This window comes from Yersinia sp. 2466 StPb PI (genome assembly GCF_041538325.1).
Classification (GTDB): domain Bacteria; phylum Pseudomonadota; class Gammaproteobacteria; order Enterobacterales; family Enterobacteriaceae; genus Yersinia; species Yersinia enterocolitica_E.
In genome coordinates, this window is sequence record NZ_JAULSL010000001.1 from 2190969 (window position 1) to 2306311 (window position 115343).

A 115343-nucleotide genomic window follows, 5' to 3' on the forward strand; every position below is an offset into this window, starting at 1 on the left:
TGGGCATATCATTGGCAATATTGGCGAAAGTTATGGCTGGTTGCCAATAAAGGCACATCACTGGCCGGGTGAGGGCCGAGTCTCATTTAAACGAACTGAAAATCCGCATCCAATTGATATTAATACTGTTCAGATAGCTTTAGAGCAGTTTATTCATCAGGATTTAGCCCGACAGACGTTGATCCAGGGTGATTTTCGCGAAATCGGATTTGGTGAATTGCCCGCGTATGCCTGTGGCGGAACACATGTTAGTTCGCTGCGCGATGTGGGAAAGGTTGTTGTTCAGTCCATTTCGGAGAAAAAAGGAGTGATGTCGGTGAATTACACGATTGATTAGTCGGTAATAAATTGTCCTGGCTCTGCACCTGCAACTTCAATGACTTTAGGTATATTATTCAGATCACAGATAAAATAAGCCTTGAAGGAAAGTTTGGTGAATAAAGAAAAGATTGCGCATTTAGACGCGGTAAGCCGCAAAGCCCGTACGGTAATGGAGCGAGAAGGGCTTGATGCTCTGGTGGTCACCGCCTGTGATAATTTCTACTATCTCACTGGGTTCGCCAGCTTCTTTATGTATACCTTCCGCCACACTGGTGCGGCGGTGGCGATTATGTTCCGTGATGCAGCAATTCCTTCGCAAATCATCATGAATGAGTTTGAGGCAGCCAGTGCCCACTTTGATATGCCGAATATGGTGCTAAAAACCTTTCCGGTGTGGGTCGATGTCGACTCTCCACGCAATCCCCTTAATCATCAGACCAAGCGTGAGCGGCCGATTGGCCCGCCAGTTGAAGCTGTTTTTAGTTTAGTCAAAGCAGCGCTTGAGGATGCCGGGGTGCTGGGTAAGACCATTGCCATTGAATTACATGCCATGTCTAACGGGGGAAAAGGTGTTCTGGACAAAGTAGCGCCAGGGCTGAAATTGGTTGATTCAACGCCGTTATTTAATGAAATCAGGATGATCAAAAGCCCGTGGGAGATTGAACATCTGCGCAAAAGTGCTGAGATAACCGAGTTTGGTATTGCCCGTGCAGCGAAAGAAATTCGCGTCGGTTGTACTGCGGCACAATTGACGGCAGCATACAAAGCCGCAGTAATGACGTTCCCGGAAACGAACTTCTCCCGTTTCAATCTTATTTCGGTTGGCGATAACTTCTCGCCTAAAATGCTGGCGGATGACACCCCAGCTAAGCCGGGAGACTTAATTAAGTTTGACTGCGGTGTGGATGTTGCAGGTTATGGTGCCGATCTGGCGCGAACTTTTGTTCTGGGGGAGCCGGACCCACTAGCAAAGCAGATATATGACACCATTAGAATCGGTCATGAACATATGCTCTCAAGGGTGGCACCGGGGGTTAAATTAAAAGATGTTTTTGATTCCACCATGGACGTCATTAAAAAATCGGGCTTGCCACATTATAATCGTGGTCATCTAGGGCACGGTGATGGTGTATTTTTGGGATTAGAAGAAGCACCTTTCATCAGTACATTAGCGACTGAAACGTTCCAGCCTGGGATGGTGTTAAGCCTTGAAACACCCTATTACGGTATTGGGATCGGTTCGATTATGTTAGAGGATATGATTCTCATTACTGATAATGGTTATGAGTTTTTAACTAAACTCGATCGCGGCTTACAACGTTGTGACTAATCTGCGCTGAACATCTCACTTTATGTGAATTAAATTCATCTTGGAAAATAGACTCTAGCTATTTTAGCTGAGCCTATTTTTCTTAGGTCAAAATCGTATATGACAAACATTCAAATAGTTATAAAAATTATTCATATAAAATAATGAGTTAAATTGTAGAAGTGTTTTAATAGTTTGGTTACGGGCATTTTGGCAGTAAGACCTGGTTTTCAATCAGTTCATTCTTAATGATAACGGTAGTGATAATCTACTATTGCTAATAATAGCGGACTTATTTTCTAGTTATAAGATAAATAATATTTTAGATATTAAAATTAAAAGTAGTAAAAAAAAACAGGCTAAAACAGCCCGAAAATCAAATCGTGCTACCCTTTTGCAGACGACTGTATCGCAGGATTCCCTTAGTGAAAATATTTCGTCGCTAAATTTTGCCTTTTTAAAGAGTTTTATTCTAAGATTAATCTTAATTTCATTAAAACTAACCGCTATAACACATTTTCACCTCTATTAATCGCTGGAATAACAATATTCTATAATAATTCGACAACAGTATTTTCTTTCAACTATCCTATGTAACATGCTGTAATACATTCTAAGGACTTCATTTCATCATAATTCCATAATGAAAAATGGATGTTCGTGAAGTAGCTTTCCTTGATCATCAAACAAGTTGCTGGCTTAAGGGTTATATAATGTATAACGCATTTACAACACTACTGCGCCCGTTGCACCGGCACAGAATAACTTTATTAGCGCTATTAATTTCCGGCCTTTCAGTTAATCCAGTTTTGGCAGATACACAGTATGATTCGTTAATCATCCAAGCCAGATCAGGAGATACCGCGCCGGTCCTTGACTACTTACAAAAAGAATCCAAATCTGGCCCTCTCAATAGTGGGCAGGTAGACGACTGGCTACAAATAGCCGGTTGGGCAGGGCGTGATCAAGAGGTCATTGACGTTTACGAAAGATACCACTCTTCAATGAATCTCTCTTCGCGGGGCTTAGCGTCAGCAGCGCGTGCATATCGCAATGAAAAACGTTGGGATCAGGCGTTGGCATTGTGGCAAAGCAGTTTAAAGAAAGACCCAACCAACCCAGATCTTATCACTGGCATGATAATGACTCAGGCGGATTCCGGGCGCGGTGGTGAAGCTTTACAGCAAGCGAAAGACCTGGCTGCGCGTGACCCTTCTGCAAAAAACTATATGACCCTCTCTTATCTTAATCGGGCAACCAACCGCAATTACGATGCTTTACAGGCCTCGAGTGAGGCGGTACGACTGGCACCGGAATCTGAGGAAGTATTAAAAAATCACCTCGAGATTCTGCAAAGAAACCGTATTGCCGATCCTGCGTTGCAGCTTGCCAAAGAGAATCCAAAATTAGTGACCGCAGAGCAATATCGGCAACTTGAGCGAGATGCTGCAGCGGAACAAGTCCGTATGGCGGTACTACCAACACGCAGCGAGACGGAGCGATTTTATATTGCTGATCAAGCGTTGGCTGATTATCAGGATTTGTTAGCCCGCTGGAGCAAAGATCCCGAAGCGCAGGCCGATTATCAACGTGCTCGTATCGATAGATTAGGCGCGTTATTGGTTCGCCGTAATACCGAACAACTCATTAAAGAATATGAAGGCATGGAAGCCGAAGGCTACAAGATGCCGGATTATGCACGTCGCTGGGCGGCATCTGCTTATATCGATCGCCGGATGCCAGAAAAAGCAGCGCCCATCTTGACCAGTTTGTATTACGCCGATGGCAAAACATTCCGTAATAGCGATGATTTACTTGATGCAGATGATCTCTATTATTCGTTGAATGAAAGTGAACAATTGGATAAAGCACATCAATTCGCTAAAAACTATAGCGAGCAAACGCCGTATCAGGTTGGCGTTTATGGTCTGCCAGGTAAAGAGCCGAATGATGACTGGATGGAAGGGCAGACTCTGCTGGTTCAATCCCTGGTAGCACTCAATGATCTGCCTGCGGCGCAGAAAAAACTGGAAACGCTATCCAGTACTGCTCCTGCTAACCAGAATTTACGTATTGCTCTGGCCGGTATCTATTTGGCAAAAGATTTACCACGTAAATCTGAACAAGAATTGAAAGCAGTAGAGTCATTGGCGCCACGCAGTCTTATTCTGGAACGTGCACAAGCTGAAACTGCGATGGATTTGCAGGAATGGCATCAGATGGAGTTACTCACTGATGATGTGATTACCCGTTCTCCTGAAGATGTTCCCTCTCAGGAGCTCGATCGTCAGCGCAAAGTGCATAACATGTATGAATTGCGTGTAACCGGGAATCGAACTATTTCTTCCAACAGCCCAATCAGTGGTAACAAGGATTTTGGCGTTGAAACCTTGCTGTATAGCCCCCCGATAGCTGAAAACTGGCGGGTATTCGGTGGTGGCAGCTACGACAATGCGCAATTTGAAGAAGGAAAAGGCATTAATCGTGCGACACGGTTAGGGGGCGAGTGGACATCCCGTGACCATTGGGTTGAGGCTGAAGTGAATAATCAGAATTACGGTTTTGGTAACAAAACCGGTGCTCGGTTATCGACTTGGTACGATTTTAATGATCACTGGCGCGTTGGCGGGCAGGTTGAGAGACTGGCCAAAGATACCCCATTGCGGGCATTAAAAAATAATATATCCGCTAACAGTGCGTCAGCATATGTGTTCTGGAAAGCAGATGATCGGCGTGATGCTGAAATTAGCGTGACACCGTCACGTTTCTCTGACGGTAACAACCGTTGGGAATACGAGTTCAACGGACGCCAGCGTGTCTGGACGGGCCCTTACCTGACGGCAGATCTTAGCTTAGGGTTAGCGTCGAGCCATAACACCAAAGAGGATGTGATTTACTATAACCCGAAAAGTGATTTCACTTACGTCCCTGCCATTACCCTAAACCACATTATGTATCGCCACTATAAAACCGTCTGGAGCCAACAAATTCAGCTCGGTGTTGGCGGTTATTGGGAGAAAAACTTCGGTAATGGTCTGGTAACCACGGCAGGTTATGGGCAACGCATTCAATGGAATGATGTCGTGGATACTGGGATAGCAGTGACCTACGATAAGCGCCCCTATGATGGTGTCCGTGAGCACGATCTCTCGCTCGCTTTCGATTTGAATTACCGTTTCTAAGGGATCAGCGCCATGGCGAAGATACTATTTTTTATACGAATACTTGTAGTAGGAATGATAACGGTGCTGGCCTCGGTGTGTTATGCAGAGAAACCGGTATTCGTTCCACCCGCTGAGCGGGCATTGCCGCTAAGTGAAAGGCCGTGGCAAAAAAATACCTTTGTGGTTATTGCTTATCACGACGTTGAAGATGAATCCGCAGACCAACGCTATCTGTCAGTAAGAAGCAGCGCATTAAGTGAACAATTGGCCTGGCTAAAGGATAATCGTTACAACGTGGTGTCTGTTGATCAGATTTTAGCGGCCCGTAATGGTGGCGCACCGCTGCCTAATAAAGCCATTTTACTGACCTTTGACGATGGGTACAGTAGTTTTTATAACCGTGTTTACCCATTGTTAGAAGCCAATAATTTGAGTGCAGTACTGGCTCCAGTGGGGACTTGGATCGATACGCCACCGAATAAGAAGGTGGATTTCGGTGGTTTAAGTACTGATCGCGATCGTTTTCTTACCTGGAAACAGATCAGCGAAATGGCTAAATCAAAACTGATTGAAATCGGTGCACATACTTACGCTTCCCATTACGGCGTGATAGCAAACCCGCAGGGGAATACCGAACCGGCAGCAGCCAACTTGATTTATGACCCTAAAACGAAAAAATATGAAACTGAAGCGGCTTTCAAGCAGCGGATGGAAAAAGACGTTACCTTGATAACTCAGCGTCTTATTCAGGCAACGGGCAAGCAACCGAGAGTCTGGGTTTGGCCATACGGTGCAGCCAATGGAACCGTGTTAAATATCTTACGCCAACACGGTTACCAGATGGCTATGACACTGGAGCCCGGTATTGGTAACGTCAATGATCTGATGAATATACCGCGTATCTTGATCAGTAATAATCCGTCGTTGAAAGACTTTGCCCAGTTGGTTACCTCTGTGCAGGAAAAAGACATCATGCGGGTGGCGCATGTTGACTTGGATTATCTCTACGATCCAGACCCGGTACAGGAAAAGGAAAATCTCGACAAACTGGTACAACGGATTTCTGATTTACGCGTCACCACGGTGTTCCTGCAAGCATTTTCTGATCCGAAAGGGGATGGCAATATTCGTCAGGTATACTTCCCTAACCGTTGGATACCAATGCGCCAGGACTTGTTTAACCGCGTTGCCTGGCAACTAGCATCACGCCCTGATGTGGATGTTTATGCCTGGATGCCGGTGTTGGCATTTGAGATGGACCCGTCGTTACCACGGATTAAGCGTATTGACCCAAAAACAGGGAAAACCAGTATCGATCCGGATCAATATCGTCGCCTATCGCCATTTAACCCGGAAGTCAGACAGCGCATCATCGATATTTATCGCGATATGGCCTATAGCGCACCGATTGACGGGATTCTCTATCATGACGACGCGGTAATGTCTGATTTTGAAGATGCATCGCCGGATGCTATCCGTGCATATGAGAAAGCCGGTTTCCCAGGTTCGATTGCTACCATACGCCAAGACCCGGAAACCATGGCCCGCTGGACGCGATATAAGAGTAAATATCTGGTTGATTTTACTAATGAGTTAACACGTCAGGTGCGTGATATCCGTGGTCCACAAGTAAAATCTGCCCGTAATATATTTGCTATGCCGATCTTAGAACCGGAAAGTGAAGCATGGTTTGCGCAGAATCTTGATGATTTCCTGGCTAACTATGATTGGGTTGCCCCGATGGCAATGCCGCTAATGGAGAAGGTGCCGTTATCAGAGTCTAATGAGTGGCTATCGCAATTAGTTAATAAAGTTGCAGAGCGCCCTGGGGCCCTGAATAAAACCGTATTTGAACTGCAATCGAAGGACTGGACCAAGCCTGAGGGCAGCAATGCCATCAGCGGCCCGATACTGGCGGGATGGATGCGCCAGTTGCAGTTAAATGGCGCGCAAAATTTTGGTTACTATCCGGATAACTTTATCACTGGCGAACCACCGCTAAAAGATGTCCGCCCTGTGCTATCTTCTGCCTGGTACCCTTTATATGATCGATAGAATTATTGCGTTACTCATCCTATGCCTAGTACTGAGTATACCTGCGGGTATGATCCTGCTCTTTACTGGTGATGTGTTGCTGAATTTTGTTTTCTTCTATCCGCTCTTTATGTCCGGTATTTGGATAACCGGTGGTGTCTATTTTTGGCTACGCCGAGAAAGACACTGGCCGTGGGGCGATGATGTGCCCGCACCGGAGCTAAAAGGTAATCCGTTAGTGTCTATTTTAATCCCTTGTTTTAATGAGGGAGAGAATGCGCGGGAAACCATTCACGCGGCATTGGCACAGACTTACACCAATATTGAAGTGATCGCCATTAACGATGGCTCCAGTGATGATACTGCACAAGTGCTGGATGGCCTGTTGGCTGAGGACTCGCGGTTGCGTGTTATTCATCTGGCTCATAATCAGGGTAAAGCTATTGCTCTGCGTATGGGAGCAGCAGCGGCACGTAGTGAATATCTGGTATGTATTGATGGTGATGCCCTACTGGACAGCAAAGCGGTGCCTTATTTGGTCGCGCCGCTGATTGCGAATCCACGCACGGGTGCGGTTACCGGTAACCCGCGAATCCGTACGCGCTCAACGTTGGTTGGCCGTGTGCAGGTTGGTGAGTTCTCTTCTATCATCGGGCTGATTAAACGGACACAACGTGTCTATGGTCAAGTTTTCACCGTCTCTGGTGTGGTTGCTGCGTTCCGTCGCCGAGCACTGGCGGATGTGGGCTACTGGAGCCCGGACATGATCACGGAAGACATCGATATCAGTTGGAAATTACAAATCAGGCACTGGTCAGTATTCTTTGAGCCTCGCGGTTTGTGCTGGATTTTGATGCCGGAAACCTTACGTGGTTTATGGAAGCAACGTTTGCGTTGGGCGCAGGGCGGGGCTGAAGTTTTCCTGAAAAATATGTTTAAGCTGTGGCGCTGGCGTAATCGCCGCATGTGGTTACTGTTTCTTGAATATTCACTGTCGATAACCTGGGCGTTCACTTACCTGTTCAGTATTATCCTGTTCCTACTGGGATTGGTTATTACTTTACCGCCAGGTATCCATGTACAAACAGTCTTCCCACCGGCCTTTACCGGGATGGTACTGGCGTTGACTTGCTTGATGCAGTTTGCGATAAGCTTGGTCATTGAACGGCGCTATGAGCCTAAACTGGGTAGTTCACTGTTTTGGATTATCTGGTATCCCATGGTCTACTGGATGCTGAGCTTGTTCACCACAGTGGTTTCGTTCCCCAAAGTCATGCTCAATACCAAGCGTAAACGTGCGCGTTGGGTTAGCCCTGACCGTGGGATCGGGAGGGTTAAACCATGAGTGCACCTCTTATTCACACTGAACAGCGGCTGATACCGCGCTGGATCGACATTATTATCACGGCATTGGCCTGGATAGGTTTTATCTTTCTGTTCGTGAAAGGTTTTCTCGACATGATTGGTAGAGCGCCGAATATGGGGCCGATTCCGTTCAGAATGTATATTATTAGCGGCCTGACAACCTTGGCATTGTATGCGGCGATTGCGGCATTCAATGCCGTGGTAATCATCGTCTGGGCTAAATACAATCAGGTGCGTTTTCAGGTAGAACGTCGTGGGCATCGACCACATCTGAATGATGATGAGTTGGCTAGCAGTATGGAACTTTCAGCGGAGGTGGTGGCTCAGCTTCAAGCGGGTTCCTGTCTCACGTTATATAATGATGAACATGGGCAATTACTGGACGTCAAAGAAGGACTACAGCTTCCCACCGTTGCACCGGTAGTTAATCTACGCCGGGGGTGATGGGCCATCATCTCTGAATACCTGATAGTAAGTTATTCTGTACTTATATCGGGTATTCAGACCCTGCTTGCTATTATTTCAGCTATTTCCCGCCAAAAAACGTCACTTTGTTTTGCCATTCTTGCCTTATATATTGCTATGATTTGGCAGGAATTACCGCGCGTGAAATCATTGAGTATCGTAATAATTGATATTCCTCTGCCAGTTGTGTTTAAAAGGAGCATACAGTGAAGCAAAACCATTTTGGGCAAACTATCGGCACTGAATTACCGCATTGGCAATCAGCGCAGCAACCTCAGCGTGAGATTTTACCCGGCCATTTTTGCTATCTCGCGCCAGTGAATGCAGACAAGCATGAAGCGTCGTTATATCAGGCGTATCACATGGCGAAAGAGGCCGATGACTGGACTTATTTTTATTGTGAACGACCTGAAAATGAAGCTGATTTTCATCTCTATCTGCAAACCCTGATCAATGCACCGGGGGCTGTCCACTATACGGTTATTGATGCACAGACGGGCCTTGCATTGGGGACGGTAGGCTTACAGCGAATTGATGAGAATAATGGTGTTATCGAGATAGGTTCAGTGAATTGGTCGCCACGTTTAAAACGTAACTCGGCAGGGACAGAGGCAATATATTTACTATTACATTATGTCTTCGATAAATTAGGCTATCGGCGCTGTGAGTGGAAATGCGATTCATTGAATGAACCCTCAAACTCTGCTGCGTCTCGTTTTGGTTTTCAGTATGAGGGCCAATTTCGTCAGGCGATTGTGACTAAAGGGCGCAATAGAGACACCAATTGGTATTCCATAACTGATCGTGAATGGCCATTAATTAAGCAGGCATTTAATGATTGGCTGGCTCTGGAGAACTTTGATAGTGAAGGCCGACAAATAGCACGTTTGCAGGATTTAAGAATCAGCCGTTAGAGAGGATCTGGTTAATTACATTTGAGTTTATTCTATTGTATTAATGATGTTTTTTTATTTTCGTCTTTACTTATAACCCAAATAAAAAAGGTAAAGGCGAAATTACGAAGCTCGTTTGATGCAGGGAGTAAAACAGGGCTTAATAGTATAGCGCGATGCAAAAAATAATCAGAGCAAAAAATGAGCAAATAAAAAAATTATATTTTTTTACATTTTGAGATCGCGAAACTTAAGAGTGTCATTATACTGTAATCATCTGGCGGTATTTTTCACACGGTGCATAGCTTAGGCTGTTGTTTATCACTGCGGGGATCGCTAATGCTAGAGTCCATGATTGGGCTGTTAAGACAAGACCACTGTTTTACCCAAGCAACTCGTTGTTACGAGGGCTCCCCCTCCGACTCTCATTTTCCAGCAGTACTGTCATTATCTATCCCTGATATATTTTTGTCTCCAGCGTTATTGTTTCAAGTATTCATGTCACGTAATAACTCCCTTGCGATATCGTTCTCACCCCAGACCTGTTTTTACCCAAGTCATTTTGGGGCCTGGGTGTTGACGCTACTCGCATTTTTCATTGGCTATTATTGGCTGCGAAGGAAGCCAAAAACCTCATCCGTATGTGAAACATATACCCAAAGTAATTCGAGTTGCAGGAAGTCAACACACATGCAGCTTGAAGTATGACGGATATAATCGCGCAGGCAACCGCTGCTGCGGTAGGTGAAACAAACTGTAAGGTGCCACTATGGGAAGACAGAAAGCAGTGATCAAAGCTCGTCGTGAAGCGAAACGCGTAATTAGACGTGATTCACGTAGCCATCGTCAACGTGAGGAAGAAAACGTGACATCGTTAGTGCAAATGGGCGGTGTTGAATCAATAGGTATGGCACGGGATAGCCGTGATACCTCCGTTATTCAGGCGCGTACGGAAGCTCAAGGTCATTACTTATCAGCCATAGACAATAAACTGCTCATCTTTGCGACCGGCGAAGCTGGGTGTGGTAAAACCTTTATCAGCGCGGCTAAGGCCGCAGAAGCACTGATTCACAAAGAAGTTGATCGGATAATTGTGACGCGACCTGTACTACAGGCTGATGAGGATCTGGGGTTCTTACCTGGTGATATCTCTGAGAAGTTCGCGCCTTACTTCCGCCCGGTGTATGACATTCTGCTGCGCCGGCTCGGCTCGTCTTTCATGCAATACTGCCTGCGCCCAGAAATCGGCAAAGTGGAAATTGCGCCTTTCGCCTATATGCGCGGGCGTACCTTTGAGAATGCGGTAGTGATCCTCGATGAGGCACAAAATGTAACCGCCAGCCAAATGAAGATGTTCCTAACCCGTCTCGGTGAAAATGTTACGGTCATCGTTAATGGCGATATCACCCAATGCGACCTTCCGCGTGGTGTGAAATCAGGTCTCAGTGACGCGCTGGAGCGTTTTGCTGAGGATGAAATGATTGGTATCATCCGCTTTGATAAACAGGACTGTGTCCGCTCTGCACTCTGCCAACACACTCTAAATGCCTATTCATAACTCAGTGTTATGAATGGATGACCCGATAAAAAAGGGCAAGCGTGATAAACGCTTGCCCTTTGCTTATCCCTTGGCGGGCATGAAGTTACAGCATGATAGTCATCATATAAGCGGCAAATAGCGCCAGATGGGCGGTACCATTAAGTACGTTGGTTCTGCCGGTGGAAAATGATATTTGCGACAAAATCAACACGCTGACCATCACCACGATATGTGGCGCTTCCAGACCAAAGTTCAACTCTTGCCCGGTGATTACCGCAATCAAGGTAACCGCAGGAACGGTCAGTGAAATGGTTGCCAGCACTGAGCCGAAGAACAGGTTCATCGCACGCTGTACCTGATTAGCCAGCACCGCTTTTAACGCCCCTAATCCTTCAGGGGAGAGGATTAGCAGAGCAATCAGGAAACCGGTAAATTTAGCCGGTGCATTTAACTCAGTAAGCAGTGCTTCTAATGGGTTGGCATCAAATTTGGTAACGGCTATTACTGCTATTAAATGAATTAACAACCAAAATGTGTGCCACAAGCTACTGTGTGAGGATGGCTTACCATGGTGAGGGTCACTCGGGTCGTCACCTTCATCCTCATGTTCATACACAAATAGACTTTGGTGCGTTTTGGTTTGAATCAGCAGAAAAACACCGTACATCGCGGCTGAAATTGCTGCGACAACCAGTGATTGAGCCACGCTAAAGTTGCCGCCGGGCAGGGTACTCGGTAGCACCAACACAATGATAGCCAGCGGGAATATAGCCATCAGATACTGTTTAATACCCACCAGATTGACATGCTGGGTAGCAAATTTGCGGCCGCCGAGCAGCAAGGAAACACCGACCAATCCACCAATCACAATCATGATGATTGAATAGAGCGTATCGCGCATCAGGGCGGGTGCGGCATCACCTGTTGCCATCATGGCTGAGATCAAACTGACCTCAAGCACAACAACCGACAGACTGAGGATTAAAGAGCCATAGGGTTCTCCCAGGCGGTGTGCTAATACGTCGGCATGGCGCACTACGCTAAAAGCACTGCTCAGGATACCCACAAGTGCGATCAGGTTGATAACAATAACAGCAGCAAAATTGCTGGTATCACCCCAGATATTAAGAATGACCAATGCAATGATCGGCAGGATGAGGGAGTATTCGTGATGGCGAGATTTAGATCGGCCAGGATCATTTTGCGACTTCATTTCGAGAGCGCTCCTAATAACTTTACTGCATTAAACGGGCATTAGAGCCATTTAATGATAATTAAGTGCCATATTGTAGGCTAAGTAGCTTTAAGACTAACAAATAACAGGGAATTGTCGCAGAAAATTTACAAGGTTTTAACTGGAAAGGGTAAAAAAATAGCTATGAAAACGGACACTACAGGGTAATGTCCATTGATTTTATAGATATTAATTAATCTTACTCGTCAATATTGTCCATAACTTCATGGCGCTTGTGGTGATAATCTTCTTCATTCAGGCCTTCGCGCCAGTAGGGTACAGCATAAAGTTGCTGCCGCTCACACCCTTTTTCTCGGCGCAGATAACGGCGCAATTGCACCACCATGCTATCTTCTCCCGCCAGCCAGAATGTTGACTCTTCCATCAGCAGATTCAGCGCACAGAATTGGGTTATCACATCACCTGTTTTTTCCGTACCCCCAATGACCCAACTCAGTTCCAACCCGGCAGGTTTAATCAGATTCAATACATCTTGCGGGCTATCTACACGGATGATGGCATGGCCTTCGGCATTTGCAGGCAGGGTTTCCAGTAAGGCGGCAATAGCGGGCAGTGAGGCGGGGTCACCCACCAGATAGCTGTATGCCGCTGCTGGCAACATAGTTTCCGGTCCACCAGGATTGGTAATCCCTAACCAATCACCGACTTTGGCATTGCGGGCAAAATCGACCGCCGGACCACGGTGATCATGGATAGCAAACTCAATATCCAGCTCACTCAGTTCTGGGCGAGAAGCACGAACAGAATAGGTTCGAACAATCGGACGGACCTCGGCGGCAGGCCAGATTGGACCTTTTTCACCAAGTACTGGCAGTTCCGGCTGAGTTTGGCTCGCCAAAGGTAGGAAGATTTTCAAATGAGCGCCCGCGCAATCAGACGGGTAATTCTGCAATGTCGGGCTATGGAAGGTGATTCGACGTAAATGCGGTGAGGTATCCACTATCTTTTTCACCTGAATCAGACGCGGTGGAACTGGGCGATATGTGGGTTTTGCTGCGGTTGATCCTGTGGTCACAGTTTATCCTTCTTATCCTATGATGTTTTATTCTTGGTCATCAGCCAGCAGAGGTTGTGGCTTATAAAGGGATAAACTATAACATCAACCAATGTTAATGATAATTATTTGCATAAAAAGAGTGCGATAGGCTGCAACGGCGCATTTGCCCCACAGATATGTAGGGCAAGATGAATTGATTGCTTAATTGATGGGTTTTACAATTGCCGTTCGACGGAAATGCAATCTTAAACGCAACATAGTGACCAGTGCGATAACCATCACGACCATTGCAGCCAGCGGAAGTTGCTGTAATTGCAGACCAAAAGCCAGCAAGGTGCCACCGAACCAGGCGCCCAATGCATTACCTAAATTGAACGCGCTTTGGTTAAAGGTTGATGCCAGATTAGGGGCGTCACGGGCCTGATCCACTACTAATAGTTGTAACATTGGGCACAAGGCAAAAGCCACAATACTCCAGATAAACAATGTCAGTAGTGCCGGTAAATAGAAACCAATGGTGTAATGCAGCGCCAGCAGGATAGCTATCAGTATGGCGATTAGTCGGGTCATGGATCCCACCAGGTTTTTGTCGCCTAAACGACCTCCCATCACGCTGCCGATGGACAACCCAACCCCAAGAATCAATAACACCACAGTAACGCCATGTTCAGAAACTCGCGTCACCTCACGCAATAATGGTGCAATATAAGTGAAAACAGTAAACAGGCTGGCATTGGTTAATACTGATAGCAGTAAGGCGGTTTGCACTTTTTTCTGCATCAGGGTTTTGAATTCCAGCTTAGGACTGATTCTCTTCATCGGAATATTATTCGGTAACCAGGCGATTACCGCGATGATAGCTACAATACCAATAGCACTGACACCCCAGAAAGCGGCTCGCCAACCAAAAGCTTGTCCAACTGCTGTACCTAATGGCACACCAAGTACATTTGCCAGTGTGACACCCATAAAGACTAATGCTATTGCCCGCGCCCGGCGGTTAGGTTGGACCAAATCAGTGGCGACCACCGATGCCAAACCAAAGAAAGTGCCATGGCAGAGCGCTGCAATAATACGGGCAGCCATCAATAAGTTATAGGTTTGTGCCAATGCACACAGGACATTGCCAATAATAAACAGGACAATTAAACCCAAAAGTGTGGATTTACGCGGGATTCGCGCCGTTGCAATAGCCAATAAAGGTGCGCCGATTACCACACCCATGGCATAAACAGAAACCAACATCCCGGTTTTAGGGATACTGACCCCCAAGTCATGGGCAACTTCCGGCAATAACCCCATAATTACAAACTCGCTGGTACCAATGCCAAAGGTAGCAATGGTGAGTGCGATAATAGCCAATGGCATGAGTAACTCCTGAACAGCCTTACATACATAAAAGGCTGAATAACATCAATGTCAACTCACTCCCTGGCATGAATATGAAGGAGATAAAGTCTTGGCAGATGAATTTTATTAAGCGATTTTAGCACCGAGCCAAAAGGGCGTCTAACGGCAAAGTACGATCCTCTGGGTAACTGACGCATCAGTAGGGGAGTCGGCGCTCTACCGGCAATACCAATAGCTCTGGGTATATTAAAAAGTAATTAAATATAGCTGATTTTAATTTCTTCCCCAAAATTAGAAGCCCCTCTATTTCCCCTATCTTTTTGATAATTTGGGTTATTTCAATTTTTACCACCATAGTATAGTGATTTACGTATGCCATAAGCTTTACTTAGCACAAAAAAACATAAGCAACGGTTTTTTTGTATTTGTTGGTGGCCATTTTCCCCCGTAAATCTATCTACCAAATAGAGTGAAATCAAAAGGGGCTAAATGTGAATTTCCAGCAGCTTAAAATTATTCGGGAATCAGCCCGTTGCAACTATAACCTGACCGAAGTGGCTAATACTTTATTTACCTCACAATCGGGTGTTAGCCGGCATATTCGCGAACTAGAAGAAGAATTGGGTATTGAGATCTTCGTTCGACGAGGAAAACGGTTGCTCGGGATGACTGAACCGGGCAAGGAGTTGCTGACAGTAGCCGAACGCATGCTGAATGATGCTAATCAAATCCGCCGTCTGGCTGATGTATTCAGCAATAATGATAGTGGACAGTTGCATATTGCTACCACACACACTCAAGCTCGCTACAGTTTGCCTCGGGTGATTAAAGAATTCCGCCTGTTATACCCGCAAGTTAAGTTAGTTATTAGCCAGGGGAACCCGCAAGAGATTGCAGCCATGCTGCATTCCGGTGAAGCGGATATTGGTATTGCTACTGAACTATTAATGAGTGACGAGTCTGTCGCCACGTTTCCTTATTATCGCTGGCACCACGCTATTGTCGTGCCGGATAATCACCCGCTAACACAAGACCCTAATATCACCCTTGAAACGCTGAGTACGTTGCCATTGATTACCTATCGTCAGGGGATTACTGGCCGCTCACGTTTGGACAATGCGTTCAAAAATGCTGGACTGACACCCGATATTGCACTCAGTGCACAAGATTCTGATGTAATTAAGACCTATGTTGAACTCGGCATGGGGGTCGGCATTCTGGCGGATATGTCCTACGAGGCACATCGTGATAAAGGGTTAGTACGACTAAATGCCGAACACTTGTTTGATGCTAATACTGTTTGGCTAGGGCTAAAACGAGGTCAGTTACAACGTAACTTCATTTGGTTCTTTATACAGCTCTGTAATCCAACACTTTCTTTGCATGATATTAAAGAGAAAGTGTTGGCAGAGGCAGCAGATGAGGTGGTGATTGATTACCAGATCTAGCCACGAAGCGGTAGAGATAGGCCATCTGGACAGAAAGCATCAGTCAAGAGAGTCATTATCTGGAGCAAATCGCACCTGAACTTCTGTTCCGCCATCGTCCCGTTGGCGGATGTTACAGTCACCATTCAGGCTATTTGCCCGATCCTGCATAATGATCAAACCGTAATGATTAGGCCGCTCGCTGGCCTGTCCAATCCCACAGCCGTTATCGCGGATGGACATGATGACATCACCTTGCTCAACAGTAACCCTGACTGTGGCCATACTGGCGTGAGCATGCTTATAAATGTTGTTCAGTGCTTCACGGGCAATGTTAACCATATGAATGGCTTGATGGTCGGGGACACAGTCTGACGGCAAGTTAAACTCGAGGGTAATGGGTAAACTGGCTCGCTCGCTGAATTCATTTACCAAAGTCTGAAGTGCCGCTTGTAATGTTGCCTCATTTAGCTTCAGGCGGAAGGTCGTCAGTAATTCACGTAGCTGGCGGTAGGCGATGTTAAGTTCATCGCGCATTTGCTGTACTAAAAGTTTACTGGGTTCCGGCATGTCGGGCGCTTGCATCTGCAAACAACTGATTTGAATTTTGAGGCAGGAAAGCGACTGGGCGATGGAGTCATGCAGTTCCCGGGCAATGGCTGAACGCTCTTCCATCAATAATAATTGCTGCTGATGCCGGGCTTGGCTTTCCAGAGCCAATGTACTGCTCAGTTGCTCCACCAGCATATTGACCAGTTGCTGCTGATCTGAATTGAGTGATTTATCAGTGGGTAGTTTTGCCAGTAGCAACCCATATTGACCAAGCTTATCACTCAGACTCCAACTCAAAGATTCCCGCAAAACAGCACTACTCACTCCGCCAGATGAGCTGCTAATAGTGAGTTGTGCCGGGCTGTTTTGGGGCGGCAGATATTCGCCATCGGCGTTATCAGCGAGATGATCGCGATAAAGATGATTTTCATATAAACAGATCTGCACATTTTCCAATGGTGTCAGTGTTTGTAGCTGCTCGATAATTGGAACTAAGCGCTCGCTTAATGGTTGGTGGGTATGTAATTGACGGCTACTATGATATAGAAAGGCTAATACTTGATTTTTTTGTTGTAAATCAGCGGTTTTTTGAGTAACTCGTTGCTCCAAGTCACTGTATATCAAAGAAAGTTCCTGCGACATTCGATTCAATGCGGTACCCAGCATTCCCATTTCATCTCGTTGATAAGACAGCGTATAGCGTTTGCTGAAATCACCGCGACCAATCGCATTCGCCATGGAGATTAATTGCAGCCATGGACGCAGTATGCGGCGGCGCAAATAATAGATAGTGGCCAATAGTAAACTCATTGTCAGAACAATGAACACCAGTTGAATCATGGTAACCAATAACAAGCGTTGTTCAGTTTTATGGTCAATGGCTAATACCAGAGCATCTAGCTGGTGGACAAAGTCTGCCACGTTGACGGCAACGTCATCGGGATGTTTAGCTTGTAGCAACTGTGGTTTTAGCGTGGTTTGCCAGTAACGCTCTATTTGTTGATATTGGCTGGTTAACCCTTCTCGCTGTAACGCATGTTGTAAGTCGCTACTGGTTTTATCCTGCTCGAGTGCAACCAGGTAGGGCAAATCACCATTATTTAACGGTACCATTGAAAGCAGCCGGTAGCTTTGCATGCGTAGCGAGCCTGCTTTGTTGATGGCATGCGCGTTACCCTGAATACTTTGCGCCATCCATGACGAGATAGTCATACCGGCAAGGCCCAGTAAACCCAGTAGCATCATCAGTAAAGCTATCTGATTAACCAAGGGGATGAGGTAACGTTTCATAACATAATATTCCTTTGACCAATAAACGTGGCAACCTTACCGTATGTTCATCGTGTCATGTAAGCGTTAATGGGACTTCATGCCGGCCGCAGTCATCATCATACGAAACAACATAGAAACTGCGAATAAAGTCAGTACGCTACCGCACCAAATAAGTAACATCCAGCCGATCTTCTTCCACCAAGGCGATTTTAGCTGTTCAGTTGGCTGAAGGGCTGTTTGTGATTTTATCGTTTTATTTTCAGACATATAAGTCTCATGCATACAAATTCTAATATTCACTATAAGAACATATCAGGGCCAGCGAACTAGCCCATGATTGTCATTATCCACTTGGTACTTAGTGGTAACCTTGATCGTGATGGATTTTCCCTCGGAATACGTAGTAGCTCCAGAAGGTGTAAACCAAAATAATAGGAATAATAAAGAGTGCGCCGACCAGCATAAAACCCAGACTTTGCGGCGGAGCTGCCGCTTGCCACAAAGTAATGGATGGCGGAATAAGATAAGGCCAAATGCTAATACCCAAACCGCTATAGCCAAGGAACACCAGCAATAACGTCAATAGGAAGGGGGCATAATGCCCACCCCGTTTAACTGAGCGCAGTAATACCCAACTAGCCAGGACTACCAATAATGGCACCGGTAAGAACAAAAACAGATTGGGTAGCGTAAACCAGCGTGCCGCAATTTGTGGATGTGCAAGCGGTGTCCACAGGCTAATGATGGTAATAACGAGCAGCATTACACATGTCAGTGGTGTAGCTAGCTTATGCATGACCTGTTGCACATGTCCTTCGGTTTTCATAATGAGCCAGGTACAGCCGAGTAGTGCATAGGCTATAACCAGACCGAAGCCGCAAAACAGAGCAAAAGGTGTCAACCAGTCAAATGGGCCGCCACTATAACTCCGCCCCGTTACCGGGAAGCCGTGAATAAAAGCACCGACCACTATGCCCTGAGTAAAGGTGGCAATCAATGACCCACCGATAAAGGCTTTATCCCAGATATGCTGTTTTTCAGCGCTGGCTTTAAAGCGAAATTCGAAGGCTACGCCACGGAAGATCAAACCCAATAACATTAGGGTAAGAGGAATTGCCAGTGCATCCAGAATAACTGCATATGCCAACGGGAAAGCACCTAATAAGGCCGCCCCTCCAAGAACCAGCCAGGTTTCGTTACCATCCCACACGGGGGCGACGCTGTTCATCATCAAGTCCCGATCACGGCTGTGTTTTACCAGTGGAAACAGGATCCCGATACCCAAATCAAAACCATCCATCACCACATACATCATGGTACTGAAAACGATAATGACAAACCAAATCAGTGGAAGATCGATACCCATAATTAGCTCCTGCTTTGGTGGTTGTCAGAACTAAATGACTCACTTACTGCCGACAGTGGCCGTGATGGCGTATTCGGCTGACCGGGTCCGCCGGGTTGTTGCTGGGTACCTTCATGCGCTTTTGGCCCTTTACGGATAAGCCGCATCATGTAAGCGTAACCAACCCCAAATACCGAACCATAAACCACAATAAAGACCAGCAGGCTGATACTCATATGCATTTCGCCATGAGATGAAACCGCATCACTGGTGCGTTGCAAACCATAGACTATCCACGGTTGGCGGCCGACTTCGGTGGTGAACCAACCGGCCAGAATAGCAATTAAACCCGACGGTCCCATCCACAGCACAAAATAGAGGAAAGGGCGCGATTGGTATAAGCTGCCACGCCAGCGTAGCCATAAACTCCAGATACCGGCCAAGATCATCAACATGCCTAATCCGACCATAATACGGAAGGACCAGAAGACAATGGTTGAGTTCGGACGATCTTCCACTGGGAAAGATTTCAATGCTGGGATCTGTTTTTCTAAGCTGTGAGTGAGGATCAAGCTGCCTAAATAAGGAATTTCCAGCGCAAAATGGGTTTTCTCCTGCTTCATGTCTGGCCAACCAAACAGAATGAGTGGCGTGGGTTCTCCGGGCTTGTTTTCCCAGTGCCCTTCAATCGCCGCAATCTTAGCCGGTTGATATTCCAGTGTATTCAAGCCATGGGCATCGCCAATAACCGCCTGTAATGGGGCAACGATCAACGCCATCCACATTGCCATTGACAGCATTTTCCGCATCGCGGGTGTATCCCGTTTACGCAGTAAATGCCAGGCGGCAGAGGCGCCGACAAAGAATGCCGATGCAAGGAAAGCAGCCGTGGACATATGCAGTAACCGATAGGGGAAGGATGGATTGAATATCACTTTCAACCAATCGACAGGCACCACTTGCCCATTAATAACTTCAAAGCCTTGGGGGGTTTGCATCCAGCTATTGGAGGCGAGTATCCAGAAGGTAGACATCAACGTGCCTAATGCCACCATGCAGGTTGCAAAGAAATGCAAACCCGGCCCAACGCGGTTCCAACCAAAAAGCATCACCCCGAGGAAACCGGCTTCAAGGAAGAACGCAGTCAGTACTTCATATGTCAGCAACGGGCCGGTGATACTGCCGGCAAATTCTGAAAAAAAGCTCCAGTTAGTGCCGAATTGATAGGCCATGACCAAACCAGATACCACACCCATACCAAAGTTAACGGCAAATATTTTTGACCAGAAATGATAGAGGTCGCGGTAATCCTCATTTTTGGTTTTTAACCATAAACCTTCTAACACCGCAAGAAAACTGGCCAACCCAATAGTGATGGCTGGAAAGATGATATGGAATGAGATGGTAAAAGCGAATTGGATTCTGGCCAACTCTAGAGCGGTTAAGCCAAACATAGTGACCTCGCTGCAAACATGGTGCTGCCTCATTAATCTATAAAATGAATCACGCCGGTATTAGTTATCCCGATAACAGGTAGTGACAACAGGCGATTATTTGGCGGAGTAAACTTGGCAGTTAGTTAACCATAAGTTAAAGTGGCTATAATAGTGACAATTAATTCAATCTTACCTATAACAGTTGGCTTATGACTCGATATGAACAGTTAGCTCAGCAAATCCGGGCACAAATACAATCCAAGGTCTGGCAGGCGGGTGACAAGCTGCCTTCGTTGCGGGAAAGTTGTAAACAATCAGGATTAAGTCTGATGACTGTAGTGCAGTCCTATCAGCTATTAGAAAGCCAAGGTTGGATCGTGGCCCGGCCGCAGTCGGGATATTATGTTGCTTCACGGCCGACACAATTACCCCAGCCACAGCGAGGGAAAAAACTGCATCTGGATGAACAGGTAGACATTAATGCCTTTATTTTTGATGTACTACAGGCAGGGAAAGACCCAGCAATAATGCCATTTGGCTCGGCATTTCCCGATCCGAGTTTATTGTTACAACCCCGATTATCACGGGCGCTGGCCAGCGTCGCACGTAAGATATCACCACAAAGCTCTGTGACTAACTTACCACCGGGTAACGAAAGTTTGCGGCGCAATATAGCTCAGCGTTATGCCGCCAGTGGAATGAATGTTTCCCCCGAAGAAATTGTTATCACTGCGGGTGCGATGGAATCACTAAGTCTGAGCTTGCAAGCGGTTACGCAGCCCGGAGATTGGGTAGTGATTGAGTCACCCGCATTTTATGGTGCATTACAGGCGATCGAGCGTTTGCGGCTAAAAGCGATTGCCATTACAACCCACCCACAACAGGGTATGGACCTCGATGCGCTCGAACAGGTGATCAACCAATACCCGATCAAAGCTTGTTGGCTGATGACACATTTTCAAAATCCATTGGGTTGCACGATGTCCTGGCCGCAGAAAGAACGGCTCGTAGCCCTGCTACAGCAGAATAATATCTCGTTGATTGAAGATGATGTTTATGGTGAGTTGTACTTTGGTGCGGAGCGGCCGTTGCCAGCCAAAGCACTCGATCAGCATCGGCAAATTCTGCATTGCTCATCGTTTTCTAAATGCCTGGCGCCGGGATTCCGTGTCGGTTGGGTCGCAGCAGGGGAACATGCGCAGCGAATTCAGCACTTACAACTGATGAGTACGGTTTCGGCCAGTGTGCCGACTCAGTTAGCGATTGCAGATTATCTCAGTCAGGGGGGATATGACATTCATCTGCGCCGCCTGCGCCGCTTAATGGAACAGCGGCTCAATACGCTGCATCAGGCGGTTATTGAGCATTTTCCTAAAAATGTCAAAATCAGCCATCCTGCGGGGGGATATTTCCTTTGGCTGGAGTTGGAACCGCCGTTTAATGCCAGTGAGTTATATCGGCGGGCGTTGGCGCAGGGGGTTAGCATCGCGCCGGGGAGAATGTTTACCACGGGCGGTCAGTTTGATCACTGTTTTCGCCTGAATGCTTCGTTTGCCTGGTCGGAACAGAGCGAACAAGCCATCCGCATACTGGCGCAACTGATTAATCAACTCACCAGCGTCATAGATAATAGCCGCTCGCGTCGATAACCATCTAATTTCCGCTATGAGTATATTTACCTGGCTCCAGAAAATGGAGCCATAACAGCATTATCTTCTGCCGCTATTTCTGCAATATCCCTCATTCCCTTATGCATAAACGGAGTAAATCCTTTCGTATCACCGGCCTTGTTAGCAGGAGAAATGCACTTAATTGATGCATTCACTGCCCATTTATAGGGCGTTGGAAAGCTTAATTGTTATTTTTGTGTTGCTGTAATGTGATCTGACAGAGCAAAAATCAAAATTGATGTCAAATGCATATAATTTCTACTCAAACCCACGCAAATGGCTTTCCTCTTCGCTAAAGTTCAGTATGAATGCGAGTGTTTTGCATAACTATGCAATTTAAATTATTGTTTTAATAGAATTTGTACATTTTATTCACATTGTGACTGGTGTGGCATGAAAGCTGCTGTACACTTTATATCAGGTGAATATATTTCATTCTTTATTGTTAACAGAATAAGAGATTTTTGTTGGGGTATGGTGACCTCAACCGATGAGTCTCTCAACCCCATATTTACGCTGATCAAAGAGGCCACTATGGAACACCCAATCCCCGTTACCCGACAGTCTTTTGATGAATGGATCGTGCCAACCTATGCACCAGCAGATTTTATTATCGTGCGAGGGGAAGGCGCGACACTGTGGGATCAGCAGGGCAAATCTTATATCGATTTTGCTGGTGGTATTGCCGTAAATGCCTTGGGACATGGGCATCCGGCAGTAAAAGCAGCACTGATTGAGCAGGCAGAAAAAGTATGGCACTTGGGTAACGGCTATACCAATGAACCGGTACTGCGCCTGGCAAAACAATTGATTGATGCCACTTTCGCCGAGAAAGTTTTCTTTTGTAACTCTGGGGCTGAAGCCAATGAAGCGGCACTGAAACTGGCCCGTAAATATGCGTTGAATAATTTCGGTAATAAGCCAGGGCTTGCCGGCGAAAAGAACCAGATTGTGGCATTCAGGAATGCATTTCATGGCCGGACGCTGTTTACCGTTTCTGCGGGCGGGCAGCCGAAATATTCGCAAGACTTTGCTCCGCTACCGGGGGGGATCAGCCACGGTATTTTCAATGATATCGCCTCAGCGGAGGAACTGATTAATGACCGAACCTGTGCTGTCATTGTGGAACCGATTCAGGGGGAAGGTGGTGTGCTACCCGCTGATAGCGAGTTCTTACATGGCTTGCGAGCTTTGTGTGATCGTCATAACGCATTACTTATTTTTGATGAAGTACAAACCGGGGTTGGCCGTACCGGAGAACTTTATGCCTACATGCATTACGGTGTAACGCCTGATGTGCTGACCAGTGCCAAAGCACTTGGGGGCGGCTTCCCGATTGCGGCAATGTTAACGACGACCAAATATGCCAGCGCACTTAATGTCGGCAGTCATGGTACTACCTACGGCGGTAATCCACTGGCTTGTGCCGTGGCGGGTACTGTTTTGTCTCTTATCAACACACCAGAACTCCTCGCAGGCGTAAAAGAGAGGCATCAGTGGTTCTTGGCTGGATTGGCTGAAATAAACGCCCGCCACAAAGTCTTTTCTGAAATCCGTGGGCGCGGGTTGCTGATTGGCTGTGTGCTTCACAAGGATTATGACGAGAAGGCCAAAGAGATTGTTCAGGCTGCCGCACAGTACGGGCTTATTGCTTTGATTGCGGGTCCGAATGTGGTGCGTTTTGCTCCGTCCCTGATTATTTCTCAACAGGATATTAAAGAGGGCTTAGCCCGGCTTGCCATGGGTATTGAACAGGTTTGTCGACAGGTTAAGTCATAACATTGATGCAGTAAGCAAGGGACCTTGACTATGATGATAGTTCGCCCGGTAGAACGCCGTGATCTGGCCGATATCCTTGAATTGGCAGGTAAAACTGGCGTCGGCATGACTTCACTGCCACAAAATGAAGAACACCTCGCCGCTCGAATTGAGCGCGCGTTAAATACCTGGCAAGGTTCTTTGGCTGCGGGTGAACAGGGCTATCTGTTTGTTCTGGAAGACAGTGAGCGAGAAAAAGTGGTGGGCGTTAGTGCTATTGAGGTGGCTGTTGGTTTGCATGACCCTTGGTATAACTTCCGTGTCGGCACGTTGGTTCATGCATCCAAAACACTCAATGTGTACAAATCGGTACCGACCCTGTTTTTAAGCAATGATCACACTGGGTATAGCGAACTCTGTACCTTGTTTCTCGATCCTGAATACCGTAAAGATAAAAATGGCCCCTTCTTATCAAAAGTACGTTTTCTCTTCATTGCCGCATTCCGCCAGTATTTCTCCCGCAAAGTGATTGCGGAAATGCGTGGCTATACCGATGAACAGGGGCGTTCGCCATTTTGGGAAAATGTGGGGCGGCACTTCTTTGCCATTGAATTTGCTAAAGCTGATTATCTCAGTGGTACTGGGCAGAAAGCGTTTATTGCTGAATTAATGCCAAAACACCCGTTATATGTGGATTTTCTGGCAGAAGAGGCGCGGGCCGTCATTGGGCAGGTCCATCCACATACGGCTCCCGCACGTGCAGTGCTGGAAACCGAAGGCCTGCAATATCAGGGATATGTGGATATCTTTGATGGCGGTCCAACACTGGAGGCCAACACAGATGAAGTGCGGGCGGTGCGCGACAGCAGTAAGCGAATCGTGGTTATTGATGACATCGATATTGACCCGAGTGGCACTGCCTATTTAGTGGCTAATGACAGCTATCAATATTTTCGCTCAATATTGATTACTACTCATCTTTCAGACGAGCTACTGCATTTAACGACTAAAAATGCGGCAGCGCTGGGTGTCGTAGCCGGTGATACGGTTCGGATAGTCAGCCTTTTTGCCCCGGAGATTAAAAAATGACTCACCCAGCACTGTTTATTCAAGGGGAATGGCGCACCGGTAACGGCGCGCATTTCGACAAACTTGACCCCATAGATAGGCAATTATTGTGGCAGGCGCGCGCCGCAGACAGCCATGATGTCGCAATGGCTTGTCGTGCGGCACGGCAGGCTTTCCCTGCTTGGGCGCGTACATCGCTGGAACAGCGGGTCGTGGTGATACAGCGTTTTGCTGCATTACTTGAGCAGTATAAACAGCAACTGGCCTGCACTATCAGTTTGGAAACCAGTAAGCCACTCTGGGAAACACTGACAGAGGTGCAAGCAATGATTGGCAAAGTGGCTATCTCGTTGCAAGCCTATCAAAGCCGAACCGGGAGTAGCCAAACACCGATGGCTGATGGTATGTCCGTGTTACGACACCGTCCCCATGGTGTATTAGCAGTATTTGGCCCTTACAACTTCCCAGGGCATCTCCCTAATGGGCATATCGTTCCTGCATTGCTGGCCGGTAACACGGTGGTATTTAAACCCAGTGAGCTAACACCAAAGACGGCAGAAGAAACCGTCAAATTGTGGCAGCAGGCAGGTATGCCTGACGGGGTATTAAACTTAGTACAAGGTGGGCGTGAAACAGGCGAAGCCCTTGCTGCGCAACATGATATTGATGGTTTGTTGTTTACCGGCAGCGCCCATACCGGTTATCACTTGCATCGCCAACTGGCCGGCCAACCGGAAAAAATCCTGGCACTGGAAATGGGTGGCAATAATGCATTGATTGTTGAGCAGATAGCAGACTGTGATGCGGCAGTAAATCTTGCTATTCAGTCGGCTTTTATCTCAGCCGGTCAACGCTGCACTTGTTCGCGCCGTCTACTGGTTAAATCTGGCGCTGAAGGCGATGCATTTTTACAGCGTTTTGTCGCTATTGCCAAAGCCCTGCGTATCGGGCGCTGGGATATGCAGCCAGCACCCTTTATGGGAGCGGTGATTTCATCACAAGCAGCAGAAAAAATGCTGGCAGCGCAACAACATTTGCTGGATTTAGGTGGCAAGCCATTATTAGCCATGACCCGCCCAGATAGCCAAAGTGCAGTGCTGACGCCGGGGATCATTGATATTACTGGTATCAATGTCCCTGACGAAGAGTATTTCGGCCCACTGGTCAGCGTTATTCGCTATGGCGATTTTACGCAAGCATTACACATTGCTAATCAAACCAGGTTCGGTTTGGCGATAGGTCTGGTTTCTGAGGACCGGCAACAATTTGAACAACTGTTATTGGAAGCCCGAGCCGGTATTGTTAACTGGAACAAACCGTTGACCGGCGCATCAAGTGCTGCACCCTTTGGCGGGGTTGGGGCATCAGGTAATCATCGACCAAGTGCCTTCTATGCTGCCGACTATTGTGCCTGGCCAATGGCATCACTCGAAAGCGAAAGTTTGACGCTACCAGCAACATTGTCACCGGGTATCTCTTTCGATTTGCCCGATAGCCATTGAGCCATGAATGGAGAATACGATGGCAGGATATGAGGTTAATTTTGATGGATTGGTTGGGCTGACACATCACTATGCTGGATTGTCATTTGGTAATGAAGCCTCTACTGCGCATCAAAACAGTATTTCCAACCCTCGCCTGGCTGCGCGGCAGGGGTTGCTGAAAATGAAAGCATTAGCCGATTTAGGTTATAAACAAGGTATTTTGCCACCACAGGAGCGACCAGCCATAGGCGTTTTGCGTCAGTTGGGCTTTAGTGGTTCAGATGAACAAGTATTGAGTGAAGTGGCACGTAAATCTCCACGTCTATTATCTGCGGTAAGTTCCGCATCATCAATGTGGACGGCGAATTCGGCGACGGTCTCACCTTCTGCGGATAGCGCGGATGGGCGAGTGCATTTTACTGTGGCCAATTTAAATAACAAATTTCACCGTGCAATTGAGGCCGAAACCACGTCGGCTTTACTCAAAGGCGTTTTTAATAACCATCGTCACTTTGTTCATCACGATGCACTACCTGCTGTGGAATTGTTTGGTGATGAAGGTGCGGCTAATCATAATCGTCTGGGGGGAGAATATGGCTTGCCAGCGGTTCAGGTCTTTGTTTATGGCCGCAACGCACTGGAAAACGGAGTAAATCCTAGCCGATACCCTGCTCGCCAAACGCGAGAGGCCAGCGAAGCAGTGGCTCGACTGCATCAACTGGCACCAGACCGAACTGTTTTTGTGCAACAGAACCCCGCAGTGATCGACCAAGGGGTTTTTCACAATGATGTCATCGCTGTCAGCAATCAGAATGTGTTATTCCATCATCAGCATGCATTCATTCCTGGCATTCAAGCTATGGATGAGATTCGCCGTAAAATGGGTAGCATTGAACAACAGTTGATCAGTATAGAGGTCCCTGACGCGCAGGTGTCGGTTGCTGATGCAGTATCAAGCTATCTGTTTAACAGCCAGTTATTGAGTAAACCGGATGGTAAAATGTTGTTGGTTATTCCGCAGGAGGCACAAGAAAACCCGTTCGTGTGGCGATATCTGTCGGAATTAATCAATAGCGGTGGTCCGATTGACAGTGTCAAAGTATTCGATTTACGCGAGAGCATGCGTAATGGGGGGGGGCCTGCTTGCTTACGCTTGCGTGTTGCCTTGACCGATACAGAGTTACAAGCTGTTAATAGTCGAGTAATGATGACACCGGCGCTGTTTGTGACGCTGAATAATTGGGTCGACCAACATTATCGTGATCATTTGCAATTTAAAGACTTGGCTGATCCGCAGTTATTACAAGAAGGGCGGCAGGCATTGGATGAATTGACACGGATACTTAATATTGGCTCGGTATATCCGTTCCAGCAGAATTAGAAGGAACGATGATGCTAGATTTCCTGGCGATAACACTCTCGGGCCATCCGCCAGAACAGACCCGTGGCGCGACGCTGAGTATCGAGTGGCAATGGCTCGATGACGGGATACTGATGTTGACACCTTCTGGCAATTACACCCAGTCAGTGGTGTTATCTGCCGGTATCCACGGAAATGAAACGGCCCCGATTGAGATTTTGAATCAATTGGTGTCAGATTTGTTAGCAGGTGAATTAACGCTGGCCGTCCGTTTGTTAGTCATATTTGGCAATCCAGCGGCGATAAGCGCCGGCAAACGTTTCCTCTCAGCAGATATCAACCGTATGTTTGGCGGGCGGCACCGGCGTTATCCTCCCAGTAATGAAACCCGACGGGTTGAAATTATTGAGCAAGCTGTGTCGGCGTTTTTCCGAGCAGAGAGTCAACTGACGCGCCAGCATTACGATTTACACACGGCAATTCGTGAATCTCATCATACTCGATTTGGATTGTTGCCTTATCAAACAACACCCTATAGCGCAGTAATGCTACGGTGGTTACAAGATATTCAACTGGATGCATTAGTGATGCATACCTCGGCAGGGGGGACCTTTGCTCATTTTAGTAGTGAGCACTGCCAGGCCGCAAGTTGTACGCTTGAGTTGGGAAAAGCGCTACCATTTGGCGAAAATCAGTTGGCTGAATTTACGCATATAGTCGGGGGATTACGTTCATTAGTTAGTGGGGAACCATTGCCTGTACAACCCTCAGGAGGAATGGTGTTTTATCGCGTGGTGAAATCACTGCTAAAACAACATCCTGATTTTAAACTGTGGGTTGACAATGATACGGTTAATTTTACTCGTTTTAAGCAAGGTACACTGCTGGCGGAGCAATCCGGTGAGTATTACCGTGTTAAACATGAAGATGAGTGGATCTTGTTTCCAAACCCTCAGGTAGCCCTTGGATTACGTGCAGGGATTATGTTGGTACGAATGGATAAGAGTGAGATACCAACGGTATAAATAAGGCCGTGTTACCAATACCGCCATAGATAGTTACTTGAGGTAATATCACCACCAGAACTACAACTTAAGCCAAATTTTAAGTGGTATATTGTTTCTAACCTATAGGAAATGAGCTTTTAGCTATGGAAGTTCATTTTTTATGCATTAAATTAAAGTTTTTCTTATTGCGATTTTTATAAAAAATACACTTCCAATGAAAATACCGATAATTAATAACCAAACAAAGTCATACTTTCTATAACCCTATTAACGTCCCTAATGTTTAATTTTTATGTTATTGCACCAAAGGTGACATGACATTACTCTCTATTTGTACTTTAAATAGTCATCTAATTACTTTAGATATATAAAAAATCGCATTGGAACTGTGATATTCGATCCATTTCACAAATATGATATCCGAATAGAACAAAAAAGAAACAAACTGAAATGTTTTCGCACCATTTTGGTGCTTATGCACTATTTTGGTTATATCTAATTACCTAAAAATAAATATAATCAATCAGTTACGGAAGGTTCCATTAAACACATTTTGTTACAATTGATTACCTGTTTATACCTATGTTTCTACAAGTTTACCGTTTTAACTTTTTGTGCTTAATGCTAATGTCTCTTCGCTTTACAAGACAGGTAACTATAAAAAATTAAAAACTAACTTTTATGAGGCTGAAAATTTAATTCAGCCCGATGGGTTTGTTTTATTAAAATTTAAAGGAAAATTAATGATGAAGCGCAGTTTACTGGCCTTGGCGGTCACCTTGAGTATCGTTCCTACTCTTTCAAATGCAGCAGAGATTTATAATAAAGACGGCAATAAGCTGGATCTTTATGGCCGCGTAGCCGCTAAATATCTTTTCTCAAACCATAATAATGCTGACGATACCTATGTGCGTTTCGGTTTTAAGGGTGAGACACAGATTAATAGCCAATTGACCGGTTTCGGCCAGTGGGAATATAACGTAGCCGCTAAAAATGCAGAATCACAGGGCGACAAAGGCAATAAAACCCGCTTGGGTTTTGCTGGTCTAAAATTTGCTGAGTTTGGCTCTTTCGATTACGGCCGTAACTATGGTGTAGTTTATGATGCGCTGGCCTATACCGATATGCTGCCAGAGTTCGGTGGCGACTCAATCGCTTATACCGACAACTACATGACAGGTCGTTCTACTGGTTTGGCAACTTACCGTAACTCTGACTTCTTCGGCCTGGTTAAAGGTTTGAATGTTGCAGCTCAGTATCAAGGTCGTAATGACGATGGAGATACCACTAAGAATGAGCGCGCAATCCAGAAGGCTAATGGCGACGGTTTTGGTTTGTCTGTTGATTACCAAGACATCGAAGGCAGCGGTATCGGCTTTGCGGGTGCATACTCTTCTTCCAATCGGACCTTAGGCCAAAAAACATTGGCTGACAGTGCGACAGGGGATAAAGCTCAGGCTTGGGCTACTGCACTGAAATATGATGCAAACCAAGTTTACATCGCAGCAATGTACGGCGAAACGCTGAACATGACGCCATATAAAGCACTGATTGCGAATAAAACCCAGAACGTTGAATTGGTCGCTCAATACCAGTTCGAAAATGGCATTCGCCCGTCCATCGCTTATGTCCAGTCTAAAGGTAAAGAACTGGCAGTTGTTGGCGATGCAGATTTGCTGAAATATGCTGAAATCGGTGTGACTTACTATATTAACAAAAACATGTTTGCCTATGTTGACTACCAGATTAACTTACTGGATGAAGACAACAATCCACTGGGCCTGGGCACTGATGATACTGTTGCAGTTAACTTGACTTACCGTTTCTAAGTTAACTTAGCAGTAATTATTACCCTTTTCTGTGTCGGAAATAGGTGAATTAAAAAGGCGGGATTAACCCCGCCTTTTTTGCATTTATTACCGACTGAAAACTCAGTGAGTGGAATGTTACGTTTCAGCGTTGATAGTGCTGTTCACCCCATGACAACATGATATGAATTAACTGTTCGAGTAACTGCTGCAAATGCGTGGCTCGCTCAGGTCGGTAGTGATAAGGCTCAGTTTCAGACATATAGTTTAACTGGGATAATTCCAGTTGCACGGCGTGTTGCTGATTCTGGGGCAGACCATATGCCCGAGTTATATGACCACCTTTAAAGCGCCCATTCAATATATGGCTGAAGGTGGATTGATGTTGACAACATTCAATTAATTGCTTGCTTAATGATGGGTCACAACTGACACCACTATTGGTACCAAAATTCAAATCGGGTAATTGTCCTTCAAATAATCTCGGAATAACTGATGCAATTGAATGTGCATCTAACAGCAATGCATAGCCAAACTGTGCTTTAAGCCGGTCCAATTCGGATTGAAGTTGCTGATGATAAGGACGCCAGATATGTAACAGGTAAGATTGACGCTCCTGCGGCGACGGTGTTTTGCCTGAGATAAAACAAGGTCGCCCATCGAACAACGTTTCGGGGAATAAGCCAGTTGTTGCTGTGGTATACAGTGGTTGATCGCCCTCTGGGCGATTAAGGTCAACGACTAAGCGAGAGTAATTACCTATTAGTAAGCTGGCCCCCATATTTCGGGCAAAATCATAGAGACGAGGAATATGCCAATCAGTATCTGATAAAGGGCGTGCGGCAGCTGTTAGGCCAGCCTCCACCACGGGGGTTAGTCGGGTGCCGGCATGAGGAATGCTGATTAATAAAGGCAGTTTACCGGAGTGAAAACTTAACGGGTCAGTTAGATTCATGGGCGAACCTCTCCTTGGAAAACGACAGTCGCAGATAATTGGCCACCTAGCCAGTAAGCTAATTCGGCCGGGCGGGATAGTGGCCAATGGACCCAATTTGCCAGTTTGCCAATTTCCAATGTGCCTTGAGTCTCTTGCAGACCAAGTGCCTGAGCGGCATAGCATGTGACACCCGCCAACGCTTCTTCCGGTGTCATACGGAATAAGGTGCAAGCCATATTGAGCATCAAACGCAAAGAGAGTGCAGGGGAGGTTCCTGGGTTGGCATCGCTGGCCAAGGCCATTGGCACACCATACTGGCGAAACAGTTCAATGGGGGGGCATTGTGTTTCACGTAGCAAGTAATAAGCACCTGGTAGCAATACCGCCACAGTACCCGCATGGCACATGGCTTGAACATCTGACTTCGTGGCATATTCAAGATGATCGGCCGACAATGCATTAAATTTTGCTGCAAGAGTACTGCCACCAAGTGCCGACAGTTGCTCGGCATGCAGTTTGACCGGCAAACCGACTTTCTGGGCGGCCAAGAATATGCGCTCGACCTGTGCCGGTGAAAATGCCAGGTGTTCACAAAATGCGTCAACGGCATCGGCCAACCCCTCTTCAGCTACCCGAGGAATGACGGTATTACAAACGAAATCAATGTAGTCGTCTGCTCTGCCGGCAAACTCAGGTGGTAAAGCATGTGCTGCCAAACAGGTTGTTTTAACTGTAATGGGGAGTAATTCACCCAAACGGCGGGCAACCCGCAGCATTTTTATTTCACTTTCAAGACTAAGGCCATAACCGGATTTTATCTCTATGCAAGTCACGCCCTCGGCAAGAAGAGGTTTCAGCCGAAATAAAGCTTGTTCGAGCAATTGTTCTTCACTGGTATTCCGTGTTGCCCTAACCGTCGAGATAATCCCACCACCATTAGCGGCAATCTCTGCATAGCTGACCCCATTAAGGCGTTGCTCAAATTCAGCACTGCGATCACCGCCAAAGACGAGATGTGTATGGCAATCAATTAAACCAGGGGTAATCAGGCCACCTTGAAAGACGATCTCACGTGAGGCATGGAGTGCTGGTAACTCTTTATGTGGCCCAATCCAGACTATTTTACCGCCTGTGACCGCTATTGCTCCTTGCGGTATCAGATGATATTCCCCTCCACACATGGTCACGATATCGGCACCGTACCACAAACTGTCACAGTGAATTACTGACACCATCTCACTCCTTCAAGCTATACCCTTTATACCCGACGCCACAGCGCTATTCACTGATTGAATCACTGGCGTAAGTCAGTGCTCCGAAATTGATTTGTTGCTATAGCGTTAATGATGGCGAGTACACAGCGAAATTAAGTTGTATATACAATCATGGACAACCTAGCGCATAAAGTCACTATCAGCAAGATAGAGATTTAAACAATTGCGTAACACTTCGCAGTTCTCACAGAGAAATAAAATTGATCAGGACGTCACGGTGCCTTGTGGGGTAAAACGACCATAGAGTTGATAGCGTGAGCCTGGATACAGTAATTGCGCCGCAGTGACGACGACTTTTCCATACCAGGTTCTTCGGCGAATCAACAGACAAGGCTCATGCTCATCCAATTGCAGCAGTTGTCGCTCAGTCTGGCTCGGGATCACGGCTTCAACAATATGTTCACCTTCAGTCAGAGGCGCGGCTTGTGTGAGATAGCTGTAAGGAGTTATGTGATTGAAATCCTGCTTCATATAGTCGGGGGCCGTGCTTGGGTTAACACAGCGATTTTCGACTTGAACAGGGAAGTCATTCTCATAATGCACAATTTGCGAGTAGAACAACTGTTGACCGGGCAGGATCCCCAACGCTACCGCTTCTTCAGGGGTTGCCGGGCGAGCTTCTAGTTGCAGAATTTTACTGCTGTGGCGATGACCTCGAGCGGTTATCTCGTCAGCAATGTTATGAACTTCAAGTAAGGCACTGTGCGCTTTTGCTTCAGCAACAAAAGTTCCCACGCCTTGCATACGAATAAGGAAACCTTCATTGGTTAATTCACGTAACGCACGATTGATGGTCATACGGCTGACCCCCAGCTCAGCAACGAGCTCGCTTTCTGAGGGAACGCGTTGATGGGGCTGCCAGACCTCGCTTCTGATCTGGTGGATAATGGCCAACTTAACCCGTTGATAAATTGGCGCAGGAGTATCGTCCATTGCGGCACTTAATTGTAAGACTTTTTGTTGTTCCGCCACGGCGTTAACCTCGTCAAATAAAAAGTTTATATGCTAAGTCTACGGTTGAATTTAGCGTATGTATATGTATATACAAGTGAGTGGTTTAATTAATTGACGCCGCTGCTGCTTAGCGCGTTTGACTCTGAACAAAATATTGGGATATCGCTATGCCAGTTTATTTTACCGAGCGTGCTTTCTTACCGAGTGGATGGGCAGATAACGTACAAATTACTGTTGACGAACAGGGGTATATTCAGCGCATTGTGACCGGCAGCAGTGGTACTGGTTGTCAGGTTTTATCCGGCCCAATAGTACCAGGCATGCCGAATCTTCACTCCCATGCCTTTCAGCGCATGATGTCTGGATTAGCCGAAATCGCCGGTAACCCACAGGATAGCTTCTGGACTTGGCGAGATCTGATGTATCGACTGGTACAGCAATTAACACCGGAAGATGTTGGTGTGATTGCCCGTCAACTGTATATCGAGATGCTGAAAGGTGGCTATACGCAAGTCGCAGAGTTTCATTATTTACACCACGATCCCGACGGTAATCCATACAATTGCCCAGGTGAAATGACCGCTCAACTGAGTCAGGCCGCGCAAGAGGCGGGTATCGGGATGACATTGTTACCCGTATTGTACAGCTACGCGGGGTTTGGTGCTCAGCCTGCTCAGCAGGGGCAGCGCCGTTTTATTCAGAGCACCGATAGCTATCTCAAACAGCAGCAGGTTATTAGTAAACAATTGGTTAATCAGCCATTACAAAACCAAGGTTTATGTTTTCATTCTTTGCGCGCCGTAGAACTCAGCCAAATGCAGGAGATCCTACAAGCTTCGGATAATCAATTACCGGTACATATTCATATTGCTGAGCAGCAAAAGGAGGTCAACGACTGTCTGGATTGGAGTGGGCAGCGCCCCGTTGCATGGTTGTATAACCATTTGTCAGTCGACAGCCGCTGGTGTCTGATTCATGCGACACATCTGGATAAATCCGAGCTTGTTCGTTTGGCAGAAAGTCAGGCTGTGGCAGGATTATGCCCGACTACCGAGGCTAACCTTGGTGATGGTATTTTCCCTGGGGTCGATTATCTGCATTATCAGGGGCGCTGGGGTATCGGCTCAGATAGCCATGTTTCATTGGATGTGGTGGAAGAATTACGTTGGTTAGAATATGGTCAGCGCCTGCGTGATCAACGCCGCAATCGTCTGACGAGTGAGCAATATCCTGCCGTGGCTGATTTGCTTTATAGCCAAGCTTTAGCGGGAGGACGACAGGCTTGTGCCAGCAAAATTAGTCAGTTAACCGAAGGCTACCGCGCTGACTGGTTAGTATTGGATGGCGATGATCCTTATATTGCTGGTACAAAATCGGCATCTTTGTTGAATCGGTGGTTATTTGCGGGGGGCAAATCGCAAATTCGCGATGTTTATGTGGCAGGCAAAGCGGTAATAGTGGATAGATATCATCCAATGCAACAGCAATCTGCACAGGATTTTCTGACGGTATTGAAAGCCTGTCAACAGGAGGTCTGATGAGCTTTACCCTTTTTGATTTTGCCAGCTTACCCGTTAGCCGTTGGCGAAATGGCGGCGGCGAAACCCGTGAAATAGCATGTTGGCCCGTTGGTGGAGATGATTTTGCCTGGCGTGCCAGCATTGCTACAATCGAACAGGATGGCCCGTTTTCAATGTTTTCGGATATCGATCGGTCAATTACGCTGCTATCAGGTGAAGGGGTTGAACTATCCAGCCCAGGCTGGGAGGCACATACTCTTTCCAAGCCGTTGCAGCCGTTTGCTTTCCCCGGTGATATCCCTATTCATGCGCGTTTATTAGGGGGGGGTAGTCAAGACTTTAATATTATGACGCGGCGCGGTTGCTGGCAGGCATCGGTATCGTCGGTGAGTTCGGCACAAAAACTCCCTGTTTCCCATAGTGGATTGATCTACGTTGTGAAGGGAAACTGGCTTGTTTGCCATACCGAAACACACCAACTTACTGCTTCGCAAGGCTGTTGGTGGTTGCCTGCAATTAAGGGAGGGCAATTACAGCCTCTTACTGCGGATAGCCATTTGCTATGGGTTGATTTATTTCCTTGGCGGTAAAAGGGAATGTTTTTTGTAATTTTCATTACAAACCAAAGTGATGCAATTCTTTGGGGTTACTTTTTCACATGCAAGACTGCTATAACTGATGCTCACATAGATACTGTGGGCATCACCGCTATACCTGTTACAATTTCCCTCTGCCACACAAACTGCAACTAAGAAGATTTCCTCATTGCCAAGGCATGCGCTTGGTTACTCGATAGTGTTCAAATTACCAGCATTTGTTAGATCCATGTCATAGTTTTGTTATTTGCTCTGCGCAAAACACACATTTCGGTTGTTTGGTGTTAAAAATTTCAATAATCTTAATTATGAAATAAATATTTAAAAAAAGAGGTGATAGATGGAAGAATAGATAATAAGAAATTAACTAATTGTTTTGTATTGATTATTTGTGAATCTCAAGCCGGGAATGGGGCGGTTGCATTCACGGAAGTGCATTGAAGTGCCTAAAATAACTATTTTTATCTTCTGCCGAGTCATGCAGTTGTAAAAAAATATTTTCAATAAGCAGGCGCTGAGATGTTAATGCATTCCACTTTTGAAGGGTATAGTTCATGAAGCTGAAAAAAATCATTATCGCCTCACTCGCTATTTGTCTGTTGCCATTGGGTGCTTATGCTAAAGATCTTAAAATTGGCGTTTCCATGGCTTACTTCGATGATAACTTCCTGACAATATTACGTCAGGCTATGCAAAACAAAATGAAAGAAGAAGGGAATGTCACTGGGCAATTCGAGGATGCAAAAGGGGATATTGCCCAACAAATTCAGCAGGTAGAGAATTTTGTCAGTCAAGGGGTCGATGCCATTATTCTGAATCCGGTAGATACTCAAGGTGTAAAGCCAATGATCAAATTAGCTGAACAGGCGAAGATACCATTGGTTTTTGTGAATCGCCGTCCTGAAATAACGTTACCAGCTGGTATGGCCTATGTGGGATCAGATTCTGAGCTTGCAGGTCGTCTACAGATGGAGGAATTAGCGAAACTGATGGGGGGGAAAGGTAACGTAATGATCCTGATGGGGGAACTCTCGAGTGAGGCTACTCGTGATAGAACTCGGGGAGTAGAGAAAGTTGCAGCTCAGTATCCAGATATTCATATCATTGATAAGCAAACTGCAAAATTTTTCCGCAAAGAAGCGGTAGACGTTACCACTGATTGGGTTTTGTCTGGGCAACAAATAGATGCCATTGCATCAAATAATGATGAAATGGCCATTGGGGCTATTTTAGCCTTAAAACAAGCGAAGAAAAATGGCGTAGTAATTGGTGGCATTGATGGCACACCCGATGCGCTTGAGTTTATTAAGAAAGGCGATTTGAATGTCAGTATTTTCCAAGATGCTAAAGGTCAAGGAGAAGGCGCTGTAGAAACTGCGATTAAATTAGCCTCCGGCCAGAAAGTTGAAAGCAGTGTTATGATTCCTTATCAACTCATCACTAAAGATAATTACCAAGACTTTGCTAATAAAAATAAAAAGTGAAAACAACCTTTTCCCCTGGCTAATAGTTAATTATAAAAACACAGAAATAAGTTAACTTTTCAAGTCAAATTTTCATACATGAAAAATCAAATATTCATTAAATATATTTTAATGGATAGGTGGTGCCGTATTTATTGTTATCACTTTTTTGATAAGTACGGCGCTTACCCACTGAGCGTATTATGATGACCAAGGAGATGATGATATGTATCCTTACATTCTCGAGGCTGAAGGCATCAGTAAGCAATTCCCTGGTGTCAAGGCATTGAATAAAGTGGGCATTAAAATAAAAGCAGGAAGTGTCCATGCATTAATGGGAGAGAATGGCGCAGGAAAATCGACCCTGATGAAATGTTTGATAGGAATATATCATCCTGATGAAGGCTCAATAAAAGTAAAGGGCGAAACGGTTAGCTTCAGTGATACATTAGATGCACTCCATGCTGGTATTGCAATGATTCATCAAGAGCTAAATTTAGTCCCGCATATGACGGTGGCAGAAAATATTTGGTTGGGGCGAGAGCCAGTTCATTATGGTTTTGTTAACCACGATTTGCTCAACAGCAAAACCAAGGATTTATTAAAGCATTTAAATATAAAATTGAAACCAGATATGCTGGTTGGTGAATTGAATATTGCTAGCCAACAAATGGTAGAGATTGCTAAGGCTGTTTCTTATGATGCAGATGTTTTAATAATGGATGAACCGACATCAGCGCTGACCGAAGGTGAGGTTTTTCATCTGTTTGCGATTATTACTGAGTTAAAAGAGCAAGGGAAAGGCATTATCTATATCAGCCATAAAATGGATGAAATATTCGAAATTACTGATGAGGTAAGTGTTTTCCGCGATGGCATGTTTGTTGCCACAGATAAAACGGAAAACCTGACAAAACAATCATTAATCACCATGATGGTCGGTCGTGAACTTACTCATATGTTCCCAAAATTTAATAATAATATTGGTGAAGAAGTTTTGCGAGTTAATGAGTTACGGCGAGATGGGTTATTTCGCAATATCTCATTTTCCGTAAAACGAGGCGAGATATTGGGTGTTGCTGGTTTGGTTGGCGCAGGTCGTAGTGAGGTTATGGAAAGCTTATTTGGTATGCATCCTGCGGACAGTGGTGAAATTTTTATCGATGGTCTGCCAGTCAATATCGACTCCCCATCAAAGGCTATTGAACAAGGATTGGCTTTTCTTACCGAAGACCGAAAGAAGTCAGGGTTATTCTTAGTCTTGTCTGTGGTTGAGAATATGAGCATCGTAAATCTTTCTGAGTACATTAATACAAAAGGTTTTGTCAGTCATGGACAAATGGCTCAAGACTGCATGGAGCAGATTAAAAAATTAAACATCAAAACACCTACGATGGATCAAATAATTAATAATTTAAGTGGCGGTAATCAACAAAAGGTGCTCATAGCACGCTGGTTATTAGCTCAACCCAAAATACTTATTCTGGATGAACCCACTCGAGGTATTGATGTTGGGGCAAAATCAGAAATTTATCGTTTAATTAGTGAACTGGCGAACCGTGGTGTAGCCATTATTTTGGTTTCCTCTGAGCTACCTGAAATTCTTGGTATGAGTGATAGAGTTATGGTCATGCACAGCGGACACATCACTGGAATATTAGACAAACAAGATGCTAGTCAAGAAAAGATAATGGCACTGGCCTCAGAATAATTACTGGAAGGTAACGATAATGAGTAATGTTAAATTTGCTAAATCATTAACGGTTGAGTCAACAAAAACACATTCATTCATGTCTGGATTTAAAGGGAAATTACCTAAAGATACCGGTATTTTTATTGTCATGATCGGTATTGCATTGATTTTTGAGTTCCTTGGCTGGTTTATTCGCGATCAATCATTTTTATTGAATCCTAATCGGCTATTATTGATCGTTCTGCAAGTGGCTATTATAGGTATCATTGCCGTCGGAGTGACACAAGTTATTATCACTACCGGCATTGATCTCTCATCCGGCTCTTTAATTGCATTAACGGCTGTTGTCGCGGCGAGTCTGGCACAGACATCAGAAAGTATTTCACCTATGTATCCGCACTTATTGGATTTACCCGCGGCTATCCCTATTATTGCAGGCATAGGGGTCGGGATACTGTGTGGATTTATTAATGGTTTCTTGATAACCCGTACAGGTATTCCTCCCTTTATCGCTACATTAGGAATGATGGTTTCTGCCAGAGGACTTGCCCAATATTACACTAAAGGCAATCCGGTAAGTTTTCTCTCCGATGATTTTACCGCGGTTGGGCAAGGTGCTATGCCCGTTATCATTTTTTTGGTTATTGCGGTGATATTCCATATTGCACTGAAACACACCCGTTATGGTAAATACGTCTATGCCATCGGCGGGAATATGATTTCAGCAAAAGTATCAGGCATTAACGTTAATAAATATCTGGTAACGGTTTATACCATTGCCGGGGGATTAGCTGGCTTGGCGGGCGTGGTTTTGGCCGCCCGGGTGAGTAGCGGGCAATCAAGCATGGGCCAATCTTATGAATTGGATGCGATTGCGGCTGCCGTTATTGGTGGTAGCAGCTTGATGGGTGGGGTCGGTCGTATCACCGGTACAGTAATTGGCGCCGTAATCTTAGGACTGATTAAGAGTGGTTTTACTTTTATTGGTGTGGACTCCTACATTCAGGACATTATCAAAGGCATCATTATTGTCAGTGCCGTCGCCATAGATATGCATCGTAACCGCAAGAAGCGCTAACCGCAGTCGGCGCGATTAAACCAGTAGCACTAACAGCCTATCATTCTGCTGTTGAGTGCTACTGGGGTTTGGGGCCAAATCACGCAGAAAACACACTAACATCGGAGCTAGTTTTTATTTCAGATAATTTTTTATAGGATGATGTATCAGTTTTTACTAATGCATTGGCTTACAGATAGTCACCGTTTAGCGAAAATAATCCAATAAATCAATTAACTCTGTTCTAGAGTATTACAATTCCATTTGTCACTCACGGTGTTGCTTTACTGTCATAAATACGCCTCCACACCCAGCTTAGCATCTTGGCGGTATCACCCGACTCAGGCAATTGGGTAATTTCTGGTGCTGCTGCCCAGTGGCCACTTTCATCTATGCCAGCAATGTCATAGCGGAAAAAATAATCGGGCTCTAACCCCATTCGCAGATCTGCAAGGGTCAGCCGAAGCTCGCCATCCTCACGTCGCTGAGCGTGAGCGGCGATAAACCCATGAGTGAACCACAATAGACGTTTCAACTGCGGTACGGATGTGAACTGCGCCAACGCCTGGTTGTCGCTTTCGTGAAAAGTAAATTGCATCGCTCCCCGATCCGCGACAAGGGATCGGTCACCGAGCCAGTAGCCATCCGGTACCATCACAATCACCCGCCAAGCCAGCGTGTTGAACGGAAGCGGTGTAGAAAAACGCGGGGCATTCTGCAAGTTCAGAACAGCCAGGCTTTGCGAGGCTACCCGGTCAACCAGAGATTTGGCGGCAACACTCCAAGCCAGGTAGGCCGAGCTGACGAGCAAGCCTGCTACCAACCAATTGCGTGCCGCCCTGTCTCGGCCTGAGCCACTCGTTTGCTGCGCAGTTTTATATGGTGAAAGCTGCCAGGCAGCCATAACCCCTATCAACAACGGCACTGTATACAACGGATCAATGACGAAGATTGTCGCCCACATGACGGGTGGGGTCTTCATGGGCCATAGCACCTGCGTACCGTAGACGGTAAAGGCATCCAGCAACGGATGTGTTATCAGGGCCAGCCAGATCGCCAACAGCCACCGCAATGGGGCACCTCGAACCAGCGAACTGCGAGACTTGAGCAAGAACCAAAGCAGCAATCCCAACAACGTTAGCATCAAGAGTGAATGCGATGGACCACGGTGCCAGGTCACTTCTGTAACCACATCACTGCTGAATACTTTGAACCAGAGCACGTCCAGATCGGGCAAAGTACCGAGTACTCCACCCGCCAGTATTGCCTGGCGTCGATGATGTTGGGGGACAACAAGTGCGGCGACACTGCTGCCAAGAACAATCTGAGTTAATGAGTCCATGGCAGATTCCAACGGCTTGGTTTACTGATCTGTTGGGCATCTTGTGCTTTTATCCATCGGTCATGCAGCCATTGTTCCGTTTTGCGGCGAGCGAGCAGGGTTGCCCATTCCAGATCGCGCTCGAACAGCATCGGTTTCTCATCGCTACCGATGATGACCCAGAACCAACGCCCATCAGCCAGATTGCGTGCCTTGAATTTTAAACCGGTGAGTTGGACAGTCTCGTTACGGCCTGGGTGTGATAAGCGAATAGGTTCATCATGGAGAGTAACAGACGCTCTCCCTAGGCTGGTCAGCAAGTCGGGCGCAGCCTTACGCAAGAACTCTGCCGCAATCTGCTCAGCGCGCTCACGAGACGGTAACGGTTTCCCCACTAGGTCGAGCGAGATGTTGGCAAAACCCTTGAGTGTGCCATCGGCGGCGATCACCGTACTAAAGTGTTCTCCCTCCAGGAAGGCATTGCGCTCATCGCGCCTCTCGTAACGGCTGAGTGTGGCGGGTTGACCATCCAGAGTGACCGAACGCTGACTGGTTTGATGATGAGTATCTGGGATGCTGATCGGGTTATCTCCAACCGCACCGGAGGCTGTTTGCAACGCGAAAGCAGACAGAGCAGCGGTAAGCCCTAGACTGATGCGGAACACCAGGATCCAACGGCAGGAAGTCAGAATTGAAGAGAGCGAAGAACGGATAGAATTCATGATTTCCTCGTGGATGAAGCAAGCGATGCACTGCCCGCAACGCAGACAGTGGCCAGTAAAAGTGCCACCGCAAGCCCCACCAATAGCGGGACGAAACCGGGCACCCAGGACACGATAAATGGACCGATGCTGGCACCGATAAACAGGACAAAACCATTGAGGGCCATGCCCGCTGCGCGGTTAGGTACCGCCAGATCACCAAACTGGGTGATCATTGCCGGAATAGCGAGAGCGACGCCGACCACGAAGACCAGACTCCCAATGGCAATACCGGTCAGCGATTGCGCTAACACAGCCTCTAGGGCCAAGCCCACGGCCGCAACCAGATAACCTGCACCCGCAACGCCCGGCATCCCGATCCGAGCAGCAAGCGGCCCGACCAGCAAGGCGATGAACATCCCTGGCAATCCAACCAAGCGCAGTGCAATGACTGTGGCAGGAGAAAGGTTCAAGCCCGCCAGATGCGGCCCCAACGCCGTATACATCGCAACGAAAGACAGGAGAAGTGTGATGTGTGCAAATGACAGCAGCAGAATGGCAGGCCGCACGGCAATTTTGCCCAATGCTACGAAACGATGGCCCAGATGACCCTCAACGATAGTGCGTGCCGGTTCCTTTATCATCAACGCAATTAATGGAAGCATGACCACAAGACCGCCTCCCGTGGTCAGAAATACCCAGAACCAATCCCATCGTAACGCCACCCAGGCCGCGAATACTTGCCCAAGGATGCCGGCCACGAGGAAAGACGTAGACATGGCCCCGATGGCGGTTGCTCGGTGACGTATCCGCACCGCTTCAGCAAGATAGGCCAGTGCTACCGGGGCAAAACTGGACGCTGCCAGCCCCTGTAACATCCGAAGTCCCGCCAACCATGGCAACGAAGGCACGAAGGCGCAGGCAAGTGTGGCAATCGACAGGGCGCTCAGCCCCATCAGCATCACTGGCCGACGACCATACTGATCCGATAACGGCCCCCAGAGCAGGAACCCGCCAGCATAGGCCAGGCTGAAACAAGTGGCCAGCGCGAACGAGACGGCCCCCGGTGTTGCCGGGCTGAAAGAGTGACCGACATACGTCAGCAAAGGGATTGCCAGGTAAAGCTGGGTCAGCACCAACAGGGCGACCGCGACCAGTAGCGTGACACCTGGCCCACTCGCGTAATGAGCTGGTCTGAGGTGAGGGGGCTTGCTGAAGGTCTCATCAGCCAAGCCTGAGAATTGCGTATTTTCAGCCATGGAACTCTGCTTCCGATATCGGTACAGCACCCCCAACGATGACGGAATGTACCTGACGTGCAGTATGCAGTTCCCAGAATTGGTCAGCGATGTCCATTGGTGCGACGGTATCACTTTTACCCACACCGCCCGGTGTTCCCTCAACGAAGCCGTTGACGATCACCTCACCGACATGAATGTCATGTGACGCGAGGGTATGCGCCAGAATATGGGTAGTTTTACGTTGAGCTGCAACGCTGATGGCAATCGCAGCATAATCGATGGCGAACGCATTGATTTGTGGGTCATCGAGCGCCATGACGCCGCTGGTAACCAATACGGTACCTTTTGATGCCGCAAGGTCGTTCCTGCTCTCTTGTACGGCGGTGATGTAGCCAACAACGCGAAGATCGAAACTCTTGCTCAGATCTGCGGGCTGAGTGGACAGCAGGTCACCTTCGATATCGAGAAAAACGTTCCAGTGCAGGATACCTATAGGCCCCATTATCTCATGTACGTCCGTGACGGCATGTCGAATCGCTTTAACATCGCTAAGGTCGGCTGGGAAAGCGCGAGCCTGGATGCCTTCGGCGGTCAATTCCGTTACCGCATCAGCGAGACGCTGAGCATTGCGCGCAATCAAGGCTACGGGATGACCCGCCTTACCAAAACGGCGAGCGACTGCATGGGAAATACCCGGGCCATATCCACAGATGAGGATGGTGTTTTTCATAGTTCAGACTCCGATTATAAAGTAAAATTAAAACTTCAACGTTTTAGTTGGAAATAACTATAGTATGATTACGTGACAGCAACAACCCATAAATGAGAGAGAAGAAAAATGGCTTGGGATACTGAAGGGACGAAACGCAAAATTCTGGATGCGGCGATGACCGAATTCGCCCGACTCGGACCCGATGGCACTACCCTTGAGCGGGTTGCCAAGTTGGCCGGGGTAAACAAGGAGCGTGTTTATAATTACTTTGGCGATAAGCGAGCGCTGTTCTCAGCCGTATTACGTAGTGAGTTGGCCAAGGTGGCATCGGCGTTGCCCATTACATCCTTTGCGGTTGAAGATATTGGCGATTACGCTGGCCGTGCCTACGATTATCACCTCGACAATCCTGAACTGAGTCGGCTCATGCGCTGGGAAGGGTTGATATTCAGTGATGAGGTGCCGGACGAAGAACAGCGACGCGAATACTATGGATACAAGATTCAGGCCGTGAGCGATGGGCAGCGCGAGGGAATTGTTACCCAAGCCATTGGAGCAGATCATCTGGCTTTTTTGGTGTTAGCTTTGGCCGGATGGTGGTCTGCCGTTCCACAGGTCGCGCGCATGTTAACGGGACCAGATAGCGCAGAAGAATATGCCAGACGGAGATCCTCTGTCATAGAAGCTGCCCGACGTCTGGCGTCTGCCCCATAAAGTTATTCGAATGCTAGCTTTTGCGTACTGTGGACGAACTCAGAAAGAACTAGAGGCAATGTAAGCCTAAATAGCGGCCTTAACTTTCCTCTCTAAACGGAAATCAGGGGTTCTCGACATTCCGGTTTTGCCATAACCCGCTTTTTTGTTAATAAGAATACTAGCCATGTCTGATTTCATTCGTGGTTTTTGCCCTGACTTAATTTTGGTAGCCATTGCGGCGGCACAACGGCCATTTTCCCTCTCCAGGATACGTCGATGCTCGGCCTCAGCGACGGCAGCTAATATCTGGTGGCCTACTGTACAAGCGCCTATTGATTAGCGTGTGTGTAATAGTATAACATTACATTCGTGCTATCCAATAAGGAGCTATAGATGTCTAAAAAATATAACTGCCTATCCATAATTGCATTGAGTGTTTGTGTTTCATTGATCAGTTTTAAATCATTTGCGCATGGTAAACATAGCCACTCACATGAGCACCATCAATCGGATGCTGCACGCACAGCAAGTGAAGGCATCTTTGTAGACAAGGATGTTAAGGATAGGGGGCTGAGTGATTGGGATGGGGTCTGGCAATCGGTTAATCCCTATCTGTTAAAAGGGGATCTGGATTCGGTACTCGTTAATAAAGCGAAAAAAAATAAAGATAAAACGGTTACAGAATACCGAGAGTATTACCGCCGGGGCTATCATACTGATATCATTATGATTGGCATAGAGAATAACACTATTGATTTTCACACCTCAGATGCCGTTAATTCATGTAAGTATAGCTACTCTGGCTTTAAAATAATGCACTATGACTCAGGGAAGAAGGGAGTACGCTATTTATTCGAATGTAAAGATGCTAACTCAAAAGCACCAAAATTTGTCCAATTCAGTGACCATATAATAGAACCACAAAAATCCCATCATTTTCATATTTACACGAGCAATGAGTCGCATGAAGCATTGTTTAAAGAAATGGATAACTGGCCAACGTTTTATCCAATCACATTAGGCAAAGATGAAATAGTTCACGAGATGTTGCATCACTAAAGTTAGTGTTGTCGATTATTTCCAGTAAGAGAAGACCATGTATCCACATGGTCTTTTTGTATGTTATTCAAGCGAGCATTTGGGTCGATAGGCCAAACATTGACCGATTTGATTTTATATTCGTCGCAGATGAGTGACGCACACAGCCACATACACCCGCTATTCTCATGGTTATCCGGTAGGATGCATGGCGACTAAATCTCAAAATGTGATATTTATAAAACATCTTTTCATTAAAATTGAAATTTTGTTTTTAGAGTGCTATGTTCTGCACAGTCAAGTCTAACTATCACACCCAATGGGCCACAGCTCATTGGCGCAAAGGAGAGAACATAATGAAAATTGCACTGATGATGGAAAACAGTCAGGCAACTAAAAACGCCATCATTCTGAAAGAGCTGAATGCTGTAGCCTCGGAAAAAGCGTACCCGGTATACAACGTGGGCATGAGTGATGAAAACGACCATCACCTGACTTATATTCATCTGGGGATCATGGCCAGCATTCTGCTCAATTCTAAAGCAGTGGATTTTGTGGTTACTGGCTGTGGTACAGGCCAAGGCGCAATGATGTCATTAAACATCCATCCAGGTGTTGTATGTGGATATTGCATCGATCCTGCTGACGCTTTCCTGTTTGCTCAGATCAATAACGGTAATGCATTGTCACTGCCATTCGCCAAAGGGTTTGGCTGGGGTGCTGAATTAAATGTGCGTTATATCTTTGAAAAAGCGTTTACTGGCGTGAAGGGGGAAGGTTACCCGCTGGATCGTAAAGAGCCGCAGGTACGTAATGCGGGTATTTTGAACCAAGTGAAAGCTGCGGTAGTGAAAGAAAACTATCTCGATACACTGCGCTCTATTGACCGTGAATTAGTGAAAACCGCAGTAAGCGGTGCACGTTTCCAGCAGTGCTTCTTTGATAACTGCCAAGTTGAAGAGATTAAAGCTTTCGTGAAAGAAGTACTGGCGTAACGATAGCCTCGAGTGTTGAAGAATAAAACAAGGCTCCTGAACAGGAGCCTTTTGCTTATTTGATTCCGCTAAAACACTTAACGACTACTTACACCGCGGTCTGCTAACACTTAGGCGCTGCCCCTTGTGGTGGCAGATAGCGTAGTGGATCAAGTGCGGTTGCTCGGTAACGGATTTGGAAATGCAACATTATCGTGTCTGTTCCGGTGCTGCCCATCGTGGCTATTTTTTGTCCCGCTTTCACATCTTGAGCATTGTTCACTAGCATGGTGTCGTTATGGGCATAAGCGGTGATGAAATCCTCACCGTGTTTAATCATTATCAGGTTGCCATAACCACGTAACTGATTCCCGACATACACGACTCGCCCTTTGGCCGACGCGTAGATTGGCTGCCCACGTTTAGCCGTAATATCAATGCCTTTATTACCACCGTCGGCGTTGGAGTAGCGCGATATTATTTGGCCACTGGTCGGCCAGCGCCAGCATCGATTAGCACCCGGTGGTGGTGTCGATGCAGCGAGTACAGTATTTGAGGATTTACGCTTCGTTGATGCCAGTCGCCCGGACGCCGCAGAACTGCTGAGCTGAAGTTTTTGCCCAACCTCAAGTCTATAGGGGGGGCGGAGCCTGTTGATGCGGGCAAGGTCACTCACTTCGCTATCACTGATCCATGCAATAAAATAAAGTGTGTCACCTGACTTAACGGTATACGATTTATCGTTATAACTGCCTTTTGGCAGTTTGGTGTAGTCACGATTGGATTTGTTTGAGCACCCAGCCAATAGCAAGACAACCATTGCGTATACCGCCAACCATGGCCACAACTGCATTCTACTTTTAGTGTTCAAAACTTTTCCTTTATCGCCGTGATATCAAACTCCCTCAGCCAACTATATTAACATTTGAACTATAAGGTTCAAAAGCCTGTGTAAGATTATCGTTTAGGATTGGTGGTAATTGGCAGGCTAAAATGGCTCACAATTTCTTGTGAGACGGGGGAAACCCATAGAATTGTGTAGATTAGTGGCTTCTTACGTATTACCGCTTTCCAATGGAGTGCAGCACTCTGGCAGAGAGTCGCCTTTGCTGCTTACGGTTTACTAGCCATGATAATGATGGGCTGAAAGGCATGTAATATTTATAACTATTAATATACCTAAGCCTACTTATGTCTTTGCTATGAATTATCTGTTTGTTATTAAATTAACTTCATTCAATAAGTATTAATATATCTATAAATCAAAGTGTTTTTTAATTGGCTTTTATTAAACTACATTTTTTAAATGTTGACGATCAATGCGAGAAATATACTGACTTTCTGTGTTGCTTGTCTGGCATGTTTATTCTGGATTTAAACTGAAAACAATATAAGACATGGTGGTTGATTTATATTTAATTATTAGCTGACTTGTTTTTATTCTTTGTGAAAACTATGGTGCTAAATTTAAACTAAATAAATAGGGTGTTTATTATGTCAGATAATATGGATTGTTTGTTTTTAGATTCTCGTTTTGGAACATTATAAGTGAGTTACTCAATTGATAAAAAACAAATTCCGCTTCAATCACATCTAATAGATTGTTTTTAATTATCTTTTAATAATCTAATTATGAGGTGAGTTTATGCAGAACAATAACGTATCAACCAAACGCAGCCCGTCAATAAAAAAACTGGGCATTATGACACTAGTGGTAATGAATATTGTGGCAGTGGTCAGTCTAAGAGGGTTACCTACCGAAGCGGAGTATGGATTAAGTTCTATTTTTTACTATCTGTTTGCTGCTGTATTCTTCTTGATCCCGGTCTGTTTGGTGGCGGCTGAATTGGCAACCGGTTGGCCGGAAAAAGGCGGAGTATTTCGCTGGGTAGGCGAGGCTTTTGGCCCGCGCTGGGCATTTTTAGCCATGTTTATGCTGTGGACTGAGGTGACGGTATGGTTCCCTACTGTCCTGACGTTCGGTGCGGTTTCATTAGCTTTTATTGGCCCCGACCAGACATGGGATCAAGCACTCGCGGCCAATAAATTCTTTGTGCTCGGGATTGTGTTGTGTATTTATTGGTTTGCGACCTTTATTGCCTTTAAAGGGGTGGAAACCTTTGCCAAGGTCTCTAAATGGGGGGGATTGATAGGCACCATCATTCCGGTAATTATCCTGATCATATTAGGTTTTTCATATTTGATTGGTGGAGGTACCTCGCAAATAGAGTTGTCATGGGATAACGTTGTTCCTGACTTTTCTAATTTCGATAATGTGGTTTTAGCCGCCAGTATCTTCCTGTTTTATGCTGGGATGGAGATGAATGCCATCCATGTCAAAGATGTAGAGAACCCGCAGAGAAACTATCCCATCGCTATTATGTTGGCTGCTTTAGGGACTGTACTTATTTTTGTCTTGGGCACGTTAGCCATAGCTTTTGTGATCCCCGAGTCTGATATCAATCTGACGCAAAGTTTGTTAGTGACTTATTACGACCTGTTTAAGTGGGCCGGTATCGAATGGCTAGGGCCGATAGTGGCATGCTGTCTGGCTGTGGGGGTATTAGCAGGTGTAGTGACATGGGTTGCCGGGCCTTCATCCGGGTTATTGGAAGTGGCTAAGGCCGGATACTTACCGCGCTGGTGGCAGAGTATCAATAAAAATGGCATGGCGACGCATATCCTATGTGTTCAAGCACTTATTGTTACCTTGCTATCTATCTTGTTCGTGGTACTTCCCTCAGTTCAATCGGCCTACCAGATATTGAGCCAATTGACCGTCATCCTGTATCTCATTATGTACATGTTGATGTTCAGTGCGGCTATCTACCTGCGCTTTAGTCAACCAAACCGACCACGGCCTTATTGTATACCTGGCGGTAATGCAGGGATGTGGATTATTGGTGGTACAGGGCTACTGAGTTCGTGTATTGCTTTCATCTTTAGCTTCATTCCACCTAGCCAAATTGTGGTGGGTAGCCCCAAGGAGTATGTCGCTATTTTGATCGCATTAGCCTTGTTCTTCTGCATGGTACCTTTGGTTATTTATGCACTGCGCAAACCTCATTGGCGTGATGAAAACTGTGATTTTGCCCCTTTTACCTGGGAGCGAGACCGTGGGCATCCCGGAATCCCGACCACCAGTGCAATTCATACCAGCGATGCAGTAGCAAACAGGTAATACCCATAAATTGGCTATCGGCATTATCAATCAAAATCATAGATCCGTCATATGTCAGTGAGCTTTTCAAAAAAAACATTATGACTGCAATGCCTAACAGGCTAACGTCTTCTATTTATATCAACACCCGCTTTTGGCTGTGAATTCACTCGATGGATGCAACACATTGGTTAAATCGCTTTGCGTTTTCCATGAATTGGCTGAGCATAAAATCTTAATGAAAAGCCCTGAGGGGCTTTTCATACATAAGCATCTGCAAACTGTTAATTACCACATCAAATCATCGGGCACTTTGAAATCGGCATACGGATCTTCTCCATCTTGCTCTTCCTGACTAAGCGCACTATTTAATACAATACTGTTCGCATCTCGCTGCGCAATTTTATCGGCTACGCTCGCGGGGATAATAGCGTATTCACTCTCGCCACTGTTCTCAACAACCAGACGAGCAATGGCGAGACGACCACTAATCAGCTGAGCTTGAGTGAGCTTATCCACAACTATTTTTTTAATTAAATTATTATCTGTGAAGTTAAAACCAATATTGCCTTTTGAAATATCGATTCTGTTCATTTCAATGAGCTGTTTCACCTGAGCTTTATACTCTTTAGATAAAGCCGCTTGTTTTTGTTGTTCGCTTAGTTGTTTATCACGCTCAAGTTGTTCTTTTTTATTTTCATCCACAGCCTCTCTTGCCTCACGAGCCTGAGCTCGTGATTTCTTAGCTGTTCTTTGGACTTTGGCCATTTTTTTGCTGGTCACTAATCCAGCTTTTAGCATCTGCTCTTGTAAGGTGAGTTTTGTCATCTTCGTTCCTAAACCAGTTGAATAATTTGTGGGATTATACCTGTAATTTTTGAGTCTGTTCCAGATTGCAGGACCTGATCACGGTATTACTTGAGTTTGGAGGGGGTTATCAGATGCTGGTGGGACCTGCTCTCAGGATTCGCCAGTCGGTTTAAAATTCGGTATCATCCGCTCCCACTCTTCATCCGGGTAGCCTGATGTCTAAGATAATCGATACCTTTATTGCCCCGCCGTGTCATGACAAGATAGAGACTCTCTATCAGGACGATCACCTGGTTCTTATCAATAAACCTGCGGGGCTGCTTAGCCTCTCGGGGAAAAATCCGCAAAATCTGGATTCGGTGCATCATCGGTTAGTACAGATATTCCCCGGCTGTACCCTGGTTCATCGCCTGGATTTTGGCACTTCCGGGCTGATGGTGATTGCCCGCAATAAGGCTATAAATGCCACCCTCTGTCGACAGTTCAGCCAGCGCACCGTGACCAAAGTGTACAGCGCACTGCTCTGCGGACATCTGGATGACAACGAAGGGATGATAGACGCAGCGATTGCCAAAGACCCGGCACTGTTCCCGCTGATGTCGATTTGCCCAATCCACGGCAAGCCGGCTCGCTCCTACTATCGGGTCGTGGAGCGCTTTTATCATGAGTTGGAAGATGGGACGTTACTGCCATTAACGCGGGTACAACTAACCCCGGAAACCGGGCGTACTCATCAACTCCGCATCCACTGTCAGCAGTTGGGCCATCCCATTTTGGGCTGTGACCTGTATGGCGGTCGCCTGCTGCCAGGTACCGAACGGACTCCACGGCTGATGCTGCACGCCAGTGAGTTGCATTTTGTTCATCCCATCAGTGAAGAGTGGGTCAAAGCCCATAATTCCAGCCCGTTCTGAAAGCGAAAGTTTCTATTACGATGCCACCCGGAGTATCTCCCCCATCTTATTTAAACGGGTATTACCTGTTGTTCTGGTCACATGTGTGCTGAAAGTACCGCTCCAGCCGAGGCTTTTGCGTCGTTGACGCAACGAGTGCAATGTCATTGGGCCGCATGGATTATCACGACCCGGAAATAGGTGCAGCCGATATCCTGTCAAACTATGGCGCGTTCTGAGCATTTTGACGGTTTGAAAGGGAAGGGGAATAGCATGTTATCTGCGGATTGTTATCCACATACTTATTTTAAACTGCGCTTTCACGAGACAAGATGAGACATTATGAAATGAAAAATCCACGCAAATGCGTGGATTTAATGGTATTTGTTATTTTTCATGAGACTCAGTGAATCCTCATGAAACAACAAAAATGATTTAGACGTTGAACAAGAAGTTCATCACGTCGCCATCTTTTACGATGTAATCTTTACCTTCTGAACGCATTTTGCCGGCTTCTTTCGCGCCTTGCTCACCCTTGTAGGTGATAAAGTCCTCGAAAGCGATAGTTTGTGCGCGGATAAAGCCTTTCTCGAAGTCGGTGTGAATTTTACCGGCAGCTTGTGGTGCAGTTGCACCTATCGGGATGGTCCAGGCACGCACTTCTTTTACACCGGCAGTAAAATAGGTTTGCAGGTTCAGCAATTCATAACCGGCACGGATCACACGGTTCAGACCGGGTTCTTCAATACCTAACTCAGCCATAAATTCAGCGCGGTCTGCATCTTCCAACTCAGCAATATCAGACTCAACTGCGGCACAAACGGCAACTACCACAGAACCTTCCGCCGCAGCGATGGCACGCACCTGATCCAAATATGGATTGTTTTCAAACCCATCTTCATTGACGTTAGCAATGTACATGGTTGGCTTCAGGGTGAGGAAGCTCAGATAACGGATGGCGGCTTTATCTTCAGCACTCAGGTTCAACGCACGCAGCATGCCAGCATTTTCTAAATGTGGCAGACATTTTTCCAGCGCTTCCAGTTCCGCTTTAGCGTCTTTATCACCGCCTTTAGCTTTCTTCTGAACACGATGCATTGCGCGTTCACAGGTTTCCAGATCGGAAAGTGCCAGTTCAGTGTTGATGGTATCAATGTCATCAACGGGATCAACTTTACCGGCAACATGGATGATGTTGTCATTTTCAAAACAACGTACCACATGACCAATTGCTTCAGTTTCACGGATATTGGTCAGGAACTGGTTACCCAGGCCTTCGCCTTTGGATGCACCCTTAACCAGGCCCGCGATATCGACGAATTCCATCGTCGTTGGCAAAATACGCTGAGGTTTAACAATCTCGGCCAGTTGGTCCAGACGCGGGTCCGGCATTGGCACCACACCCGTGTTGGGTTCAATGGTGCAGAACGGGAAATTAGCTGCTTCGATACCCGCTTGTGTCAACGCGTTGAACAGGGTGGATTTACCAACGTTAGGCAGGCCCACAATACCGCATTTGAATCCCATGTTTTATATCACCTTAAATAACTTAAAAATCAACTCGTTAGGGTTAACGTGCTGATGTAATCAAAATTTATGTCGCCATTATACACATTCTGACGATTTATCTCGATCATGCTGTTTCGTCGCCGCAAGGGAACATGCTGTGAGAGCGAGTAGGTGATTGATTTTTCTAACTCTGTGTCCGAGATCACGCTTATGCCATCTTAAGTTTCCTGATAAATGTCCGATAACTAGTTATTACAGTCCGCATACTGAATTTGGGTAATTCCAATGGAAATGAGTATCTATAAATGGCTGATCGTCATCTTGTTCGGGGGGATGGCGGGTATTGTGGGAATGCGTTTTCTTACCGCAGATGTTGAGCCTGCCGCCCCCTCCTTTGCCGAGTTGGTTGATCAATATGGGGTGGAAATTGAAAGTCACTCGGGCAAGAGCGTTAGATATGTGGGGTACAAAAAAAATACCCTTTATGAAGATTTCGACAGCATCCAGTTGAAATTTACCGCAGTAACCGACAAGTTTGAACGCAGCCACGACTTATCGCGCAACAAAGGAAAGGCATCAGATTGGGATTCGCTTTTTTGTAGCGATAAATTGAGTGATATTGCGGGCGAATATGATGGTAAAAGCAACAATTTTCTCGGGCGGGTGAGGGTGATATTTTCAGGTGTGGTATTGACCGGTGAGGGACAACAGGGGATTAATGCGCTGTGCAACAAAAATGAATAACAACTAATACAGGCACCCCGGCTTATGTTCGTTAGCCGGGGAACCGAGCCAGTATTATACGCCGGCCTTAAAGGAATGCAGGCGATTCATTGCCTTAGTGATGTCTTCTTTTAGCAGTATTTCAGTACAGCGGATAGATTCATCAATGGCCTCGTCAATTAAGGTTTGTTCACTGATTGGTGGCTTACCCAAAACAAAACCGGTGACTTTACTTTTATCACCCGGATGGCCGATGCCGATGCGCAAACGATAGAAGTTAGGGTTATTCCCCAACCTGCTCTGAATATCTTTCAGGCCGTTATGGCCACCGTTACCGCCACCTAGCTTTAATTTAGCCACGCCCGGCGGGATATCCAACTCATCGTGTGCGACTAAAATCTCTTCCGGCAGAATACGGTAAAACCCAGCCATTGCGGCTACGGCCTTGCCACTGAGATTCATAAAGGTAGAGGGTACCAACAAGCGAACGTCTTGGCCTGCCAGATTTAGCCTTGCAGTGTAGCCGAAGAATTTACCCTCTTCTTTCAGTGGTTGATTATGGCGCTGCGCCAATAAATCCACATACCAAGCACCTGCATTGTGGCGAGTTTGGGCATATTCAGCGCCCGGATTTGCCAGCCCAACGATTAATTTAATACTGCTCACGTCGCCATTCGCTATAACTAAAGGAATTAAAGTGCCATAGTTTACCTGTCATAGCGCGTAATAACAAAACTGCTAGCATGAATTTATTTAGAGTGAATAGTTCAAGATGTGAATAGTTGCCTGTATGTATAATTCAAATTCAGTGCCAAATGTCTGGATTATGTAAAGATTTGTTGGAATATATTTGCCAGTTGTGATCACAAGCGCAATACCTTCCTCGCAAGCCTGACTATACTTAGTTATTAAGTGGACATGAATAATCGCATTAAGCAAGCAGTTTTAGCGCTCGGCTCAGTGGTTATTTATTGGCAACCTAGGTGGAGGTGGCATATGAAACGTAAAAGCGCAGCAAGGGTCGGTAATGTGCTGATGGGATTAGGTTTGGTTACCATGGTCGTAGGGGTAGGTTACTCAATCCTGACAGAGGTATCCCAACTGGGTCTACCGCAATTCTTTGCCCATGGTGCCGTGATGAGTATTTTTGTCGGCGCACTGTTGTGGTTAGTTGGCGCGCGTATCGGTGGGCGTGAGGAAGTTGCGGATCGTTATTGGTGGATTAAGCACTTTGACAAGCGTTGTAATCGCAACCAGCGTCACTCCTAGCGAGCAAGGCATCATTAGCGACTAATTACAGCGAAGCGGCAAACATAGACCTGTTTTCTTGGCTTTTTAATTGAGCTGATGTGCAGGAGGGGTAAATGACGGCTCAACGAGCGATAAGACAAACACCTATTGATCAAGAACTCAGCGATCGAGAGTAGAAAACCCGTTGTCGCATCTGCTTCAACGGGTTTTTCTTTATCTGCTTCAATTTATGCATTGCATAGTATCAATTCGTTATGAACCCCATTCGTGATGCCCACCAAGTGACCTATCGCGAAAATAGCTTAATGGCTAACTGCGGCCAGATAGCACCGCAGGGATATCCACAACCTAATACTGATTAATGCTCAAACATCGCAGAGATGGACTCTTCATTGCTGATACGGCGGATGGCTTCAGCCAACATGCCCGACAGGGTCAGAGTACGCACATTTTTTAATGCCTTGATTTCAGCTGACAACGGAATCGTGTCACAAACAATCACTTCATCGATAACAGAATGTTTGATGTTTTCAACCGCATTACCAGAGAAGATCGGGTGAGTCGCGTAAGCAAATACACGCTTGGCACCACGTTCTTTCAGGGCTTCCGCTGCTTTACACAATGTGCCACCGGTATCGATCATATCGTCAACTAACACGCAGTCACGGCCAGCAACGTCACCGATGATGTGCATCACCTGAGAAACGTTAGCACGTGGGCGGCGTTTGTCGATAATCGCCATATCAGTATCGTTCAGCAGTTTTGCAATGGCTCTGGCGCGAACAACGCCGCCGATGTCTGGAGAGACAACAATTGGGTTTTCCAGATTCTGCTGCAACATATCTTCCAGCAGGATTGGGCTACCAAATACGTTATCAACCGGAACATCAAAAAAGCCTTGGATCTGTTCAGCATGTAGATCCACTGTCAATACGCGGTCAACCCCAACACTTGAGAGAAAATCGGCAACAACTTTGGCAGTGATCGGTACACGGGCAGAACGCACACGGCGATCCTGACGAGCGTAACCGAAGTAAGGAATAACAGCAGTAATACGTCCTGCGGAGGCGCGACGCAGGGCATCAACCATGACAACCAGTTCCATCAGGTTATCGTTCGTGGGTGCGCAGGTGGACTGGATGATGAAAATATCACCACCGCGTACATTTTCGTTGATTTGCACGCTCACTTCGCCGTCGCTAAAACGACCTACAGCGGCGTCACCAAGACTGGTGTACAAACGGTTGGCAATACGTTGTGCTAGTTCCGGGGTGGCGTTACCAGCAAAAAGCTTCATATCAGGCACGAGAAGAACCTCAGGCATGCGTCCAGAGAAGATATTGTCATATCAGTAATCAGGGGCGATTATTCATACTGATTGCAATATACATACGGGTATTTAAAGCCAAAACACGGTGAATAACCGTCATCATTCAAATTACAGGTGTGTCGACTGTTCTCGTTCACCCGCATCACTTACTCATGTAAGGTTATCGGGATTCGCTCGTTTGCCGCTTTCCTGCATCTTGAAATCTATTGGGTACAAAACAGCATTATGAACCGGCTTTCAATCAAATGAGACAGGTATTTTCAGAACCCAAGGTTAGTAGAGCCATTACATCGACCTTACATAACGCTGTAAATCGTTATCTGCACTCACAACTTTCAATTTTCCCAGAGCGCGCACGATGCAGTGGCGAAACATTTACACCACGAGCAACAAAACCATGCAACCACTCCGGGGCAATACTTAACACCTGTCGGGCCGATGCCTCAGTGTCGAATTCTGCAAACACACAAGCACCGGTTCCGGTAAGGCGTGACGGAGCGTATTCTAACAGCCATGAAAGAGCCTGTTCAACCTCGCGAAAACGTTTTCTTGCGATCGGTTCGCAATCATTTGCGTACGGAGTGCTTAAAAGCGCCGCCAGTGGGCGAACTGGCGTATTTCTTTTTAATTCAGGATCAGAAAAAATAATTGGTGTTGGGATGCTTACACCGGGGTGTACCACCAAATACCACTTCTCTAAAGGCTCCGCAGGTTGCAATTTTTCGCCAATTCCCTCAGCAAAGGCAGCATGTCCACGAACGAACACCGGCACATCGGCACCTAATGTTAGGCCAAGAGTGGCCAATTTCTCATCAGAGAAACCACATTGCCACAGTAAATTGAGTGCAACCAGTACCGTGGCGGCATTAGATGAACCACCACCCAGTCCTCCCCCCATTGGTAGGCGTTTATCAATACTGATATCTGCCCCACGAGGTACTTTTACCGTGCCGGGCTGTTGTTGTGGCAATTGTTGTTGTAGAAATTGTTGTTGTAGCAATCGCGCCGCGCGAATTATCAAGTTCTGTTCGTTTTCTACGCCTGCAACTGGCGTTAATAAGCGAATCTGATTGTCATCTCGCGGCACAATAGTTAGCTGGTCGCCATAATCGAGAAACTGAAACAGGGTTTGTAAGTCATGATAACCATCGGCCCGTTGCCCGGTGATATAAAGAAACAGGTTTAATTTGGCCGGTGAGGGCCAGACATGTTGCTGCGTGCTAACCATGTTATTTGACAGTCCAATTATCCATTTTTAGCTTAATTCGCTGCCCGCCCTGGCTCAGTTCCATGCGGCTCGGCAATGCTGGCGTCACTTGAGTGTTGTATTCCTGATAATCAACCACCCACGTCATACCATTTTGTTTATAAGTCACTTGCTTCAAACGGTACTTATCATCAAGGATGAAATCAGTGGTATCACCGGGTAACCCTAAAATCCACTGACGTAAGCTTTCCAATGGAATGGACATCCCCGTCAACTTTTGAATCATTTCTTGTGGGTCATCACTGACATAGCGTTTGCCTTGATTATCGGTCAACTGGGTAACGCCTGGTTGTACCACCAATTCCAGTTCTGTGCTGCCCAATGGGTTGGTCAGCAGTAGGCGATAGCGCTCAGGTGTAGTTTGTTGCCAGAAAAAGCGCGCATAGACTTTTTGTTTTTCAGAAATATACGCAAAGGCACCCCGGGTCTGGAATTGGCTCAATTGCTGTAATTGTTGCTCATGTTGACGCCACTGTGGCGATGTCGGACTGGTCGCCGGACCGGTCGGTGGCGTGGTGCTACAGGCTGCTAGCAACAGCGTTGCTAAAGGGAGCAGGCGATAAAAACTGATTTTATACATCGACATATGGCTATAAATCCTATCGGTCGCACGGATATCATTGGCGACGCGTCTTTGATGAGGTCATGTTACCGATAAATAATAATTTTTGATAAAACAAATTATTTGATACCTAGCTAATTGGTATCTGAGGTGCTCACGCTAACGGGCTGAAGGCTGAGCGTCAATATCTTGTTCTATTTTGTACAGGGTTTACGCAATATTGTTGTACAGCAGATAACCAATTTCTGATCATAATTTATGATAATACTTAGGATATTGCACTGTGACTTTTATTGAACCCGCGCATCAAGTAGAATGCGGTTCAGACGAGAATCCATACTAACATCAGTATTACTCGAAGCCGTTCTCATGACTCTGCTTGCATTAGGCATTAATCACAAAACTGCGCCTGTATCTTTACGTGAACGAGTGAACTTTTCACCGGAATCTATCGACCAGGCGCTTGTCAGCTTGCTCCAACAGCCGTTGGTGCAGGGCGGTGTCGTATTGTCTACGTGTAACCGAACTGAGTTGTATCTCAGCGTAGAGCAGCAAGATAATCTGCATGAACAACTTATTGCCTGGCTTTGTACCTATCACAAACTCAGCCCGGACGAAGTGAAAAAAAGCCTGTATTGGCATCATGGTAATGATGCCGTCAGTCATTTGATGCGTGTTGCCAGCGGGTTAGACTCACTGGTATTAGGCGAACCCCAAATTTTGGGGCAGGTGAAAAAGGCCTTTGCTGAATCTCAGCGTGGTCAATCGCTGTCTGGCGAGTTGGAGCGGTTGTTCCAGAAATCTTTCTCGGTTGCCAAACGGGTTCGGACAGAAACAGATATTGGAGCCAGTGCCGTTTCGGTTGCTTTTGCTGCCTGTACTCTGGCACGTCAGATATTTGAGTCGCTTTCTGAACTGAATGTGCTGTTGGTGGGGGCTGGGGAAACCATTGAGCTGGTGGCTCGTCATCTGCGTGAGCATCAAGTCAAGCATATGATTATCGCTAACCGTACCCGTGAGCGAGCTCAAGTGCTGGCGACAGAAGTGGGGGCCGAAGTGATTACTTTGCCGGAAATTGATGCTCGATTGGCCGATGCCGATATTATTATCAGTTCAACGGCCAGCCCATTGCCTATTATTGGTAAGGGAATGGTCGAACGTGCTCTGAAAAGCCGCCGCAATCAGCCAATGCTGTTTGTCGATATCGCCGTACCACGGGATATTGAGCCAGAAGTGGGTAAACTGTCTAATGCCTATTTATACAGTGTTGATGATCTGCACGCGATTATTCAGCACAATATGGCACAGCGTCAGGCCGCTGCGGTGCAGGCCGAATCAATAGTACAGCAGGAAAGCATGAATTTTATGGCCTGGCTACGTGCGCAGGGGGCGGTTGAAACCATTCGTGATTATCGTTCTCAGGCCGAACAGGTTCGTAGTGAGATGACCGCTAAAGCATTGGCCGCCATTGAGCAGGGTGCCAATGTAGAACAAGTGTTGAATGAGTTGGCCCATAAGCTCACTAACCGCCTGATTCATGCTCCTACCAAATCCCTCCAGCAAGCCGCCAGCGATGGCGATATGGAGCGGTTGCAATTATTACGCGACAGCCTTGGGCTGGATCAGCATTAGTTTCCTCTAATTACAGGGTTTAAAACCACGGATGAAGTCTTCTATTGTTGCCAAACTGGAAGCGTTACAAGAGCGTCACGAAGAAGTGCTGGCGTATCTTGGCGATGCCAGCGTTATTGCCGATCAAGACCGTTTCCGCGCGTTGTCACGTGAATATGCGCAATTAACGGATGTCACCCGCTGTTTTAAAGAATGGCGCAGCGTGCAAGATGATCTCGAAGCCGCAGAAATGATGCTGGAAGATCTTGAAATGCGCGAAATGGCTCAGGAAGAACTGAAAGAAGCAAAAGCGCGCAGTGAAGAGCTGGAACAGCAGTTGCAAGTGTTGTTGCTCCCTAAAGACCCTGATGATGAGCGTGATTGTTTTCTCGAGATTCGTGCCGGGACCGGTGGTGATGAAGCGGCTATTTTTGCTGGTGACATGTTCCGTATGTACAGCCGTTATGCCGAAGCACGCCGCTGGAAAGTTGAAATCATGAGCGCCAGTGAGGGCGAGCATGGTGGCTATAAAGAAGTGATTGCCAAGGTCTCTGGTGATGGGGTGTTTGGTCAGTTAAAATTCGAGTCAGGTGGTCACCGTGTGCAACGTGTACCCGAAACCGAATCACAAGGCCGTATTCATACCTCTGCCTGTACCGTCGCGGTAATGCCTGCCATTCCTGAAGCTGAGATGCCGGAAATCAATGCCGGTGATTTGCGTATTGATACTTTCCGCTCGTCTGGTGCCGGTGGTCAGCACGTTAACACCACCGATTCGGCAATCCGTATCACCCATATTCCAACGGGCTTGGTGGTGGAGTGTCAGGATGAGCGCTCACAACATAAGAACAAAGCCAAGGCGATGTCGGTGTTGGGTGCACGTATCCGTGCCGCAGAAATGCAAAAGCGCCAATTGGCAGAAGCTTCCGAGCGCCGTAATCTGCTTGGTTCAGGTGATCGCTCTGATCGTAATCGTACCTATAACTTCCCACAGGGCCGAGTGACCGATCATCGCATTAACCTGACCCTCTATCGCCTAGATGAAGTGATGGAAGGCAAACTGGATATGCTGATTCAGCCGATTGTGCAGGAATATCAAGCCGACCAGCTCTCTGCGTTGTCAGAGCAAGATTAATGGACTATCAGCAGTGGCTGTCGTTAACGGCAGCCCGTTTCAGTCAGAGTGACAGTCCAAAGCGCGATGCCGAGATTCTATTGAGTTTTGTCACTGCAAAGGCGCGTACCTATGTGTTGGCTTTCGGTGAAACTAAGCTGACAGCCGATCAGTTACAGCGATTGGAACAACTGGCAACCCGGCGTGAGCAGGGGGAACCTATTGCTTATCTGGTTGGGGAGCGCGAATTCTGGTCATTGCCACTCAGTGTTTCCTCCGCCACTCTTATTCCACGCCCTGACACCGAATGTTTGGTTGAACAGGCGTTGGCACATCTGCCAGCCACTCCTTGCCATATTTTGGATTTGGGTACCGGTACCGGTGCTATTGCTTTGGCGTTAGCCAGTGAGCGGCCAGATTGTGCTGTGGTGGGTGTGGACATCCAAGCCGACGCTGTTGCACTGGCTCGCCATAATGCAGAAAAGCTGGCCATAGATAATGTACATTTCCTGCAAAGTAGCTGGTTTGACGCGGTCGACGGACAATTTACGCTGATTGTTAGCAATCCTCCTTATATTGATGCCGATGACCCGCATCTGAACGAAGGTGATGTCCGCTTTGAGCCTCACAGTGCGCTTGTCGCACCTGCCGAAGGGATGGCTTCACTGGACGAGATTATCCGTCGTGCGCCGGCTTATTTAGAGGCGGGAGGCTGGTTAATGTTGGAGCATGGCTGGCAGCAAGCCGATGCAGTACAGAAATTACTTAAAAACGCCGGATTTAGTGCTGTAATGACGTATAAAGATTATGGTAATAATGATCGTGTTACTTTGGGGCAATGGATCGGCTAATCAAGAAAAATCTGATTTTGTGCGGCATTTATTCGGCAACAAATAAAAAAAACGATAAATATTTAACATAGATAAGGAAGCGAGAGTCATGTGGGTTGATTATATCGCCATGAAGTATTTACATTTACTCACAGTAGTTATCAGTATTACGCTGTTTGTATTACGTTTCTTTTGGAAATGTCGCGGTTCGGCTATGATGGATAAGCGCTGGGTAAAAATAACGCCACATATCAATGATACGTTGCTATTTGTCAGCGGTATTGTACTGATTTTTATCACCGGATTTTACCCTTTCAGTCCGCAAGGAACATGGCTGACTGAAAAGCTGTTTGGCGTTATTATCTATATCCTGCTTGGCTATGTCGCATTAGGTAAGCGAACCCGCAGCCAGAATCGTCGCTGGCTTGCTTTCATACTCGCATTGGGTTGCCTGTATTTGATTGTCAAACTGGCAACAACTAAATTACCACTGCTGATGGGATATCTATGAGTAGCATTGCTGATTTCGAATTTAACAACGCGTCCCTGTGTGATGGGGTGTTATTGGTTACCCAGGAGATTCGACAGAATTTTCCACTGGTTGATGTACGCAACCAATTACAACAGCTCGTTGATGATGCCCGGGCTGCGATGCCCGCCAATCTCAATCAGGATCAGCAATTAGAAGTGCTTATTGATCTGTTTTACCGTAAATGGAAATTTGGCGGTGCTGGTGGCGTTTATCGCCTGTCAGACGCTATCTGGCTTGATAAAGTGTTGGATAAACGTCAAGGGACGCCAGTATCGCTGGGCGTCATTTTCCTGCACATCGCCCATCAACTGGATCTACCTTTGATGCCAGTTATCTTTCCAACTCAATTAATTCTTCGGGCTGATTGGTTAGATGAAGAAATGTGGCTGATTAATCCGTTAAACGGTGAAACGCTTAATGAACATATGCTAGAAGTGTGGATTAAGGGCAACCTGGGTTTGAGCGCCGAACTGGAAGATGAAGATCTGGAAGAAGCGGAAAACACCCTGATTGTTCGTAAAATGCTTGATACATTGAAAGCGGCATTAATGGAAGAGAAGCAGATGGAGTTGGCATTGCGCGCCAGTGAAGCGGTATTGGCTTTTGACCCCGATGACCCCTATGAAATCCGCGACCGTGGCTTGATTTATGCCCAACTGGATTGCAACCATATTGCTATCTCTGATTTAAGCTATTTTGTTGAACAGTGCCCGGAAGACCCGATTGCTGAAATGATAAAAATGCAGATCCACTCCATTGAGCAACAGCGGGTGACATTGCACTGATCTCTTTTATACCGCGGTTGTATGGTAGCCATGTCTTGCGGCATAACCGTGGTAATTAATCTCGATTTACCCTTTATAAAGGTATTAGTATGAAACAGAAAGTGGTTAGCATTGGCGATATCAACGTAGCGAACGACCTACCTTTCGTGCTGTTCGGCGGCATGAATGTGCTTGAGTCGCGCGACCTGGCAATGCGCATTTGTGAACATTATGTCACGGTGACCCAAAAGTTGGGCATTCCTTATGTGTTTAAAGCCTCGTTCGACAAAGCCAACCGTTCTTCAATTCATTCTTACCGTGGTCCCGGTTTGGAAGAGGGGATGAAAATCTTCCAAGAGCTGAAACAGCAGTTTGGTGTCAAAATCATCACCGATGTGCATGAAGCCAGCCAGGCAAAACCGGTGTCCGAAGTGGTTGATGTTATTCAATTACCGGCATTTTTGGCGCGTCAAACTGATTTGGTTGAAGCTATGGCCCGCACTGGCGCGGTTATCAACGTGAAAAAACCGCAGTTTGTCAGTCCTGGGCAGATGGGCAATATTGTCGATAAATTTAAAGAAGCCGGTAATGATCAAGTGATCTTGTGTGATCGCGGCAGTAACTTCGGTTATGACAATCTGGTGGTTGATATGTTAGGTATCAACGTTATGGTCCAGGCGACTGGCGGTCATCCAGTTATTTTCGATGTGACTCACGCATTACAATGCCGTGACCCGTTTGGCGCAGCCTCCGGTGGCCGTCGTGCTCAAGTAGCTGAACTGGCGCGTGCTGGCATGGCCGTTGGTTTGGCAGGGTTGTTTATCGAAGCGCACCCAGAGCCGAACAGCGCCAAGTGTGATGGTCCGTCAGCTTTGCCATTAGACAAACTAGAACCGTTCCTGGTGCAGATGAAAGCTATCGATGATTTAGTGAAGAGTTTCCCGGTGCTGGATACCAGCAAGTAAAAAGTGTTCGCCGGTAATATTTGAATAAAGAAAAGGCAGTGTAGGTAACTACACTGCCTTTTTTGAAAACCGTAATACTCATTCAAAGGGACTAACCTCTTACGCGTAAAGCCTCCAGCGCTTCTGGCAGTGACCCATAAAAACTCAACTTGCCTTCAATGGGCTGCACTCTGGCTCTTGCCAGCGTCTTCAGCGGCTGGAAAGGAATATCCGTGATAACGAGCTGTTGTTGCTCGCCCAGCGCCTCTGTGAAGCGTAGGAACGCATTTAGGCCACCGGCATCCAGAACCGGTACTGCATCCCACTGCAAAATAATGGTTTGATAATTCTCACAACGGCTGAGTAACTCATTAAATATCCGCTCTGCGGCAGCGAAAAACAGTGGCCCGTTCACTCGCAATACCAGCGTATGCTCATCAACAGCCGCGGGTATCTCACTCAGGCGCGTCATGCGCGCAATACGCCGCATAAACAGCAGTGAGGCCAACACAATACCCACTGTGATTGCAATCACCATGTCAAATAATACCGTTAGGCTCATGCACAACAACATCACAATAATGTCATCTTTAGGCGCTCGGCGCAGGAGGTCAACGACTTTATGTGCCTCACTCATGTTCCAGGCCACAATCAGTAGCAGAGACGCCATCGCAGCTAAAGGCAGATAAGACAACATCGGTGCCAGTACCAGTAACGCCAGTAAGACCAACAGTGCGTGGATGATGGCTGACACTGGTGAGGTTGCACCTGCGCGAACATTAGCCGCAGAACGAGCAATGGCGGCAGTCGCAGTGATCCCGCCAAAGAATGGCGCAATGATATTCCCCAGTCCCTGACCGACTAACTCACTGTTGGAGTGATGCTTTTGTCCTGTCATACCATCAAGTACGACGGCGCAGAGCAATGACTCAATTGCGCCCAGCATTGCCATAGAAAAGGCTGCGGGCAGTAATGCAGAGAAGGTTGCCCAGTTCAATACAAATGGCTGACTATTGGCGGCAGGTAAATTCCACGGCAAGACAAATTGCGGCAGGATGGGGGGAATACCGTGGCCTTGGGTGCCATCGGCCAGTAAATAGCCAAAGCGCGAGCCGATAGTCGCCACTTGATGATCAAATAGCGATAACACCGCCATGACGGCAGTACCCGCAACCAATGCCGGTAAGTGACCCGGTAACTTTAATTTTAACCGTGGCCAGAGTATTAATACCAGCAGAGTGACGGTTGCAATTAGCGTATCACTGAGGTTGATGGTTGGCATTGCTTGAGCCAACGCGGCAACTTTACCAGCATAATTTTCCGGCACTTCTGTCAGGTGCAGGCCAAAGAAATCTTTCACCTGCATGGTGGCAATGGTGATACCAATACCTGAGGTAAAACCGAGGGTGACGGACAGCGGGATATATTCAATCAATCGGCCAAGTCGCCCTAGGCCCATAAATAATAAAAATATACCGGAGATCAGTGTAGCCAGCAGCAAACCCGCTAAACCAAACTGCTGTGATACCGGATAGAGAATAACCACAAAAGCGGCAGTGGGGCCGGATACGCTATAGCGGGAGCCGCCGGTGACCGCAATAACAATACCGGCAATAGCGGAGGTATATAAGCCGTATTGTGGTGGGACACCACTGGCAATAGCCAGTGCCATCGCCAGTGGGATAGCAATGATACCGACAGTGACACCGGCAATTATATCTTTGAGAAGTCTTTGAAGTGTATAGGTTTCTCGCCAGCAAGCGTCAATAAGCGCGCTGAACGGCCTAATGCCGTTAATTCCGTGCGTTTTCATCTAAGGTGCAAACCAAATAAAGAAAAGACAAAATAAATGGCGGGCCAGTAAGGGTCCGTCTCGAGTAGCAGAACACAACGATACGCCAATTAGGTGACTAAGATCTAGATGTATATCAATCTCAGTCGGAAAATTAGATAACTGCCGGTTTTATAAAGAGGGTTAAATGAACGGATTCATGGTGGACCAGTGCATTCCTCCCCTGAATAAATGAAAAGTGGTTATTATCCCCACTAGCGCCTTCTTTTAGACCCAAGTATCGGAAATTGAAAAATAAGCATCCAAACTAGGGCTGCATCCTGTGTGCGAAATCGAAAGGGGGTGATTAGGCGACATCTTGTTACATGAATTGAGGGATTGGTCCCATAGTGAAATTATTCAGGAATAAAACCTGTCTCACAGCTAAGATTTGAGTTAGAAACTATGGCTATTAACCATGCTTAATGTTTAGGATTTCCAATGAATATATTCGACGTAAAACGTTACTTAATGTTAGTTGGCAATAAGACAAACCAATGTCAGCCAAAATCCTCGCTGAGAATTCAAAGGATTAATGCTACGCCATGAGCGAATTAGAATCTCTATCGACACTATACCGAGATGCTTGTGTCACCTATGCGACGCTCTCAATCAGTTATTTTGCCTTAAGTAAGAACAGTGCTTTTTCTTACAATGGGGACGTCTGGAAACGTATTCTATTTGGTGTCGCATCGGGACTGGTTTCACTTTATCTGAATCAGGACCAGTGGGTGATTTCAGGTGCGTTTTTCTATAGTTTCGAGTTGATTCCGATTATTTTGGTCACTTTCTATGGTGGTTGGTTAAGTAGCTTGACGGCATTGCTGATTAATTTTGCTTTCACAGGCTGGTTTACCCTCGACAATATTCTTATAACAATAATATTTATTCCGCTCATACTGTCACGAGTCTGGGAGCGAAAAAGCAATCGTATTTTTTATACCGCAATCCTCGCTATTGCGATTTATCGTATGGTCGTTGCTGTATTAGTTGCCCCGCATATTTTGACCTGGGCCCAGGTGATAGTATATCAACTGATTTCCGCGCTCTGTTTGGCTATTTGCTACCATGCACTGAATTTTAAAGAGCGTCATATCTCCGCCTATTTTTCGATGAAAAACCGGGCGAATATTGACAAATTAACCCAGCTAAATAACCGGGCAAGTATTGATTATCGATTAACGGCAATTCACAACAGCCGTCAGGCGTGTGGTTTAATGATTCTGGATCTGGACCATTTTAAGTCGGTGAATGACAGCTATGGTCATGACGGTGGTGATTTACTTCTAACAGAAGTGGGGAAGCTGCTGACGTCAATCATTCGCGATGAGGATTTTGTTGGCCGTTATGGCGGTGAAGAGTTTATTGTTATAACCCGCCGCCACGAACCACAAACGATTAAAGCGGTTGCCGAGCGAATTCTCCAACAAGTTGAGAATCTCGCGGTGGTTTTACCTGACGGACGTAAAATAAAGGCCACCATCTCGATTGGTGCGTCTCTTTATTTGCCTGGAATGTCGATGCTAAAAGCATTAAAAATGACGGATGAAGCACTTTATCAGGCGAAGAAACAAGGGCGCAATCAAGTGGTTTACAGCCGATTAATGCCATTTTCCCCATTGGGAGACCGCATAGATAAAGAGGGGCGCCGCCGTAAGTTGTAGAAACACCTTGGCGGGAATCACGAAAAAGGCTCTGACTTTCGTCAGAGCCTTTTGCTCGAATATGGCGGTGAGAGAGGGGTTCGAACCCTCGATACACTTACGCGTATACACACTTTCCAGGCGTGCTCCTTCAGCCACTCAGACACCTCACCGTTTGTTACCGCGCTAAGCACGGCAACGGGGCGGTACTATAGGGACCAGCAGGCAGATGGTCAAGCAGTATTTACCCGTTGCCATTCATCTGGTTATTCTGCATGCATATAGCGTAAATCACCGGCAAATTATAAGCAATCAACGCCAATTTTTCGCCTGCAGTGGTGAATCAACCATCACATAATCGGCACCGAGATCTTTAGCTAGCTGATAATCTTTTGCAGAGTTTATGCCAATCAGCAAAATTTTTGCATCTTCGCTCTGCTTGAAACAGTCCATTGCCTGTTGATTCCAAACCAATTGGGTCCGGGTTGTTCCTTTACCCAGGGTGAATTTCTCGACGACCTTTACCTCACGTCTTAATTCAAAGGCATAATGTCTATTCTGGTTGCTAATGAATGAATTACCCTTGTTTTTGGCTATTATACATTCATCTGCCATCACCGCAGTAGCTAAAATTTTACGGGTTTTATTACGTGTCTCGAATTTACTTATATAATCAGGTAGCGCATCAAGATATTTTTTCTCAGTAGAATAGAAAACAATGCGGTCAGGTGAGAGAATGCTTTCTCTCATTTCTGTTATGGCATTCGCTATTATTTTTGGATCTGCATCAGGAGACTTAATATCTATAGTGAATCTTGTTTTTGGGAACGATAATAAAATATGATGTAATGAGGGGATCTTTACCCCCCATCCACGGAATGTATACTGATCGTCACTTTTAAAGTGATAGGCCGCATCTAATAACTGTAATTCTTGCCAAGAGTGGTCAGAGACCAGGCCGCTGCCGTTAGTCAATTCGCTCAAATCTTTGGGCCGATATAGTACTAAAACACCATCTTTACTAAGTTGAACCGAGACCCAAATAATATCAGCATTATTTGATAACGCTTTACTGATGGCATGTCGAGTGTTCTCTGGGAAATCGGCTGTTCCTGCACGATGAGCAACGATTAACGGCGAGGCTGATAGGGAGTTAACACACAGGGTGAATAATAAAGAAATAAAATAAAATCGCTTATTTTTCATTTGATACCTCGATATGGGTTATTTCGGATTTATAATATTCCTTATCTTGTAACATGTAATATTGAACTGGAAATAAACCAATTAGTAATAGAGGCATTTAATAAAGTGATTATGTTTATACCCGTCATACTTCAAGCTGCATGTGCGTTGGCTACGCTCAATAATCTGAATCACTTACAAATGTAAGCCCATCGGGATTAATGAGCCTCATCCTTGAGGCTCACCCTACGGGCTAGCATAAATACTGTTCAAATCGGTTTCCGACCGGTTTGTATTTCGTTTGCCGTCTTCCTGAAACTCGAATTATTTTGGGTATATATGTCTGAAACGATATTTGGCAGGAAATAAAGCTATCTAAAGGCGAAAAAAAACGGCAATCGGGTTAACAGGTTCAGGTATGAAACCAGACATGTTATCGATTGCCGCTTCGTTTGTCGTAGAAACCAAGGTTCATCTACAGACTAAATATGGCGGTGAGGGAGGGGTTCGAACCCTCGATACGCTTACACGTATACACACTTTCCAGGCGTGCTCCTTCAGCCACTCAGACACCTCACCGTGTTACAGCTATCAACTACGCTAAACGCTGTCGACCGGCGTAATGTAGGCAAAAGTGTGCCCAGCGTCAACCCTCTTATATTGGCTTTGTTACTGTTTAGCTAAAGTTACAGCAGTTTGCTGATTTCATCGTCATTTCTTGCGGGTAACACTTGCATCTGACCGTTAATCGCGGAAATCTATCAGGTACTTTCGCAAGGAGTTGGCAAATAATGAATATTATTTTTTATCACCCGTTTTTTGAAGCAAAACAGTGGTTGTCAGGCATACAATCTCGCTTGCCCACGGCGAAAATCAGGCAGTGGCGACGTGGTGATACACAACCAGCGGATTATGCTCTCGTCTGGCAGCCACCACAGGAAATGCTCGCCAGACGTGTTGAACTGAAAGGCATTTTTGCTTTAGGGGCGGGGGTCGATGCTATTTTGGATCAAGAGCGCCGCTCTCCGGGCACATTGCCAACCGGAGTGCCGCTGGTACGATTAGAAGACTCTGGTATGTCATTGCAAATGCAGGAGTATGTGGTAGCCGGTGTATTGCGATATTTCCGCCGAATGGATGAGTATCAACTGCAACAACAGCAGAAAGTGTGGCAACCGCTGGAGCCGCATCAGCATGATAAATTTACCATAGGTATTCTCGGGGCGGGGGTATTAGGTAAAAGCGTGGCCCACAAATTGGCTGAGTTTGGTTTTACCGTGCGTTGTTGGAGCCGTACACCAAAACAGATTGAGGGTATAACCAGTTTTGCCGGCAAAGAGAAACTATCGATTTTCCTGCAAGGGACACAATTATTAATTAATTTGCTGCCCAATACGCCCGAAACTGTCGGTATCTTGAACCAATCGCTGTTTTCACAATTGAATGCTAACGCTTATGTGATCAATATTGCGCGTGGTGCACATTTATTGGAGCGTGATCTATTAATTGCAATGAGTGTTGGGAGCGTTGCAGCGGCGACATTGGATGTATTTGCTGAGGAACCCTTACCGTCAATGCATCCTTTCTGGAGTCACCCACGCATAACTATTACACCGCATATTGCAGCGATAACCCTGCCGGAGATAGCGATGGATCAGGTAGTTGCCAATATTCAAGCCATCGAAGCGGGGAGAGTGCCAGCGGGCCTGGTCGATGTGGTACGAGGTTACTGATTTACATACTGACTCGGTTCGATGAGATATAGCGATAGCCCTGCAAGTAAGGGCTTTTAGCGCTGTTGATGAGAAGAATTCCTGCTATCATTAGCAGTCTATGCTTTACCTGCAAAAAAGCCATCCTGCCTTAAAAGACTTTGTGGAGTAGTCATGTATCCTGTTGATTTACATATGCATACCATCGCCAGCACCCATGCTTACAGCACCCTGCACGATTACATTGCCGAAGCTAAGTTAAAAAATATTAAGCTGTTTGCCATTACTGACCATGGCCCGGATATGGCTGATGCCCCGCATTACTGGCACTTTATGAACATGCGTGTCTGGCCACGGTTGGTAGATGGTGTGGGTATTTTGCGCGGTATTGAGGCCAATATTAAGAATTTGGACGGTGATATCGATTGTACCGGCCCGATGCTTGATGCCATCGACCTGCTAATTGCCGGCTTCCATGAGCCTGTATTCCCGCCTCAAGACAAAGCTGCCAATACTCAGGCAATGATTGCGGCCATGGCGCAGGGGAATGTGCACATCATCAGTCATCCCGGTAATCCTAAATATCCTGTTGATATTCCAGCTATTGCTGAGGCAGCGGCAAAATACAATGTGGCGTTGGAGTTGAATAACTCGTCCTTTACGCATTCACGCAAGGGCAGCGAAGCGAACTGCCGGGCGATTGCTGAAGCGGTCCGTGATGCCGGTGGCTGGTTGGCATTAGGTTCTGACTCCCATATTGCCTATTCATTGGGGATTTTCGAACATTGTGAGCGGATTATTGCTGAGGTGAATTTCCCGCCAGACCGTATTTTGAATGTTAGCCCGCGCCGGTTACTGAATTACCTTGAGCAGCGTGGCCGCCCGGTAATCCCTGAGTTGGCTGATTTATAATATAAAGTATGTGACATTGTCACTTGTGGTTTAAATATTCATAAGAAACAGGAAGATGTAAATGAATGATTTCTCTCTGGTGTGCCGGGTTCTTGGGTCACTATTTTATCGCCAACCACAAGATCCGCTACTGGCCCCCCTTTTTGCGCTGATAAGTCAGGGCAAATTAGAGCAGCACTGGCCACTGGAACAAGGTGAGCTGCTGGCGCGTTTGCAACAAGAGTATCAGCCACCGGCGGTGGTCGCTGATTATAACGCGTTGTTCGTCGGCGATGATCGTAGCGTGTCACCTTATGGCAGCGATTATGAGGATGCTTGCCCAGAAGCTGAGGTCAGAGCGTTTTTGCAACAACGAGGGATGCCGCTGGGCGATGGCCCAACTGATCATTTTGGTGGGTTATTATTGGCAGCCTCTTGGTTGGAAGACCAAGCCGCAGAGGATGAGATTGCGGCTCAAACCGCACTGTTTAACGACTATTTACTGCCCTGGTGTGGTCGCTTTCTCGGCAAAGTAGAGGCCCACGCTAACACCGGCTTTTATCGGACGTTGGCTCAGTTGAGCCGCGAAGCGTTACAGGCGATGTGGGATGAGTTGTCTGAAGATACTTTGCCGAATTAAGTAACCCTCTTTGGATTAATGAGCCTCATTCTTTGAGGCTCACCCTGCGAGCCAGCATAAATACGGTTCAAACCGGTTCCCGACCGATTTTTCATTCGTTTACTGCAACGGCAATGACATTTGGTATCAGTGACGATGCAGCAAACGATAGCCTGTAAACCTCGCAGTGCAGCTAGTCAGTCAGTGGGATGACTAACTGGCCTGGTTTCACTTCTAAACCTTTTGCCAGCTTTTTCGCCATCCCTTCAGCTTTACTCTTTTCACTGTCCAACACATAGACCGGTTGCTGATTAAAGTAGGATTTCAACGACTGATTCAGATAAGGGGTCAGTGCTTTCATCACTGAATCCATTTTTTCTGGCTTAACGGTATAATCAGTCAATTCCATATCTTTTAGGAAGATAGCGCCTTTCTCACGATCGAATGTCGGTTGCGCTTTTAGTGTCAGCGTCATATCCGCACTTTGTGGGCCAAGGATCGAGGTAATGTCTACTTTGGCATTACCGGTTAAGGTCACTTTACCAGGCTCAGTACGGCCAATCTGGCTCTGCAATTGCGTCAAGATAATGTGGGCGTCAACCAGACCGGGTATGCCAATCTGCTTTTCATAGTTATTGTGTTTTTGCAGATATTCATTGATTTCCTGTTCGCTCAATGTGTATTGAGTTAATTGGTTACAGCCGACCAGTGTCGTGGTCACAATCAGCGCAGCAGCGCCCCACATTAATGTCTTCATCAAAACCTCATAGCAATATTTACTAAACAAACAAGATGGCGCATCACATCAAACCAGACAAACAGGCCAATAGTAACCGGTTAATCCACTGTTTTGTATTATTAACCATATTTGTTCAACCAAGGTTCAGTATTGCGGACAATAATGCGGCGGTGGGGGGCATCTGCCAATCGGATAACCCCGAATCAACGTTGGTTTGAAAAGAGAATAAAAAGATGCCAGAGAGGCTTGGCGACTCTGGCACTAGTGCTAACGACAGAATAGTGCTAACTGCCGCTTAGCATGGCAGACTCGATACGGCGCTGATTAAACTGCCAGTAAAGCCCGGCCAGCGTAATTACCCCAATAACGCCCAGCAGGAACCAGGGTAACTCCGGCATTTCCAGCGTTCGGCCAGTATCGTACATCCAGCCGCCACCGGTATAGCCTAATGCTCCTCCCAACGCCAGCCCCAGACGGCTAAAGCCCATATAGCTGCCACGTGCGCGCGAGTCGGCCAGCGAAGCCCCCAGGGTTTCACGTGCGGGTTCAGCGATAATTGAACCTGTATAGAAGAAGCAAATGAACATAAACAGTGTTTGCAGGTGGGAAATCAAACCGATCGGAAACAGGCTTAATGTCATGATTAATAGCCCAAACATGAGGCGCTGTTCGAGGCGAAAACGTTTCTCGCTCCAGCGAGCAAGTGGGTAAAGCAATGTCAAAGAAAGCGCGGCCTCAATGGCGTACATCCATTTAACGGCAGCAGGAGACCCCGCAATCTCATTTACCACGATCGGCAGCATGAGCATCACCTGTACCGACAGCATGTAATAGCCTGTTAGCGTCAGGACATAAGTCACAAAGCGGCGATCACGTAGCACCCGCATTAAACCTTCTTTCATTGGCGCACGCACGGTGGAAATGCGATAGGCGGGCAGCAACCAAAGGTTCCAGCCTGCCGCCAAAATGAAGATTACCGCGCCAGTCCAACAGACAAAATGGAAGTCGTATTGCAGTAACCAACTGCCGATTAATGCGCCGATCACCGCACCTGCACTATCTTGCATCATCAGCAGGGAGTAAAAACGGCCACGTTCATGGGGGCGGGTTAATTTGATAACCAAAGCGGTACGCGGCGGATCAAATAGGGTGCCACCTAAGCCAGATAGCGCACAAGCCAGCAGGAGTATCCAAGGTTCATCGGCCATTGCCATAAATGCAAAGCCAGCAGCCCGCATTAGCATGCCGGTAACAATCATTGGCTTGGCACCAAAACGGTCGGCAATGGCACCACCAAAGATGCCTAACCCTTGTTGGACAAGTTGCCTTAGCCCCAAGGCCAGGCCAACGAGCACCGCAGCCCAACCCAGTTGATCGACAAATCGGATAGAGATGAGTGGGAAGACAACGAAAAAACCCAACACAACTAATAAGTTATCAAGCAATAAAAAATACTTACCCAAGCTCCGAGCTTGCGATACCAAGGCCATGCTTCACCGTCAGAAATTAAATAAGGAGGGAATAAAAAACACGCTTATAGTTTGTACCCAAATTGCTAGAAACGATAGAGGGTAGATTGATAATATTTTTTTATCGTCAATACGTTACCTCATCGATTATTCATAATAAAATGCTTATTCACCGCTTTAACTACGTGATTTCATTGTGTCCTCGTGTGCAAAGTTTGCAAGGGCGGTTTTACGCAGGGTATGGGCAACAGGTATATTGAAGTAAAAGATTGTCGCTAAATTAAGTACAGAGTGCAGCCCAAGGGGAGCAGATGTTCGGCTATCATTCAGCAACACCTAAAATACGCCTGACGACGGACCGCATGTCATTGCGGTTGGTTCATGAACGTGATGCCTACCGCATGGCTGAGTATTATGCTGAAAATCAGGTATTTCTCAAACCATGGGAACCCGTGCGCGATCAAAGTCATTGCATGCCTTCCGGTTGGCAGGCGCGGCTGGGTATGATCATGGAGCTACAAAAGCAGGGGAGCGCCTACTACTTTATTCTGCTGGACCCCGAAGAGAAAGAAGTGCGCGGAGTGGCTAACTTTAGCAATGTACTGCGAGGTTCGTTCCATGCCTGTTTTCTGGGTTATTCATTAGGTGAGCGCTGGCAGGGTCAGGGTTTAATGTTTGAAGCGTTGCAGCCGCTGATTCGCTATATGCAGCGGCAGGAACGGATGCACCGTATCATGGCTAATTATATGCCGCACAATCATCGCAGTGGCAACTTACTGGCACGCCTTGGATTTGAGCGTGAAGGTTACGCCAAGGATTATTTACTGATTGATGGTCAGTGGCGCGACCATGTGCTGACTGCTTTGACTAATAAAGAATGGACGCCAACTCGCTGAGGTCAGGATGAAACACAGTTTAAATGCACAGGAAGCCAGAGTTATTGGCTGTTTGCTAGAAAAACAAGTGACAACACCGGAGCAATATCCGATGTCGCTCAATGGCGTGACCGTCGCCTGTAACCAGAAAACCAACCGTGAACCGGTGATGGAGTTATCCGATTCGGAAGTCCAGCAGACACTGGATTTCTTGCTGAAAAAACACCTTATTCGCACCCAGAGCGGTAACCGAGTAATGAAGTACGAGCACCGTTTTTGCAACTCGGAATTTGGCAACCTAAAGTTCTCACCTGCTGAGTTGGCGGTGATTACCACGCTATTATTGCGTGGTGCACAAACACCAGGAGAGCTGCGTACTCGCACTAACCGGATGTATGAGTTTGCCGATGTTACTGAAACAGAAGAGGTATTGAACCAACTGGCAATCCGCGAAGATGGGCCATTTGTGGTGCGTTTAGCCCGTGAACCGGGTAAACGTGAAAGCCGCTTTATGCATCTTTTTAGTGGTGAGGTGGCCCCGGCCTTGGCAATAGCAGAGAGTGCTGAAGGAGAAAGCAGCGCCCTTGAGGAGAGAGTTGCCCAACTTGAACGGCAAGTGGTCGCACTGACACGTCGGTTGGATGAAGTATTGATTCAGTTGGATGATTAATAAGGATCCTATGAAAAAACTACGTATTGGTATTGTCGGTTTGGGCGGTATTGCACAAAAGGCCTATTTACCTATTTTGACTCAAGCACGGGACTGGCAACTGGTTGGTGCGTTCTCCCCCAATCAAATCAAAGCACAACCTGTGTGTGACAGCTATCGGATGCGCTATTTTTCTCGATTAGATACGTTAGCTGCTGAATGCGATGCTATTTTTGTTCACAGCAGTACTGCCAGCCATTTTAAGGTGGTCAGTGAACTGTTGCAGGCAGGGATTCATGTTTATGTCGATAAGCCGCTGGCCGAAACACTCGAGCAATCCGAACAATTGATAGCACTGGCCGCGAAACGGCACTTGGCACTGATGGTCGGGTTTAACCGACGTTTTGCTCCGCTATACCAACAACTGAAACAACAAGTCATTCACCCGGCATCGCTGCGGATGGAGAAACATCGCCAGAACAGTGTGGGGCCGAATGATCTGCGCTTTACCTTGCTTGATGATTATCTGCATGTGGTGGATACCGCTCTGTGGCTTGGTGGCGAAGCGGCAAAGCTGCTGAGTGGAACGCTTCAGACAAATGCGTTGGGACAGATGCTGTATGCAGAACACCATTTTCAAGCGGGCAATGGTCTGATAACTACCAGTATGCACCGCCACGCAGGGACCCAGCGGGAAAGCGTGCAAGCCGTCAGTACGGCTGCCTGTTATCAGGTTAGTAATATGAGCCACTGGCAGCAGGAGTCGGATGGGCAGGTGATAAGTTTGCCGGTAGCCAGTTGGCAAACCACCTTAGACCTGCGAGGCTTTACCGGTGCAGTGCATCATTTTATTGATGCAGTAAGCAACCAAACGGCACCACAAGTTTCGGGTGATGAAGCTATTTATGCGCAGCGAATGATAGAGCAAATTTTACAGCAGGATACTGTTCAATAAGTCGATAATGCAAAGCAAAATGGCGCAAAAAGCGGGCTAAGTCAGTAATTTGTTACACCTTGCGATGGATATTCATCGCCGGATACGTAGACTGGCGGCTGTGTTCAAACCGTTTCAGGGGCACCTTAATTTTGGCACCTCAACAATTGGGTAGAAGCAACGCCTGCTAATGCAGGCGTTGATATTTACGACGTATTAAAAAATAGATCGGAAAACAGATCAGAACCCCATATCAGACAACCTATGAATCTACTGAAATCACTGGCAGCCGTCAGTTCCATGACCATGTTTTCCCGCGTATTAGGCTTTGCCCGTGATGCGATAGTGGCGCGGGTTTTTGGTGCCGGGATGGCAACGGATGCCTTCTTTGTGGCATTTAAATTGCCTAATCTATTGCGGCGAATATTCGCGGAAGGGGCATTCTCACAGGCTTTTGTCCCCATACTGGCCGAATATAAAAGTCAACAGGGCGAGGAGGCAACCCGCACTTTCATTGCTTACGTCTCTGGTCTGTTAACCCTGATACTGGCAGTAGTGACCGTTTTGGGGATGTTGGCCGCGCCTTGGGTGATTTTTATTACGGCTCCCGGCTTTACTGATACACCTGATAAGTTTGCGTTAACCTCCGCGCTGCTGCGAGTGACTTTCCCTTATATTCTGCTAATTTCGCTGGCCTCCTTAGTGGGGGCGATCCTTAATACTTGGAATCGTTTTTCTATTCCTGCTTTTGCGCCCACTTTCCTTAATATCAGCATGATAGGTTTTGCGCTGTTTGCCGCACCCTATTTCAATCCACCAGTCATGGCGCTGGCCTGGGCGGTGGTGGTTGGCGGGGTACTGCAATTAGGCTATCAGCTCCCTCATCTGAAGAAGATTGGCATGTTGGTGCTGCCACGGTTATCACTGCGAGATGCTGGCGTCTGGCGAGTTATGCGCCAAATGGGGCCGGCGATCCTTGGTGTGTCAGTCAGCCAAATCTCTTTGATTATTAATACCATTTTTGCTTCATTCTTGGTGTCAGGTTCCGTTTCCTGGATGTATTACGCTGACCGTTTGATGGAGTTTCCGTCGGGGGTGCTGGGCGTGGCGCTTGGCACGATTTTATTGCCCTCACTGGCAAAAAGTTTCTCCAGTGGCAATCATGATGAATATTCCCGACTAATGGATTGGGGACTAAGGTTATGTTTCCTATTGGCGTTGCCAAGTGCTGTTGCATTAGGGATTTTAGCTAAACCGTTGGTGGTGTCATTATTCCAATACGGTAAATTCAGTGCTTTTGATGCGGCAATGACGCAACGGGCGTTAGTGGCCTATTCCATTGGTTTAATGGGGCTGATTGTAGTGAAAGTGTTGGCACCCGGTTTTTACTCGCGTCAGAATATTAAAACGCCGGTGAAAATTGCCATTATCACACTGATATTGACCCAAGTAATGAACCTGATATTCATCGGGCCGCTCAAGCATGCTGGGTTATCACTCTCTATTGGGTTGGGGGCCTGCCTTAATGCCAGCTTGCTATATTGGCAGCTGCGTAAACAGAAAATATTCCAGCCACAACCGGGTTGGGCCGTATTTCTAACCAAGCTGGTTATCGGTGTTGTGGTGATGTCGGCCGTGTTACTGGGGCTGCTCTGGGTGATGCCTGCGTGGGATGTGGGGGGGATGGCCTATCGCTTGTTACGGTTGTCTGCTGTCGTTGCCGCAGGGGTGATTGCCTATTTTGCCGCGCTGGCATTACTCGGATTTAAAATTCGGGATTTTGCCCGCAGAACATCCTGAGTCAATCAATCCAAATATAATTATAGATTAAATAAATAATCTAACCAAAGCCCCGATATTTCTCGGGGCTTTTTTTATCTTTTAACGACGCTGTTTTATTGGTTTACATAATAAAAATTTTATTTCTATTAAATAAATGCATCTAAATCGACTAATTATATTACTAATCATTAAAAAGCATCTCATTAGCTTATCATGTACTTTATTGGGCTTGGGTATTATGTATTTTGAATGGGTGTTGATATGCACATCAATTTAAATAAATTCGTTCATATTGACCTTTCACAGTATGTGATTCAATTCGTCTTTATGTTTATGAAATATTTAAAATGTACACTCAAGGTATTTGATAAATGCTTATTATACGGCTATCTATTTTAATCGCTTTTTTCATTTGTAATATTGCCCAGGCAGATAAGACTGACTTGATCGAAAATGATAAAAGAAAACAGTGCCTGGCAATATCAGGAATTTTTGTTCAAGGGAATACACTTATTTCATTAAAGGATATAGAACGACTCATTAATATCGAAAATGACTGTATTACAAATAATGACATTAACACTCTGGCTAAAGACATTACCAAAGAGTATATAAAAAAGGCTATATTGCTGCTCGCGTCAAATTTATACCTATAAATGCGCAGGGACAGCTTGGGCTGCGTGTGACTGAAGGTATTGTTGAAAGAATTGCCGGTGGGGATAAACGAACAGATCACAAAATGCTATTTCCTAGCGTGGTGGGTAAACCACTCCAGGTAGCACAGCTTGATCAAGCCATCGATCAGGCCAATAAATTGCAATCTAACCAAGTCACTCTGGATATATTACCGGGCAGTAACGAAAATGGCTCAATTATTCTGATAAAAAACAAACCGTCTACGTCATGGCACTTATCAGGCTCAGTCGATAATTATGGTTATAAAAATATTGACGAGTGGAAGAAAAAAATATCTTTTACCCTGGATAGCCCACTCGGACTGTCAGATATGATCAGCATTAGCCTGAATAGAACATTAGACAGCCAAAGAGTACGTTATAAAAATGAAACTACACTATTTTATTCAATCCCTTATGGTGCTTTTACATTTAGTGCTTTTATCAACCAAATGCAGTATAGGCGCTATGAAACACTGACTTACAATAGGGTTAAACTTCATGGGGATGTAAGAGACATTAATTTTCGCTCTGAATATACATTTGATCGCAGTAAAAACAAGATAAACACACTCAGTGTGCAGTTAAAAAACAAGAAAATAAATACCCGTTTTAATGATAAGAAAATCGAGGTAAGTAGTTACCAATTGACTACGCTGCAACTTGGTTTAAATCAATTATTCATTATGCCCACAAGTGCAATTAATATTAATTCTTATATAGAAAGAGGTGTGCCATGGTTCACTAATGATAAAGTTCGTGGTCATAAAAAGGTGTTTAAAATAGATAATAGATTCACAAAAGGAGGTGTCAATTTTAATTTAAATTACGGCTTTCTGGTCCTTAATTCACGGTATCAACTAAACAGTATTTTATCCGGACAATATAGTCATGGTCAATTGCCTGGCTCGGAGGAATTCAACATAACAGAACGTAATGCTATTCGCGGATTTAGCCGGGGAGCGAGTAAAGGGCAATTAGGTTGGTATACAAAAAATACACTTTCACGACATGTATCGAGGGCCAATTTAACCTTTATACCTCGCGTGGGTATAGATGTTGGGCGGGTATTGCAACGTGATAATAAACAAGGCTGGCAAAGCAACGCCGGTTTGAGTGCCGGAGTCACGCTTTACTACAAGAAGGTAAATCTTGATGTCGAGGTAAGTCGTGGTTGGCTGTTATCAGATAGTTCCGGCCGTAAAGAACCTGTCCAGATATTAGGTCGGCTAAGCTACGCATTTTAATATTAATACAATATTGATTAAAAAATTAATAAGGGTAATAACTCATGAGAAAAAAAGAATTTAAACTTTCACCAGCAGGAAAATTAACCGTTCTATTGGCGATGATGCTAACGCCAATATCTGTTATTCACGCAGCGGAGTCGAGTCTGGCAGCGACAGCAGGGGCGCATGGCCCTGATATCCATGTTGCTACCAATGGGGTGCCAGTGATTAATATCGCCCCACCTTCGGCATCGGGAATGTCTCACAATCAGTATGAGGCGTTCAATGTAGGCCGTGAAGGAGCGGTATTTAATAACTCCTTGGAAAGTGTTAATTCAAATGCGGGGCAACTCGGTGCCAACCCCAATCTGCAAGGCAACGCAGCCAGTTTGATTCTAAATGAAGTGGTTGGTCGTAATGCCTCGCTGTTATTGGGGCGGCAGCAAGTTGTTGGTATGGCCGCTGACTACGTTCTGGCAAATCCGAATGGTATTAGCTGTGATGGGTGTAGCTTTGATCCTAATTTCAATCAGGTAACCCTGGTGGTGGGTCAGTCGGTGGTAAATAACGGGGCATTACAGCAATTTGATACTGCAAACAACACACAAAGAATGACAATAAAGAACACCGCTGCCACCGATCTGGCTAATGTATTGACGTTAATTACCCCGACTATCGATGCTGACAGTGCTATTCGGGCGGCTAAGGATGTTAATGTTATTGTTGGGCAAAACAGGGTTTCTAGCCAAAATGAAGTACTCCAGTCTGATGCTACTGAAGCCCACGAGACTATGATTGACGGATATTTCCTTGGCAGCATTGCGGCAAATCGTATTCAACTCATCGATACCCGTAAAGAGAGTGGTTTGACATTGGTGGGGGATATCACTGCCCAAGAGGAACTAAATATCAATGCAGCGGGCACCATCTGGCTACAAAGCGATGTTGTAAAGGGAGAATCTATTGATCTACAAGCCAAGAATATAATCATGGCTAAAGACCCTGTATCCACAAAAGGATCGAATAAAACAGACGAACTTATTTTTGTGGACAGCAGTAATATTAACATTACCGCAAGCGAAAATAACCAATTAACCGGTGTTACATTTAGGGCTCATGATGTATTAGTCAAAGGCTCTACCGTAATCATTGAGGGTTTGGCGCGTGAAAAGAAAACCATTATAGATTCAGATAAACAGGGTGATGGCATTGGTGATAAAATTACCGAATATACTCAAAGTGTGAAGAAATTCGACGAGAGTTTAATACTCGGTATCGATAGTTTAAATATTGAGGCTACTGATGGAGATTTGGTTATAAAAGGCACGAATCTAAAAAGTGGCGGTGACACAAAATTGGATGCAAGTCGTGATTTGCTTCTCAGCGGGCATATTGGCAAGGAAACGACTGATAAATTAGTTGTAATGAACGATCTGGGGGGGATCTAAAAAATGGCAATATAAGAGAATTAATTACATTTGAGACGTTAGGTAAAACAAATATATATGCTAATGGAAATGCTGAGTTGAAGTCTGGGCGGAACATCAATATTGCTGGCGTGAAAGTTAATGTAGATGGCTATCTTAAATTAAATAGTGGTAATAATATTAGCGTAAATCCACAAAAAATTGAAAATTCCAAAGTGAGTTATACGGGCTTTACTCAATGGGACGCGTTAGGAGGCAGTGAAAGAGATTCAGATAAAAAATATACTTATATAAATGAACCGTCAGAGTTATCTAGCAGCAAGGTTTATATCAACGCCAATGAAAATATTTCTATTATTGCTAGTAAAGTTAATGCGTTAAATGATACATCGATTAAAGCGTCAGGCGATCTGATTTTGGCAGGGGTACTTAATAAAACAAGCGAACGCTCTAGCAAAGAAACAGGTGTTGCATTTAATATTATCATAGATTCTAACAACAAGAAGAACAGCAATGAGCGTTTTATTGATACTGAGATAACATCAGGGAACGGCGTTGCTTTAGATTCAAATAATGTCTTTATTGATGGTGCATTGGTTAATACTCGCGGTAAATTAGACATCGATGCCAAGGGTAACTTCGTTGTCACGGCAGCTCGCCAACAACAACAAAGTGATGAACAAGACAGTCGTCTTAGTTGGGAATGGTTCGCTAAGAAACAGAAAGATAAGCAATACCGGGCAGGGTTTGAAATTAAACATGTTAATAACAAAGAAAAAAACAGTAAAACAAAGAGTCATTTTGCCACATTAATGGGAAAGACAATCAATATTAATGCGGATAAAGACATTAGGTTTTACGGTACTGCGATAAAAACAAATCAGGGGGACTTGGCGTTATCGGCTAAAGAAGGGGTCCAATTCCTGGCTGCAATTGATTCCAATATGACGGATAAAGAGCGTACCATTTACTCCGGTGGTGCACATTATGATGGCGGAATAGATAAATTTGGTAGTGGTGTTGAAGGTAAATATAGTAATAATAAGAGCCATGAGCTAACTAATACCAGTATTGGCGCAAAGACTGATATCAATGGAAATATGACGATTACTGCTGGAGAGGATATCACTCATCAGGGCGCTCAGCATCAGGTTAGTGGGAAATATTATGAAAGAGCGAAAAATATCTATCATATGGCCAGCAATGATAAAACTATCAGTAACAGCACTGAAAAAGAAATTAAAGCAGGGCTAGGTTTTAATATTAATTACAGTAAATATACCCGGCAAATAGAAAAAGTCATAAAGGACCCTGCGAATGTACTTCATCATTTAGGCGGCACAGGGAGTATCAAAGGAATTTCAGATCCTAACGTTGGTGTGGATATCTATGCCAGTGGTGGTAAGACGACTAAATCAGGTCTCAGCTCATTGGCTTCAGTAACAGAAATAGCCGCCGCAGATATTACTTTGCTTGCCAGAGAAAATATCATTGATGATGGCACACAGTATCACGCCAAGGGTATTAATAAGCAAGGCGGACTGTTTAGTTTGGATGCAGGCCATCATTTCAGTCATGCAGCAATAAACTCCAGTCAAAATAATATTGAAAATGAGAAGGGGGAAGGCGCGATTCGGGTCTCAACCATGACAGGTAAAGACATAAAAGTAGCATTATCAGCCGCAGGCGAGACGTCTGAAAAAGATAGCGCGAGCAGCGTGTTGTTACCCTCATCTATTAAGGCGGGTAGTAATGTGCTGATTAACACAATTGGCAATGCCTATTATCAAGCGACGGAAATCTCTTCTGAGCAAGGGGGGGTTCATATTAAATCTGGTGGGGATATACATTTTGATCAGGTCATTGATAACCGCAGTAATAACGCCACAGGAACTCATGGGAAAGGTAAATTAGCCGTAGGCGGTGGTGTGGGGTCTAAAGAGTTGCGCCTTGAATTGGGAGGAGGTTACCAAAAGAGTCATGGACATGAGTCAAATGCTAAAGTGGGTCAAATAAAGGCACGGCATGCTGTCACTTTAGATGCGAGTAACATTACTCTCATTGGGACTAAAATAGGTAATGAAAAAGCCAAGGTTGGCAATGTTCAGATGATGGCAGGTCAAAAATTAATATTAGGAGCCTCGCTGTCAGACAGCGCTAATAATGGTCTTAAAGCCGGTGGGAATATCAGAGTCGGAGGTAAGGTCGCCGCTTCTGAGACTGATAGCAGCAAAATGGGTTTCATTGGCGGTGATGGCAATGCAGATAAAGTCAATGAATCCAAAGTGGTCCGTAAAGGAATGAATATATACAGTGCCGGGGTGGTTTCATTGCAGGCGCACAGTGATGATAATCAGGCGATTTATACTCAAGGGCTACAGGTTGATGCAAAAAAAATGGATATCAATACCAATCAAGGGGGCATATTGATGGAGTCTGCGCTAACTGTGTTGCCAAAAGATAATTGGAACTTTGATATTAATGCCGACTTGGTGCTAACCGGTAAGTTTAATAAAGACAGCAATGGTCTTGTTGATAAAAATAGTAGCAGTAAAAGTCATTATACTGGTGCAGGAATAAAAGTGGCTGTCGATAAGCAAGATGTCGTTGAGCACCAAAACACCCATATAAAGACGGGCACTTTCACACTCAAAAGTCATAAAGATACCCGCATGTTGGGTGCTGATGTCTCGGCAGATATCGCACTCGTTGATGTCGGTGGTGATCTCAATATAGAAAGCCGGAAAGATAAACAAGATATCACGGAGGTATTGGTCAATTTTGCCCTGAGTCATACAAATGATAAAAATAGCAGTGTGATCAGTAATCTATCGAAAATTGGCACCAAGCGCTTTGAGGGGGAAATTAAGAATGTGTTAACCAAGGGTATTAATAAAATGGGTACCGCATACAATAAAAAATTTCCGGCCAAAGATACCATGGGAGGTGTTAGTTTTAGCAAAGATAAGCAAACTGTAGCATTGCCGCCACTATCAAACAAAACTCACTCACGAAACCTCGCAGATAAGACGGCCCGTTTTCTTGGCGATAAATTTAAAACAGGATTAACCGGCCCTGCTGGATTCGCAGGCCATGCTAATTTAGATGTCAATATAGTTAAAAATGATGCCGTCGATCATCTGTCAGGTATTTTTGCGCAAAAAATCGCTGATATTAAGGTGTTAGGAAAAACGACATTGATCGCCGCTCAAATAAATAACGCGGAGAGTAAAGTTATTGCTAATATCAAAGAACTGCACGTGGGGAATATAAGTAATAGCTATCATCAGGGTGGTGGTGGTTTTAATCTTGCATCTACTATACTGGGTGTCGCCCGTGGCACCCTCGCTGATGCAGATTCAGGGAAAAAGTTACTGATACGCGCACCCTATAATACTAACAAGAATAACAATATTCAGGGCGGAATTTTTAATTATTCAAGCGGAGAGTTTATTATGCCTGACGTCCCTGAGAGTAATTAGCGGTCGGTGATTTAATCTGCTGGCTCGTATTATAACAAAGGCACCTAAAGGTGCCTTTTCACTGATATACCCGCCGCCCTGTATTTTGCCGGGCGACGAGAATCGAGAATATAGATGTAGCTACCAATTACATCCGTTCTACCGTCTGAATACCTAAAGTATCCAGACCTTGCTTCAGTGTTTTTGCTGTCAGCATCGCCAGTTTTAGGCGGCTTTGGCGGATCTCTTCACTTTCTGCATTCAGGATCTGGCAGTGTTCGTAGAAGCTGGAGAACAAGCCTGCTAAATCATACAGGTATGAACACATCACATGTGGTGTGCCTTCACGGGCCACCGTGGTGATGACCTCTTCAAACTGCAACAGGCGGGTAGCCAGTGCTGCTTCACGGTCTTCAGTGATAACCAATGGCAATGTCAGGTTGCTTTCATCAATACCGGCACGCTTAAATACTGAAACCACGCGGGTATAAGCATATTGCATATAAGGCGCCGTGTTACCGTCCAGTGCCAGCATGTTATCCCAGTCGAAGATATAGTCAGTGGTGCGGCTCTTAGACAAGTCGGCATATTTCACCGCACCAATACCAACGGCGTCCACCACCTGCTTCAGTTCATCTGCGGGCATATCAGGATTTTTCTCGGCAATCAATTTGCCGGCACGCTCGATAGCTTCATCCAATAAATCGGCAAGCTTCACTGTACCGCCGGAGCGCGTCTTAAACGGTTTACCGTCTTTACCCAGCATCATGCCAAACATATGGTGCTCAAGGGGTACTGACTCAGGAACATAACCGGCTTTACGAACGATAGTCCAGGCCTGCATCAGATGCTGGTGCTGACGGGTATCGATGTAATACAGCACGCGGTCTGCGCCCAAGGTTTCATAGCGATATTTGGCACAAGCGATATCTGTGGTGGTGTAGAGGTAACCGCCATCCTTTTTCTGAATGATGACGCCCATTGGCTCACCATCTTTATTTTTATACTCATCCAGATACACCACGGTTGCGCCTTCGCTTTCCACCGCCAGCCCTTTGGCTTTCAGATCAGCAACAATACCCGGCAACATGGCGTTATACAGGCTTTCACCCATTACATCATCTTTGGTCAGTGTGACATTTAACCGATCGTAGGCAATCTGGTTTTGCGCCATGGTGATATCCACCAACTTGCGCCACATCTGACGGCAATACTCGTCACCGCCTTGCAGTTTCACTACATAAGCGCGGGCGCGTTGGGCAAACGCTTCATCTTCGTCATAGGTTTTCTTGGCTTGCTGATAGAAAAGCTCCAGATCCGATAAGCCCATATCACTGGCATTTTCGTTCTGCATCTTTTCCAAATAGGCAATCAACATGCCGAACTGGGTTCCCCAGTCACCCACGTGGTTAGCGCGAATAACATTGTGGCCCAGAAACTCTAAAGTGCGCACCGCTGCATCGCCGATGATGGTTGAACGCAGGTGGCCGACATGCATCTGTTTAGCCACGTTGGGTGCCGAGTAGTCAACCACGATAGTTTGCGGTTCTACCGGTGCAACACCGAGTTTCGGTGCCGTCAGCGCATGTTCTACTTTTTCTGCAACCCATTGGCGGTCCAGAAAAATATTGATAAAACCGGGGCCGGCAATCTCAACTTTGCTGGCAATGCCTGAAAGATCAAGCAGCTCGATGACTTTTTCTGCCAGTTGCCTTGGTTGCATGCCAAGTTTTTTGGCAACGGCCATTACACCATTAGCTTGATAATCGCCAAATTGAGCTTTAGCAGATTGGCGAACCTGAGCTTCGCTATCTGCTGGAGCACCTGCTGCAATCAGCGCCTGGCTGACTTTATCTGAGAGAAGAGCCTGAATATTCACCGGGTTACCTTAATTACGCACAAAAGACAGATTAATGATGCACAAGAAAATCTCTGTGCCAGTTAATTCAAACAAGGCCAAAGCCTTTCACCACAAAAATGATGGGCGGCAGAGCCGTCTGGCAGAGGGTTAGTCACAAGATGGCAGGATTTATACCATATTTGACCCTCGGCGTCAGCATCAGGCCAGTGGTTGTCGCTAATCTCATGGCTAAATAGATTAACCGGTTATTTTATTAGCAATGGCGAATGCGAAAGAACAAAACGGTTAGATTAAATATGGCTGATTAGCGGTAATAACGGTAGATTATGGCCGCGTTACTGCCCGCAATAACAATTCAAAAGGAGAGCCGGATGCGTAGCCTGAAAGATATTGCCGAATTACAGGACTTATTTACTGACTTACCATGCTTTGAGCAAAAACTGGCTCGCTTCGCCACGCGATTGAATTTGGATTTAATGCAATTTAGCGCTGATCATATTTCGTTACGTTGCCACCAAGTCGAAACCGCGCAACGTTGGCGCAGTGGGTTAGCGCAGTGCGGTGATTTGATGTCCGAGACACTGATTAATGGTCGGGTGATTTACCTGTTCGACTTGGCTCAACCTCTGGTGGTCGGGCCATGGCTGATCGATTGCGTGGAATTACCCTATCCGGGGAAAACGCATTACCCCCATCAGGGATGGGAGCATATCGAGCTAGTCTTGCCAGGGGACCCGCATACCTTGAGGTCACGTGCTCGTGCTTTATTGCCAGCCACATTACCGGAGGGTATCAGCGAGAAATTCAGTTCTCCACAAGGGGAACATGAGCGCTTAGCCAACCCGACACTGGCGGTGAGTGATGGTGAGATAACCATTAAGTTCCATCCCTATACTTTGCGGCAAATTATAGCCAGTGAGCGCAATATTTAACGTTAATGGGTTATTTATTTTGATAGCGACTTTCACTTATGGTTATCACTGTGACTGACATCTACTCATAGATTTAAAATGAGTGCCATAGTAAACGCTTAAGTATGTTTTATTAGTTTCTGTTTTTACTTGAGAGCGATCTTCGCTATTTATTCAACAGGTAAATTATTTAGTTCTTATTTATATGCCCGTAAGTAAGCGGGTATAAATACTGTCGCAGTGGCGTTCGTCAAACGGGAGAGAGAATGACTATATTGGAAATTTGTTGCTATAGCGTTGATTGCGCGCAGATAGCAGAAAAGGCAGGAGCCGACCGGATTGAATTGTGCTGCGGTCAGTCCGAAGGGGGCTTAACACCCAGCGTTGGTACATTAATGCAAGCCAATGAAACTGTTACTATTCCGGTGCATCCTATCGTAAGGCCTCGAGGTGGCGATTTTTGTTATAGCAATAATGATTTTGCAATCATCAAAAATGATATCGCGCGAATCCGTGATATGGGATTTGCGGGCGTAGTGGTTGGTGTACTGGATACCGACGGCCACATTGATATGCCACGGATGCGGGAGATAATGTCCATCAGTGGCCCATTGGCGGTCACTTTCCACCGGGCATTTGATATGTGCCAGAACCCAATGATTGCCTTACAGCAATTAACTGACCTGAATGTGGCGCGGATTTTAACCTCGGGCCAGCAGCCAAATGCTGAGCTGGGGTTGGCGTTATTAAAAGATTTGCTTGCTGCAACTCAGGATAAAGGGCCGGTTATCATGGCGGGCGCTGGGGTTCGTTTGACGAATATGCAAAAGTTTATTGATGCCGGTATCCGTGAGCTGCACAGCTCTGCCGGGCGGGCGGTCCCATCGACGATGAAATATCGCAAAGCGGGCGTCACTATGTGTGCTGACAGTGATGTTGATGAGTTTGCCCATTATTGTGTTGATGGTGATGTCGTTGAGGCAATGAAGAGTTTATTAGTGATGGGCCGCCCTCTTTCACAAAGTGCCTAGCTCTTTCAAGCGTGCTGCCAACCGTTGTACACTGCCCCGGCCAATTACGCCGGGGCTGCCTTATTATGGCTTACGCGCGATTAATACCGCTCGGAGGGGAGTAGGGTAGCCTTCTACCGTTTTACTCGGGTCATGTGGGTCAAGAAACTCGGCTAACGATTCGCTGGTCATCCAGTCAGTACGGCGTTGTTCATCGGTGGTGGTCAGCGCCATATCAGCGATCCTGACATCGACAAACCCACACTTTTCCAACCAGGCTTTCAATGCCGGTGCCGATGGAATGAAATATACGTTGCGCATCTGAGCGTAACGGTCACCCGGGACTAACACCTGTTGGCTATCGCCTGCAACGACTAAGGTTTCAAGTACCAGTTCACCGTCGCTGACCAACTGATTTTTGAGCTGATAAAGGTGGTCCAAAGGTGAGCGACGATGATACAGCACTCCCATCGAGAATACGGTATCAAAGGCTGCAAGTTCCGGCAGCTGTTCGATACCCAATGGCAACACATGCGCTCGCTGATCCCCCCCTAGCAGTTTACGAATAGCTTCAAATTGGCATAAAAACAGCTGCATTGGGTCGATACCGACGGCCAGATGGGCACCTTCGCCAATCATGCGCCACAAATGATATCCACTACCACAACCGACATCCAAAATGCTACGGCCAGCCAGTGGGCTAATATGCGGTAACACCCGTTGCCATTTCCAGTCAGAACGCCATTCAGTATCAATATCCAGCCCATATAGCGAGAATGGGCCTTTGCGCCACGGCATCAGCGCACGCAACATATTCTCCATCCCTTCCCGCTGACCGGCAGAGATCGGGGGGGACATTTCGGCCCGTACACCGTCACGCAAATCCAAGGTGGTCGGTGTAAGTAACGGCAAATGCTCTACCGCATTAAACCAGGTTTTAAACTTGCCGTGTAACGACTCACGCTGCCAGGCACTGAGCTGAGCGGGCAGGGTATCTAACCATGGGCTTAACGGGCCTTTGGCAATCAGCCGGTAAAAATCGCCAAATTCAATCATTGCGCCTCTCCTGCTTTCAGGGCGATCAGAGAACCAAAGTTAAAGCATTGAAACCAGACTTCTGCGTGTTCAAAACCCGCCTGATGCAAGCGTTGTTTATGGGTTTCAACCGAGTCGGTTAACATGACGTTCTCCAGCATGCTGCGTTTCTGACTGATTTCCAGTTCGCTATAGCCATTAGCGCGCTTAAAATCGAGGTGCATATTGAACAGTAATTCGCCAATATCGTTATCTTCAAAATTGAATTTTTCGGATAACACCAGAGCACCTCCCGGGCGTAACCCTTGGTACACTTGGTTAAGTAGCCGCTGGCGATCTGCCGGTTCAAGGAATTGTAGGGTGAAGTTAAGCACCACCATGGAGGCATTTTCCAGCCGAATATCCAGAATATCGGACTCGACAACCTCCACCGGCGTTTCCGCCCGGAAAGCATCAAGATGGCGGCGACAACGTTCGACCATTGCCGGCGAGTTATCCACGGCAATAATTTTGCAACCTTCAGCCTTAATATTACGGCGCATTGACAGGGTGGCCGCACCCAGCGAACAGCCGAGATCATAAATCTGGCTGTGAGGCTGCACAAAACGTTCCGCCAACATGCCTATCATCGAAATAATATTGGAGTAACCAGGGACCGATCGCTGGATCATATCGGGGAACACTTCAGCAACTTTTTCGTCGAAGGTCCAGTCACCTAACTTGGCAATAGGGGCAGCAAATAGGCTGTCACGCAGTGGCTCGATAGCCCCAGCCGGATGGCGTTGTGCGTCGTTTTGAGATTGAGTGTCGCGATTTGGCATGACTGTCATTGGCATTAACAAGAAATTTAAGGCGCATATTATAACAGAAAACCAAACGCATTAGCGTGATAATGCGTGAGAAGAGGGCTGATAGACACAGATGAGCGTGAAGGCGGTAGTCAGCCGCCCAAACTAATAGAACTCCGGCGATGGGGACCTCGCAACGGAACAAGCGATAAGCCTATCAGGTCAGACTGAAAATCTGATCCCAAGGCAAGTAGTAAATATTAGCTATAACCATTAATACCAAAGAAACATAGGTGGCACTCATCCCGGAGCGACGCCAGCGAATTTCGCGATGGCGTAAACCATAATAATGTAGCAGGCGGCCAACTATCAGCATTAATCCACAGATATGGATCATCCACGTTTCAGCACCGTTCATCTCCATCATAATGAGCAAAATGACAGCAATAGGGATATATTCTACGGCGTTCCCATGTACCCGGATAGCGGTTTGTAATTCATAAAAACCGCCGTCGCCATAAGCTACCCGGTACTGGTTTCTCAATTTAACCACATCAAATGAAAGCTTTATCAATAACAGTGCGCCCAACACGACATAAAGCGAGCTAACCATTTTCAACTCCATTGCCCAACCATAGACTGGCGGAATAATGATAACCGCCTGTTGGGTCACTGTCGCTAGAAAAATCGATGGATTGTCATTTCTTGAGGTTCAGTTTAGTGTTTGGAAAGATGAGCTTAAAACAACGTCACTTGTTCAGGCCAGTCAGGTGCGGTTGCTAGCGTCGGTATGCGTGCTGCCAACTGTTGCCATAGCTTTTGTGCTTGCTGCGGCGAGTCACTGTTATCTGGTGTGTGAATGAATAAATAAGGTTGATATTGCTGTTCCCACTGTGGCAGCCTTTGTAACCATGGCGAAAATAGAGCCAAATTATCATCTATTTGGTCGCCACCAATAAATCGCACCAAGGGGTGACTGCCAGTGACGACGGCATGAACAGGGAGGCGGGGTTTCTTGCTTTGTGCATCCCGTACGGCCGCAGTTGCCGGTTTGGCGGCATGAATAGCGCGGCTATCTAATATTACCCGATTGATTGACCGTTGGTGCAAACCTTGATTGAGCGCCAACTCAGCAGCACCTTTGGCAAAAAACTCAGGATGACGCACTTCGACCCCATAATTGAAGCCTGCGGGCAATTTATCGAGAAATTGCCACAAATGGTTCAACGCATTAGGCCCAAATGCTGCGGGCAACTGTAACCACAACTGGCCAATGCGTTCATGCAGTGGAGCCAAACAGTGATAAAAAGCCTGTAGATCTTGCTCACATTCGCGCAAAGCCGCCTGATGGCTAATCGTCGAGGGGAATTTAAAGCAAAAGCGGAAACTGTCCGGCGTCATATCACGCCAGCGCTGTACTATTTCCAGCCGTGGCAATGCATAAAACGTGGTATTCCCTTCAACACAATTAAAGTAGCGGCTATAGTCAGCTAAATCCTTGATACCCAGCCGGTTCCAGGTTGGGTGTTGCCATTGCGGCAGTCCGATATACATATTTTACCCTTCTTACTTGGCGCTACAGCGTTGTTAGCTGCACTCATTCACCCGAATCACTGACTAATGTCAGCTCATGGGGATTCATTCATTTGCTGCCTAGCTGTAACACCAATTAATTTGGGTAAACTTTTATCACTTGGCGCTACAGCGTTGTTAGCTGCGCTGACGTTATAGCGTTACGCGTTAAGGGCCGCAAGAATTTCGCTACTGCTGCGCACGCGGGATATCCGCGGGAAAATATGGGTAAATGCGAACTGCTGCATCTCGCTGCTCGCCGTACTGCAACCATCTTCGGCAATCACCAACTCATAACCGTGCTCCCAAGCGGCACGAGCTGTTGATTCCACACCAATATTGGTGGCAATCCCCGCCAATACGATGGTCTTTATGCCGCGTCGGCGTAATTGTAAATCCAAATCTGTGCCGTAAAATGCGCCCCACTGGTGTTTAGTAATTTTGATATCTTGATCAGCCACCGCGAGTTGTTCTGGGAACGTCCACCATGAGTCTGGCAACCCACCCTCGGGGGCAGGGCTTGGCTGATCTACGGGCTGTTTTAGTGCCTCGGCGAAGGAGTCAGACCAACCCACTCGCACTAAAACCACCGGAGCACCCAGCAGGCGAAACTGCTTTGCCAATTGTGCGTTGGTGGCGATGACCTGTTCAGCCGTATAGGGGCCTTTGGCAAAAGGTAAGATCCCTTGTTGTAGGTCAATCAGTACCAGTGCGGTGGTTTTTGCATCAAGTTTCATTCTGTTACGCCTCAATATCATTATGCGAAAGTCTGGATGAGCGGTTCCACCTGCTGACCCGTTGTTGCTAGCATATGTTATCGGGCGGTCCTTGTGAGGGGATAAATTTGTTAAATGATGTGTTAAAACATCGCTGAAAGGGATTTTGTCATGCCTGAGCTGTGCGTTCGCTCTTATCTATACCATGAAATTCCTTTATAATGGCCCCCATTTTTCAAGACTCTTTAATCCAAAACACCTAAGAAAACAGTCGCACGGACAGTGCATAACGCGTGTGGCATCGGCTGAGTAAAAGGATATTGTATGCGTACTGAGTATTGCGGGCAGTTGAATCTGTCCCATGTGGGCCAAAGCGTTACACTTTGTGGTTGGGTTAACCGTCGTCGTGACCTCGGTGGTCTGATTTTTATTGATATGCGTGATCGCGAAGGCATCGTTCAGGTATTTTTCGATCCAGACCATAAAGCCGCTTTTGAACAGGCTTCAGAGTTGCGTAATGAGTTCTGTATCCAGATTACCGGCACCGTGCGTGCGCGCCCAGATAGCCAAATCAATAAAGATATGTCGACGGGGGAAGTGGAAATCTTTGCCAATGCGCTGAATATCATCAACCGTTCTGAGCCGTTGCCACTGGACTCTAATCAGACCAACACTGAAGAGCAGCGTCTGAAGTATCGCTATTTGGATTTGCGTCGCCCGGAAATGGCCGATCGCCTGAAAACCCGTGCAAAAATCACCAGCTTTGTCCGTCGCTTTATGGACAGCCATGGTTTTCTCGATATTGAAACCCCAATGCTGACCAAGGCAACGCCAGAAGGTGCGCGTGACTATCTGGTGCCAAGCCGGGTACACAAAGGCAAGTTCTATGCATTGCCACAATCACCACAACTGTTTAAACAGTTGCTGATGATGTCTGGCTTTGACCGTTATTATCAGATCGTAAAATGCTTCCGTGATGAAGATTTGCGTGCTGACCGCCAGCCTGAATTCACCCAAATCGATGTTGAAACCTCTTTCATGACCGCCGATCAAGTGCGCGAAGTGATGGAGAAACTAGTGCGTGAATTGTGGCAGGAAACCAACGGTGTCGAGCTGGGTGATTTCCCGGTGATGACTTTTGCTGAAGCTATGCGTCGTTTCGGTTCTGATAAACCAGACCTGCGTAACCCAATGGAATTGGTGGATGTTGCGGATCTGGTTAAAGAGGTTGAGTTTAAAGTCTTCTCTGGCCCGGCAAATGATGTCAAAGGTCGTGTCGCTGCACTGCGTGTTCCCGGTGGCGCACAGGTTACCCGTAAGCAAATTGATGAGTACGGCCAGTTTGTCAACATCTATGGCGCGAAAGGCTTGGCATGGTTGAAAGTCAATGACCGTGCAGCCGGCGTTGAGGGTGTACAAAGCCCCATTGCGAAATTCCTCACTGCAGAGGTGCTGGAAGCCATTCTGGCTCGCACTCAGGCTGAAAGCGGCGATATCCTGTTCTTTGGTGCCGATAGCAACAAAATCGTCACTGACGCGATGGGTGCATTGCGTCTGAAAGTAGGTCGTGATCTGGAACTGACCAAACTGGGAACATGGGCGCCGCTGTGGGTGGTTGACTTCCCGATGTTTGAAGATGATAGCGAAGGCGGCCTAACGGCGATGCATCATCCGTTTACTGCACCAAAAGAGATGAGCCCAGAGCAATTGGCTGCGGCACCGACTACGGCTATCGCCAATGCGTACGATATGGTGATTAACGGTTATGAAGTAGGTGGCGGTTCCGTGCGTATTCACCGTACCGAAATGCAGCAACAGGTGTTTGGTATTCTGGGTATCAATGAACACGAGCAGCGTGAGAAATTTGGCTTCCTGCTGGACGCATTGAAATATGGCACACCACCACACGCAGGTCTGGCTTTCGGTCTGGATCGTCTGGTGATGCTGCTGACCGGTACTGATAACATTCGTGATGTCATTGCTTTCCCGAAAACCACTGCTGCGGCTTGTCTGATGACCGATGCGCCAAGCTTTGCTAATCCTGCTTCTCTGCAAGAGCTGTCAATCAGCGTAGTGGCGAAGAAAGGGGCAACAGACGTAGCGGAAGAAGAGAATAAGTAATGAATTATATATACCCAATAGATTTCAAGATGCAGGAAGGCGGCAAGCAAGAGAATCCCGGTGAGCTTACACCGGTAAGTGATTCGGATGATTGAGCGAAGCCAACACACTTGCAGTTTGAAAGATGACGGGTATAAGCGCCCAGAATCAATACTGGCGGTGATCTACGCCAGATCCAGTGGTCGGGTGTTGATGTTGCAACGGCGTGATGATCCTGATTTTTGGCAGTCGGTGACCGGCAGTCTGGAAGAGGGGGAAGCGCCGCGGCAAACCGCACAGCGCGAAGTAAAGGAAGAAGTCGGCATTGATATACTGGGTGAAAACCTTGATCTACTCGACTGCCTGCGTTGTGTGGAATTTGAACTCTTTGTGCATTTGCGCCGTCGCTATGCGCCGGGTGTTACGCGGAATAAAGAACATTGGTTCTGTCTGGCGTTACCCGAAGAGCGGGATGTGGTTATCACCGAACATCTTGCCTACCAGTGGTTAGATGCTGCAGATGCCGCAGCATTAACTAAATCCTGGAGTAATCAGCAAGCGATTGAAGAGTATGTTCTTTATTCAAGCTAGTATTTTTGGAGATACTTATTTATGGCAGGTCATAGTAAATGGGCCAACACAAAACACCGCAAAGCGGCACAGGATGCTAAGCGCGGTAAGATTTTCACTAAAATTATCCGTGAGCTGGTGACTGCGGCACGTCTGGGTGGTGGTGATCCCGGTGCAAACCCACGTTTACGTGCGGCCATCGATAAAGCGTTATCGAATAATATGACGCGTGACACCCTGAACCGCGCAATTGCCCGTGGTGTTGGTGGTGACGAAGATAACAATATGGAAACCATTATTTACGAAGGCTACGGACCTGGCGGCACTGCCGTGATGGTTGAATGTCTGAGTGATAACCGTAACCGTACCGTATCTGAAGTCCGCCATGCATTCACTAAGACCGGCGGTAATTTGGGAACCGATGGTTCTGTTTCCTATCTGTTTACCAAAAAAGGCGTCATTTCTTACGCACCAGGTCTGGCTGAAGATACCGTGATGGATGCGGCATTGGAAGCGGGTGCCGATGATATCGTGGTATATGATGACGGTGCTATTGATGTGTTCACTGCTTGGGAGTCATTGGGCGCGGTGAAAGATGCTTTGGATGCAGCGGGTCTGGTGGCTGAAGGTGCTGAAGTTGCGTTGATTCCATCAACCAAAGCGGATTTGGATGCAGAAACCGCACCAAAACTGCTGCGTTTGATCGATATGCTGGAAGATTCTGATGATGTGCAAGAGGTTTACCATAATGGTGAAATCTCTGATGAAGTGGCGGCAACATTGTAAAACAGCGTCATCTCATCCGGTTGTTCAATGAGTTATGTCATTCTCTCTGGCCGCATTCTGTGGCCAGTGTTTTTAGAGGCACCACCGGTATTGCACAGGTACGGTGCCTTTGCTCATTAATGTTACTCAACATAATATTAATGAGAAGCAATGCAGCGAATAAGGTAAAAAACTGGTATGGCGATCGTATTAGGCATCGATCCCGGTTCTCGTGTCACCGGTTATGGCGTTATTCGCCAGCAAGGCCGTCAGCTCACTTATCTGGGCAGCGGTTGTATCCGCACTGTTGTTGACGATATGCCTACTCGTCTGAAGCTAATTTATGCTGGTGTGACTGAAATTATCACTCAGTTCCAACCTGATTTTTTTGCTATTGAACAAGTGTTTATGGCGAAAAACCCGGATTCGGCATTAAAGCTGGGGCAAGCACGCGGCGCTGCAATTGTTGCTGCGGTAAACCTGAATTTACCGGTTTCTGAATATGCAGCCCGCCAGGTAAAGCAAACTGTGGTGGGAACTGGGGCGGCAGAAAAAAGTCAGGTTCAACATATGGTGCGTTCACTGTTAAAACTGCCAGCGAATCCCCAGGCCGATGCGGCTGATGCATTAGCTATTGCGATAACCCATTGCCATCTTAGTCAAAATACCTTGCGATTGGGGAATGACCAAATGACATTGGCGCGTGGCAGAATTCGCTAACCCATTACCAGACGCGAACAGGTTAACAGTTATTGTTGGCTGGATATCCATCCAGCCTTTTTTATGCTATAAACAGCCATTATGTTTATACCCGACCGCGGGTAAACGAGGAGAGAGTCAACGTGATAGGGCGCCTCAGAGGTATCATTCTGGAAAAACAGCCACCGTTGGTGCTGTTGGAAACAAACGGTGTTGGCTATGAAGTCCAATTACCAATGACCTGCTTTTATGAGCTGCCGGACTTGGGGCAGGAAGCCATTATCTTTACCCAATTTATCGTGCGTGAAGATGCTCAGCTTTTGTATGGCTTTAATGATAAGCAGGAGCGGGCGCTGTTTCGCGAACTGATTAAAGTTAACGGTGTTGGTCCTAAACTGGCGCTGGCCATTCTCTCCGGCATGTCTGCGCAGCAATTTGTGGCCGCGGTTGAACGGGAAGACATTACCACTTTGGTTAAATTACCCGGTGTCGGCAAGAAGACGGCCGAACGGCTGGTGGTGGAAATGAAAGACCGCTTTAAAGGTCTGAATGGCGATCTGTTCAATAATACCGGCGATATTCAGTTGCCCGCCAGTTCATCGCAAACATCGGATGCCGATATTGAGGCGGAAGCTGCTTCGGCACTGGTTGCTTTGGGCTATAAACCACAGGAAGCCAGCCGTTTGGTGAGCAAAATTGCTAAACCGGGTGCTGACTGTGAAACCCTGATCCGCGACGCTCTGCGTTCCGCATTATAGAGTGAGTCATACAGGATGATTGAAGCAGACCGCCTGATATCGGCAGGTATTATCAGTGATGAAGAGAGCATTGATCGGGCTATCCGACCAAAGCTATTGGCAGAATATGTCGGGCAGCCCCACGTCCGCGAGCAAATGGAAATCTTCATTCAGGCGGCAAAACAGCGTGGCGACGCGCTTGATCATGTCCTGATTTTCGGCCCGCCAGGGCTGGGTAAAACCACATTGGCAAATATTGTTGCTAATGAGATGGGGGTGAACCTGCGAACTACCTCCGGCCCGGTCTTGGAAAAGGCCGGTGACTTAGCGGCGATGCTGACCAATCTTGAACCACACGATGTCCTGTTTATTGATGAAATCCATCGATTATCGCCGGTTGTAGAGGAGATCCTCTATCCGGCAATGGAAGATTATCAATTGGATATCATGATTGGTGAAGGCCCCGCCGCCCGTTCAATCAAACTTGATCTGCCGCCATTTACCCTGATTGGTGCCACCACTCGCGCCGGTTCATTGACCTCTCCACTGCGTGACAGGTTTGGTATTGTGCAACGCCTGGAATTTTATCAGGTGGCAGATTTAGAACATATTGTCGCGCGCAGTGCCAAGTGTATGGGGTTGGAACTGACGCCAGAAGGGGCTCATCAACTGGCGCGTCGTTCAAGAGGGACGCCACGTATCACTAACCGTCTGCTGCGCCGGGTGCGAGATTTTGCTGAGGTCAGAGCCGATGGCGCGATTAACGGCGATGTGGCGATGAAAGCGCTAGATATGCTTAATGTCGATGCCGAAGGGTTTGACTTTATGGACCGTAAGCTGTTGCTCGCCGTGATTGACAAGTTTATGGGCGGTCCGGTAGGGCTGGATAACTTGGCCGCCGCGATTGGCGAAGAGCGGGAAACGATTGAAGACGTACTGGAACCTTATTTGATCCAACAAGGTTTTATTCAACGCACACCACGTGGGCGAATTGCCACCAATCATGCTTACAAACATTTTGGGATTACCCGCGAAGAGTAAATTTTTTGATGCAGGGCTGAGCCAATGCCAGCCCTGATGGAGTGATAGTCAGGCGGTTGCTTGTTCGCCGACAGGTATGTTAATCATTCGATTAAGCCATGGAATGAGTAGCGCCATAACCAGTGCAATGGCCAGTGTGGCGATGCCAATTTTGCCAAAAACATCGGTATAGATAGGCAGTGTTTCGAGTGGGTCTGTTATCCCTTCTGGTGTCGCGGTAAAGGTGGCAACATAACCGCCAATCAGGAACGATGCGGCTTGCGTTAGGAACCACATCCCCAGAATAAAGCCCATCAGATATTGCGGTACCAGTGCCGCCACCATCGCTAAACCTAAAGCACTGATCATCAATTCCCCCAGGCTCTGGAATAAGTAAACCAGAACGATAAACCAAGGTGATGTCAGACCTTGTGCATCAGCAAACCACATCCCCGCGGCGGCCGCTGTCAGAAAACCCAGTGAACATAAAAACATACCTAAAGTAAATTTGGCCGGCATCGATAAGTCACGGTTTTTACTGCCCAGGCGGGTATAAATTGAGGCTAAAATCGGGCTGGCCACCACTACCCAGAATGGATTTAGTGCCTGGAAACTCACCGGATTGATAGTGAAACCAAGAATTTCATGATGAACATTATTGATGGCGAAGAAGTTGAGTGACGTCGGCATCTGTGCATACAGCACGTAGAAGACGATAGCTTCAATCATCAGAATAAAAGCGACATACATTTTATTGCGGCCTAATTTATCCTGCTTAAATGCTTCTTTGAAAAAGATAAATACCACAATCAACGATAAGACGATCAGCACCAGATTGGCAATCACCACATGGTTCATTAACCAAGCACAGAGACATATCATCACCGCACTACCAGCCAGTACCAGTAGCAAGTTTCGCCAATTTAACGGTTTAGCATCAGGCTCGGAACCGATATGACTCACCATATGGCGGCAGCAGAAATAGACCAACAAAGCAAAAATCAAACCAATACCGCACAAATAATAGGTCACGGTATAACCGAAGCGTTCGGCAATAACCGGAGCCAATGACAGTGAAATTAGGGAGCCGATATTGATCGACATGTAAAACAAGGTGAAGGCCCCATCAAGGCGTGGATCTTTGGGGAGATAGCATTTTGACAATAGGCTAGCCGGATTAGCTTTAAACAAACCATTACCGACAGCAATGGTCCCCAAAGCAAAGAAGATTAGATTTGGGTTATATAGTGATAAACCGGTAGCAAAGTATCCGAGAGCCAGCACGATAGCGCCTAATACCATGGTGCGTTTAGTGCCTAATAAATGGTCGCCGACATATCCACCAATCGAAATCAGGCCATAAACCAAAGCGGCAAAAGCCCCAAAAGTGACAAACGCTTGTTCCTGTGAAAACCCTAACTGCTTTACGAAGAAAACAGCAAGAATACCTTGAACACCGTAATAACCGAACCTCTCCCATAGTTCGACAAAGAAAATCATGAAGAATGGTTTGGGTTGCTGAAGTAAACCAGTGGGTGTGGATCTATCCATGAGAACCGCCTCTGCGGAATAATCATTCTGCGTAAATTGGGAGCATACAAGCCCATGCAGAAATGAAAGAGGTATCTGCATAACCATTATATTGCTCATTGATTTGAGTGATAGGCAGGGTATTACACTGCAATTTTATTGTATTTGTGGTTGATCACACTAATTAAAATATAAAATACAGAATTGATGATTGTTGGAATATTTAGCAATAGACGCTAATCGTGAACGAGGTTATTGCTATTAGTGGCGGGAGTTAATGGTTTGAGAACATTAATGGTAAGGGTGGATAGGGGGTTTATTACTCTAACCCCCCCCTTTAATCGAGCAATTATCCACGCGCCTTTTGTGACAGGCTGAGTACAAACATGACCGCCGCACAAAGTACCACTGAAGGCCCAGCGGGGGTGTCATAGAAAGCAGAGAATGTCAGACCACCGGTCACGGCAACAATACCGATACCGATGGCAATTCCAGCCATCTGTTCGGGGGTTCGGGCAAAACGGCGAGCTGCCGCAGCAGGAATGATTAGCAGTGAGGTGATAATCAGCGCGCCAACAAACTTCATCGACAGCCCGATAGTCAGTGCGGTGACCAGCATTAGCAACATCCGTACCCGTTCTAGGTTGACCCCATCAACATGAGCCAGCTCCGGGCTAACCGTCATTGACAGCAGTGCCCGCCATTGCCAGCACAGCACCGCTAACACCACAATAACACCTACGGCAATCAACCAGATATCACTCAGTGTTACGGAAAGCAGATCACCAAACAGATAGGCCATTAAATCGACCCGGACATTATGCATCAGACTCACGACCACCAGGCCCAGTGATAATGCGCTGTGAGCCATGATCCCCAGTAGCGTATCGACTGCTAACTGTGGGCGGCGTTCTAACCACACCAAAATCACGGCTAATACCATGGTCATTACAATCACGGCATAAAACGGATTCACATTTAGCAGTAAACCAAAAGCAACACCCAGTAAGGAGGCATGGGCCAGAGTATCACCAAAATAGGACATTCGACGCCAAACGACGAACGACCCCAGCGGGCCGGCCGCTGTTGCCAATAATACTCCTGCTAACCAGCCAGGTAGCAATAATTCAATCATGCCTCACGGCTCCCGCTGTTCTTCAAAATAATCTTTCCGTGCAAATCGTGTCGATGATTATGGTGGTGGCGATAAACCGCTAGCTGCTCAGCGCCACGATTGCCAAACATGGCAATAAATTCAGGATGAGTGGAAACAACCTCTGGTGCACCAGAACAGCAGATATGTTGGTTAAGGCATAATACTTCATCAGTTTTGGCCATCACTAAATGCAAGTCATGGGAAACCATCATAACAGCACAGCCTAACTCTTTCCGCAGTTGCTCGATTAAGTCGTATAGCGCTAATTGCCCATTAACATCAACACCTTGCGTTGGCTCATCCAGTACCAGTAACTGCGGTTTGTTCAGTAATGCACGGGCTAACAGCACGCGTTGGTTCTCACCGCCAGACAGTCTTTGCATGGGTTGGTCTAATAAATGTGCTGCATGCACACGCTTGAGTGCCGGCAGGATATCCGCCTTTTTGACACCCGGTTTCAAACGCATAAAACGGCTTACAGTGAGCGGTAATGTGGCATCCAAATGAAGTTTTTGCGGAACATAACCGATGCGTAAGCCCGGCTGACGGACAAGCGTGCCGCTGGTGGGAGGAATCAGCCCCAGAACCACGCGAACCAGCGTCGATTTACCGGCACCATTTGGCCCAAGCAGGGTGAGAATTCTTCCCGGTCGCAGTGAAAGGGAGATATCGTTCAGTACCCGCCGGCTACCAAAAGTGACGGATATATTATGTAGAGTTACCAATGTGGACATTATGATTACGTTTGCAGAACCGAGTGAATGTTATAATATTACGCTTTACCCAACAAAACGTCGAGAATTCGTATTATGTTACATAAAAAAAAATGGCTAAAGCGGGCAATGCTAGCCAGCGCAATTTTAATTGCCAACCCATTTAATATTGCCTCAGCGGCGGTCGTTACATCAGTACGGCCATTAGGTTTTATTGCCTCTGCCATTGCCGATGGGGTGTTACCAACGGAAGTATTATTGCCCGATGGTGCATCGCCACACGATTATGCGCTTCGTCCGTCGGATGTCCAGCGGTTACGCAGTGCCGAGCTGGTTATTTGGGTCGGACCAGAAATGGAAGCATTTTTAACAAAACCATTGACACAAGTTGCTGATAATAAAAAGATTGCACTGGCTGAGTTACCTTCAGTTACACCTTTATTGATCAAAGGTGACGAACATGATGAACATGAAGGTGAAACCGCAGGGCATGACCATGATCATGCTGAAGATAATCACAGTGACGAGCACCATCATGGCGAGAACAACATGCATATTTGGTTGTCGCCAACGATTGCGAAACAATCTGCAATCGCTATTCACGACAGATTATTGGAACTTATGCCACAAAATAAGGACAAATTAGATGCAAACCTGCGCCGATTCGAGGATCAACTAGCGCAAAACGAAAAAAATATTGCTACTATGTTGAAGCCTGCCCAAGGTAAGGGATATTTCGTCTTTCATGATGCCTATGGCTACTTTGAAAAACACTTTGGCTTGAGCCCGTTAGGGTATTTTACAGTCAATCCCGAAATACAGCCTGGTGCGCAGCGTTTACATCAAATTCGAACACAGTTGGTTGAGCATAAAGCGGTATGCGTTTTTGCTGAGCCACAATTCAGGCCGGCCGTCATTAATGCCGTTGCTAAAGGAACAAATGTGCGTTCAGGCACCTTGGATCCCTTGGGCAGCGGTATCGTATTAGGCAAGGACAGCTATGTGAACTTTTTGTCTCAGTTGTCGAACCAATACGTGAGCTGCCTGAAGTAAGATTAAAAGGATACTCATAAGTGCAGCAGATAGTCCGAACTATCACCTTGGCGTATAACAATCTCCCTCGACCCCACCGTATTATGCTGGGGTCGTTGACTGTAATGACACTGGCCGTAGCTGTTTGGCGGCCTTTTGTTTATCACCCCGAGCATGAACCTGTCGCTAAGAGCGTGGTATTAGATACCAGCCAAACCCGCATTTTATTACCTGAAGCCAGCGAACCCATCGATCAGCCCACGCCTGATGATGAAATTCCACAAGATGAGCTAGATGCCAAAGATGTTAGTGAAACCGGTGTTCATGAGTATGTGGTTTCAACTGGGGATACCCTGAGCAGCATTCTTACCCAGTACGGCATTGATATCTCTGATGTGTCGCTGTTGGCGACGCAAAACCGTGATCTGCGTAATCTGAAGATCGGGCAGCAAATCTCTTGGACCGTCAATGATACCGGTGATTTACAGAGCTTGACTTGGGAAGTTTCTCGTCGTGAAACGCGGACTTATGACCGTGTTGGCAATAATTTCAAAGAGACCAAAGAGCTACAAAAAGGTGAGTGGAGCAACAAGGTTCTGACGGGGCGCCTTGATGGCAGCTTTGTCACCAGCGCCAGGAAGGCAGGCTTGACGGCTTCCGAGATTCGCGCGGTCACTAAAGCATTACAGTGGCAGCTTGACTTCGCCAAACTGCGTAAAGGTGATCAATTCTCGGTTTTGATGTCACGTGAAATTCTTGATGGCCGCAGTGAGCAAAGCCAACTGGTCGGGGTGCGTATGCGTTCCGGTGGTAAGGATTACTACGCTATCCGTGCCGATGACGGTAAATTTTATGACCGGCTTGGTTCTGGCCTGGCCCGTGGTTTCATGCGTTTCCCTACCATGAAGCAATTCCGGGTGTCGTCAAACTTTAACCCACGCCGCCTAAACCCGGTAACCGGGCGTATTGCCCCGCATAAAGGTGTGGATTTCTCTATGCCTGTCGGGACGCCAGTGCTCGCCGTCGGTGATGGTGAAGTCGTGATCGCAAAACGCAGTGGGGCTGCGGGTAACTATGTTGCTATCCGCCATGGTCGCCAATACACCACCCGTTATATGCATCTGAAAAAGTTGTTGGTCAAGCCAGGTCAAAAAGTAAAACGTGGTGATCGTATCGCATTGTCAGGTAATACTGGCCGCTCTACTGGTCCTCATTTGCACTATGAATTCTGGATGAATCAGCAAGCCGTTAATCCATTAACCGCTAAATTACCGCGCTCAGAAGGCTTGAGTGGTAAAGACCGCAGTGAATATCTGGCTATCGCCAAGCAGGTCATTCCGCAGTTACAACTGGATTAACCGCTATCCAGTAACCACTATCTACCGGAGTGTTATACCCAGACAGTGGAGTTGCAGGGGGCAGCAAACCTACGAATCCCAATGAACTTAGGTTAAGTGATTCGGGTGAGTGGGAGTAGCTAGCAACCCTGCGGCTTCAAGGATGAAGGGTATACTATTATTAGCCCACAGAATTCCAAGAGTTCCCCCATGCATAAAGATAAACATGACGCCGCTGGCTTTATTCCGGTATTTAAGAAATCTTTCCTCCACCCACGGTTTTTGGGGGTATGGTTGGGGGCCGGTTCTATGGCCGCGATGGCTTATGTGCCACCGAAATTCCGCGATCCTTTGTTAGCAGGGATTGGCCGTCTGGCGGGCAAGTTTGCCAAGAGCGCCCGTCGTCGCGCGCGGATTAATCTTCTTTATTGTATGCCAGAGCTGCCGGAAGCTGAGCGCGAACATATCATTGACCAGATGTTTGCCACTGCGGCGCAACCGTTGATGATGATGGCAGAACTGTGCTTTCGTGAACCGAAGAAAGTACTCTCTCGGGTTCATTGGCACGGTTTGGAGATTCTTGACGAGTTGCAGCAGCAGCAGCGTAATGTCATTTTGTTGGTGCCACATGCCTGGTCGATCGATATACCGGCAATGCTGCTCGCAGAACAGGGCAAACCAGTTGCCGGTATGTTCCATCATCAGCGCAATCCGCTAGTTGATTATTTATGGAATAGTGCCCGTTTGCGGTTTGGTGGGCGAATTCATGCGCGTGAAAGTGGCATCAAGCCATTTATCAGTTCAGTGCGCCAGGGGTTCTGGGGCTACTATTTGCCGGATGAAGATTATGGCCCTGAGCAAAGTGAATTTGTTGATTTCTTTGCCACCTATAAGGCGACCTTGCCAGCAGTGGGGCGTTTGATGAAAGTATGTCGTGCGGCAATCGTACCGATGTTCCCAGTCTATAATTATCGCGAACACCGCCTTGATATCTATATTCGTCCACCGATGGATGATTTGGCTGATGCTGATGACGCCTATATTGCCCGCCGTATGAATGAAGAAGTTGAGTTGTTGGTCAAACCCAACCCGGAGCAATATACCTGGATTCTTAAGTTGTTGAAAACCCGTAAAGAGGGTGAGATAGAGCCTTATGTTCGTAAGGATATTTAACAGTCGCTATCGTGATTAAACATAAAAAAGCCCGCACATTTTAGTCGCGGGCTTTTGCATTTATTGGCTACAGCAAACTACTCAACACGTAGGATGCGGCTGGTATTGGTCGTACCAATAGTCCCCATCACATCGCCCTGCGTTACAATAACCAGATCTCCTGAGACTAGGAAACCTTTATCTTTCAGTCGGCTGACAGCTTCACTGGCCGCCAGAACACCATCAGTATGGGTATCACAATAAACTGGCGTGACACCACGGTAGATTGCCGTCAGATTTAAAGTATGGTCATGACGCGACATCGCAAAGATAGGCAAACCGGAGCTGATACGGGACATCATCAGTGCCGTACGGCCAGATTCGGTCATGGCGATAATGGCCGTGATACCTTTCAGGTGGTTTGCTGCATACATGGTCGACATCGCGATAGCTTCTTCGACATTGTCGAATTGCACATCAAGGCGGTGTTTAGACACATTGATACTTGGGATCTTCTCCGCACCCAGACAAACTCGTGCCATAGCAGCAACAGTTTCTGCTGGATACTGACCGGCAGCGGTTTCTGCTGACAACATAACAGCGTCAGTACCATCTAGCACGGCGTTAGCTACGTCCATCACTTCCGCACGGGTTGGCATCGGGTTGGTTATCATTGACTCCATCATTTGAGTCGCGGTGATAACCGCACGGTTAAGCTGACGAGCACGGCGGATCAGTTTCTTCTGAATTCCCACCAGCTCTGGGTCACCAATTTCTACCCCCAAATCACCACGGGCAACCATCACTACATCAGAGGCCAGGATGATATCATCCATAGCTTCATCGGTTGCAACCGCTTCAGCACGCTCAACTTTTGCCACGATTTGTGCATTACAGCCAGCATCACGCGCCAAACGGCGGGCATAATGCAAATCTTCGCCAGTCCGTGGGAACGAAACAGCCAGGAAGTCCACCCCGATTTTAGCGGCGGTAATAATATCGGCTTTGTCTTTTTCTGTCAGCGCTTCTGCCGACAGACCGCCACCGAGCTTATTAATGCCCTTATTATTGGAGAGTGGGCCACCGACAGTAACTTCGGTGAACACTTTCATGCCCTGGACTTCAATGACTTTTAATTGTACCCGGCCATCATCCAGCAGCAAAATATCACCAGGAACCACATCAGCGGGTAGGCCTTTGTAATCGATACCGACTTTGTCTTTATCACCTTCGCCTTTTGCCATATTGGCATCGAGCAAGAATTTATCATGTACGTTAAGGAATACTTTGCCTTCCTTAAAAGTAGATACCCGGATTTTAGGACCTTGCAAATCGCCAAGAATAGCAACATGGCGCCCTAATCTTGCAGCGATCTCACGGACTTTATTGGCCCGCAACTCATGATCTTCGGCGCTACCATGGGAAAAATTCAGGCGGACTACGTTAGCACCAGCAGCAATAATCTTTTCCAGATTATTGTCGCGGTCGGTAGCCGGCCCCAGTGTAGTAACAATCTTGGTCCTTCTGAGCCGTCTGGACATCTCTTACTCCGTTGACTGATGAAGCATGGTGTTGTTAAAACAGCGGATAATGAATCCGATAGTAAAATGTAATTAAGATCAAATTTTACGACGACATGCGATACGATAACCCTGTTTTACCACACAGCGCCATGCATGTTATCCGCTTGCGGATGTAAAACGATTGATGCATAAATGGCCCCATCCGAGCACCACCAATACATCAATGACAACATTACAAAAGCGAGCTATTTACCCCTTATCGGTTTTGGTAACGTTTACCGCCGCCATACAAGGACTATTTTCCAATAATACGTCAAATTATTACTCCAGAAGATGCGCTAACACAAAACAAAGCGACTTCTGCCCTTGACGTTATTCACCGCTGTTGACGCGCGGCGAACCTTTATCAAAGCGCGATTCTTTCAAGGCGTCTTTCACACGTTTCAGGTTATCCCTGAATTTTGCTCCACGCCGTAGGGTAAACCCGGTTGCCAGCACATCAATTAATGTCAATTGAGCAATACGGGAGACCATCGGCATGTACATATCAGTATCTTCCGGCACATCCAGCAGCAGTGATAGTGTTGCTTCATTTGCCAGCGGTGTATCACGCGAGGTGATAGCAATCACTGTGGCATCGTTTTCACGGGCTAAGTGGGCCAACTCGACCAGGTTTTTCGTCCGGCCAGTGTGAGAGATCAATACCACTACATCACCCTCACTGGAATTCATACAACTCATACGTTGCATAACGATGTCATCGAAATAAATTACCGGAATATTGAAACGGAAAAATTTATTCATCGCATCGTGAGCAACCGCGGCAGAGGCGCCAAGGCCAAAGAACGAAATTTTCTTCGCCTGAGTCAGTAAATCTACTGCCCGATTAATGGCCGCAATATCTAAATTGTTTTTCGCCATATCCAAGCTGGCCATGGTCGATTCGAAAATTTTTGTCGTGTAAGCAGCTACACTATCATCTTCTTCGACATTGCGGTTCACATAAGGTGTGCCATTTGCCAGACTTTGCGCCAAATGCAGTTTAAAATCAGGGAAACCTTTGGTGTCCAGTCGGCGGCAAAAACGGTTAACCGTCGGTTCGCTAACGTTCGCCATTTTGGCTAGTGTCGCGATACTTGAATGGATGGCAGTTTGTGGGGAGGCGAGGATCACCTCGGCGACTTTCCTTTCTGATTTGCTCAGGAGGTCCAGACTATTTTGGATATTTTCCAGCGTATTCATATATCGAGAGTCACCCATGGGTTTTACCGATTTCATTTAAAGGAGAAATCTATGCCGGTTTAATGAAAATATACTACGAGCTGGGACCCGTTGGCAGTGGCATAGGGTGGGAAGTAAGGTTTTTTCACCAGAATATGACCTGTGTCTAATTTTCATAATGGTAAATAGTTGTCAAAAACGTCATAAAATTACATTTTAAAGTTGCACGGCCTGATTTGGCGCGGCTTGGCACCCTGATGGATGTTTTTTAACCTTTTTTGCTCTGCTTTTATCTGGGTTTACTGGCTATAGTCAAAGAGAGTACATTAGTAATGTAAGAAAATTACAAATATCCTGCAACGAGGAGAATAACATGGCGGTAACTAATACAGCCCAGGCAGCCCAGGCGTGTGATCTGGTGATTTTCGGCGCTAAGGGAGACTTGGCTCGCCGGAAACTGCTGCCTTCCCTTTACCAATTAGAGAAAGCGGGTCACATCCACCCAGATACTCGCATCATCGGCGTAGGCCGTGCCGAGTGGGACAAAGACGCGTACACAGCCGTGGTAAAGGAAGCCCTCGATACCTTTATGAAAGAGAAGATGGATGATGAATTGTGGCAAAAGCTCAGTTCTCGTCTCGACTTCTGTAATTTGGATGTCAATGACAGCAAACACTTTGCCAAATTGGGCAAGATGCTGGATCAAAAAAGTCGTACCACCATTAACTACTTTGCCATGCCGCCCGATACGTTTGGTGCAATTTGTAAAGGATTGGGCGAAGCAGGGCTGAATAAAGAGCCTGCTCGTGTGGTAATGGAAAAACCGTTAGGGAAGGATTTGGTCTCTTCTCGGGTGATTAACGATCAAGTGGCAGAATATTTCAACGAGTGTCAGGTTTACCGTATCGACCACTATTTAGGTAAAGAGACAGTACTGAACCTGTTGGCTCTGCGTTTTGCTAACTCACTGTTTGCTTCTAACTGGGATAATCGCACTATTGACCATGTGCAGATCACGGTTGCCGAAGAGGTCGGGATTGAAGGGCGCTGGGGCTATTTTGATGAAGCCGGCCAGATGCGTGACATGATCCAGAACCATCTACTGCAAATCCTGACCATGATTGCCATGTCACCGCCAGCAGATCTCAGTACTGACCGAATTCGTGATGAAAAAGTGAAAGTACTGCGATCATTGCGCCGTATCGACCACACCAATGTGCGGGAAACCACAGTACGTGGTCAGTATACCGCCGGTTTTGTCCAGGGTAATAAAGTACCCGGCTATCTGGAAGAGGAAGGGGCGAATAAGAACAGCAACACTGAAACGTTTGTTTCTATCCGTGTCGATATTGATGACTGGCGTTGGGCTGGGGTGCCGTTCTATTTGAGAACCGGCAAACGCCTGCCAACAAAATGTTCTGAAGTGGTGGTTTACTTTAAAAATCCGGCACTGAATCTGTTCCGCGAGTCTTATCAGCAATTGCCTCAAAACAAGCTGACGATCCGCTTGCAACCGGATGAAGGTATCGAGATTGAAGTGCTGAATAAAGTGCCAGGTCTGGAGCATAAACACCGTCTGCAAACCACCAAGCTGGACCTCAGCTTCTCCAAAACCTTTAACGAGCAGCATATTGCTGATGCCTACGAGCGTCTGTTGCTGGAGACCATGCGTGGTATTCAGGCACTGTTTGTGCGCCGTGATGAGGTTGAGGAAGCGTGGAAATGGGTCGATTCCATTATGGATGCATGGGCGGCTGATAATGACGCACCTAAGCCATATCAATCTGGAACCTGGGGGCCGGTGGCATCCGTTGCCATGATTACCCGCGACGGTCGTTCATGGAATGAGTTCGAATAAATATTTAGGTTATGACTATACCCTAAATAATTCGAGTTGCAGGAAGGCGGCAAGCGAGAGACAAATCGGTCGGGAAGCGATTTGAACAGTATTTATGCTAGCCCGTAGGATGAGGCTCATTAACCCCGATGAGCTTACATCAGTAAGTGATTCGGGTTATTGAGCGTAGCCAACGTACATGCAGCTTGAAGTATGACGGGTATATTCCCGATAACAGCGCCTCACCTAGGCGCAATAATAAAGAGTCGTTAGCTGGCTCGCATTGTGATTCTTTATGGCAGACAGAAGCAGGAATACATGTTCTGCCTGCCATATTTCAACTGGCACCCTCGGGTGAGTACATGCCAATCGGCATAAGTGGAGATAACAACTGATGAAAAGCTGGAAAACGAGCGCAGAACAGATCATGACCGCAGGCCCCGTGGTCCCGGTGATTGTGATTAATAAGCTCGAGCAGGCGGTACCGTTGGCAAAAGCCCTGGTGGCTGGCGGTGTTCGGGTGCTGGAAGTGACGTTGCGCACCCCTTGTGCTGTTGAGGCTATCCGTGCTATCGCAAAAGAAGTTCCTGAGGCGATTGTCGGCGCAGGTACTGTGCTCAATCCACAGCAGTTGGCTGATGTGGTTGAGGCTGGCGCGCAATTTGCTATCAGCCCAGGGCTGACTGATGAATTACTTAAGGCAGCCACTGCAGGCTCAATCCCATTAATTCCTGGGATCAGCACCGTTTCAGAACTGATGCTGGGTATGAGTTATGGCCTGCGTGAGTTTAAATTCTTCCCGGCAGAAGCTAATGGTGGTGTTAAAGCATTGCAAGCCATCGGCGGCCCATTCTCGCAAGTGCGTTTCTGCCCAACCGGCGGCATTACCCCGAATAACTACCGTGATTACCTGGCGCTGAAAAGCGTATTGTGTATTGGCGGTTCATGGTTGGTTCCGGCAGATGCGCTGGAAAAAGGGGACTACGCTCGTATTACTGAATTAGCCAAACAAGCCGTGGCGGGTGCAACAGCATAAGCTGTTCTAACCTCCTGAACTGACGAGATAATTCGCATAATCTCGTCAAACTATAAACCTCTGCCATGCAGGGGTTTTGTTTTTTTAGAACCACTAACTTATTATTTTATAATCTCTTTTTTTAAACTATTTATAAAATTGATGGTTTGCTTTATAAAATTGGCTGTGGTAAAAATACAGCAGTGAATTATTCCATTTTGATGAGGGTTTTAGGCGTATCACACTAGGTTTGGCAAACAAGTATGTAGCTAAAGCATGTGTGGCTAAAAAAAAGAGATATATTATGATTAAAACTAATGGAATTACTTTCAAACCTTCTACCTGTCAACTTTTCCTGTCAGCCATTCTGGCCAGTGAGCATCACTGGTGTAGCGAGCTGTAGCGTCTTTATTCTTCCATCTTAAATACCCGTCATACTTGATGCTGCATGTGCGTTGGCTGCGTTCAATCACCCGAATCACTTACTGATGTAAGCTCATCGGGGGTCTCTTGCTTAGCGCCTTCCGGCAATTCGAATTATTTAGGGTATAAAAAAGTTTATACGCCAAGTGAGTTTCTATTTCTTACGGCCTGCGCATGTCTATTCCTTGTGAATAGGGCATCAAATTAGGATAACCGTAACAAATAGACCTTAGCGTGCGTTTTACCCGTCACTTTTCAAATAGCAGGGATGTTGGCCACTTATTACTCGGCCGTCCATGGGCCTCGCCTCTTTGAGGTCGCTGCTTGCACTTTGAAATCGATAGGGTAGCTGTGTTAGGAGAAGAATGATGATTTATTGGATATTTTTAGGTTTAGCGATTGTCGCAGAAATTATCGGCACGTTATCAATGAAATATGCCAGTGTCAGTGGTGAAATGACCGGGCATATCGTGATGTATTTTATGATAACCGGTTCATACATTTTACTGGCTCTGGCAGTGAAGAAAGTCGCGCTAGGCGTGGCCTATGCCCTGTGGGAAGGGATTGGCATCCTGATTATTACTGTGTTTAGCGTGCTGTGGTTTGATGAAAGCTTATCACCACTGAAAATTGCCGGTTTAGTGACCTTGATCGGCGGCATAATGTTAGTGAAGTCAGGGACGCGTAAGCCGAAGAAACCAAGCAGACCGCACAACAATTCAGGTGAGCAGCATGCAACAGCTTGAGTTTTACCATATTGCGTTTCTGATTTTGGCGGTCATCCTGGAAATCATTGCCAATATCTTGCTGAAAATGTCAGATGGTTTTCGCCGGGTATGGTTAGGCATATTATCACTGCTGTCAGTGTTAGGGGCATTCAGTGCTTTGGCACAAGCAGTGAAAGGCATTGAATTATCAGTGGCTTATGCCTTGTGGGGCGGGTTCGGTATTGCCGCCACCGTGGCCGCAGGTTGGATTTTGTTTAATCAGCGACTGAACTATAAAGGCTGGATCGGCCTGATTTTGCTACTGGCCGGCATGGTGATGATTAAGCTGTCCTGATATCCCCTTTGTACTTGAAGCTGCAGGGGTGTTGGCTGCGCGCGCAAACCCGAATCACTTACCGGTGTAAGCTCATCGGGATTTGTTTGCTGGCAGCCTACCTGCAACTCCAATTACTTTGGGTATATCGAGTGACAGTTTTTAATCGAAGCTGATAAGCGGGGAAATGTACTGAATGGGTCCTTATTTGTTTAAAATACAAGGGGCGCGAGCCGTCAGAGTGCCCATCAGTGCAGTCGCCCCGCAGATCGCAAAATCAAATAGCCGCAATAATTTTGATTTCAACTTTGTACTTCGGATTCATCAATTTGGCTTCGACGGTGCAACGCACTGGCGCATTGCCATCAACCACCCAGGCATCCCACGCCGCATTCATCGCCGCGAAGTCCGCACTGTCTGCCAGAAAAATGGTGGCATCCAAAATACGGCTTTTATCTGAACCGAGCTGATTCAACATCATATCTATTGCAGCCAGTGTGTTGGCAGTTTGCGCCGTGGCGTCTGCATCCAGATTTTCCGGTACGCTGGTGTAATAGATAGTGTTGTTAAATACCACAGCATCTGACCAACGTTTTTCTGGATTAATTCGTTCAATACTCATTTTCACTCCCTTGTGTGAATGTCAATGTCAGTTATCAGTAGTAGGGTAGCATAGCTTATGATGAGAATGTGTGGTCGCGGGGCGATAGGCTTGGCATAATCACCGCTGATTTCGCCCGGAAGAGAACGCGTGACAGACGATTTTGCAACAGACGGCGCATTAGCGCAGGCTATTACAGGTTTTAACCCCCGAGAGTCTCAGCGCCGAATGGCGGCGGCCATCAGTGAATCTATTGATGCCAAACAACAATTGGTGGTAGAGGCAGGTACCGGTACTGGTAAAACATTTGCCTATTTGGCGCCCGCACTGCGTGCTGATTGCAAAGTGATTATCTCCACAGGTTCGAAAGCGTTACAAGATCAGCTCTATTCGCGTGACTTACCCACGGTAGCGACTGCTCTCAAATACAAAGGGAAGCTGGCCTTATTAAAGGGGCGCTCAAACTATCTTTGTCTGGAACGACTTGAACAGCAATCATTGGCCGGGGGTGAATTAGCCAGTGAGACATTGGTTGATTTGGTTCGTTTGCGTGGCTGGTCAGCCGAAACCATCGATGGTGATATCAGTACCTGTGGCCAGGTGGCTGAGGATAGCTTTGTCTGGCCGTTGGTCACCAGTACCAATGATAACTGTCTGGGTAGTGATTGCCCGCTGTATAAAGATTGTTTTGTGGTCAAAGCCCGCCGTAAGGCGATGGATGCAGATATAGTGGTGGTGAACCACCATCTGTTCTTGGCGGATATGGTGGTGAAAGAGAGCGGTTTTGCCGAACTGATCCCCACCGCAGATGTGATGATTTTCGATGAAGCCCACCAGATCCCCGATATTGCCAGCCAATACTTTGGTCAGCAACTGACCAGTAGACAACTAATGGATTTGGCAAAAGATATTATTATTGCCTATCGCACCGAAGTGCGTGACTCCGCTCAATTGCAAAAAAGCGCCGACCGTCTGACGCAAAGCACGCAAGATTTCCGTCTGGTGCTCGGCGACCCGGGATATCGCGGCAATTTACGTGATGTACTGGAACAACCGGCGATTCAGCGGGCGTTGCTGTTGCTCGATGATGCGCTGGAGTTGTGTTATGACGTGATGAAGCTTTCCCTTGGCCGTTCAGCCATGCTGGATGCTGCTTTTGAACGTGCAACGGTGTATCGCAACCGCCTTAAGCGTTTAAAAGATGTCACTACACCCGGCTACAGCTATTGGTATGAGTGTAATTCACGCCATTTCGTACTGGCGTTGACACCGTTGTCGGTTTCTGATCGTTTTCGTGAGCTGATAGAAGAAAAACCGGGAAGCTGGATTTTTACCTCTGCCACACTGTCGGTTAATGATCAGTTATCACATTTCACCTCAAGGTTGGGGCTAACGAACGCCAAAACGCTACTCCTGCCCAGTCCGTTTGATTACGCCAATCAGGCATTACTCTGTGTGCCACGCAATTTGCCTTCGGCAAATGAACCTGGGGCTGCCCGTA

Annotated in this window: 100 protein-coding genes, 2 tRNA genes and 2 pseudogenes (2 of these 104 cut by a window edge); 64 read left to right on the forward strand and 40 right to left on the reverse strand. The window is 46.7% G+C overall.

All coding sequences use genetic code 11. From position 1 onward, the window contains the following. From Q2T72_RS09905 to phoH, 9 genes and pseudogenes are all read left to right on the forward strand, one after another. Positions 1 to 337: the 3' portion of an alanyl-tRNA editing protein gene (locus Q2T72_RS09905; protein WP_372569101.1), read on the forward strand. The gene continues 290 nt to the left of window position 1, outside the view; only the last 337 of its 627 coding nucleotides appear in the window; the start codon falls outside the window, past its left edge; it ends in the stop codon at positions 335 to 337. 96 nt (positions 338 to 433) lie between these two features. Further along, on the forward strand, positions 434 to 1651 hold the full coding sequence (locus Q2T72_RS09910) for a M24 family metallopeptidase (protein ID WP_372569102.1): 1218 nt from the start codon (positions 434 to 436) through the stop codon (positions 1649 to 1651). 692 nt (positions 1652 to 2343) lie between these two features. Next, positions 2344 to 4812 (forward strand): poly-beta-1,6 N-acetyl-D-glucosamine export porin PgaA, encoded by a 2469-nt coding sequence (pgaA, locus tag Q2T72_RS09915; protein ID WP_083159065.1) that lies wholly within the window; start codon positions 2344 to 2346, stop codon positions 4810 to 4812. Positions 4813 to 4824: 12 nt separating this feature from the next. Continuing rightward, positions 4825 to 6849 (forward strand): poly-beta-1,6-N-acetyl-D-glucosamine N-deacetylase PgaB, encoded by a 2025-nt coding sequence (gene pgaB / locus Q2T72_RS09920; protein WP_372569103.1) that lies wholly within the window; start codon positions 4825 to 4827, stop codon positions 6847 to 6849. After that, a complete protein-coding gene (pgaC, locus tag Q2T72_RS09925; RefSeq protein WP_083159063.1) occupies positions 6839 to 8173 on the forward strand; it encodes a poly-beta-1,6-N-acetyl-D-glucosamine synthase in 1335 nt (444 codons plus the stop codon). Before pgaB ends, pgaC begins: the two co-directional genes overlap by 11 nt. Next, the gene (gene pgaD / locus Q2T72_RS09930) at positions 8170 to 8637 is read left to right on the forward strand and encodes a poly-beta-1,6-N-acetyl-D-glucosamine biosynthesis protein PgaD (protein ID WP_083159062.1); all 468 of its coding nucleotides are present in this window, start codon (positions 8170 to 8172) and stop codon (positions 8635 to 8637) included. Before pgaC ends, pgaD begins: the two co-directional genes overlap by 4 nt. Before the next feature lie 227 nt (positions 8638 to 8864). Then, entirely contained in the window at positions 8865 to 9572 is a 708-nt protein-coding gene (locus Q2T72_RS09935) for a GNAT family N-acetyltransferase (protein WP_372569104.1), read from the forward strand. Between the two features lie 318 nt (positions 9573 to 9890). Next, positions 9891 to 10198, forward strand: a pseudogene (locus Q2T72_RS09940) (hypothetical protein). A 122-nt stretch (positions 10199 to 10320) separates the two neighbouring features. After that, positions 10321 to 11109 (forward strand): phosphate starvation-inducible protein PhoH, encoded by a 789-nt coding sequence (phoH, locus tag Q2T72_RS09945; RefSeq protein WP_032906294.1) that lies wholly within the window; start codon positions 10321 to 10323, stop codon positions 11107 to 11109. An 85-nt stretch (positions 11110 to 11194) separates the two neighbouring features. Here phoH and chaA read toward each other — a convergent pair whose 3' ends face one another. The 3 genes from chaA to Q2T72_RS09960 all read right to left on the reverse strand — a co-directional run bounded on the left by chaA (position 11195) and on the right by Q2T72_RS09960 (position 14711). Beyond that, complete coding sequence (gene chaA / locus Q2T72_RS09950) at positions 11195 to 12304, reverse strand: sodium-potassium/proton antiporter ChaA (RefSeq protein ID WP_083159060.1); 1110 nt, start codon at positions 12302 to 12304, stop codon at positions 11195 to 11197. A gap of 220 nt (positions 12305 to 12524) precedes the next feature. Continuing rightward, the gene (locus tag Q2T72_RS09955) at positions 12525 to 13361 is read right to left on the reverse strand and encodes a siderophore-interacting protein (protein ID WP_372569105.1); all 837 of its coding nucleotides are present in this window, start codon (positions 13359 to 13361) and stop codon (positions 12525 to 12527) included. 183 nt (positions 13362 to 13544) lie between these two features. Then, the gene (locus Q2T72_RS09960) at positions 13545 to 14711 is read right to left on the reverse strand and encodes an MFS transporter (protein ID WP_083159058.1); all 1167 of its coding nucleotides are present in this window, start codon (positions 14709 to 14711) and stop codon (positions 13545 to 13547) included. Between the two features lie 473 nt (positions 14712 to 15184). Here Q2T72_RS09960 and cbl point away from each other — a divergent pair, with 473 nt between their 5' ends. Next, on the forward strand, positions 15185 to 16141 hold the full coding sequence (cbl, locus tag Q2T72_RS09965; RefSeq protein WP_083159056.1) for an HTH-type transcriptional regulator Cbl: 957 nt from the start codon (positions 15185 to 15187) through the stop codon (positions 16139 to 16141). A gap of 39 nt (positions 16142 to 16180) precedes the next feature. On the opposite strand, the gene narX is transcribed toward cbl, so the two are convergent. The 4 genes from narX to Q2T72_RS09985 all read right to left on the reverse strand — a co-directional run bounded on the left by narX (position 16181) and on the right by Q2T72_RS09985 (position 20743). Beyond that, positions 16181 to 17962 carry a nitrate/nitrite two-component system sensor histidine kinase NarX gene (narX, locus tag Q2T72_RS09970; protein WP_083159055.1) on the reverse strand — a complete coding sequence of 594 codons (1782 nt, stop codon included), beginning with the start codon at positions 17960 to 17962 and terminating at the stop codon, positions 16181 to 16183. A gap of 66 nt (positions 17963 to 18028) precedes the next feature. Further along, positions 18029 to 18211 carry a DUF2474 domain-containing protein gene (locus Q2T72_RS09975; RefSeq protein WP_227746537.1) on the reverse strand — a complete coding sequence of 61 codons (183 nt, stop codon included), beginning with the start codon at positions 18209 to 18211 and terminating at the stop codon, positions 18029 to 18031. A 91-nt stretch (positions 18212 to 18302) separates the two neighbouring features. Next, positions 18303 to 19310, reverse strand: coding sequence for a cytochrome d ubiquinol oxidase subunit II (gene cydB / locus Q2T72_RS09980; protein WP_083159053.1), 1008 nt, complete (start codon positions 19308 to 19310; stop codon positions 18303 to 18305). 2 nt (positions 19311 to 19312) lie between these two features. Further along, positions 19313 to 20743: a cytochrome ubiquinol oxidase subunit I gene (locus tag Q2T72_RS09985; RefSeq protein ID WP_083159052.1), complete on the reverse strand. Its 1431-nt coding sequence runs from the start codon at positions 20741 to 20743 to the stop codon at positions 19313 to 19315. A gap of 191 nt (positions 20744 to 20934) precedes the next feature. Here Q2T72_RS09985 and Q2T72_RS09990 point away from each other — a divergent pair, with 191 nt between their 5' ends. The 7 genes from Q2T72_RS09990 (at position 20935) to Q2T72_RS10020 (ending at position 30901) form a co-directional block, all read left to right on the forward strand. Next, positions 20935 to 22374 (forward strand): PLP-dependent aminotransferase family protein, encoded by a 1440-nt coding sequence (locus Q2T72_RS09990; protein WP_372569106.1) that lies wholly within the window; start codon positions 20935 to 20937, stop codon positions 22372 to 22374. Between the two features lie 555 nt (positions 22375 to 22929). Beyond that, a complete protein-coding gene (locus tag Q2T72_RS09995; protein ID WP_102970427.1) occupies positions 22930 to 24174 on the forward strand; it encodes an aspartate aminotransferase family protein in 1245 nt (414 codons plus the stop codon). A gap of 30 nt (positions 24175 to 24204) precedes the next feature. Further along, on the forward strand, positions 24205 to 25242 hold the full coding sequence (gene astA / locus Q2T72_RS10000; protein ID WP_083159050.1) for an arginine N-succinyltransferase: 1038 nt from the start codon (positions 24205 to 24207) through the stop codon (positions 25240 to 25242). Beyond that, a complete protein-coding gene (astD, locus tag Q2T72_RS10005; RefSeq protein WP_372569107.1) occupies positions 25239 to 26723 on the forward strand; it encodes a succinylglutamate-semialdehyde dehydrogenase in 1485 nt (494 codons plus the stop codon). The genes astA and astD overlap by 4 nt, the downstream gene beginning before the upstream one ends. A 19-nt stretch (positions 26724 to 26742) precedes the next feature. Further along, positions 26743 to 28086 carry an N-succinylarginine dihydrolase gene (gene astB, locus Q2T72_RS10010; RefSeq protein WP_372569108.1) on the forward strand — a complete coding sequence of 448 codons (1344 nt, stop codon included), beginning with the start codon at positions 26743 to 26745 and terminating at the stop codon, positions 28084 to 28086. Between the two features lie 11 nt (positions 28087 to 28097). Continuing rightward, on the forward strand, positions 28098 to 29090 hold the full coding sequence (astE, locus tag Q2T72_RS10015) for a succinylglutamate desuccinylase (protein WP_372569877.1): 993 nt from the start codon (positions 28098 to 28100) through the stop codon (positions 29088 to 29090). Between the two features lie 725 nt (positions 29091 to 29815). Continuing rightward, the gene (locus tag Q2T72_RS10020) at positions 29816 to 30901 is read left to right on the forward strand and encodes a porin (RefSeq protein WP_083159048.1); all 1086 of its coding nucleotides are present in this window, start codon (positions 29816 to 29818) and stop codon (positions 30899 to 30901) included. Positions 30902 to 31025: 124 nt separating this feature from the next. Here the strand turns inward: Q2T72_RS10020 and hutG are convergent, their stop codons facing one another. The 3 genes from hutG to hutC form a co-directional block, all read right to left on the reverse strand. Further along, positions 31026 to 31835 (reverse strand): N-formylglutamate deformylase, encoded by an 810-nt coding sequence (hutG, locus tag Q2T72_RS10025; protein ID WP_372569109.1) that lies wholly within the window; start codon positions 31833 to 31835, stop codon positions 31026 to 31028. Next, positions 31832 to 33052 carry an imidazolonepropionase gene (hutI, locus tag Q2T72_RS10030; protein WP_372569110.1) on the reverse strand — a complete coding sequence of 407 codons (1221 nt, stop codon included), beginning with the start codon at positions 33050 to 33052 and terminating at the stop codon, positions 31832 to 31834. Before hutI ends, hutG begins: the two co-directional genes overlap by 4 nt. Positions 33053 to 33295: 243 nt before the next feature. After that, positions 33296 to 34063: a histidine utilization repressor gene (gene hutC / locus Q2T72_RS10035; RefSeq protein WP_083159045.1), complete on the reverse strand. Its 768-nt coding sequence runs from the start codon at positions 34061 to 34063 to the stop codon at positions 33296 to 33298. A gap of 149 nt (positions 34064 to 34212) precedes the next feature. On the opposite strand from hutC, the gene Q2T72_RS10040 reads away from it, so the two are divergent. The 5 genes from Q2T72_RS10040 (at position 34213) to Q2T72_RS10060 (ending at position 40395) form a co-directional block, all read left to right on the forward strand. Further along, positions 34213 to 35583, forward strand: coding sequence for a formimidoylglutamate deiminase (locus Q2T72_RS10040; RefSeq protein ID WP_083159044.1), 1371 nt, complete (start codon positions 34213 to 34215; stop codon positions 35581 to 35583). Then, positions 35583 to 36155: a HutD family protein gene (locus Q2T72_RS10045; protein ID WP_372569111.1), complete on the forward strand. Its 573-nt coding sequence runs from the start codon at positions 35583 to 35585 to the stop codon at positions 36153 to 36155. Before Q2T72_RS10040 ends, Q2T72_RS10045 begins: the two co-directional genes overlap by 1 nt. A 560-nt stretch (positions 36156 to 36715) precedes the next feature. Further along, complete coding sequence (locus Q2T72_RS10050) at positions 36716 to 37645, forward strand: sugar ABC transporter substrate-binding protein (protein WP_083159042.1); 930 nt, start codon at positions 36716 to 36718, stop codon at positions 37643 to 37645. Between the two features lie 205 nt (positions 37646 to 37850). Then, positions 37851 to 39335, forward strand: a complete 1485-nt coding sequence (locus tag Q2T72_RS10055; protein ID WP_083159041.1) for a sugar ABC transporter ATP-binding protein — start codon at positions 37851 to 37853, stop codon at positions 39333 to 39335. 19 nt (positions 39336 to 39354) lie between these two features. Next, a complete protein-coding gene (locus Q2T72_RS10060; RefSeq protein WP_083159040.1) occupies positions 39355 to 40395 on the forward strand; it encodes an ABC transporter permease in 1041 nt (346 codons plus the stop codon). 250 nt (positions 40396 to 40645) lie between these two features. On the opposite strand, the gene Q2T72_RS10065 is transcribed toward Q2T72_RS10060, so the two are convergent. The 4 genes from Q2T72_RS10065 to Q2T72_RS10080 are packed head-to-tail and all read right to left on the reverse strand — an operon-like array spanning position 40646 to position 44367. Continuing rightward, positions 40646 to 41716, reverse strand: coding sequence for a metal-dependent hydrolase (locus tag Q2T72_RS10065; protein WP_372569112.1), 1071 nt, complete (start codon positions 41714 to 41716; stop codon positions 40646 to 40648). Then, positions 41704 to 42417: a hypothetical protein gene (locus tag Q2T72_RS10070; protein WP_372569113.1), complete on the reverse strand. Its 714-nt coding sequence runs from the start codon at positions 42415 to 42417 to the stop codon at positions 41704 to 41706. The genes Q2T72_RS10065 and Q2T72_RS10070 overlap by 13 nt, the downstream gene beginning before the upstream one ends. After that, positions 42414 to 43655: an MFS transporter gene (locus Q2T72_RS10075; protein ID WP_372569114.1), complete on the reverse strand. Its 1242-nt coding sequence runs from the start codon at positions 43653 to 43655 to the stop codon at positions 42414 to 42416. Before Q2T72_RS10075 ends, Q2T72_RS10070 begins: the two co-directional genes overlap by 4 nt. Then, positions 43648 to 44367 carry an SDR family oxidoreductase gene (locus Q2T72_RS10080; RefSeq protein WP_083159037.1) on the reverse strand — a complete coding sequence of 240 codons (720 nt, stop codon included), beginning with the start codon at positions 44365 to 44367 and terminating at the stop codon, positions 43648 to 43650. Before Q2T72_RS10080 ends, Q2T72_RS10075 begins: the two co-directional genes overlap by 8 nt. 108 nt (positions 44368 to 44475) lie before the next feature. On the opposite strand from Q2T72_RS10080, the gene Q2T72_RS10085 reads away from it, so the two are divergent. The 4 genes from Q2T72_RS10085 to Q2T72_RS10100 all read left to right on the forward strand — a co-directional run bounded on the left by Q2T72_RS10085 (position 44476) and on the right by Q2T72_RS10100 (position 47078). Continuing rightward, the gene (locus tag Q2T72_RS10085; RefSeq protein WP_372569115.1) at positions 44476 to 45063 is read left to right on the forward strand and encodes a TetR family transcriptional regulator; all 588 of its coding nucleotides are present in this window, start codon (positions 44476 to 44478) and stop codon (positions 45061 to 45063) included. Between the two features lie 166 nt (positions 45064 to 45229). Next, positions 45230 to 45385 carry a hypothetical protein gene (locus tag Q2T72_RS10090; protein ID WP_372569116.1) on the forward strand — a complete coding sequence of 52 codons (156 nt, stop codon included), beginning with the start codon at positions 45230 to 45232 and terminating at the stop codon, positions 45383 to 45385. A gap of 53 nt (positions 45386 to 45438) precedes the next feature. Continuing rightward, positions 45439 to 46104 (forward strand): metal-binding protein ZinT, encoded by a 666-nt coding sequence (zinT, locus tag Q2T72_RS10095; protein ID WP_083159035.1) that lies wholly within the window; start codon positions 45439 to 45441, stop codon positions 46102 to 46104. Positions 46105 to 46439: 335 nt separating this feature from the next. Then, positions 46440 to 47078 carry an RpiB/LacA/LacB family sugar-phosphate isomerase gene (locus Q2T72_RS10100; RefSeq protein ID WP_005185124.1) on the forward strand — a complete coding sequence of 213 codons (639 nt, stop codon included), beginning with the start codon at positions 46440 to 46442 and terminating at the stop codon, positions 47076 to 47078. 103 nt (positions 47079 to 47181) lie between these two features. Here Q2T72_RS10100 and actS read toward each other — a convergent pair whose 3' ends face one another. Next, complete coding sequence (gene actS / locus Q2T72_RS10105) at positions 47182 to 47910, reverse strand: amidase activator ActS (protein ID WP_193784817.1); 729 nt, start codon at positions 47908 to 47910, stop codon at positions 47182 to 47184. A 792-nt stretch (positions 47911 to 48702) separates the two neighbouring features. Here actS and gadC point away from each other — a divergent pair. Further along, positions 48703 to 50238, forward strand: a complete 1536-nt coding sequence (gene gadC, locus Q2T72_RS10110; RefSeq protein WP_372569117.1) for a putative glutamine/gamma-aminobutyrate antiporter GadC — start codon at positions 48703 to 48705, stop codon at positions 50236 to 50238. Positions 50239 to 50505: 267 nt separating this feature from the next. Here the strand turns inward: gadC and Q2T72_RS10115 are convergent, their stop codons facing one another. Continuing rightward, positions 50506 to 51045 (reverse strand): DUF2058 domain-containing protein, encoded by a 540-nt coding sequence (locus tag Q2T72_RS10115; protein ID WP_083159033.1) that lies wholly within the window; start codon positions 51043 to 51045, stop codon positions 50506 to 50508. A gap of 197 nt (positions 51046 to 51242) precedes the next feature. Here Q2T72_RS10115 and Q2T72_RS10120 point away from each other — a divergent pair, with 197 nt between their 5' ends. Then, the gene (locus Q2T72_RS10120) at positions 51243 to 51941 is read left to right on the forward strand and encodes an RluA family pseudouridine synthase (protein WP_083159032.1); all 699 of its coding nucleotides are present in this window, start codon (positions 51243 to 51245) and stop codon (positions 51939 to 51941) included. A 39-nt stretch (positions 51942 to 51980) separates the two neighbouring features. Here Q2T72_RS10120 and Q2T72_RS10125 read toward each other — a convergent pair. Further along, a pseudogene (locus tag Q2T72_RS10125) lies at positions 51981 to 52196 on the reverse strand (integrase); the annotation flags it as partial. A 159-nt stretch (positions 52197 to 52355) separates the two neighbouring features. After that, positions 52356 to 53447, reverse strand: a complete 1092-nt coding sequence (ychF, locus tag Q2T72_RS10130; RefSeq protein ID WP_083159031.1) for a redox-regulated ATPase YchF — start codon at positions 53445 to 53447, stop codon at positions 52356 to 52358. Between the two features lie 267 nt (positions 53448 to 53714). Between ychF and Q2T72_RS10135 the strand changes: the two genes are divergently transcribed. Beyond that, complete coding sequence (locus tag Q2T72_RS10135; RefSeq protein ID WP_102970422.1) at positions 53715 to 54173, forward strand: hypothetical protein; 459 nt, start codon at positions 53715 to 53717, stop codon at positions 54171 to 54173. Between the two features lie 54 nt (positions 54174 to 54227). Here Q2T72_RS10135 and pth read toward each other — a convergent pair whose 3' ends face one another. Beyond that, the gene (pth, locus tag Q2T72_RS10140; RefSeq protein WP_372569118.1) at positions 54228 to 54818 is read right to left on the reverse strand and encodes an aminoacyl-tRNA hydrolase; all 591 of its coding nucleotides are present in this window, start codon (positions 54816 to 54818) and stop codon (positions 54228 to 54230) included. A gap of 330 nt (positions 54819 to 55148) precedes the next feature. Here pth and ychH point away from each other — a divergent pair, with 330 nt between their 5' ends. Further along, a complete protein-coding gene (gene ychH, locus Q2T72_RS10145) occupies positions 55149 to 55421 on the forward strand; it encodes a stress-induced protein YchH (RefSeq protein ID WP_083159029.1) in 273 nt (90 codons plus the stop codon). A 340-nt stretch (positions 55422 to 55761) separates the two neighbouring features. On the opposite strand, the gene prs is transcribed toward ychH, so the two are convergent. The 3 genes from prs to lolB all read right to left on the reverse strand — a co-directional run bounded on the left by prs (position 55762) and on the right by lolB (position 58586). Then, positions 55762 to 56709, reverse strand: a complete 948-nt coding sequence (gene prs, locus Q2T72_RS10150; protein WP_004390739.1) for a ribose-phosphate diphosphokinase — start codon at positions 56707 to 56709, stop codon at positions 55762 to 55764. Positions 56710 to 57049: 340 nt separating this feature from the next. After that, positions 57050 to 57961 carry a 4-(cytidine 5'-diphospho)-2-C-methyl-D-erythritol kinase gene (gene ispE / locus Q2T72_RS10155; RefSeq protein ID WP_372569120.1) on the reverse strand — a complete coding sequence of 304 codons (912 nt, stop codon included), beginning with the start codon at positions 57959 to 57961 and terminating at the stop codon, positions 57050 to 57052. Position 57962: 1 nt separating this feature from the next. After that, on the reverse strand, positions 57963 to 58586 hold the full coding sequence (lolB, locus tag Q2T72_RS10160) for a lipoprotein insertase outer membrane protein LolB (protein WP_083159027.1): 624 nt from the start codon (positions 58584 to 58586) through the stop codon (positions 57963 to 57965). A 345-nt stretch (positions 58587 to 58931) separates the two neighbouring features. Between lolB and hemA the strand changes: the two genes are divergently transcribed. The 6 genes from hemA to kdsA all read left to right on the forward strand — a co-directional run bounded on the left by hemA (position 58932) and on the right by kdsA (position 64378). Next, complete coding sequence (gene hemA / locus Q2T72_RS10165) at positions 58932 to 60194, forward strand: glutamyl-tRNA reductase (protein WP_083159026.1); 1263 nt, start codon at positions 58932 to 58934, stop codon at positions 60192 to 60194. A 31-nt stretch (positions 60195 to 60225) separates the two neighbouring features. Then, positions 60226 to 61308 carry a peptide chain release factor 1 gene (gene prfA, locus Q2T72_RS10170; protein WP_005185162.1) on the forward strand — a complete coding sequence of 361 codons (1083 nt, stop codon included), beginning with the start codon at positions 60226 to 60228 and terminating at the stop codon, positions 61306 to 61308. Next, the gene (gene prmC, locus Q2T72_RS10175) at positions 61308 to 62138 is read left to right on the forward strand and encodes a peptide chain release factor N(5)-glutamine methyltransferase (protein WP_083159025.1); all 831 of its coding nucleotides are present in this window, start codon (positions 61308 to 61310) and stop codon (positions 62136 to 62138) included. The genes prfA and prmC overlap by 1 nt, the downstream gene beginning before the upstream one ends. Positions 62139 to 62226: 88 nt before the next feature. Next, positions 62227 to 62628: a SirB2 family protein gene (locus Q2T72_RS10180; protein ID WP_005185164.1), complete on the forward strand. Its 402-nt coding sequence runs from the start codon at positions 62227 to 62229 to the stop codon at positions 62626 to 62628. Next, positions 62625 to 63434, forward strand: a complete 810-nt coding sequence (sirB1, locus tag Q2T72_RS10185) for an invasion regulator SirB1 (protein ID WP_083159024.1) — start codon at positions 62625 to 62627, stop codon at positions 63432 to 63434. The genes Q2T72_RS10180 and sirB1 overlap by 4 nt, the downstream gene beginning before the upstream one ends. Before the next feature lie 89 nt (positions 63435 to 63523). Next, a complete protein-coding gene (gene kdsA / locus Q2T72_RS10190) occupies positions 63524 to 64378 on the forward strand; it encodes a 3-deoxy-8-phosphooctulonate synthase (RefSeq protein WP_005185168.1) in 855 nt (284 codons plus the stop codon). A 91-nt stretch (positions 64379 to 64469) separates the two neighbouring features. On the opposite strand, the gene dauA is transcribed toward kdsA, so the two are convergent. Continuing rightward, positions 64470 to 66170 (reverse strand): C4-dicarboxylic acid transporter DauA, encoded by a 1701-nt coding sequence (gene dauA, locus Q2T72_RS10195; RefSeq protein ID WP_083159023.1) that lies wholly within the window; start codon positions 66168 to 66170, stop codon positions 64470 to 64472. 563 nt (positions 66171 to 66733) lie between these two features. On the opposite strand from dauA, the gene Q2T72_RS10200 reads away from it, so the two are divergent. After that, positions 66734 to 67852, forward strand: coding sequence for a GGDEF domain-containing protein (locus Q2T72_RS10200; RefSeq protein WP_083159022.1), 1119 nt, complete (start codon positions 66734 to 66736; stop codon positions 67850 to 67852). Positions 67853 to 67914: 62 nt separating this feature from the next. Here Q2T72_RS10200 and Q2T72_RS10205 read toward each other — a convergent pair. The 3 genes from Q2T72_RS10205 to Q2T72_RS10215 form a co-directional block, all read right to left on the reverse strand. Then, positions 67915 to 68004, reverse strand: a tRNA-Ser gene (locus tag Q2T72_RS10205). A 139-nt stretch (positions 68005 to 68143) separates the two neighbouring features. Continuing rightward, entirely contained in the window at positions 68144 to 69037 is an 894-nt protein-coding gene (locus tag Q2T72_RS10210; protein ID WP_372569121.1) for a glycerophosphodiester phosphodiesterase family protein, read from the reverse strand. A gap of 468 nt (positions 69038 to 69505) precedes the next feature. After that, a tRNA-Ser gene (locus Q2T72_RS10215) sits at positions 69506 to 69595 on the reverse strand. 212 nt (positions 69596 to 69807) lie between these two features. Between Q2T72_RS10215 and ghrA the strand changes: the two genes are divergently transcribed. The 3 genes from ghrA to Q2T72_RS10230 all read left to right on the forward strand — a co-directional run bounded on the left by ghrA (position 69808) and on the right by Q2T72_RS10230 (position 72259). Beyond that, a complete protein-coding gene (ghrA, locus tag Q2T72_RS10220) occupies positions 69808 to 70749 on the forward strand; it encodes a glyoxylate/hydroxypyruvate reductase GhrA (RefSeq protein ID WP_372569122.1) in 942 nt (313 codons plus the stop codon). Positions 70750 to 70902: 153 nt separating this feature from the next. Further along, positions 70903 to 71640: a phosphatase gene (locus tag Q2T72_RS10225; protein WP_372569123.1), complete on the forward strand. Its 738-nt coding sequence runs from the start codon at positions 70903 to 70905 to the stop codon at positions 71638 to 71640. Between the two features lie 61 nt (positions 71641 to 71701). After that, complete coding sequence (locus tag Q2T72_RS10230) at positions 71702 to 72259, forward strand: molecular chaperone (protein WP_083159018.1); 558 nt, start codon at positions 71702 to 71704, stop codon at positions 72257 to 72259. A gap of 172 nt (positions 72260 to 72431) precedes the next feature. Here the strand turns inward: Q2T72_RS10230 and Q2T72_RS10235 are convergent, their stop codons facing one another. Together Q2T72_RS10235 and mdtH are read right to left on the reverse strand one after the other, a co-directional pair. Next, complete coding sequence (locus Q2T72_RS10235) at positions 72432 to 72995, reverse strand: lipoprotein (RefSeq protein ID WP_083159017.1); 564 nt, start codon at positions 72993 to 72995, stop codon at positions 72432 to 72434. A 266-nt stretch (positions 72996 to 73261) separates the two neighbouring features. Beyond that, positions 73262 to 74467, reverse strand: a complete 1206-nt coding sequence (mdtH, locus tag Q2T72_RS10240) for a multidrug efflux MFS transporter MdtH (RefSeq protein WP_083159016.1) — start codon at positions 74465 to 74467, stop codon at positions 73262 to 73264. Positions 74468 to 74757: 290 nt separating this feature from the next. Between mdtH and rimJ the strand changes: the two genes are divergently transcribed. From rimJ to Q2T72_RS10280, 8 genes are all read left to right on the forward strand, one after another. Next, the gene (gene rimJ / locus Q2T72_RS10245; protein WP_372569124.1) at positions 74758 to 75342 is read left to right on the forward strand and encodes a ribosomal protein S5-alanine N-acetyltransferase; all 585 of its coding nucleotides are present in this window, start codon (positions 74758 to 74760) and stop codon (positions 75340 to 75342) included. A gap of 7 nt (positions 75343 to 75349) precedes the next feature. Then, positions 75350 to 75991, forward strand: coding sequence for a YceH family protein (locus Q2T72_RS10250; RefSeq protein ID WP_083159014.1), 642 nt, complete (start codon positions 75350 to 75352; stop codon positions 75989 to 75991). Continuing rightward, the gene (locus Q2T72_RS10255; RefSeq protein ID WP_372558911.1) at positions 75984 to 76925 is read left to right on the forward strand and encodes a Gfo/Idh/MocA family protein; all 942 of its coding nucleotides are present in this window, start codon (positions 75984 to 75986) and stop codon (positions 76923 to 76925) included. Before Q2T72_RS10250 ends, Q2T72_RS10255 begins: the two co-directional genes overlap by 8 nt. 243 nt (positions 76926 to 77168) lie before the next feature. After that, on the forward strand, positions 77169 to 78704 hold the full coding sequence (murJ, locus tag Q2T72_RS10260) for a murein biosynthesis integral membrane protein MurJ (RefSeq protein ID WP_005185199.1): 1536 nt from the start codon (positions 77169 to 77171) through the stop codon (positions 78702 to 78704). Positions 78705 to 79057: 353 nt separating this feature from the next. Further along, complete coding sequence (locus tag Q2T72_RS10265; protein WP_372569125.1) at positions 79058 to 79342, forward strand: POTRA domain-containing protein; 285 nt, start codon at positions 79058 to 79060, stop codon at positions 79340 to 79342. 26 nt (positions 79343 to 79368) lie between these two features. Beyond that, positions 79369 to 80607 carry a ShlB/FhaC/HecB family hemolysin secretion/activation protein gene (locus Q2T72_RS10270; protein WP_372569126.1) on the forward strand — a complete coding sequence of 413 codons (1239 nt, stop codon included), beginning with the start codon at positions 79369 to 79371 and terminating at the stop codon, positions 80605 to 80607. A gap of 44 nt (positions 80608 to 80651) precedes the next feature. Continuing rightward, complete coding sequence (locus Q2T72_RS10275; RefSeq protein WP_372569127.1) at positions 80652 to 82037, forward strand: filamentous hemagglutinin N-terminal domain-containing protein; 1386 nt, start codon at positions 80652 to 80654, stop codon at positions 82035 to 82037. A 53-nt stretch (positions 82038 to 82090) separates the two neighbouring features. Beyond that, positions 82091 to 85498: a hemagglutinin repeat-containing protein gene (locus tag Q2T72_RS10280; RefSeq protein WP_372569878.1), complete on the forward strand. Its 3408-nt coding sequence runs from the start codon at positions 82091 to 82093 to the stop codon at positions 85496 to 85498. 127 nt (positions 85499 to 85625) lie between these two features. Here Q2T72_RS10280 and argS read toward each other — a convergent pair whose 3' ends face one another. Beyond that, complete coding sequence (argS, locus tag Q2T72_RS10285) at positions 85626 to 87356, reverse strand: arginine--tRNA ligase (RefSeq protein ID WP_083159009.1); 1731 nt, start codon at positions 87354 to 87356, stop codon at positions 85626 to 85628. A 353-nt stretch (positions 87357 to 87709) separates the two neighbouring features. Between argS and Q2T72_RS10290 the strand changes: the two genes are divergently transcribed. After that, on the forward strand, positions 87710 to 88270 hold the full coding sequence (locus Q2T72_RS10290; protein ID WP_083159008.1) for a VOC family protein: 561 nt from the start codon (positions 87710 to 87712) through the stop codon (positions 88268 to 88270). Between the two features lie 245 nt (positions 88271 to 88515). Next, positions 88516 to 89280 (forward strand): copper homeostasis protein CutC, encoded by a 765-nt coding sequence (gene cutC, locus Q2T72_RS10295; protein ID WP_083159007.1) that lies wholly within the window; start codon positions 88516 to 88518, stop codon positions 89278 to 89280. Between the two features lie 63 nt (positions 89281 to 89343). On the opposite strand, the gene cmoB is transcribed toward cutC, so the two are convergent. The 5 genes from cmoB to Q2T72_RS10320 form a co-directional block, all read right to left on the reverse strand. Continuing rightward, positions 89344 to 90315 carry a tRNA 5-methoxyuridine(34)/uridine 5-oxyacetic acid(34) synthase CmoB gene (gene cmoB / locus Q2T72_RS10300; protein WP_372569128.1) on the reverse strand — a complete coding sequence of 324 codons (972 nt, stop codon included), beginning with the start codon at positions 90313 to 90315 and terminating at the stop codon, positions 89344 to 89346. Continuing rightward, positions 90312 to 91115, reverse strand: a complete 804-nt coding sequence (gene cmoA / locus Q2T72_RS10305) for a carboxy-S-adenosyl-L-methionine synthase CmoA (RefSeq protein WP_102970419.1) — start codon at positions 91113 to 91115, stop codon at positions 90312 to 90314. Before cmoA ends, cmoB begins: the two co-directional genes overlap by 4 nt. A 184-nt stretch (positions 91116 to 91299) precedes the next feature. Next, on the reverse strand, positions 91300 to 91695 hold the full coding sequence (locus Q2T72_RS10310) for an MAPEG family protein (protein WP_083163679.1): 396 nt from the start codon (positions 91693 to 91695) through the stop codon (positions 91300 to 91302). 125 nt (positions 91696 to 91820) lie between these two features. After that, the gene (locus Q2T72_RS10315) at positions 91821 to 92636 is read right to left on the reverse strand and encodes a DUF72 domain-containing protein (RefSeq protein ID WP_083159006.1); all 816 of its coding nucleotides are present in this window, start codon (positions 92634 to 92636) and stop codon (positions 91821 to 91823) included. Positions 92637 to 92815: 179 nt separating this feature from the next. Continuing rightward, entirely contained in the window at positions 92816 to 93391 is a 576-nt protein-coding gene (locus tag Q2T72_RS10320; protein WP_372558917.1) for a hydrolase, read from the reverse strand. A 303-nt stretch (positions 93392 to 93694) separates the two neighbouring features. Between Q2T72_RS10320 and aspS the strand changes: the two genes are divergently transcribed. The 6 genes from aspS to ruvB all read left to right on the forward strand — a co-directional run bounded on the left by aspS (position 93695) and on the right by ruvB (position 99282). Further along, positions 93695 to 95491 carry an aspartate--tRNA ligase gene (gene aspS, locus Q2T72_RS10325; protein WP_372569129.1) on the forward strand — a complete coding sequence of 599 codons (1797 nt, stop codon included), beginning with the start codon at positions 93695 to 93697 and terminating at the stop codon, positions 95489 to 95491. Positions 95492 to 95578: 87 nt separating this feature from the next. Continuing rightward, on the forward strand, positions 95579 to 96061 hold the full coding sequence (gene nudB / locus Q2T72_RS10330) for a dihydroneopterin triphosphate diphosphatase (protein WP_102970418.1): 483 nt from the start codon (positions 95579 to 95581) through the stop codon (positions 96059 to 96061). A 21-nt stretch (positions 96062 to 96082) separates the two neighbouring features. Then, entirely contained in the window at positions 96083 to 96826 is a 744-nt protein-coding gene (locus Q2T72_RS10335; protein WP_083159003.1) for a YebC/PmpR family DNA-binding transcriptional regulator, read from the forward strand. Positions 96827 to 97003: 177 nt separating this feature from the next. Then, on the forward strand, positions 97004 to 97525 hold the full coding sequence (gene ruvC, locus Q2T72_RS10340; protein WP_005185237.1) for a crossover junction endodeoxyribonuclease RuvC: 522 nt from the start codon (positions 97004 to 97006) through the stop codon (positions 97523 to 97525). Between the two features lie 122 nt (positions 97526 to 97647). Continuing rightward, positions 97648 to 98262 (forward strand): Holliday junction branch migration protein RuvA, encoded by a 615-nt coding sequence (ruvA, locus tag Q2T72_RS10345; RefSeq protein ID WP_083159002.1) that lies wholly within the window; start codon positions 97648 to 97650, stop codon positions 98260 to 98262. A 15-nt stretch (positions 98263 to 98277) separates the two neighbouring features. Continuing rightward, complete coding sequence (gene ruvB, locus Q2T72_RS10350; protein WP_083159001.1) at positions 98278 to 99282, forward strand: Holliday junction branch migration DNA helicase RuvB; 1005 nt, start codon at positions 98278 to 98280, stop codon at positions 99280 to 99282. Positions 99283 to 99330: 48 nt separating this feature from the next. On the opposite strand, the gene dtpB is transcribed toward ruvB, so the two are convergent. From dtpB to znuC, 3 genes are all read right to left on the reverse strand, one after another. Then, a complete protein-coding gene (dtpB, locus tag Q2T72_RS10355; RefSeq protein WP_083159000.1) occupies positions 99331 to 100812 on the reverse strand; it encodes a dipeptide/tripeptide permease DtpB in 1482 nt (493 codons plus the stop codon). Positions 100813 to 101140: 328 nt separating this feature from the next. Continuing rightward, positions 101141 to 101926, reverse strand: coding sequence for a zinc ABC transporter permease subunit ZnuB (gene znuB, locus Q2T72_RS10360; protein ID WP_083158999.1), 786 nt, complete (start codon positions 101924 to 101926; stop codon positions 101141 to 101143). Beyond that, on the reverse strand, positions 101923 to 102681 hold the full coding sequence (gene znuC, locus Q2T72_RS10365; protein WP_083158998.1) for a zinc ABC transporter ATP-binding protein ZnuC: 759 nt from the start codon (positions 102679 to 102681) through the stop codon (positions 101923 to 101925). Before znuC ends, znuB begins: the two co-directional genes overlap by 4 nt. A gap of 75 nt (positions 102682 to 102756) precedes the next feature. Here znuC and znuA point away from each other — a divergent pair, with 75 nt between their 5' ends. The 3 genes from znuA (at position 102757) to lpxM (ending at position 106202) form a co-directional block, all read left to right on the forward strand. Next, complete coding sequence (gene znuA / locus Q2T72_RS10370; RefSeq protein ID WP_083158997.1) at positions 102757 to 103713, forward strand: zinc ABC transporter substrate-binding protein ZnuA; 957 nt, start codon at positions 102757 to 102759, stop codon at positions 103711 to 103713. A 20-nt stretch (positions 103714 to 103733) separates the two neighbouring features. Continuing rightward, on the forward strand, positions 103734 to 105050 hold the full coding sequence (gene mepM, locus Q2T72_RS10375) for a murein DD-endopeptidase MepM (protein WP_102970417.1): 1317 nt from the start codon (positions 103734 to 103736) through the stop codon (positions 105048 to 105050). Between the two features lie 189 nt (positions 105051 to 105239). Further along, complete coding sequence (gene lpxM / locus Q2T72_RS10380; RefSeq protein WP_372569130.1) at positions 105240 to 106202, forward strand: lauroyl-Kdo(2)-lipid IV(A) myristoyltransferase; 963 nt, start codon at positions 105240 to 105242, stop codon at positions 106200 to 106202. Positions 106203 to 106279: 77 nt separating this feature from the next. Here lpxM and pyk read toward each other — a convergent pair whose 3' ends face one another. Then, positions 106280 to 107722, reverse strand: a complete 1443-nt coding sequence (pyk, locus tag Q2T72_RS10385) for a pyruvate kinase (RefSeq protein ID WP_083158995.1) — start codon at positions 107720 to 107722, stop codon at positions 106280 to 106282. A 354-nt stretch (positions 107723 to 108076) separates the two neighbouring features. Further along, complete coding sequence (locus tag Q2T72_RS10390) at positions 108077 to 108964, reverse strand: MurR/RpiR family transcriptional regulator (RefSeq protein WP_372558924.1); 888 nt, start codon at positions 108962 to 108964, stop codon at positions 108077 to 108079. Between the two features lie 334 nt (positions 108965 to 109298). On the opposite strand from Q2T72_RS10390, the gene zwf reads away from it, so the two are divergent. The 4 genes from zwf to mdtI all read left to right on the forward strand — a co-directional run bounded on the left by zwf (position 109299) and on the right by mdtI (position 113262). After that, complete coding sequence (gene zwf / locus Q2T72_RS10395) at positions 109299 to 110783, forward strand: glucose-6-phosphate dehydrogenase (RefSeq protein WP_372569131.1); 1485 nt, start codon at positions 109299 to 109301, stop codon at positions 110781 to 110783. A gap of 373 nt (positions 110784 to 111156) precedes the next feature. Then, positions 111157 to 111798 (forward strand): bifunctional 4-hydroxy-2-oxoglutarate aldolase/2-dehydro-3-deoxy-phosphogluconate aldolase, encoded by a 642-nt coding sequence (locus Q2T72_RS10400; protein ID WP_083158992.1) that lies wholly within the window; start codon positions 111157 to 111159, stop codon positions 111796 to 111798. A 770-nt stretch (positions 111799 to 112568) separates the two neighbouring features. Next, positions 112569 to 112946, forward strand: a complete 378-nt coding sequence (gene mdtJ, locus Q2T72_RS10405) for a multidrug/spermidine efflux SMR transporter subunit MdtJ (protein ID WP_372569879.1) — start codon at positions 112569 to 112571, stop codon at positions 112944 to 112946. Next, a complete protein-coding gene (gene mdtI / locus Q2T72_RS10410; protein WP_005163022.1) occupies positions 112933 to 113262 on the forward strand; it encodes a multidrug/spermidine efflux SMR transporter subunit MdtI in 330 nt (109 codons plus the stop codon). Before mdtJ ends, mdtI begins: the two co-directional genes overlap by 14 nt. A gap of 256 nt (positions 113263 to 113518) precedes the next feature. Here mdtI and Q2T72_RS10415 read toward each other — a convergent pair whose 3' ends face one another. Continuing rightward, positions 113519 to 113863 (reverse strand): RidA family protein, encoded by a 345-nt coding sequence (locus tag Q2T72_RS10415; protein WP_083158990.1) that lies wholly within the window; start codon positions 113861 to 113863, stop codon positions 113519 to 113521. 129 nt (positions 113864 to 113992) lie between these two features. Between Q2T72_RS10415 and Q2T72_RS10420 the strand changes: the two genes are divergently transcribed. Further along, positions 113993 to 115343: the 5' portion of an ATP-dependent DNA helicase gene (locus Q2T72_RS10420; protein ID WP_102970416.1), read on the forward strand. 554 nt of this gene lie beyond the right edge of the window; only the first 1351 of its 1905 coding nucleotides appear in the window; its start codon is at positions 113993 to 113995; its stop codon lies beyond the right edge, outside the window.

Bases quoted from the DNA above. Each gene is read 5' to 3' on its own strand.
- kdsA (WP_005185168.1), top strand. From the start codon at position 63,524: ATGAAACAGAAAGTGGTTAGCATTGGCGATATCAACGTAGCGAACGAC.
- dtpB (WP_083159000.1), bottom strand. From the start codon at position 100,812: ATGGATAGATCCACACCCACTGGTTTACTTCAGCAACCCAAACCATTC.
- pgaD (WP_083159062.1), top strand. From the start codon at position 8,170: ATGAGTGCACCTCTTATTCACACTGAACAGCGGCTGATACCGCGCTGG.
- prmC (WP_083159025.1), top strand. From the start codon at position 61,308: ATGGACTATCAGCAGTGGCTGTCGTTAACGGCAGCCCGTTTCAGTCAG.
- Q2T72_RS10120 (WP_083159032.1), top strand. From the start codon at position 51,243: ATGTCTAAGATAATCGATACCTTTATTGCCCCGCCGTGTCATGACAAG.
- Q2T72_RS10065 (WP_372569112.1), bottom strand. From the start codon at position 41,716: ATGGACTCATTAACTCAGATTGTTCTTGGCAGCAGTGTCGCCGCACTT.
- Q2T72_RS10045 (WP_372569111.1), top strand. From the start codon at position 35,583: ATGAGCTTTACCCTTTTTGATTTTGCCAGCTTACCCGTTAGCCGTTGG.
- dauA (WP_083159023.1), bottom strand. From the start codon at position 66,170: ATGAAAACGCACGGAATTAACGGCATTAGGCCGTTCAGCGCGCTTATT.
- prfA (WP_005185162.1), top strand. From the start codon at position 60,226: ATGAAGTCTTCTATTGTTGCCAAACTGGAAGCGTTACAAGAGCGTCAC.
- Q2T72_RS10315 (WP_083159006.1), bottom strand. From the start codon at position 92,636: ATGTATATCGGACTGCCGCAATGGCAACACCCAACCTGGAACCGGCTG.
- Q2T72_RS09990 (WP_372569106.1), top strand. From the start codon at position 20,935: ATGACTCGATATGAACAGTTAGCTCAGCAAATCCGGGCACAAATACAA.
- Q2T72_RS10075 (WP_372569114.1), bottom strand. From the start codon at position 43,655: ATGGCTGAAAATACGCAATTCTCAGGCTTGGCTGATGAGACCTTCAGC.
- Q2T72_RS10060 (WP_083159040.1), top strand. From the start codon at position 39,355: ATGAGTAATGTTAAATTTGCTAAATCATTAACGGTTGAGTCAACAAAA.
- Q2T72_RS09995 (WP_102970427.1), top strand. From the start codon at position 22,930: ATGGAACACCCAATCCCCGTTACCCGACAGTCTTTTGATGAATGGATC.
- cutC (WP_083159007.1), top strand. From the start codon at position 88,516: ATGACTATATTGGAAATTTGTTGCTATAGCGTTGATTGCGCGCAGATA.
- Q2T72_RS10135 (WP_102970422.1), top strand. From the start codon at position 53,715: ATGGAAATGAGTATCTATAAATGGCTGATCGTCATCTTGTTCGGGGGG.
- pgaA (WP_083159065.1), top strand. From the start codon at position 2,344: ATGTATAACGCATTTACAACACTACTGCGCCCGTTGCACCGGCACAGA.
- ispE (WP_372569120.1), bottom strand. From the start codon at position 57,961: ATGGTTAGCACGCAGCAACATGTCTGGCCCTCACCGGCCAAATTAAAC.
- nudB (WP_102970418.1), top strand. From the start codon at position 95,579: ATGATTGAGCGAAGCCAACACACTTGCAGTTTGAAAGATGACGGGTAT.
- murJ (WP_005185199.1), top strand. From the start codon at position 77,169: ATGAATCTACTGAAATCACTGGCAGCCGTCAGTTCCATGACCATGTTT.
- Q2T72_RS10250 (WP_083159014.1), top strand. From the start codon at position 75,350: ATGAAACACAGTTTAAATGCACAGGAAGCCAGAGTTATTGGCTGTTTG.
- hemA (WP_083159026.1), top strand. From the start codon at position 58,932: ATGACTCTGCTTGCATTAGGCATTAATCACAAAACTGCGCCTGTATCT.
- ychF (WP_083159031.1), bottom strand. From the start codon at position 53,447: ATGGGATTCAAATGCGGTATTGTGGGCCTGCCTAACGTTGGTAAATCC.
- Q2T72_RS10100 (WP_005185124.1), top strand. From the start codon at position 46,440: ATGAAAATTGCACTGATGATGGAAAACAGTCAGGCAACTAAAAACGCC.
- Q2T72_RS10310 (WP_083163679.1), bottom strand. From the start codon at position 91,695: ATGGTTAGCTCGCTTTATGTCGTGTTGGGCGCACTGTTATTGATAAAG.
- pyk (WP_083158995.1), bottom strand. From the start codon at position 107,722: ATGTCCAGACGGCTCAGAAGGACCAAGATTGTTACTACACTGGGGCCG.
- cydB (WP_083159053.1), bottom strand. From the start codon at position 19,310: ATGGGTATCGATCTTCCACTGATTTGGTTTGTCATTATCGTTTTCAGT.
- Q2T72_RS10020 (WP_083159048.1), top strand. From the start codon at position 29,816: ATGATGAAGCGCAGTTTACTGGCCTTGGCGGTCACCTTGAGTATCGTT.
- Q2T72_RS10400 (WP_083158992.1), top strand. From the start codon at position 111,157: ATGAAAAGCTGGAAAACGAGCGCAGAACAGATCATGACCGCAGGCCCC.
- Q2T72_RS10235 (WP_083159017.1), bottom strand. From the start codon at position 72,995: ATGAAGACATTAATGTGGGGCGCTGCTGCGCTGATTGTGACCACGACA.
- Q2T72_RS10230 (WP_083159018.1), top strand. From the start codon at position 71,702: ATGAATGATTTCTCTCTGGTGTGCCGGGTTCTTGGGTCACTATTTTAT.
- znuC (WP_083158998.1), bottom strand. From the start codon at position 102,681: ATGTCCACATTGGTAACTCTACATAATATATCCGTCACTTTTGGTAGC.
- aspS (WP_372569129.1), top strand. From the start codon at position 93,695: ATGCGTACTGAGTATTGCGGGCAGTTGAATCTGTCCCATGTGGGCCAA.
- ruvC (WP_005185237.1), top strand. From the start codon at position 97,004: ATGGCGATCGTATTAGGCATCGATCCCGGTTCTCGTGTCACCGGTTAT.
- narX (WP_083159055.1), bottom strand. From the start codon at position 17,962: ATGAAACGTTACCTCATCCCCTTGGTTAATCAGATAGCTTTACTGATG.
- Q2T72_RS10225 (WP_372569123.1), top strand. From the start codon at position 70,903: ATGTATCCTGTTGATTTACATATGCATACCATCGCCAGCACCCATGCT.
- Q2T72_RS10320 (WP_372558917.1), bottom strand. From the start codon at position 93,391: ATGAAACTTGATGCAAAAACCACCGCACTGGTACTGATTGACCTACAA.
- znuB (WP_083158999.1), bottom strand. From the start codon at position 101,926: ATGATTGAATTATTGCTACCTGGCTGGTTAGCAGGAGTATTATTGGCA.
- lpxM (WP_372569130.1), top strand. From the start codon at position 105,240: ATGCATAAAGATAAACATGACGCCGCTGGCTTTATTCCGGTATTTAAG.
- astB (WP_372569108.1), top strand. From the start codon at position 26,743: ATGGCAGGATATGAGGTTAATTTTGATGGATTGGTTGGGCTGACACAT.
- hutI (WP_372569110.1), bottom strand. From the start codon at position 33,052: ATGGTGTCAGTAATTCACTGTGACAGTTTGTGGTACGGTGCCGATATC.
- Q2T72_RS10050 (WP_083159042.1), top strand. From the start codon at position 36,716: ATGAAGCTGAAAAAAATCATTATCGCCTCACTCGCTATTTGTCTGTTG.
- znuA (WP_083158997.1), top strand. From the start codon at position 102,757: ATGTTACATAAAAAAAAATGGCTAAAGCGGGCAATGCTAGCCAGCGCA.
- zinT (WP_083159035.1), top strand. From the start codon at position 45,439: ATGTCTAAAAAATATAACTGCCTATCCATAATTGCATTGAGTGTTTGT.
- Q2T72_RS10055 (WP_083159041.1), top strand. From the start codon at position 37,851: ATGTATCCTTACATTCTCGAGGCTGAAGGCATCAGTAAGCAATTCCCT.
- ghrA (WP_372569122.1), top strand. From the start codon at position 69,808: ATGAATATTATTTTTTATCACCCGTTTTTTGAAGCAAAACAGTGGTTG.
- Q2T72_RS09985 (WP_083159052.1), bottom strand. From the start codon at position 20,743: ATGTTTGGCTTAACCGCTCTAGAGTTGGCCAGAATCCAATTCGCTTTT.
- Q2T72_RS10180 (WP_005185164.1), top strand. From the start codon at position 62,227: ATGTGGGTTGATTATATCGCCATGAAGTATTTACATTTACTCACAGTA.
- Q2T72_RS10090 (WP_372569116.1), top strand. From the start codon at position 45,230: ATGTCTGATTTCATTCGTGGTTTTTGCCCTGACTTAATTTTGGTAGCC.
- gadC (WP_372569117.1), top strand. From the start codon at position 48,703: ATGCAGAACAATAACGTATCAACCAAACGCAGCCCGTCAATAAAAAAA.
- mdtJ (WP_372569879.1), top strand. From the start codon at position 112,569: ATGATTTATTGGATATTTTTAGGTTTAGCGATTGTCGCAGAAATTATC.
- Q2T72_RS10275 (WP_372569127.1), top strand. From the start codon at position 80,652: ATGAGAAAAAAAGAATTTAAACTTTCACCAGCAGGAAAATTAACCGTT.
- lolB (WP_083159027.1), bottom strand. From the start codon at position 58,586: ATGTCGATGTATAAAATCAGTTTTTATCGCCTGCTCCCTTTAGCAACG.
- ruvB (WP_083159001.1), top strand. From the start codon at position 98,278: ATGATTGAAGCAGACCGCCTGATATCGGCAGGTATTATCAGTGATGAA.
- Q2T72_RS10290 (WP_083159008.1), top strand. From the start codon at position 87,710: ATGCGTAGCCTGAAAGATATTGCCGAATTACAGGACTTATTTACTGAC.
- Q2T72_RS10390 (WP_372558924.1), bottom strand. From the start codon at position 108,964: ATGGGTGACTCTCGATATATGAATACGCTGGAAAATATCCAAAATAGT.
- astD (WP_372569107.1), top strand. From the start codon at position 25,239: ATGACTCACCCAGCACTGTTTATTCAAGGGGAATGGCGCACCGGTAAC.
- cmoB (WP_372569128.1), bottom strand. From the start codon at position 90,315: ATGATTGAATTTGGCGATTTTTACCGGCTGATTGCCAAAGGCCCGTTA.
- Q2T72_RS10265 (WP_372569125.1), top strand. From the start codon at position 79,058: ATGCTTATTATACGGCTATCTATTTTAATCGCTTTTTTCATTTGTAAT.
- Q2T72_RS10415 (WP_083158990.1), bottom strand. From the start codon at position 113,863: ATGAGTATTGAACGAATTAATCCAGAAAAACGTTGGTCAGATGCTGTG.
- Q2T72_RS09975 (WP_227746537.1), bottom strand. From the start codon at position 18,211: ATGTCTGAAAATAAAACGATAAAATCACAAACAGCCCTTCAGCCAACT.
- hutG (WP_372569109.1), bottom strand. From the start codon at position 31,835: ATGAATCTAACTGACCCGTTAAGTTTTCACTCCGGTAAACTGCCTTTA.
- Q2T72_RS10080 (WP_083159037.1), bottom strand. From the start codon at position 44,367: ATGAAAAACACCATCCTCATCTGTGGATATGGCCCGGGTATTTCCCAT.
- rimJ (WP_372569124.1), top strand. From the start codon at position 74,758: ATGTTCGGCTATCATTCAGCAACACCTAAAATACGCCTGACGACGGAC.
- Q2T72_RS10085 (WP_372569115.1), top strand. From the start codon at position 44,476: ATGGCTTGGGATACTGAAGGGACGAAACGCAAAATTCTGGATGCGGCG.
- Q2T72_RS10115 (WP_083159033.1), bottom strand. From the start codon at position 51,045: ATGACAAAACTCACCTTACAAGAGCAGATGCTAAAAGCTGGATTAGTG.
- phoH (WP_032906294.1), top strand. From the start codon at position 10,321: ATGGGAAGACAGAAAGCAGTGATCAAAGCTCGTCGTGAAGCGAAACGC.
- Q2T72_RS10210 (WP_372569121.1), bottom strand. From the start codon at position 69,037: ATGAAAAATAAGCGATTTTATTTTATTTCTTTATTATTCACCCTGTGT.
- actS (WP_193784817.1), bottom strand. From the start codon at position 47,910: ATGCAGTTGTGGCCATGGTTGGCGGTATACGCAATGGTTGTCTTGCTA.
- mdtH (WP_083159016.1), bottom strand. From the start codon at position 74,467: ATGGCCTTGGTATCGCAAGCTCGGAGCTTGGGTAAGTATTTTTTATTG.
- zwf (WP_372569131.1), top strand. From the start codon at position 109,299: ATGGCGGTAACTAATACAGCCCAGGCAGCCCAGGCGTGTGATCTGGTG.
- pgaB (WP_372569103.1), top strand. From the start codon at position 4,825: ATGGCGAAGATACTATTTTTTATACGAATACTTGTAGTAGGAATGATA.
- ychH (WP_083159029.1), top strand. From the start codon at position 55,149: ATGAAACGTAAAAGCGCAGCAAGGGTCGGTAATGTGCTGATGGGATTA.
- Q2T72_RS10070 (WP_372569113.1), bottom strand. From the start codon at position 42,417: ATGAATTCTATCCGTTCTTCGCTCTCTTCAATTCTGACTTCCTGCCGT.
- mdtI (WP_005163022.1), top strand. From the start codon at position 112,933: ATGCAACAGCTTGAGTTTTACCATATTGCGTTTCTGATTTTGGCGGTC.
- Q2T72_RS10335 (WP_083159003.1), top strand. From the start codon at position 96,083: ATGGCAGGTCATAGTAAATGGGCCAACACAAAACACCGCAAAGCGGCA.
- Q2T72_RS10200 (WP_083159022.1), top strand. From the start codon at position 66,734: ATGAGCGAATTAGAATCTCTATCGACACTATACCGAGATGCTTGTGTC.
- astA (WP_083159050.1), top strand. From the start codon at position 24,205: ATGATGATAGTTCGCCCGGTAGAACGCCGTGATCTGGCCGATATCCTT.
- astE (WP_372569877.1), top strand. From the start codon at position 28,098: ATGCTAGATTTCCTGGCGATAACACTCTCGGGCCATCCGCCAGAACAG.
- sirB1 (WP_083159024.1), top strand. From the start codon at position 62,625: ATGAGTAGCATTGCTGATTTCGAATTTAACAACGCGTCCCTGTGTGAT.
- Q2T72_RS09960 (WP_083159058.1), bottom strand. From the start codon at position 14,711: ATGCCATTGGCTATTATCGCACTCACCATTGCTACCTTTGGCATTGGT.
- pgaC (WP_083159063.1), top strand. From the start codon at position 6,839: ATGATCGATAGAATTATTGCGTTACTCATCCTATGCCTAGTACTGAGT.
- Q2T72_RS10040 (WP_083159044.1), top strand. From the start codon at position 34,213: ATGCCAGTTTATTTTACCGAGCGTGCTTTCTTACCGAGTGGATGGGCA.
- chaA (WP_083159060.1), bottom strand. From the start codon at position 12,304: ATGAAGTCGCAAAATGATCCTGGCCGATCTAAATCTCGCCATCACGAA.
- cmoA (WP_102970419.1), bottom strand. From the start codon at position 91,115: ATGCCAAATCGCGACACTCAATCTCAAAACGACGCACAACGCCATCCG.
- Q2T72_RS10255 (WP_372558911.1), top strand. From the start codon at position 75,984: ATGATTAATAAGGATCCTATGAAAAAACTACGTATTGGTATTGTCGGT.